53 protein-coding genes and 1 pseudogene are annotated in these 81,515 nt (G+C 68.8%); 19 read left to right on the top strand and 35 right to left on the bottom strand.

Going from position 1 to position 81,515, the window contains the following annotated elements; translation table 11 throughout:
- A pseudogene (locus tag RR3_RS18275) lies at positions 1 to 586 on the top strand (Fe-S oxidoreductase); the annotation flags it as partial.
- A 133-nt stretch (positions 587 to 719) separates the two neighbouring features.
- Here RR3_RS18275 and RR3_RS18270 read toward each other — a convergent pair.
- The 3 genes from RR3_RS18270 to RR3_RS18260 all read right to left on the bottom strand — a co-directional run bounded on the left by RR3_RS18270 (position 720) and on the right by RR3_RS18260 (position 3,383).
- Positions 720 to 1,664, bottom strand: a complete 945-nt coding sequence (locus RR3_RS18270) for a type IV toxin-antitoxin system AbiEi family antitoxin domain-containing protein (RefSeq protein ID WP_048772063.1) — start codon at positions 1,662 to 1,664, stop codon at positions 720 to 722.
- A gap of 166 nt (positions 1,665 to 1,830) precedes the next feature.
- Entirely contained in the window at positions 1,831 to 2,982 is a 1,152-nt protein-coding gene (locus RR3_RS18265; protein WP_010593273.1) for an alkane 1-monooxygenase, read from the bottom strand.
- A gap of 197 nt (positions 2,983 to 3,179) precedes the next feature.
- The gene (locus RR3_RS18260) at positions 3,180 to 3,383 is read right to left on the bottom strand and encodes a cold-shock protein (RefSeq protein WP_003938894.1); all 204 of its coding nucleotides are present in this window, start codon (positions 3,381 to 3,383) and stop codon (positions 3,180 to 3,182) included.
- 146 nt (positions 3,384 to 3,529) lie between these two features.
- On the opposite strand from RR3_RS18260, the gene RR3_RS18255 reads away from it, so the two are divergent.
- The 5 genes from RR3_RS18255 to RR3_RS18235 all read left to right on the top strand — a co-directional run bounded on the left by RR3_RS18255 (position 3,530) and on the right by RR3_RS18235 (position 9,940).
- Entirely contained in the window at positions 3,530 to 4,795 is a 1,266-nt protein-coding gene (locus tag RR3_RS18255; protein WP_017682223.1) for a pyridoxal phosphate-dependent aminotransferase, read from the top strand.
- A 376-nt stretch (positions 4,796 to 5,171) separates the two neighbouring features.
- The gene (locus tag RR3_RS18250) at positions 5,172 to 6,473 is read left to right on the top strand and encodes a YibE/F family protein (protein WP_082900334.1); all 1,302 of its coding nucleotides are present in this window, start codon (positions 5,172 to 5,174) and stop codon (positions 6,471 to 6,473) included.
- A gap of 115 nt (positions 6,474 to 6,588) precedes the next feature.
- Entirely contained in the window at positions 6,589 to 7,851 is a 1,263-nt protein-coding gene (locus tag RR3_RS18245) for a PP2C family protein-serine/threonine phosphatase (protein WP_017682225.1), read from the top strand.
- Positions 7,848 to 9,503 (top strand): sensor histidine kinase, encoded by a 1,656-nt coding sequence (locus RR3_RS18240; protein ID WP_064066708.1) that lies wholly within the window; start codon positions 7,848 to 7,850, stop codon positions 9,501 to 9,503. The genes RR3_RS18245 and RR3_RS18240 overlap by 4 nt, the downstream gene beginning before the upstream one ends.
- Complete coding sequence (locus RR3_RS18235; protein WP_017682227.1) at positions 9,500 to 9,940, top strand: response regulator; 441 nt, start codon at positions 9,500 to 9,502, stop codon at positions 9,938 to 9,940. The genes RR3_RS18240 and RR3_RS18235 overlap by 4 nt, the downstream gene beginning before the upstream one ends.
- A gap of 122 nt (positions 9,941 to 10,062) precedes the next feature.
- On the opposite strand, the gene RR3_RS18230 is transcribed toward RR3_RS18235, so the two are convergent.
- The gene (locus RR3_RS18230; RefSeq protein ID WP_017682228.1) at positions 10,063 to 10,488 is read right to left on the bottom strand and encodes an ATP-binding protein; all 426 of its coding nucleotides are present in this window, start codon (positions 10,486 to 10,488) and stop codon (positions 10,063 to 10,065) included.
- 69 nt (positions 10,489 to 10,557) lie between these two features.
- Entirely contained in the window at positions 10,558 to 11,958 is a 1,401-nt protein-coding gene (locus RR3_RS18225; protein WP_017682229.1) for a DUF7159 family protein, read from the bottom strand.
- Positions 11,959 to 12,112: 154 nt separating this feature from the next.
- Here RR3_RS18225 and RR3_RS18220 point away from each other — a divergent pair, with 154 nt between their 5' ends.
- Positions 12,113 to 12,628: an arsenate reductase/protein-tyrosine-phosphatase family protein gene (locus RR3_RS18220; RefSeq protein ID WP_048772058.1), complete on the top strand. Its 516-nt coding sequence runs from the start codon at positions 12,113 to 12,115 to the stop codon at positions 12,626 to 12,628.
- Here RR3_RS18220 and RR3_RS18215 read toward each other — a convergent pair.
- Together RR3_RS18215 and RR3_RS18210 are read right to left on the bottom strand one after the other, a co-directional pair.
- Positions 12,599 to 14,239: a tyrosine-protein kinase domain-containing protein gene (locus tag RR3_RS18215; RefSeq protein ID WP_017682230.1), complete on the bottom strand. Its 1,641-nt coding sequence runs from the start codon at positions 14,237 to 14,239 to the stop codon at positions 12,599 to 12,601. The genes RR3_RS18220 and RR3_RS18215 overlap by 30 nt on opposite strands.
- Positions 14,239 to 33,108, bottom strand: a complete 18,870-nt coding sequence (locus tag RR3_RS18210) for a non-ribosomal peptide synthetase (RefSeq protein WP_072786510.1) — start codon at positions 33,106 to 33,108, stop codon at positions 14,239 to 14,241. The genes RR3_RS18215 and RR3_RS18210 overlap by 1 nt, the downstream gene beginning before the upstream one ends.
- A gap of 269 nt (positions 33,109 to 33,377) precedes the next feature.
- Here RR3_RS18210 and RR3_RS18205 point away from each other — a divergent pair, with 269 nt between their 5' ends.
- The gene (locus RR3_RS18205; RefSeq protein ID WP_064065768.1) at positions 33,378 to 35,159 is read left to right on the top strand and encodes a DUF4012 domain-containing protein; all 1,782 of its coding nucleotides are present in this window, start codon (positions 33,378 to 33,380) and stop codon (positions 35,157 to 35,159) included.
- Positions 35,160 to 35,690: 531 nt separating this feature from the next.
- Complete coding sequence (locus tag RR3_RS25335) at positions 35,691 to 36,233, top strand: acyltransferase (protein WP_082900271.1); 543 nt, start codon at positions 35,691 to 35,693, stop codon at positions 36,231 to 36,233.
- A gap of 16 nt (positions 36,234 to 36,249) precedes the next feature.
- On the opposite strand, the gene RR3_RS25330 is transcribed toward RR3_RS25335, so the two are convergent.
- The 8 genes from RR3_RS25330 to RR3_RS18155 form a co-directional block, all read right to left on the bottom strand.
- On the bottom strand, positions 36,250 to 38,145 hold the full coding sequence (locus RR3_RS25330) for a DUF2264 domain-containing protein (protein ID WP_159105353.1): 1,896 nt from the start codon (positions 38,143 to 38,145) through the stop codon (positions 36,250 to 36,252).
- Positions 38,146 to 38,436: 291 nt separating this feature from the next.
- The gene (locus RR3_RS24700) at positions 38,437 to 39,723 is read right to left on the bottom strand and encodes a hypothetical protein (protein WP_139278883.1); all 1,287 of its coding nucleotides are present in this window, start codon (positions 39,721 to 39,723) and stop codon (positions 38,437 to 38,439) included.
- A gap of 11 nt (positions 39,724 to 39,734) precedes the next feature.
- A complete protein-coding gene (locus RR3_RS18180; RefSeq protein WP_072786508.1) occupies positions 39,735 to 40,799 on the bottom strand; it encodes a glycosyltransferase family 4 protein in 1,065 nt (354 codons plus the stop codon).
- 65 nt (positions 40,800 to 40,864) lie between these two features.
- Positions 40,865 to 42,013 carry an oligosaccharide flippase family protein gene (locus RR3_RS18175; RefSeq protein ID WP_072786506.1) on the bottom strand — a complete coding sequence of 383 codons (1,149 nt, stop codon included), beginning with the start codon at positions 42,011 to 42,013 and terminating at the stop codon, positions 40,865 to 40,867.
- Positions 42,014 to 42,143: 130 nt separating this feature from the next.
- Positions 42,144 to 43,199: a glycosyltransferase gene (locus RR3_RS24540; RefSeq protein ID WP_159105355.1), complete on the bottom strand. Its 1,056-nt coding sequence runs from the start codon at positions 43,197 to 43,199 to the stop codon at positions 42,144 to 42,146.
- Between the two features lie 95 nt (positions 43,200 to 43,294).
- Entirely contained in the window at positions 43,295 to 44,233 is a 939-nt protein-coding gene (locus RR3_RS18165; protein WP_234420215.1) for a glycosyltransferase, read from the bottom strand.
- Between the two features lie 277 nt (positions 44,234 to 44,510).
- A complete protein-coding gene (locus RR3_RS18160; RefSeq protein WP_064065765.1) occupies positions 44,511 to 45,848 on the bottom strand; it encodes a UDP-glucose dehydrogenase family protein in 1,338 nt (445 codons plus the stop codon).
- 32 nt (positions 45,849 to 45,880) lie between these two features.
- Positions 45,881 to 47,410 carry a sugar transferase gene (locus tag RR3_RS18155; protein WP_174557585.1) on the bottom strand — a complete coding sequence of 510 codons (1,530 nt, stop codon included), beginning with the start codon at positions 47,408 to 47,410 and terminating at the stop codon, positions 45,881 to 45,883.
- Positions 47,411 to 48,222: 812 nt separating this feature from the next.
- Here RR3_RS18155 and RR3_RS18150 point away from each other — a divergent pair.
- Positions 48,223 to 49,155 carry a UTP--glucose-1-phosphate uridylyltransferase gene (locus RR3_RS18150; RefSeq protein WP_064065764.1) on the top strand — a complete coding sequence of 311 codons (933 nt, stop codon included), beginning with the start codon at positions 48,223 to 48,225 and terminating at the stop codon, positions 49,153 to 49,155.
- A gap of 34 nt (positions 49,156 to 49,189) precedes the next feature.
- Here the strand turns inward: RR3_RS18150 and RR3_RS18145 are convergent, their stop codons facing one another.
- The 4 genes from RR3_RS18145 to RR3_RS18130 form a co-directional block, all read right to left on the bottom strand.
- The gene (locus tag RR3_RS18145) at positions 49,190 to 50,509 is read right to left on the bottom strand and encodes a UDP-glucose dehydrogenase family protein (protein WP_064065763.1); all 1,320 of its coding nucleotides are present in this window, start codon (positions 50,507 to 50,509) and stop codon (positions 49,190 to 49,192) included.
- A 92-nt stretch (positions 50,510 to 50,601) separates the two neighbouring features.
- Positions 50,602 to 51,843: a mannose-6-phosphate isomerase, class I gene (gene manA, locus RR3_RS18140; protein ID WP_064065762.1), complete on the bottom strand. Its 1,242-nt coding sequence runs from the start codon at positions 51,841 to 51,843 to the stop codon at positions 50,602 to 50,604.
- Between the two features lie 42 nt (positions 51,844 to 51,885).
- Positions 51,886 to 52,965 (bottom strand): mannose-1-phosphate guanylyltransferase, encoded by a 1,080-nt coding sequence (gene manB, locus RR3_RS18135; RefSeq protein WP_064065773.1) that lies wholly within the window; start codon positions 52,963 to 52,965, stop codon positions 51,886 to 51,888.
- Positions 52,966 to 53,073: 108 nt separating this feature from the next.
- Complete coding sequence (locus RR3_RS18130) at positions 53,074 to 53,724, bottom strand: hypothetical protein (protein ID WP_017681459.1); 651 nt, start codon at positions 53,722 to 53,724, stop codon at positions 53,074 to 53,076.
- A 258-nt stretch (positions 53,725 to 53,982) separates the two neighbouring features.
- Here RR3_RS18130 and RR3_RS24965 point away from each other — a divergent pair, with 258 nt between their 5' ends.
- Positions 53,983 to 54,159, top strand: a complete 177-nt coding sequence (locus tag RR3_RS24965) for a hypothetical protein (protein WP_017681460.1) — start codon at positions 53,983 to 53,985, stop codon at positions 54,157 to 54,159.
- Positions 54,160 to 54,186: 27 nt separating this feature from the next.
- On the opposite strand, the gene RR3_RS18125 is transcribed toward RR3_RS24965, so the two are convergent.
- The 4 genes from RR3_RS18125 to RR3_RS18115 all read right to left on the bottom strand — a co-directional run bounded on the left by RR3_RS18125 (position 54,187) and on the right by RR3_RS18115 (position 57,147).
- The gene (locus RR3_RS18125) at positions 54,187 to 54,411 is read right to left on the bottom strand and encodes a hypothetical protein (RefSeq protein WP_017681461.1); all 225 of its coding nucleotides are present in this window, start codon (positions 54,409 to 54,411) and stop codon (positions 54,187 to 54,189) included.
- A 187-nt stretch (positions 54,412 to 54,598) separates the two neighbouring features.
- A complete protein-coding gene (locus RR3_RS18120) occupies positions 54,599 to 54,898 on the bottom strand; it encodes an Rdx family protein (protein WP_010593303.1) in 300 nt (99 codons plus the stop codon).
- A gap of 218 nt (positions 54,899 to 55,116) precedes the next feature.
- A complete protein-coding gene (locus tag RR3_RS24960) occupies positions 55,117 to 55,278 on the bottom strand; it encodes a hypothetical protein (RefSeq protein WP_017681462.1) in 162 nt (53 codons plus the stop codon).
- Positions 55,279 to 55,347: 69 nt separating this feature from the next.
- Complete coding sequence (locus RR3_RS18115; RefSeq protein WP_234420107.1) at positions 55,348 to 57,147, bottom strand: hypothetical protein; 1,800 nt, start codon at positions 57,145 to 57,147, stop codon at positions 55,348 to 55,350.
- A 325-nt stretch (positions 57,148 to 57,472) separates the two neighbouring features.
- Between RR3_RS18115 and RR3_RS18110 the strand changes: the two genes are divergently transcribed.
- From RR3_RS18110 to RR3_RS18095, 4 genes are read left to right on the top strand one after another with little or no spacing between them, the layout of a single operon-like run.
- The gene (locus RR3_RS18110; RefSeq protein WP_064065761.1) at positions 57,473 to 59,446 is read left to right on the top strand and encodes a hypothetical protein; all 1,974 of its coding nucleotides are present in this window, start codon (positions 57,473 to 57,475) and stop codon (positions 59,444 to 59,446) included.
- On the top strand, positions 59,416 to 60,924 hold the full coding sequence (locus RR3_RS18105; protein ID WP_064065760.1) for an archaeosortase/exosortase family protein: 1,509 nt from the start codon (positions 59,416 to 59,418) through the stop codon (positions 60,922 to 60,924). The genes RR3_RS18110 and RR3_RS18105 overlap by 31 nt, the downstream gene beginning before the upstream one ends.
- Positions 60,909 to 62,342 carry a glycosyltransferase gene (locus tag RR3_RS18100; protein ID WP_064065759.1) on the top strand — a complete coding sequence of 478 codons (1,434 nt, stop codon included), beginning with the start codon at positions 60,909 to 60,911 and terminating at the stop codon, positions 62,340 to 62,342. Before RR3_RS18105 ends, RR3_RS18100 begins: the two co-directional genes overlap by 16 nt.
- The gene (locus RR3_RS18095; protein ID WP_174557584.1) at positions 62,339 to 63,952 is read left to right on the top strand and encodes an ArnT family glycosyltransferase; all 1,614 of its coding nucleotides are present in this window, start codon (positions 62,339 to 62,341) and stop codon (positions 63,950 to 63,952) included. Before RR3_RS18100 ends, RR3_RS18095 begins: the two co-directional genes overlap by 4 nt.
- A gap of 679 nt (positions 63,953 to 64,631) precedes the next feature.
- Here RR3_RS18095 and RR3_RS18090 read toward each other — a convergent pair.
- The gene (locus tag RR3_RS18090; protein WP_010593309.1) at positions 64,632 to 65,084 is read right to left on the bottom strand and encodes a MarR family winged helix-turn-helix transcriptional regulator; all 453 of its coding nucleotides are present in this window, start codon (positions 65,082 to 65,084) and stop codon (positions 64,632 to 64,634) included.
- Between the two features lie 139 nt (positions 65,085 to 65,223).
- Here RR3_RS18090 and RR3_RS18085 point away from each other — a divergent pair, with 139 nt between their 5' ends.
- Positions 65,224 to 66,408, top strand: coding sequence for an MFS transporter (locus tag RR3_RS18085; RefSeq protein WP_010593310.1), 1,185 nt, complete (start codon positions 65,224 to 65,226; stop codon positions 66,406 to 66,408).
- 204 nt (positions 66,409 to 66,612) lie between these two features.
- Here the strand turns inward: RR3_RS18085 and RR3_RS18080 are convergent, their stop codons facing one another.
- From RR3_RS18080 to RR3_RS18055, 6 genes are all read right to left on the bottom strand, one after another.
- Positions 66,613 to 67,179 (bottom strand): dihydrofolate reductase family protein, encoded by a 567-nt coding sequence (locus tag RR3_RS18080; RefSeq protein WP_029539935.1) that lies wholly within the window; start codon positions 67,177 to 67,179, stop codon positions 66,613 to 66,615.
- Positions 67,180 to 67,385: 206 nt separating this feature from the next.
- Positions 67,386 to 68,009, bottom strand: coding sequence for a GyrI-like domain-containing protein (locus RR3_RS18075; protein ID WP_010593312.1), 624 nt, complete (start codon positions 68,007 to 68,009; stop codon positions 67,386 to 67,388).
- A 229-nt stretch (positions 68,010 to 68,238) separates the two neighbouring features.
- Positions 68,239 to 69,012, bottom strand: coding sequence for an ABC transporter permease (locus RR3_RS18070; RefSeq protein ID WP_059174982.1), 774 nt, complete (start codon positions 69,010 to 69,012; stop codon positions 68,239 to 68,241).
- Positions 69,009 to 69,803 (bottom strand): ABC transporter ATP-binding protein, encoded by a 795-nt coding sequence (locus tag RR3_RS18065; protein WP_059174981.1) that lies wholly within the window; start codon positions 69,801 to 69,803, stop codon positions 69,009 to 69,011. Before RR3_RS18065 ends, RR3_RS18070 begins: the two co-directional genes overlap by 4 nt.
- On the bottom strand, positions 69,800 to 70,168 hold the full coding sequence (locus tag RR3_RS18060) for a DUF1048 domain-containing protein (RefSeq protein ID WP_040270327.1): 369 nt from the start codon (positions 70,166 to 70,168) through the stop codon (positions 69,800 to 69,802). The genes RR3_RS18065 and RR3_RS18060 overlap by 4 nt, the downstream gene beginning before the upstream one ends.
- A gap of 2 nt (positions 70,169 to 70,170) precedes the next feature.
- Positions 70,171 to 70,500 (bottom strand): PadR family transcriptional regulator, encoded by a 330-nt coding sequence (locus RR3_RS18055; RefSeq protein ID WP_040270325.1) that lies wholly within the window; start codon positions 70,498 to 70,500, stop codon positions 70,171 to 70,173.
- Positions 70,501 to 71,162: 662 nt separating this feature from the next.
- Between RR3_RS18055 and RR3_RS18050 the strand changes: the two genes are divergently transcribed.
- Both RR3_RS18050 and RR3_RS18045 read left to right on the top strand, forming a co-directional pair.
- Entirely contained in the window at positions 71,163 to 72,281 is a 1,119-nt protein-coding gene (locus RR3_RS18050) for a hypothetical protein (protein WP_248846398.1), read from the top strand.
- A 35-nt stretch (positions 72,282 to 72,316) separates the two neighbouring features.
- Positions 72,317 to 73,426 (top strand): hypothetical protein, encoded by a 1,110-nt coding sequence (locus RR3_RS18045; RefSeq protein WP_064065757.1) that lies wholly within the window; start codon positions 72,317 to 72,319, stop codon positions 73,424 to 73,426.
- A gap of 356 nt (positions 73,427 to 73,782) precedes the next feature.
- Here the strand turns inward: RR3_RS18045 and RR3_RS18040 are convergent, their stop codons facing one another.
- Entirely contained in the window at positions 73,783 to 75,063 is a 1,281-nt protein-coding gene (locus RR3_RS18040) for a multidrug effflux MFS transporter (protein WP_064065756.1), read from the bottom strand.
- Positions 75,064 to 75,143: 80 nt separating this feature from the next.
- Positions 75,144 to 76,166 (bottom strand): zinc-dependent alcohol dehydrogenase family protein, encoded by a 1,023-nt coding sequence (locus RR3_RS18035; RefSeq protein WP_010593318.1) that lies wholly within the window; start codon positions 76,164 to 76,166, stop codon positions 75,144 to 75,146.
- Positions 76,167 to 76,308: 142 nt separating this feature from the next.
- Between RR3_RS18035 and RR3_RS18030 the strand changes: the two genes are divergently transcribed.
- Positions 76,309 to 77,202: a helix-turn-helix transcriptional regulator gene (locus RR3_RS18030; RefSeq protein ID WP_040270298.1), complete on the top strand. Its 894-nt coding sequence runs from the start codon at positions 76,309 to 76,311 to the stop codon at positions 77,200 to 77,202.
- 33 nt (positions 77,203 to 77,235) lie between these two features.
- On the opposite strand, the gene RR3_RS18025 is transcribed toward RR3_RS18030, so the two are convergent.
- The 3 genes from RR3_RS18025 to RR3_RS18015 form a co-directional block, all read right to left on the bottom strand.
- Complete coding sequence (locus RR3_RS18025) at positions 77,236 to 78,978, bottom strand: hypothetical protein (protein ID WP_139278879.1); 1,743 nt, start codon at positions 78,976 to 78,978, stop codon at positions 77,236 to 77,238.
- A gap of 533 nt (positions 78,979 to 79,511) precedes the next feature.
- Positions 79,512 to 80,570 (bottom strand): glycoside hydrolase 5 family protein, encoded by a 1,059-nt coding sequence (locus tag RR3_RS18020; protein WP_040270295.1) that lies wholly within the window; start codon positions 80,568 to 80,570, stop codon positions 79,512 to 79,514.
- A 76-nt stretch (positions 80,571 to 80,646) separates the two neighbouring features.
- Positions 80,647 to 81,177 carry a pyridoxamine 5'-phosphate oxidase family protein gene (locus RR3_RS18015; protein ID WP_017681490.1) on the bottom strand — a complete coding sequence of 177 codons (531 nt, stop codon included), beginning with the start codon at positions 81,175 to 81,177 and terminating at the stop codon, positions 80,647 to 80,649.
- Positions 81,178 to 81,515 lie beyond the last annotated feature (338 nt).

Here is an 81,515-nt window from a genome sequence, read left to right as displayed (position 1 = left end):
GAAGGCCAAGCCGGGCGGGCTGCAGATGAAGGGCGGGCTCAAGGCCCCGGGCGCCAAGAAGGCCGCCCCGGCGGCTCCGGCCGCCAAGGCTCCCGCCACCGAGGCTCCCGCCTCCGCGGAAGCACCCGCTGCGGAAGCACCGGCTACGGAAGCACCCGCTGCCGAGACTTCGACGGCTCCCGAGCCGCCGAAGGCGAAGCCGGGCGGCCTGGCCTTCAAGGGTGGAGCAAAGGCTCCCGGCGCCCGCAAGGCCGCCGCGCCGACAGCTCCAGCCGAGAAGTCCGAGCCGGCTGGAAAGCCCGAGCCGGCTGAGAAGCCCGCGGCCCCCGAAAAGGCACCGGAACCGGCGCACGCACCCCCGGGTGAGGCACCCGATCCGGACGCCCCGCCGGAGAAGGCACCGGAGCCCGAGACGCAGTCGACCAACGGCGCGGAGGCAACGCCGACCAACGGTGCGGAGGCAACGCCGACCAATGGCGCCGAGGCCTCGCCGACCAATGGCGCCGAGTCCCCGGCTCCCCCGCAGGCCAAGCCCGGCGCGCTGGGCTTCCGGTCCGGCGCCAAGGCCCCCGGCCGGCGCTCGTAACGCCAGCGACGCCCCCCACCTCGTGTGGGGGGCGTCGTCGTCTTCCCGAGCAGACACCCTTTCTACCGTCCTTGCACCCCTTGCGTACGCCCACAGCGGGGGCAAGCACGCGACGACGGGTGCAAGCTCGACCTCAGACCCTGAACGTCCCGGTGGGCCGCGGGCCCCGCGCGGCCCGCGTGATCGCCTCCCGGATGCGGTCGGCGACCACCAGGGGTACGGCCAGCTCGTCCCACACCCAGCGCACCACGGTCCAGCCGGCGTCGCGCAGACGATCCTCACGCTGCTTCTCCCGCCACACCGTCTCCTCCGGCGCGACGTCGTCGCCCCGGTACTTCACGCGTCCGTCGAACTCACCGATCACGCCGTGGTCCGGGAGCAGGAAATCGACCCGGGCCAGCCACCGTCCCCGGGCGTCGTGGACCGTCGCCTGGGTCAGTGGTATCGGAAGTCCGGCGCGGACGAACAGCACGCGGCTGCGGGACTCGCCGACGCTCTCGCTCCGTCCGTCCATGAACTGCGCCGCGCGCAGGCCCTTCGCATGACCGGGGTGGCGGACGTTGCGCGCCAGCGCATCGGTCACGTCGGCGACGGAGATCCCGCACGTGTGCAGGGCGTGGTCCCCTGCGACGACGGCCTGCTCGAACGGAAGGGTGCGGGCGAGGTCGGCGACGGTGCGCGCGACGGTCAGCACGCGCGCTCCGTCGATCTCGGTGACCTCGTCGGGAGCGAACGGCGACGCATGCAGGTTCCGTCCCGGCGTGCGCTTCGCTCCCCCGGCGCGGTTGCGGGTCAGGTGGACGTCGTCCAGCGGGGTGTGCCACAGGGCGAGGCCGTGCAGGACGGCGGCCGAGACGTGGCTGAGCGCGGCGTCGGAACGGATCGCCCCGGCCACCGCGACGGCCCGGCGGTGGTGGCGGCCGTATTCGTCGAGCTGCGAATAACTCTCGGCCGGCAGGTAAGCGCCGCGGTGGACGCGGTGCCAGTGCCCGCGCCCGCACAGTCGCCGGATCTCGCGATCGCTGACGCCCCGCTCGAGGGCCGCAGCGCGCCGGATGATGTCGTGTTCGTCGCCCATGCGGTCACAGTGCCGTATCGGGCCGGGCGCACACTGCGACGACGGCGGGACCGACTCGATCTGTGGATGGATCGCCCGGTTGTGGACAGCCGAGCTTGCGCCGGATATCGCGTCCTTGCACCCGAATTCGACGGCCGCATCGGGTGCAAGCATCCGGATACGGGTGTCAGCTGTGCCGGGCGATGAGCTCCTCGCGACGTGCGGGATCGAGGTTCACGCGCGAGACGTCACCGTCGTAGTGGTCGAGCAGTCGCGGGTCCATCACCTTGCGCCACAGCGGCGGAACGAACGACAGCAGGATCATGACGGCGTAGCCGGCGGGCAGCTGCGGCGCCTCCTCCATCGTGCGCAGCGTCTGGTAGCGCCGCAGCGGATTGGCGTGGTGGTCGCTGTGCCGCTGCAGGTGGTAGAGGAACAGGTTGCTGCAGCTGTGGTCGCTGTTCCAGCTGTGCCGGGGCGCCACACGCACGTAGGAACCGTCGGGTCGCTGCTCGCGCAGCAGGCCGTAGTGCTCGAGGTAGTTGGCGGCCTCGAGGAACATCACCGCCAGGACCGCCTGCACGATCAGCCACGGCGCGACGGACCACCCGAACACCGCGATCAGCCCGGCGTACAGCACGACGGTCAGCGCCCAGGCGTTCAGGACGTTGTTGCGGGGACTCCACCAGGGCAGCCCGCGACGGGCCAGGCGGTCGCGCTCGTACCGCCAGCCCGACCGGACGCCACCGAACACCGAGCGCGGCAGGAACTTCCAGTACGTCTCGCCGAACCGGGCCGTCGCGGCGTCCTCTGGGGTGGCGACGCGCAGATGGTGACCGTGGTTGTGTTCGACGAAGAAATGCCCGTACCCGGACTGGGCGAGGGCGATCTTGGCGAGCCGGCGTTCGAGGTCGGTGCGCTTGTGCCCGAGCTCGTGCGCGGCGTTGATGCCGACGCCGCCGACCACGCCGACGGTGGCGGCCATCGCGAACCGCTCGGGCCAGCCCATCGGCGCGACGGTCCAGACCCAGCAGGCGAAGACGAGACCGGCGTACTGCAGCGGCAGGTACAGGTAGGTGCACCAGCGGTAGTACCGGTCCTCCTCGAGCTCACGCACGAGTTCTTCCGGCGGGTTGGCCTTGTCGACGCCGGTGAATCGATCGACGAGCGGGACGATCACCGCGATCAGCAGCGCGCCGAACGCCCAGAAGAGTCCCAGACGCAGGTACTCGACGAGCACCCACGCGACGAACGGGCTCAGCGGGACGGCGAGCCCGCACAGCCACAGGTATCGCTTGCGGTCCCGCCACTGCGCCACAGCGGCACCGTCCCCCACCATCTACACCAACCCCCTGGTTGTCTCGCCCATCCCCCGAACATCACGGTTCCCACATGCGTATGCCCGCGACGCGCCGGAATGTTACCGAATGGTAGGACAAAAGAGACGAACTGCCCAATGGGTTGTGACCTGGACCGAAAGCAGCAGCGGCGCCGCACCGAAGGTGCAGCGCCGCCGAATTGTCGGGACGAACCCGCTCAGATGGGACGAACCCCCTGGGCCTGCGGACCCTTCTGTCCCTGTCCGATCTCGAACTCGACCCGGGCCCCTTCGTCCAGCGACTTGAAACCGGAACCCTGGATCTCCGAGTAGTGAACGAACACGTCGGGTCCACCGCCGTCCTGCTCGATGAAGCCGAAACCCTTTTCGGCGTTGAACCACTTCACAGTTCCCTGTGCCATACCGTACGACTCCTCAATCCACCCGCGCGTCACCCCGACGCCACGGTCACAAGTCGTCATGATTGCACTTTTCGGGCCGAACGTCGCGGTGGACGCGGCGACGCGCCCCAAATCCGGCTGAAACCCGGTTGCGGACGGGTGGCACCATGGACGCCGTGAGTACAGGAGAACAGGGCCACCTTCACCACCGCATCAGCCGGAAACTCGAGCAGTCCGCGAAGCTGCAGAACGTGCTGTACGAGATCCGCGGGCCGGTGCACGCGCACGCCGCGCGGCTCGAGGCGGAGGGGCACCGCATCCTCAAGCTCAACATCGGCAACCCGGCGCCGTTCGGGTTCGAGGCGCCGGAGACGATCGTGCAGGACATGATCGCCGCGCTGCCCCACGCCCAGGGTTACTCGGAGTCGAAGGGCATCGCGTCGGCGCGCCGGGCCATCGTCACCCGCTACGAACTCGTGCCGGGCTTCCCGAAGCTCGACATCAACGACGTCTACCTCGGCAACGGCGTCTCCGAGCTGATCACGATGACGATGCAGGCCCTGCTCGACGACGGCGACGAGGTGCTGATCCCGGCGCCGGACTACCCGCTGTGGACGGCGATGACGTCCCTGGCCGGGGGCACGCCGGTGCACTACCTGTGCGACGAGTCCAACGAGTGGAATCCCGACATCGAGGACATCGAGTCGAAGATCACGGACAAGACCAAGGCCCTGCTGGTCATCAACCCGAACAACCCGACGGGCGCCGTGTACTCGCTCGAGGTGCTCGAACAGCTGGTGCAGCTGGCCCGCCGGCACCAGCTGCTGCTCCTGGCCGACGAGATCTACGACAAGATCCTCTACGACGACGCCAAGCACATCTCCCTGGCCACCCTCGCCCCCGACCTGCTGTGCCTGACCTACAACGGCCTGTCGAAGGCCTACCGGGTGGCCGGATACCGGTCGGGGTGGATGACGATCACCGGTCCGAAGGAGCACGCGGCCGGCTTCCTCGAGGGCATCGACCTGCTCGCCTCGACCCGCCTGTGCCCCAACGTGCCGGCTCAGCACGCGATCCAGGTCGCGCTCGGCGGGCATCAGAGCATCGAGGACCTGATCCTGCCCGGTGGCCGGCTGCTCGAGCAGCGCGACGTCGCGTGGGAGCGCCTGAACTCGATCCCCGGGGTGAGCTGCGTCAAGCCCCGCGGCGCCCTGTACGCCTTCCCGCGCCTCGATCCGGACGTGTACGAGATCCACGACGACGAGAAGCTGGTCCAGGACCTGTTGCTGCAGGAGAAGATCCTGATGGTGCAGGGCACCGGCTTCAACTGGCCGGATCCGGACCATCTGCGGATCGTGACGCTGCCCTGGGCCCGCGACCTCGCGGTGGCCATCGAACGGTTCGGCAACTTCCTGTCCAGCTACAAGCAGTGATCTCCACGAGAATCGACCGCCGTCACGACACGCCCGGGATGCGCGACACGCCGAACGTTGTCGAATGTATATGTACCCCCATGCGAACTGCATCGCCGCAGGCCGGGACGTCGACCACGAACCGGGAACGAGCGTTCGGCCGGGTTCCGGTGAGGACCGACACACCGTAGGTACTACCCGTCGGACCGACAGAAGCAGTACGTTTGTCTACGGCACCTCAGCGTGCTGGGCTCCCTGATCATCGCCACCCCCCTGTGCGAGATCAGGTCGACGGTGGCGGGGACACCCCCCTGCTCCCCGCCACCACCAGCCCATCTCCCCCGCGAGTGACCGCGGACTCCGCGATGCGACTTCACCGAGACCACGTCGTTACCCTGTGTCGGTGACACGAGCAGAGCCCACCGGCCCCAGCCACGGACACGGACACGGGCACGGACACGGCCACTTCTCCGGACCCGTCCCCGTCGGACCCACCGCCGCGAAGGTCGTCGTCGGACTCCTCGTCGTGATCGGCATCGCCGTGCTCGCGGGCGCCGTCGCCCTGTGGCCGAGCCGCGAGGCCGTCGACATCCCGGCCCCGCTCCAGACCACCGGCGGCGGAGCCGTCGTCACCGAGGCCGGCACCGTCGTCGAACAGGACATCGGCGCGTGCGGCAGCAGTTCGGCCGGCCGCCCCTTCACCGGCGACCCCGTCCCGCCTCCCACCGAGGCCTACCAGTGCCAGCGCAGCATCGTCACGATCGATTCGGGCCCCAACGAGGGCACCCGCACCCTGCTCGAGATCGGGCCGGGCCCGGGGCAGCCCGACCTGCGCGTCGGCGAGGAGATCCGGCTCGTGCGGCAGGTCGACCCGTCCGGCGCCACCCAGTACTCGTTCTACGACTACGCCCGCGGCCTCCCGATCGCGCTCATCATCACGGCCTTCGCCGTGGTCATCGTCGCCGTCGCCCGCTGGCGCGGCCTGCGCGCCCTGCTCGGCCTGCTGATCGCATTCGGTGTGCTCGTGGTGTTCATGCTCCCCGCGTTGCTCGACGGCCAACCCGCCGTGCCCGTCGCGCTGGTCGGCGGCGCGATCATTCTCTACGCCGTGCTGTATCTCGCGCACGGGGTCAACCTGCGCACCAGTTCGGCCCTGCTCGGCACCCTCGCGTCGATGCTGCTCGCCGCCGTGCTCTCGTACGTCACGATCCGGATGACCCACCTGACCGGGCTGTCCGAGGAACAGAACACCGACGTGCAGCTGTACCTCGAACAGGTCAGCATCACCGGCCTGCTGCTCGCCGGCTTCATCATCGGCTCCCTCGGTGTCCTCAACGACGTGACCATCACCCAGGCGGCGTCGGCGTTCGAGCTGGCGGCCCTCGACCCCACCGCCTCGCGCCGGAAGGTGTTCTCCTCCGCGATGCGGGTCGGCCGCGACCACATCGCCAGCACGGTCTACACCCTGGTGCTGGCGTACGCCGGTGGCGCCCTGCCGCTGTTGCTGCTGTTCAGCGTCGCCGGCCGGTCCATGTCGGACGTGCTCACCGGCGACGCCGTCGCCATCGAGGTGGTGCGGGCGTGTGTGGGCGGCATCGCACTGGCGCTGTCCGTTCCGCTGACCACCGGCATCGCCGCGCTGCTGGCCCGGCCCGGCGCCCCCGAGCCCGTCGCCCGCAAGGGCCGGCATGCCCGGTGACCGTTTCCGGGGCCGCGCGCGTCGGGGAACGTGCGCACGATAGGTATTCTTCCTCTGTTGTCGTCCGGAACGAGGGAACCGGAGTCACGGCACGCGAGATCGAAGGGCAGGGGCCATGTTCTCCGAGCAGCACAGGCCTGCCGGCGCACCACCAGGAATCGGCACCACCACTTCGTCGGTCGCTCTGGACACCGACTGGGCCCGGGAGGAGCCGTCGGTCCTGCTGATCGAGGACGACGCGGGCGACGCGCTCATCGTCGAGGAACTGGTGGCGGACAGCGCCCAGGGCATGCGCCTGGAATGGGTTCAGACGATGGCCGCGGCGCGCGCCGAACTGGACGCCGGCCTGCCCGACTGCATCCTGCTGGATCTGCATCTGCCCGACGCGCAGGGCATGGACGCCCTCGCGCGGGTCCAGCAGTACGCCGCCGGCGTCCCGGTCGTGGTGCTGACCGGCCTCGCCGAGGAGCAGACGGGCCTGGCGGCGGTCGCCGCCGGCGCGCAGGACTATCTCGTCAAGGGACGCGTAGAGCCGGACCTGTTCGGCCGCACCGTGCGCTACGCCATCCAGCGCAAGCAGGCCGAGCACGCCGCCGTCGCGTTGCAGGCCAGCCGGCTGCAGGCCCGGGAGAACGCCCGCCTCGAACGCGGACTGCTGCCGTCGCCGATGCTGCACGGCACCGGCGACGTGGACATCGTGGCCCGCTACCGGCCCGGACGCGAGCAGTCGCTGCTCGGCGGCGACTTCTACGACGTCGTCCAGACCGAGGACGGCACCGTGCACGTGCTCATCGGCGACGTCAGCGGGCACGGTCCCGACGAGGCCGCACTCGGGGTGAGCCTGCGGATCGCCTGGCGCACCCTGGTGGTCACCGGCGTCACGGGTGTCACCCAGTTGCAGAAGCTCGAGCGGATCATGGTCGCCGAGCGCGCGAACGAACGGCACTTCGCCACCCTCACCAGTCTCGCGATGTCGCCGGACCGGCGCCGGGTGCAGGTGATGCGCGCCGGGCATCCGGGTCTGCTGCTGCACAGCCCTCGGGGGGTCGACTGGGTCGAGGCGCCCGGCGGACCCGCCATCGGGTTGCTGCCCGGTGTGTCGACGTGGCCCGTGCACGAGTTGGAGCTGCCGGAAGGCGGCGGCATCATGTTGTTCACCGACGGGCTGTTCGAAGGCCGGGTCGGCGACGGCGGGGAACGCCTCGGCGAGGAGGGGCTGCTGCGGCTGGCCCGCGAGGAGGGTCACCTGACGCCCGAGGCCTTCGTCGACACCCTGATCGACCGGGCCGAGGCCCTGGCGGAAAGTCACGGAGGACTCGGCGACGACGTGGCCGTGGTGCACGTGCGATGGAGCGAGAAGGCAACGGAGCAGGCATGAGAGACCCGTCGAAGCCCGAACCCAAGGTCGAGCGGGTGCGCTCGCGGCTGACGGTCCAGAGTTGGTTCCAGGTCGCCTTCGCGGTCCTTGCCGTGTTCGTCGTTCTCGGCACCATCGTGGGCGGGTACTTCATCCAGCGCACCGCCCAGATCACCGACGAGCTCGTCGACCAGATCCAACCGGCCCGCGCCGAGGCATACCGGCTGCAGGCGGCTCTGCTGGATCAGGAGACCGGCGCCCGCGGCTATGCCGCCACCGGCGACGTCGAGTTCCTCGCCCCGTACCTGACCGGCAAACGCGTCGAGCAGGAGGCCGCCGACCGGATGCGCGAGTTCACCACCGGCCATCCGGAGCTGCTCGCCGACGTCGACGAGATCGAGGCAGCGGCCGAGGCCTGGCGCGCCGACTACGCCGACCCGCTCGTCGCGAGCGTCGTCCCCGGCGTCCCCGCACCGGTGGATCCCGCGACCACCGAGCGCGGCCGGACGACGTTCGACGCCATGCGCACCCTGTTCGAGGAGCAGAACGCGGCACTCGTCCAGGCCCGCGCGGACGGCTACGACGACCTGATCCACGCCCGGACCATCCGCAACTCCGTGCTGGTGGCGATGGTGGCGGGCTTCCTGCTCACCGGCCTGCTCATGGTGGTCCTGGTGCACAACCTCGTCGCGATGCCGCTGGTCAGCCTGCGTGCGGCGACGCGGCGGGTCGTCGCGGACGGCAACTTCGACCAGCACATCCACCCTCAGGGCCCGAAGGACATCCGGATCCTGGCCCGGGACGTCGAGGAGATGCGCGGGCGCATCGTGTTCGCGCTGGCCGCCGCCCACGCCCAGCACCAGCAACTCGCCCAGCAGAAGGCCGACCTCGACACCCAGGCCGAGGAACTGCGGCGCTCGAACGCCGAGCTCGAGCAGTTCGCCTACGTCGCCTCCCACGACCTGCAGGAGCCGCTGCGCAAGGTCGCCTCGTTCTGCCAGCTGCTCGAGAAGCGCTACGGCGACAAGCTCGACGAGCGCGGCGCCCAGTACATCGCGTTCGCCGTCGACGGCGCCAAGCGCATGCAGGTCCTCATCAACGACCTGCTGACCTTCTCCCGCGTCGGGCGGGTCAGCGACGCCCACGTACGCGTCGACCTGGATCAGCAGTTGGACAAGGCGCTGGCCAACCTGGCCGCGGCGATCGACGAGTCCGGCGCGCGGGTCGAGCGTCCCGAGAACCTGCCCGAGATCACGGGCGATCCGACCCTGCTGACGATGCTCTGGCAGAATCTGCTGGGCAACGCGATCAAGTTCCGTCACCCCGACCGCACTCCCGTCCTGCAGATCACCTGCGAGCGGGACGAGGGAGACCAGGACGGGCCCAGCAGCTGGACGCTGTGCGTCGCGGACAACGGCATCGGCATCGACCCCGAGTTCGCCGAGAAGGTGTTCGTCATCTTCCAGCGTCTCCACGGCCGCGACGTCTACACCGGCACCGGTATCGGGCTGGCGGTGTGCAAGAAGATCGTCGAGTACCACGGTGGCAGGATCTGGATCGACACCGAGCACACCGAGGGCACCCGGTTCTGCTTCACCGTTCCGGCCCTGCCCGACGAAGAACCCGAAGCGCCCGCCCCGGCCGACACCGACCTCGAAGGAGCCCCCGCATGACCCCCGCCGAGCCCATCGACGTCCTGCTGGTCGAAGACGACCCGGGCGACGAGCTGATGACCCGCGAGGCCTTCGAGGACAACAAGATCGGCAACGAGCTGCACGTGGTCCGCGACGGCGAGGAGGCCCTGGACTTCCTGTACCAGCGCGGCGCCTACACCGAGGCGCCGCGGCCCGACCTGATCCTGCTGGACCTCAACCTGCCCAAGTACGACGGGCGGCAGGTCCTCGAGAAGATCAAGTCCGACCCGGATCTGTCCGACATCCCGGTCGTGGTGCTGACCACCTCGGCCGCCGAGGAGGACATCCTGCGCAGCTACCGGCTGCACGCCAACGCGTACGTCACCAAGCCGGTGGATCTCGACCAGTTCATCGGGGCGGTCCGGCAGATCGACGAGTTCTTCGTGCAGGTCGTCCGGCTGCCGCGCCGCCGGTAGTCGTCACCGCCGGTAGTCGTCACTGCCGGTAGTCGTCACTGCCGGTAGTCGTCACAGCCGGTAGTCGTCACAGCCGGTAGTCGTCACCACGGAGGCTCCCCGCCCCGCCGGTGCGGCTGTCGTCAGATGCTCCAGCGCATGGTGACGACGGTCCCGGTCTCGGCCGGGGCCACGGTCGCCGTGTCCGAGAGGGAGTTGATCAGCGTGAGGCCGTGACCGCGGGAGCTGGTACCCGGGTCCGTGTCGTTCGCGCGCCAGCTGCCCCGGTCGATGATGGCGACCTCGACCTGACGGTCGCCCGGGATGAGCGTCGCCTCGAGGTCGAGGGTGCCCGACGCGCCGTCGCGGTAGGCGTGCTCGACGGCGTTGGCGAGCGCCTCGTAGCTGGCCAGCAGCACGTCGCGGGTCAGCTCGGGGCTCACGTGCACCGCGTCGAGCCAGCGTTCGAGAGCACGCCGCAGCACGGTCAGCTGACCGGGCTCGGCGCGCACGCGCCGATAGGCGAGCGTGACCGAGTCGCACAGCGGGGTGTTCTGCGGCGAAAACATCGTCTGTACTCTAACCTGTCGCGCCGGACGCCATCGGACACGAGGTCCCACGGGCGGCGCCCGGGCCCGTCAGATCGGCAGCCGCAGCTCCGGCGGCACTTCGATCGTGGGCAGCGGCGGCAGTGGCGGCAGCGTCGGCACCGGGATGTTCAGGCCGGGAATCAACGGCGGCGGCGCCGTCGTGGGAGGCGGCGGAGGCGGTACCACGCGCTCGGTCGTGGGGTCCTCGACCGGCGGGACGGTCGTGGTGGTCGTCGGTGCCGGTGCCGGCGCGACGGCGGGTGCCGGCTGCGGGGTCGGCGACGGCGTCGTCACGATCACCTCGGTCTGCCGGGTCTCCGACTCGTCGTCGCCGGCGAGAGTGTTCTGGGCGCCCAGCGCCAGGCCGATCATGGCGACGACGCCCAGGGCGGTGCCGGCCAGCCCGGCCCCGCTGATCTGCCGCTTGGACACGTGCGGTTCGTGAGCGGTCGCCGCCCGCTTCCGCCCCGGTGTCCTGGTCTCGTCGGCCGGTGCGGGCGTGGCGGGGCGCGGCAGCCGCTCGGTGCGGTGCGGCGCCGTGCCGCCCGGCGGGACGATGCGTTCGGTCGCGGCCGGGGCGGCGAGTTGTTCGGTGACCGCGGTGTCCGCGGCGACGGCACGCAGGGCACCGCCCTTGGCCAGGACGAGTTCGGGTTCGTGCGGCACCACGACGGGCAGCTTCGTCCACGTCTCGAGCACCCGGCGCACCAGGCGGACGTGGGCCCCGCCGCCGAGCAGCACGATCGTCTCCGGCCGGGCGCCGGACCGCTGCACGACGTCGCGCACGAACCGTGCCGAGCCCTCGACGAGCGGGGTGATCAGCGGTTCGAACGTCTCCAGGGACATGAGGATCACCCCGGCGGCACCCGGCACGGCGACGGCGTCACTGCCGGACAGCTGTTCCTTCGCCGTCCGGCACTGGGCGACGAACTCCTCGTCCTCGGGGTCGTCGGGCCGCCACACGCCGTCCGAGCCGAGCAGGTGCAGGCGCACCGCGTCGTCGAACAGGCGCCCGGCGACGGCCCCGGTGCGTTCGGTGTGCACGGCGCCGGTGCTGCGGTCGGCGACGGTGACGGTGAGCCCGGACGCGCCGAGGTCGTAGAGGACCGCGACGTCGGCGGTGAGCTCGCCGGTGGCCCGCAGGTACGTCAGTGCGGCTTCGGACTCGCCGACGAGCCGGTAGCGGTCGAGTCCCTGCTCGGCCATCGCGGCGCGGAGCCGTTCGGCCTCGGCGGCGTCGCGGTACACCAGGCCCGCGCGCTCGACGCTCTCCCCCGCGATGCCGGCCTGCACGAGCACGCCCACGGTCTGCGCCGCGAGGCGTGCCGGGTCGTCCCGTCTGGTCTCGACCACCTGGAACTGGTAGCCCGCGGAGGGTGCGTCCGGATCGATCGGACGAACGATCCGGACGGCACTCGTCCCTGCGGTCACCCCGAGAACCGAACTCATCAGCCGCCTTCTGATCGTGTTTTGCGCCGCACAGCCTCCCCCGGCGCATCCCGACCGCCCGATGCTACCGAACGGTCCGGACAGACCCCCGGCCGAATCGGACATGCGGCCCGGGAACCGGACGAACGACCCTTCGGCTGCCTACGATCGAGCGATGCGGGTTCTGTACGTCTGTACCGGAAACATCTGCCGATCGCCCACCGCCGAGCTGTTGACCACCGCCTTCGCGAAGGAGGCGGGCCGGGGTGAGCTGTCCGCCCACAGCGCCGGCACCCGCGGCATGGTGGGCCGGCCCATGGAGCCGACGGCGGCGCTGGTGCTTCGTCAGCTCGGCGGCAAACCCGACGGCTTCGTCGCCCGGCGTCTGTCGCCGCGCATCGCGCAGGACGCCGACCTGGTGATCACGATGGCCGAGTCGCATCGCGGGGCCGTGCTGCAGTCGGCACCCCGGATGCTCAAGCGGACGTTCACGCTGCGTGAGGCCGCGCGGCTGCAGCAGCTCAGCGGCGCCGAGACCGTCACCGAACTGGCCGCGGCCCGGGCGCAGTTTCCCGCGCCCGGGCCGGAGGATGTGACCGATCCGATCGGCCGCGACGAGGACACGTTCGTCGCGGTCGGGACCGAGATCGCCGATCTGCTGCTACCGCTGCTCGCCCGGATCCACGACTGATCCGTTGCGCGGGCCCGGCAGGGGCGACGGCGCGACGGGCCGGGATACCGCCGTCGGCACCGACTGCTCGCGGTGGGCGGGCTCGGCGGAGTACGCCTGCGGGGTCCGGTAGTGCTGCCCGGCCTGCGCGTCGCCGGGACCCTGCTGTTCCGGCCGGTACGGTTCCGGCCGGCTGGGCTCGCCCCGGTGGCGACGGCCGCCGGTGGGTTGCGCGGCGGGCTGGGCGGGCGCGTCCGCGGCGGCCTTCTTCACCGCCGGGTCGGACTCGTAGTAGTAGCGGTACTCGTAGGCGCCGCGTCCCTTGTTCGGCGTCATCGTGATGATCGTGCCGAGCAGGTGCGCGCCGGCGCTGCCGAGGTTGCCGACGGCGCGGCTGAGCTGCTCTCGGGTGGTCTTGCCGTGGCGCGCGATGAGCAGTGCGCCGTCGGTGGCCGCGGCGAGCACGACGGAGTCGGTGACGGGCAGGACCGGCGAGCCGTCGATGATGACGTACTCGAAGCGCGCCCGCAGGTCGTCGAGGACGTGCTTGGCGGTGTCGGAGCCGAGCAGCTCGCTGGGGTTGGGGGGCAGCGCCCCGGAGGCCAGCACCCACAGGCCCTGGTACTGGCTGGGCTGCAGCACGTCCTCGAGGCCCGCCTGGCCCGAGAGCACGGTGCTGAAGCCGACGTCGCCGACGACCCCGAGGTACTTCGACACCCGTGGCCGGCGCAGGTCCCCCTCGACGAGCACGACGGAGTGACCGGCCTCCGCGAGCACCAGGGCGGTGTTGATGGCGGTGGTGGTCTTGCCCTCGGCGGGCAGGGCGCTGGTGACGACGATGACGCGCGGCGGGTTGTCGACGTCGAGGAACTTCAGGTTGGTGCGCATCTCCCGGTACGCCTCGGCGCTGCCGGAGTTCGACTCCTGGAAGGCGATCGCCGCGTGCTCCTGCCGTTCCTTGTCGAGCGGGACGGTGCCGACGAGGCCGGTTCCGGAGAGTTCCTCGACCGTCTTGCGGTCCTTGACGGTGTTGTCAAGCCGGTCGCGCAGCACCGCGAGCGCGATGCCGAGGAGCAGGCCGACGGCGAAGCCGAGCGCGAGGTTGCGCTTCGTCTTCGGCGAGACCGGGGTCGCCGGGGTGTCGGCGTGCTGCTCGACGACGACCCGCGCGGTGGGCTCACCGCCGTTCTCGGGGGTCTCGAGCTCGCGGGCCATCACGACGAACTCGTCGGAGAGGGCGTTGGCGAGGTCCCGGGCCCGTTCGGGCGACGCGTCGTCGACCTTGACGTCGACGAGCACGGTGTCGGGCGCGGACGACGCGGTGACCTTCTCCGCCAGCTGCGACGACGTCAGGTCGGACAGGCCCAGCCGGTCGAGGGTGCGCTGCGCCAGCGTGGTGCCGGTGAGCAGCTTCGTGTAGGAGGCGACGCGCTGCTGCGAGAACAGGTTGCCCTGGTAGATCTCGTTGACCGAGGCCCCCGACGAGGTGGAGACGAACAGCCGGGTGCTCGCCTGGTAGATCGGGGTGGTGAGCAGGGAGGCTCCGAGCGCACCGAGTACCGCCACCACGGTCGTCACGGCGACGATCTTCCATCGCGCCTGCAGGATGCGTAGGTAGTCGTGTACTTCCATTACGGTGTCTCCCTCGTTGCTGTGACACTGTCGGTGCGCCCCACGGGCGCGGAAATCTGTCGTGCGGTCAGGTGCCGGGCGAGCGCGGGGCCGATCACGGCCAGCGCGCCGGGGGTGGTCAGGTCGGCGTGCGGGTAGGGCACGTCGTGCTCGGTGACGTGGCCGCGGACGTGCCGTCGCCAGCTCGCCGCGAGGTCGGGTCCGGCCGGTCCGTCGGGGCGGGCGCGGAACAGCAGCGCGTCGCCGTCGAGGACGCGGGGGGTGTGCGCGGTGACGGCCTCCTCGAGGGCGGCGCCCGCGGCGAGCGCCCGCTCCCGGATCTCGGCGACGAACGTCGACGGCAGGCCGGGCACCTCGAGTTCGACGACGGGTTCGTCCGGCAGGGCCGCGACGTCGGGGAGGGTGTCGGGGGTGAGCGTGTCGAGCAGGATCAGCGACGCCACCTGCTGCCCCGCCTCGTGCAGCTGCACGGCCATCTCGTGGGCGACGGTTCCGCCGAGCGACCAGCCGAGTAGGTGGTAGGGGCCTTCGGGCTGGACGGTGCGGATCCGGTCGACGTAGCGGGCGGCGAACTCGGCGACGGTGCGCGGCAGCGGCTCGAGCCGGGTGGCCTGCAGCCCGTACAGCGCGACTCCGGGCAGGTGCGGCGCGAGTCCCGTGTAGCACCAAGACATTCCGCTGATCGGGTGGACGCAGAACAGCGGGGTGCCGTCGGGGCGTCCCGCGAGCGGCACCAGGGTGGCGAGCGGGTCGGTGTCGTCACCGCCGTGGTCGATCCGGTCGGCGAGGTCGGCGACGGTCGGCGCGGTGAGCAGCCAGTCGAGCGGGACGTCGCGGTCGAGCGCGGCCCGCAGGTCGGCGGCGACGGCGACGGCGCCGAGCGACGTGCCGCCGAGATCGAAGAACCCCCGGTCGGCGGACACGGGCCGGTCGAGGTGCCGGGCGAACACCTCGGCGACCACCTCGGCCGTCAGGCCGGCGGGCGGCACGAAACCGTGTGCGGGGACGCCGAAGTCGGGTCGGGGCAGCGCGGCGCGGTCGACCTTGCCGGACGGCAGCAGCGGCAGCGTGTCGACGACGGTGATCGCGGCGGGCCGCAGCGGCCGCGGCAGGTGCGCGGCCGCGTGGGCCCGCAGCGCGGCGGCGTCGGCGCCGCCCTGCACGTAGGAGACGAGGACGGTCTCGCCCGTGGGGCCGGGCACCGCGACGGTGACGGCGGCGTCGACGTCGTCGGCGGCGGTGAGCACGGCGTCGATCTCCGCGGGTTCGACGCGGATGCCGTGCAGCTGGATCTGCTCGTCGACGCGGCCGAGGACGTCGAGTTCGCCGGCGGCGGTGACGCGGGCGAGGTCGCCGGTGCGGTACAGCCGCCCGCCCGGCGCGCCGTACGGGTCGGCGACGAATCGTGTTGCGGTGAGCCCGCTTCGGCGGTGGTAGCCGCGGGCCAGGCTCGGCCCGGTCACGTACAGCTCCCCGATCACCCCGGCCGGGACGGGGTGCAGGCGCGCGTCGAGGACGTGGGCGGTGGCGCCGGCGACGACGGTCCCGGCGGTGGGCCGGGCGCCGGGTGCGAACGGGCCGCCGAACGACACGGCGATCGTGAACTCGGTGGGCCCGTACCCGTTGAGCAGCCGGTGCCGCTGCCAGCGTTCGACGACGGGCGCGGTGAGCGCCTCGCCCTCGGACAGGACGGTGACCGGGCGCGGCAGCGCGTCCGGGTCGAGGGTGGCCAGCACGGACGGGGTGGCGACGACGTGGGTGACGTGCTCGGCGGCGATCAGTTCCTGCAGCGCCCCACCGGCATACACGTGGTCGGGGGCGACGACGAGGGTCGCGCCGTGCGCGTGGGCGGTGAGCAGTTCGAACACCGCCGCGTCGAAGGTGTGCGACGCGGCCTGCAGCACCCGGCTGCCGGGCGTGACGCCGAGGACGTGCGCGTCGGCGACGGCGGTGAGGCCGCGGTGCGGCACGGCGACGCCCTTGGGGGCGCCGGTGCTGCCGGAGGTGTAGATCAGGTACGCGGTGTCGTCGGGGTGCGGCTCGGCGGCGACATCCGGGGCATCGTCTTCGGACTCGCCGGCGGTCAGGTCCAGCCAGTCGATGCCCTCCCCCGCCGGGGCCGCGCCCGGCACGGTCAGGCCGACGGTGGCGCCGCTGTCGCGCAGCACGGTCGCGACGCGCGCGGGCGGCTGCGCCGGGTCGACGGACACCCACGCCGCGCCGGCCTTCGCGACGGCCCACACCGCGAGCGGCCAGTACTCCCCGCGCGGCACGGCCACCGCGACCACGCCGGTCACGCCGCGGGCGCGCAGCCGCGCGGCGACGGCGGCGGCGCGGGCGTCGAGCCCGGCGTAGGTCCAGGCGACGGTCCCGGCGCGCACGGCGATGGCGCCGGGGTGGGCGCGGACGGTGGCGGCGAGGATCTGCGGCAGCGTCCGCGGCGGCGCGGCGGACGCGGTCAGCGGCGCGGGCGCGGGGACGGCGAGATCGCCGACGGCGACGGCGGGGTCGTCGAGCGCGGCGCCGAGCAGCGCGAGGTACTCGTCCAGCAGCGCCTCGGCGGTGCCGGCGTCGAACAGGTCGGTGGCGTACACGAGACGCACGTCGACGCCGTCGTCGCCGCGGTCGGTGACGTCGACGGTGAGGTCGAACTGGGCGGCCGGGGTGCCGGCGTCGAATTCGCGCACGCGCAGCCCGGGCAGCTGGGGCAGGTCCTGCCCGGCGGGCACGGTGCGGTGGGCGAGCAGCACCTGGAACAGCGGGTGGTGGGTGCCGCGGGCCGGCGCGACCCGCGCGACGACCTGATCGAACGGGACGTCCGCGTGGGCGAGGGCGTCGAGGTCGGTGGCGCGGACGCGGCGCAGCAGGTCCGCGAACGGCTCGGCGCCGTCGACGGTGGTGCGCAGGGTGAGGGTGCCGACGAACATGCCGACGAGGGCGTGCAGGCGCGGGTCGGCGCGTCCGGCGACGGCGGTGCCGACGGCGATGTCGGCGCGGCCGCTGCGGCGGGCGAGCAGAGCGGCGAGCACGGCGTGCAGCACCATGAACCCGGTGGCGTCGTGGGCGCGCGCGACGTCGCGCACGCGGCGGTGGGTGGCGGCGTCGAGGTGGACGGTGACAGCGCCGCCGACGTGGCTGGGCCGCGCGGGCCGGGGCCGGTCGGTGGGCAGCGGCAGCGGCGTGTCGGGCAGACCCGCGAGAGTCGTTGCCCAGTGGTCGAGTTGGCGGGCGGCGAGGCTGTCCGGGTCGGCGGGGTCGCCGAGCAGGTCGTGGTGCCAGCGGGCGTAGTCGCGGTAGCGGACGGGCAGCGGCCACCAGATCGGGGCGGAGCCGGCGACGCGGGCCGCGTAGGCGTGCTGCAGGTCGGTCAGCAGCGACGCGACCGAGCCGCCGTCGAACGCGATGTGGTGCACGGCCGCGGCGAGCACCCGTTCGCCGGCGCCGAGGTCGATCAGCCGGATCCGCAGCGGCGCCTCGGCGGTGAGGTCGAACGGCGCGGTGAACACCTCCGTCACGGCGGCGGTCACGTCGGTGCCCGGAACCGTCTCGAGCACAGGCGGATCCACCAGGGTGGCGACGCCGTCGGGGTAGGCGGTGCGCAGCACCTCGTGCCGGTCGGCGACGTCGCCGACCGCAGCGGCCAGCGCGGCGGTGTCCAGGTCGCCGCTCAGGTGCAGCGCGACGGGCACGGTGTACGCGGCGCTGCGCGGTTCGGCGCGGCCGAGCAGCCACAGCCGCTGCTGCGCGGGGGCGAGCGGGGTGGCGGTGTCGTCGTCATAGCGGCGCAACGGGATCCGGGTGGTGTCGCCGTCGCGCAGGTGCGCGGCGAGCGCCGCGAGTGTGGGGGCCTGCAGGACCGCGCGGGCGGGCACGTCGACGCCGAAGGCGTCGGCGAGGCGGGCGGCGAGGACGACGGCGGACAGCGAGTCGCCGCCGGCGGCGAGGAACCCGGCGTGGATGTCGGGCCGGGCGCCGAGCACGCTCTCGGCGACGGTGACGACGAGGTCCTCGACGTCGGTGAGGGGCCGGTCGTCGGCGGCGTCGTCGCGGACGGTGTCGAGTTCGTGCAGGGCGGCGACGTCGAGTTTGCCGTTGACGGTGGTCGGCAGCTGCCGCAGCAGCCGCAGCCGGGCCGGCATGCGCTGCGGGGGAACGATTTCGGCGAGACCGGCCCGCACGCGGGTGTCGTCGACGTCCGGGTCGGCGGCGGCGAAGGCGACGAGCGCGCCGCCGGAGACCAGCACGGCAGCGTGCCGGATGCCGGGCTGCGCGAGCAGGGCGGCCTCGAGTTCGCCGGGTTCGATGCGCACGCCGCGGACCTTGAGCTGCCGGTCGGTGCGGCCCCGGAAGGCGAGGGTGCCGTCGGGGCGGCGGTGCACGAGGTCGCCCGTGCGGTAGCGGCGGGTGCCACCAGGTGCGGCGACGAACCGCTGCGCGGTGAGGCCGGGGGCGCCGAGGTAGCCGAGGGCCACGGACGTCCCGGCCAGGTACAGCTCGCCGACGGCGTCGTCGGGCACCGGGCGCAGCCGCGCGTCGAGGACGTGCGCGACGGTGCCGGGGACGGGCCGGCCGATGCCGCCGCGGCCGTCGACGTCGGCGAGGGTCGCGACGATGGTGGCCTCGGTGGGTCCGTACGCGTCGAGCATGTGCCGGGCCGCCGCACCCGAGCCCTGGGTCCAGCGGGCGGCGAGCGCGGGCGGCAGGGTTTCGCCGCCGGAGGCGACGACCCGCAGGTCGGGCAGCTGCTGCGGGTCGAGGGTGCCGAGCACCGCGGGGGTGGACAGGTAGTGGGTGATGCGCTGGGTGCGCAGCAGGTGCTGCAGGTCCGCGCCCGCGTACACCTCCGGCGGGGCGACGACGAGGGTCGCGCCGGTGGTGTGGGCGAGCAGCAGCTCGAGCAGGGCCGCGTCGAACGCCGGGTGGTAGCCCTGCAGCACGCGGTCGCCGGGTCCGACGCGGTAGCGGCGGGCGGCCTCGGCGGCGAGCGGCGCGAGACCGGTGTGGGTGACGGCGACACGTTTGGGAGCGCCGGTCGAACCGGACGTCGACACGACGTACGCGACGTTCGCCGGGGCGGGCTCGTCGGCGGCACCGGTGGAGGTGGCACTCGTGGCGGCGGCACTGGTGGAGGCGGCACTGGTGGAGGCGGCGCTGGTGAAGGCGGCGCCGGTCTTGGTGATCGCCCACAGCCGCAGCACGTGGTCGAGGCCGCGGGGCCGGTCGATCGGGATCACGGTGCCGGGGCCGGCGCCGGCGGCGCGCAGCTCGTCGGCGAGCGCGTCGGAGCGGGCGTCGAGTTCGCGGTAGGTCAGCGCGGTCTCGCCCTCGCGCAGCGCTTCCCGGTCGGGGTGCGCGGCGGCGGTGGCGCGCAGCAGCTCGGGCAGCGTGCGGGCGGGGGCGGGGTCGGCTCCGGTCAACGGGGCGGCGGGCCGGGCGACGGGCAGGTCGCCGACGAGCGCGTCGGGTGCGGCGACGACGTGCCGCAGGACGGCGACGAACCGGTCGGCGAGCCGGCGCGCGGTGGGTCCGGCGAACCGGGACGCGTCGTGCACGAGGGTGCCGGTGTAGCCGTCCGCGGCGGGCGCGAGCGCGAACTGCAGGTCGAACTTCGGTGCGCCGGCGAGGACTTCCTGCGCCTCGACGGTGAGGTCCCCGATCCGGACGGGGTCGAGGGTGAAGTCCTGCAGGGCGAGCGCGACCTGCGGGACGCGGCCGGACAGGCCGGCGAGGATCTGCTCGTAGGGCACCCCGGCGTGGTCGAGGGCGGCGACGTCGAAGTCGCGGACCTGCGCGAGCAGCCCGGCGAACGGCATGTCGGGTTCCACGCGGGCGCGCAGCACGAGGGTGTCGAGGAACGGGCCGACGAGCTGTTCGACCTGCGCCCAGCGGCGGGCGGAGACGACGGCGGCGACGGCGACGTCGTGGCCGGCGCCGACGCGGGCGAGCAGCACCGACAGCGCGGCGTGCAGCACCATGAACTCGGTGGCGCCGTGGGCGCGGGCGAGCGCGGCGATCCCGGCGCGCACGTCGGCGGGCACCTCGAACGCGACGGTCTCCGCCACTGCCTCGGAAGTGGTTGTTTCCGTAGGTAGTTCGACGGGGTCGAGGCCGTCGAGGGCGCGTCGCCAGTGCGCGACGTCCGGCTCGGGGATCCCGCGGGTCTGTTCCCACAGCGCGTAGTCGGCGTACTGCAGCGGCAGCGGCTCCCACCGCGGCGGCTGCCCGGCCGCGCGGGCGGCGTAGGCGACGGCGAGGTCGCGCAGCAGCGGCGCGAGCGACGCCCCGTCCGCCGCGGCATGGTCGACCGCGAGCCGCAGCCGCCGGGCGCTTCCGGCCTCCTCGAGGTCCCAGTGGACACCGCGGTCCGCGAGGACCTGGTGCGGGCCCTGCTCGTCGACGACGATGCGGGTGCGCAGGATCTCGTGCCGCGCCACGACGTCGCCGAGCGCGGCCTCGAGAGCGGGCACGTCGAGGGGTCCGGTCAGGTGCACGTCGGCGCGCAGCCGGTAGGCGTCGGGGTCGAGGCGGCTCAGGCCCCACAGGCGGCGTTGCGCCCGGCTCAGCGGGATCCGGTCGGGGCGGGGGTGGACGGGCACCGGCCCGGTGTCGGCGTCGAGTCCGCCGGCGTCGAGCGCGGCGGCGAGGGACTCGACGGTGGGGTGTTCGAAGATCAGCCGCAGCGGCACCGCGGTGCCGGTCTCCTCGCGGAGCCGGCCGACGAGGACGGTGGCGAGCAGCGAGTTGCCGCCGACGGCGAAGAAGTCGTCGCCGCGGCCGGGGTCGGTTCCGGTCAGTTCGCCGAAGATCCGCGCGACGAGGGTCTCGGTGTCGGTGCCGGGTTCGTCGCGGCCGCCGAGGTCGGGTGCGGGCAGCCGCGCGACGTCGAGCTTGCCGTGCGCGGTGCGCGGGACCGCGTCGAGCGGCACGACGGCGACGGGCACGAGATGGGCGGGCAGGCTGCGGCGCAGCTGCCGGCGCGCGTCGTCGGCGTCGACGCCGGCGGGCACGACGTAGGACACGAGCGCCCCGTCGCGCACGACGGTCGCCGCCTGCCGCACCCCGGCCACCCCGCGCAGCGCGGCATCGACCTCCCCCGGCTCGATCCGCACCCCGCGGAGCTTGACCTGATCGTCGCTGCGCCCGACGAACCGCAAGGCGACTCCGTCGCCGGTGTGTCCTTTGGGCTGCCCTGGCCGCCCAAAGGACACACCGGCCCAGCGGGCCAGGTCGCCCGTGCGGTACCGGCGACGACCGCCGGCCGCGGCGACGAACCGGGTCGCGGTGCGGCCGGGATCGCCGCGGTAGCCGTCGGCGAGCCGCTCCCCCGCCAGGTACAGCTCCCCCGCGACGCCGGGGGGCACGGGCCGCAGCCGCTCGTCGAGCACGAGGGCCTCGACCCCGCGCACGGGAGTGCCGATCACGACGTCCGCGCCGGGCGTCAGCGGCGACGAACAGGTCGCGAAGACGGTCGCCTCGGCGGGGCCGTACCCGTTGTAGAGGCGACGGCCCGCGCCCCACCGCGCGACGAGCTCGTCGCGCACGGCCTCGCCGCCGAGCATGAGCACCCGCAGGTCGGGCAGCGCGCGCGACGGCACCGTCGCCAGCGCCGACGGGGTCAGGCAGGCGTGGGTGATGCGCTCACGCGCGAGCAGGTCGGCGAGGGCGTCGCCACCGTAGGCGTCGGCCCCGGCGACGACGAGGGTCGCGCCGGACGCCCCGGCGACGAGCAGCTCGAGCATCGCCGCGTCGAAGCTCGGCGACGCGACGTGCAGCATGCGGTCGCCGGGCGCGGCGGCGAACAGCTCCGTCAGGTCCTCGACGAGGGCACTGACGCCGCGGTGGGTGATGCTGACGCCCTTGGGGTTTCCGCTGGTACCGGAGGTGAACACCAGATAGGCGGGCGCGCCCGGATCCGGGTCGGCCACCGCGACGGTGCCGTCGCAGGTGTCGGCGACGTCGAGCCAGGTCACGGCGGCGGGCAGCGACCCGAGGTGCGCGGCGCCGGTGACGCCGACCCTCGTGTCGGCGAGCATTCCGGCGAGCCGCGCGGCGGGCTGGGCCGGGTCGACGAGCATCGGCGCGGCCCCGAGCCGCGCGATCCCCCACACGGCGACGACGGCGTCGAGCGAGCGGGGCAGGGCGCACGCGACGGCCGCGCCGGGCCGGACGCCGGCGGCGTGCAGCCTCGCGGCGAGCGCCTCGGCGCGCGAGAGGAGTTGCGGATACGTCAGGTCCGTGTCGCCGTCGCGCACGGCGACACCGCCGCCGCCGCGGGAGGCGCCGTCGGCGAGCCACTGCCACAGCGTGCGCGCCGGGGCGGGCTCGGGCCCGGCGGCGGGGACGAGCGCGGCCCGCTCCGGCTCGGTGAGCAGGTCGATGTCGCCGATCCGCACGGCCGGGTCGGCGACGACGGCACGCAGGATCGCGACGTACCGGTCGGCGAACGCGGCGACGGTGCCGGCGTCGTACAGGTCGGTGGCGTAGACGAAGTCGAGGTCGACGTCGGTGCCGGTCTCGGTGACGACGAGCTGGAGGTCGAAGTTGGCGTGTTCGTCGGCCACCGGCAGCACCCGCGCGGTCAGGCCGGGCAGCTCGAACGCGTCGACGGTGGGGCGCCGCAGCGACAGCGCGACCTGGAACAGCGGGTGCCGGGCGGGGTTGCGGGCCGGGTTGAGGCGCTCGACGAGGGTCTCGAACGGCGCGTCGGGGTGGGTGTAGGCGGCCAGGTCCCGGGCGTGGACGTCATTGAGCAGGTCGGCGAAGCCGGCGTCCGGGTCGACGGGCGTGCGCAGCACGAGGGTGCCGGCGAACATGCCGACGAGGTCGTCGAGCTGCGGGTCGCCGCGCCCCGCGACAACGGTGCCGACGGCGATGTCGCCCCCGGCGCCGTGCCGGGCCAGCAGCACCGCCAGCGCCGCGTGCAGCACCATGAACGTCGTCGCGCGGCCCTCCCGCGCGAGCCGCGAGACCCCCTCGGCGACGACGGGATCGACCGTCGTGCGGTGGGTGGCGCCGCGCCCGGTGGGGCGCGCGGGCCGGGGCCGGTCCCCGGGCAGGGTCACCTCGTCGGGCAGGCCGGCGAGCACACTCGTCCAGTGTTCGAGCTGCGCGTCGACGCCGGCGCGCTGCCAGCGGCTGAAGTCGGTGTACTGCACGGGCAGCGGCGCCCACCGCGGTTCGTGCCCGGCGAGGCGGGCGGTGTAGGCGTCGACGATGTCGCGCAGCAGCGGGGTGAGCGACCATTCGTCGGCGGCGATGTGGTGCACCACCACCGCGAGCACGTGCCGCCGCGGCGCGAGCCGGTACAGCCGCATCCGCACGGGCGGCTCGTCGGTGAGGTCGAATCCGGGGGCGGCGAACTCGCGGACGAACTCGGCGAGTCCGTCGGCGGGCACGGCGACGGGCTCGAGAGCCGGTCGCGCGGCGGGCCGCACCACCTGCGCGGTGGGGTCGGGGTAGACGGTGCGCAGGGTGCGGTGCCGGCCGAGGACGTCGGCGACGGCGGTGGTGAGCGCGGCGACGTCGAGCCGGCCGTCGAGGCGCACCGCGAACGGCAGGTTGTAGCTGCCGGATTCGGGGTCGAGCCGGTTGACGAACCACAGCCGCTGCTGCGCCGGGGACAGCGGCACGGGGGTGTCGTCGCCGGCCGCGACGAGCGGGGCGCGGCGGCGGGGTGTGCCGGCGCGGGCGGCGAGCAGGGCAGCGAGGTCGGTGACGGTGGGGGCGGCGAACACGTCGCGGACGGTGACGTCGACGTCGGCGATGTCGGCGAGGCGCCCGGCGAGGCGGGTCGCGAGCAGCGAGTTGCCGCCGAGGTCGAAGAAGTCGTCGTCGGCGCCGACGGGCCCGGCGGCGAGCAGTTCCCGGTACACCTCGGCGACGAGGTCCTCGAGCGGCCCGTGCGGGGCGAGGCCACCACCGGGTGCGACGGTGGGTGCGGGCAGCGCGGCCCGGTCGAGTTTGCCGTTGGCGGTGCGGGGCAGCGCGTCCAGCGCGACGGCGGCGGCGGGCACGAGGTAGTCGGGCAGGGTGCGGCGCAGCTCGCGCAGCGCCGCGGTGGGAGTGCCGCCGACGAGGTAGGCGACGAGCCGGTCGTCGCGCAGCACCACCACGGCCTGGGTGACGCCGTCGCAACGCAGCAGCGCGGCCTCGATCTCGCCGGGTTCGATGCGGTAGCCGCGCAGTTCGAGCTGGTCGTCGGCGCGGCCCCGGTGGTGCAGCACGCCGTCGCGGCCGCGGCGGCCGAGGTCGCCGGTCCGGTAGCGGCGGGTGCCGCCGGGCGCGGCGACGAACCGCGCGGCGGTGAGGGCGGGGCGGTCGCGGTAGCCGCGGGCGAGTTGCGTTCCGGCGACGTAGAGTTCGCCGACGGTGCCGGGCGGGGTGCGGCGCAGCGACCGGTCGAGGATCTGCACGTCGAGCCCGGGCAGGGGCCGGCCCACGCCGGGCCGGTCGGCGGGTCCGCGGGTGACGTGCACGGTGGTCTCGGTGATGCCGAACATGTTCACCGCGCGCACGTGGGGCCGGTCCGCGAGCCACGGCCGGACCTGCTCGGGGTCGAGGGCCTCGCCGCCGAAGATCAACAGCCGCAGCGTGTTCACCGGGGTGTCGACGGTGGCGAGCTGGTGGAACGCGGTGGGGGTCTGGTTGAGGACGGTGACACCCTCGCCGTCGAGCAGCGCGGCGAAGGCGCCGGGGTCGCGGGCGGTGTAGTGGTCGACGACGACGAGCCGGCCGCCGGTGGTGAGCGCGCCCCACATCTCCCACACGGAGAAGTCGAAGGCCGGGGAGTGGAACAGCGTCCACACGTCGCGCGGCCCGAACCCGAACTCGGCGGTGGCGGCGAACACCGCGGCGGCCGCCTCGTGGCTCACGAGCACGCCCTTGGGGGTGCCGGTGGAGCCGGAGGTGTAGATCAGGTACGCGCCCGCCCCGGCCGGGACGGTCGCGTCGTATCCCCCGCCGCCGTCCAGGCGTTCCCACAGCTCCGGCGAATCCATGTGCAGCACAGACGCTTCCGTGTCGACCGCGAAGCTCGTGTCGCACAGCACCGCGGCGGGGGCGGCGTCGTCGAGCAGGGCCCGCAGCCGCGCCGGCGGGTGGGTGACGTCCAGCGGCAGGTACACGGCGCCGGCGCGGGCGACGGCGAGGATCGCCACCACCAGGTCGAGCGAGCGGGGCAGCGCGACGGCGACGACGTCCTCGACGCCGAGTCCGCGCTCGGCGAGCAGCGCGGCCAGCGCCCCCGAGCGGGCGTGCAGCTGCCCGTAGGTCAGGGTGTCGTCGCCGTGGGTGAGCGCGATCGCGTCGGGCCGGCGCCGGGCCTGGTCGGCGACGAGCGCGGGCAGCGTGGCCGTCGCCGGGGCCGTCCGGGGTGCGGAGGTGTCGCCGTCGGGGCCGAGCAGGTCGATGTCGCCGATCGCGGCGGCCGGGTCGGCGGTGACGACGTCGAGGATGCGCAGCAGGAACGGCGCCCACCCCGCGACGGTGTCGTGGTCGAACAGGCCGCGGTCGTAGGTCAGCACCCCGTCGAGGCCGGTGGGGGTGCCCGCGTCGGAGCGGTTCTCGCGGACGGTCACCTCGAGGTCGAATCGGGCCGTGCCGGTGGACAGCTCGCGCACACCGGTGACGTCGGGCAGGTCGAGCCCGTCCAGCGCGAAGGACTCGTAGGCGAGCATCACCTGGAAGATCGGATGGTGGCCGGCGGTCGAGGCACCGAGCGCGTCGACGACCCGGTCGAACGGCACGTCGGCGTGGGCGAACGCGTCGAGGTCCACGCGGCGGGCGTCGGCGAGCAGTTCCGCGAACGTCGCGCGGGCCGGCACGGGCAGCCGCAGCGCGACGGTGCCGACGAACATCCCGACGACGTCGTCGAGCATCGGGTCGATGCGCCCGGAGACGGCGGTGCCGACGGTGACATCCTCGGTGGCGGCGAGCGTCGCGAGCAGCACGGACAGCGCGGCGTGCACGACCATGAACGTCGTCGCGTCGTGGGCGCGGGCGAGCTTGTCGACGGCGGCGTGCAGTTCGGCGGGCACCGAGAAGGTCACTCGTCCGGCGGTGGAGTCGCCGTCGCCGCGGGGCCGGTCGGTGGGCAGGGCGAGCAGCGGCGGGGCGCCGGCGAGGGTGCGGGTCCAGTGCGCGAGCTGCCGGGCGGCGAGGCTGTCGGGGTCGGCGGGGTCGCCGAGCAGGGTGTGCTGCCAGCGGGCGAAGTCGCGGTAGGTGACCGGCAGCGGCGGCCACGCGGGGCTGCGTCCGTCGCGCCGGGCGGCGTAGGCGACGGCGAGGTCGCGGCCGAGCGGCAGCAGCGACAGGCCGTCGACGGCGACGTGGTGCAGCACCACCGCGAGGGTGTAGCCGGCGGCGGTGCGGTACAGGCGGGTGCGCAGCGGCGGGTCGACGGTGAGATCGAAACCGGCGCGGGCGAAGTCGGCGACGTCGAGGTCGGTGGCGTCGAGATCGGTGGGCGCCGCGTGCGGCTCGAGGTCGAGGTCGATGCGGGGCAGCACCTGCTGCGCCGGGCCGTCCGGGCCGTCGGGGTGCACGGTGCGCAGCACGGCGTGCCGGGCGAGCACGTCCGCGGCGGCGTCCGCGAGGGCGTCGAGGTCGGTGCCGGCGTCGAGGTCGACGACGAACGCGATGTGGTCGCCGGGGGCGGCGTCGGCGACGTCGAACCGGTTGGCGAGCCACATCCGCTGCTGGGCGGGGGCTAGCGGCACCGGGCCGGTGTCGCCGGTCGGCAGCAGCGGCAGGCGTTCGCCGCTGAGCGGATCGGCGACGGCGGCGGCGAGACCGGCGACGGTGGGGTGCTCGAAGATCTCCCGCACGCCGACGCGGTGGCCGGCGACGGTGCCGAGCCGCGCGGCGAGCTGGGTGGCGAGCAGCGAGTTTCCGCCGAGCGCGAAGAAGTCGTCGTCGGCGGCGACGGCGGGCAGGCCGAGCAGGTCGGCGACGACCCCGGCGACGAGTTCCTCGGCGGCGCTGCGGTATCCGGCCGGGGCGCCGGGCGCGACGACGGGCGCGGGCAGCGCGGCGCGGTCGATCTTGCCGGTGCTCGTCAGCGGCAGCGCGTCGAGGACGGTGACGGTGGCGGGCACCATGTGCCGCGGCAGCCGCGTGGCCGCGAACTCCCGCAGCTCCGCCGGGTCGAGGCGGGCGGTGTCGGGTCCGTGCACGTACGCGGCGAGCGCGTCCCCCCGCACGACGGTGACCGCGGCGGCGACCGCCGGGTGCCCGGTGAGGGTGGCGTCGATCTCGCCGAGCTCGATCCGGAACCCGCGCAGCTTGACCTGATGGTCCACCCGCCCGACGAACTCCAGGGTGGCTCCGCCGCCGGTGTGTCCTTTGGGCTGCCCTGGCAACCCAAAGGGCGCACCGCTCCAGCGCACCAGGTCGCCCGTGCGGTACATGCGACCACCGCCGAACGGCGACGCGACGAACCGGCTCGCGGTCTGCCCGGGCATGCCGAGGTAGCCGCGCGCGACGCCCGGCCCGAGCAGGTACAGCTCCCCGACCACGCCGACGGGCACGGGCCGCAGCCGCGGGCCGAGGACGAGCGCGGTCACGCCGTCGAGGCCGGTGCCGATAGTCAGCCGCTCCCCCGGCACCAGCGGCGCGCTGGCGGTGGCGAGGACGGTGGTCTCGGTGGGCCCGTACACGTTGAGCATGGTGCGACCGGGCGCCCAGCGGGCGGCGGTCTCGGCCGGCCACGCCTCCCCACCGACGGCGAGCACCCGCAGCGCGTCCAGCCCCGCCGGGTCCAGCAGGGCCGGCACCGCGGGGGTGGAGAACCAGTGCGTGATGCGTTCGGCGCGCAGCAGTTCCAGCAGTTCGTCGCCGCCGTACACGTCGGCCGGCGCGACGACGAGGGTGCCGCCGGCCGCGGCAGCCAGGAGGTATTCGAGCACCGACGCGTCGAACGCGGGCGACGCGAAGTGCAGCACCCGCGCCTGCGGGTCGAGGTCCATGCGACGACGCAGCGCCGCGACGAGCGGTGCGAGCCCCCGGTGGGTGACGACGACGCCCTTCGGCGCGCCGGTCGAGCCGGAGGTGTAGACGAGGTACGCGGCGTGGTCGGGCCGCAGCGGACGCACCCGGTCGGCGTCGGTGATCGCCCCCGACCGCGCGGCTCCGGCGTCCGGGTCGATCCGGGCGACGCCGTCGGGCAGCGACGTGCCGGGCCGGGCGACGGCGTGTCGCACCTCGGCGTCGGCGAGCAGGCGGGCGATGCGCGCGGCGGGCTGGGCGGGGTCGACGGGCACGAACGCCGCCCCGGTCAGCGCGACGGCCGCCACCGCGCGCACCGACTCCACCGACCGCGGCAGCAGGATCGCGACGCGGTCCTCCGGCCCGAGCCCGCGCTCGAGCAGGTGCCACGCCAACGGTGTTGCGGCCGGGATCAACTCGATCGGCGCACCGCCCGGCGCGACGACGTGCAGCGGGTGCGCGGCGAGCAGTTCCGGCAGCGTCGCGACCGGCCCGGCCGGGGCCACGACGATCTCGGGGGCCCCGACGTCGAGATCGCCGACGGGTGCGTGCGGCGCGGCGACGGCCGCGTCGAGCACCGCGTGCAGCCGGGCCACCGCGGCGGCGACCGTCGCGCGTTCGAACAGCCCGCCGTCGTAGATCACCCGACCGGCGAGCGAGCCGTCGGGCAGCTCCCGCACCGCGAGCTCGACGTCGAATCGGGCGCGGCCGGACGGGATCTCCTCGACGCGCACCCGCAGGCCGGGCAGGTCGAGGTCGGGCACGGCGACGTTGTCGTAGGCGAGCATCACCTGGAACGGGGCGAAGCCGAGCGTGTCGACGACGCGGTCGAACGGCACCGTCGCGTGCGCGTACGCGTCGAGGTCGGTGCGACGGGCGGCGGCGAGCAGGTCGGTGAACGACGTGGCCGGGTCCACGGCGAGCCGCAGCGCGACGGTTCCGACGAACATGCCGACGAGGGCGTCGAGGTCGGGGTGTTCGCGGCCGGCGGCGGCGGAGCCGACGGCGACGTCGCGCCCGCCGGTCCACGTCGACAGCCACACGGCGACGGCGGCGTGCACGGCCATGAACGCGGTGGCGTCGTGCGCGGCGGCCAGTCGGCGCAGCGCCTCGAACCGCGCGGCGGGGACGGCGAATTCGAGGGACTCGGCCGGTCCGGGGCTGCCGGTGCGGGGACGGTCGGTGGGCAGGGTGGGGGCCTCGCCGAGCCCGGCGAGCGCGGTGGTCCAGTGCGCGAGTTCGCGGGCGGCGCGGCTGTCGGGGTCGTCCTCGTCGCCGAGCAGGGCGCGGTGCCAGCGGGCGTAGTCGGCGTACTGCAGCGGCAGCGGCTCCCACCGCGGCCCGTGCCCGGCGGCGCGGGCGGTGTAGGCGGCGGCGACGTCGAGGGTCAGCGGCACGAACGACGCGCCGTCCACGGCGATGTGGTGGGCGACGACGGCGAGCACGTGCCGGTCCGGTCCCACCCGCAACAGGCGCGCCCGCAGCGGGATGTCGGTGGTGAGGTCGAACGGCGCGGCGGCCCACTCGGCGATCAGGGCGTCCACGTCGGCGGGGTCGACGGGTTCGGCGTCGAGGCCGGGCAGCACCTCGGCGACGGGCCGGACATGTTGGCGGGGGCCGGGTTCGGTGAACACCGTCCGCAGGATCTCGTGCCGGCCGAGGACGTCGCCGAGCGCGGCGCGCAGCGCGGCCGTGTCGAGGGTGCAGTCGAGGTGCAGCGCGAACGGCAGGTGGTAGGCGGCGGTGTCGCCGTGGGCGAGCAGCCACAGCCGGCGCTGCGCGGGGGCGAGCGGGGCGGGCGTGTCGTCGGCCGAGCGCGACGGGGCCGGCACGGTCGCCGTGGGTCCGGCGTCGACGGCGGCGGCGAGCGCGGCGACGGTGGGATGGTCGAACACGTCGCGCAGGTGCACGTCGCGGCCGAGGGCGGCGCCGAGCCGCGCGGCGAGCTGGGCTGCGCCGAGCGAATGTCCGCCGAGGGCGAAGAAGTTCGCGTCGGCGCCGACCGTCTCGACGCCGACGATCTCGCACATCAGCCGCGCGACGAGGGTCTCGGTGGGTCCGGCGGGCGCCCGCGAGCCGGTGGCCGTGTCGACGGCGGGGGCGGGCAGGGCGCGACGGTCGATCTTGCCGCCCGGGGTGAGCGGCAGCGCGTCGAGCACGGTGATCGTCGCGGGCCGCAGGTAGGCGGGCAGGCGTTCGGCGAGCCGGGCGTGCACGTCGTCGGGCAGGGCGTCGCCGACGACGTAGGCCGCGAGGGTGTCGCCGTGGACGACGACGGCCGCGCTCGCGACCCCGTCGAGCCCGGTGAGCGCCGCCTCGACCTCGCCGGGTTCGATGCGGTAGCCGCGGATCTTGACCTGCCGGTCGGCGCGCCCGACGAACTCCAGCGCACCCCCGCCGCCCGTGCGCGTTTCTGGTAGCTCCGACGACCAGAAGCGCGCACGGCTCCAGCGCACCAGGTCTCCCGTGCGGTACACGCGGCCGAACGGCGACGCGACGAACCGGGCCGCGGTCAGCGCTTGGTCGCCGAGGTAGCCGCGCGCGACGCTCGGCCCGCCCAGGTACAGCTCACCGACCGCGCCGACGGGCACGGGCCGCAGCCGCGCGTCGAGCACGAGCGCCGTCACGCCGTGGACGGGTGCGCCGATGGGCACGCCCCCACCCGGGCGCAGCGGGTCGCTGAGCGTGGCGAGGACGGTGGTCTCGGTGGGCCCGTACGCGTTGAGCATGGTGCGCCCGCGCGACCACCGGTCGGCGACGTCGACCGGCAGCGCCTCCCCGCCCGCGTCGAGCATCCGCAACGCCGGCAGGTCGTTCTCGGGCGTGACGGCCAGGACGGCGGGGGCGGTGATCGCGTGGGTGACGGCCTGCTCACGTAGCAGCGCGGCCAGGTCCGGTCCGCCGACGACGTCGGGCGGGCAGATCACCAGGGTGGCCCCGGCGTCGAAGGCCAGCAGCAGTTCCTGCAGCGACGCGTCGAAACTCGGTGCGGCCAGGTGCAGCACGCGCGAGTCGGCGTCGGCCGCATACCGCGCGCGCAGCGTCGCGACGAGTCCGGCGAGCCCGCGGTGGCTGACGGCGACGGCCTTGGGGGTGCCGGTGGAGCCCGACGTGTGGATCACCCACGCGAGGTGCTCGGGGTGCAGCGGACGCACCCGCTCCCCCACCTCGAACGGCGCCGACGACGTCTCGCCGTCGCCCGGATCGACGCGGGTGACGCCGTCGGGCAGGGCGACGTCGTCGCCGCACACCGCGACGGGCACGTCGCGCAGCAGTTCGGCGAGCCGCAGCGCCGGGGTGCCCGGGTCGATCGGGGTGTAGGCGGCGCCGGCCTTGGCGACGGCCCACAGCGCGATCACCGAGGCGGCCGAGCGCGGCAGCAGCACCGCGACCCGGTCGTCGGGTCCGACGCCGGTGGCAATGAGCTTGCGCGCGAGCACAGTTGAACGCTCGTCCAGTTCCCGGTAGGTGAGCGCGACGGTGCCGTCGCGCACGGCGACGCGGTCCGAGCCGGCGTGCGCGGTGAGCACGTCGGCCAGCAGGCACCCGCCCTCGGCCTGCGGGCCGCGCGCGGGCACGAGGCCGGCGAGTTCGTCGGGCGTCGCGAGCGGCAGATCCCCGACGGCGTGCTCGGCCGACCGCGCGAACGCGCCGAGGAAGTCCAGGAAGCGGCGGTGGTGCCGGGTGAGCGTCTCGTCGCCGTACAGCCGCGGGTTGGCCTCGAAGTCCACCCGCACGCTGCGCCCGGCGATCCCGGCGTACACGTTCACCGACAGGTCGTCGACCGGGCCGGTGGAGAGCAGGTTGTACTCGCCGGAGATGTCGCCGTACGCGTATGCCGGGTTGAACATCATCAGGTTCACCACGGGCCCGAACGCGCTGCGCGTCTCCCGGTGATCGCCGACGGCGTGCAGGTCGCGCAGCATGTCCTCGTACCGGTACCGCTGGTGCCGCAACGCCCCGGTCAGCTCCACCTGCACGCGCCGCACCAGGTCGGCGACGGTGACGTCGGGTTCCACGCGCACCCGCAGCGGCACGATGTTCGAGATCGAGCCGGCCGAGCGGCGCAGCGGTGCGGTGGTGCGGGCCGAGACCGGCAGGCTCAGCGCGACGTCCGTAGCGGCGTTCATGCGGGCCAGGTACGCCGCGAAGGCGGCGACGACGATCGGGACGTCGGTGGAGTTGGCGCTGCCCGCCAGCTCGGCCACGTCCACGGTCACCTCGGCGCCGAGTGCCGCACCGACGTGCCGGCACGGCATCGACGGGGCGGCGGACCCGGGGGCGAGCGTGACGGGCGGCGGCAGGTCCACCAGACGCTGCGCCCAGTGCTCGCGGTCGGCGGCCTGCCGCGTGCTGCCGGCGTAGGCGCGCTCGTGCTCGGCGATCTGTTCGAGGCTCAGCGCCCGGATCGGCGGCGGCTCCTCCCCGCGCGCCCACGCCGTGTACAGCTCGGCGCTGCGACCGAGCATCACCATGCCGCCGTGCCCGTCGAGGGCGAGGTGGTGGATGTAGGTGAACAGGTAGAAGTGCTCGTCGGCGAGCTGGATCAGGGTGGTGGCGATGAGCCGGTCGCGCAGCGGGTCGAGCGGACGGGTGTACGTCTCGTCCATCCACCGTCGCGCCTCGGCCTCGGGGTTATTGTGGCCGCGCAGGTCCAGGTAGCCGGGGTAGTCGTCGACGTCGGGAATCACCCGCTGGCGGGGCTCGCCGTCGACCAGCTCGAGGAACAGGGTTCCGGATTCGACCTCGCGGGCGGCCTGGTTGCAGGCGGCGCGGATCAGGTCGGCGTCGAGCGGGCCGTGCAGGTCCAGGTACTGGGCGATGGTGAACGGGACGTCCGGGGTGAGCTGCTGAGCGAACCACAGTCCACGCTGACTCGTGGACATGGCAAAAGACGGCACCGCACCCCCTCGTGTTTCCCTCGAGATCGACGGGCGTGCAGTGGGGACCCATCGATCGACAACGACGTGGACGCCTCCCTGCATCCATCACCGTCGAATACATCGACCCTAACGATCCCCGGCGTTACTCACCACTCGAACCGACCAGCTGACCCGTTTCTCGGTTATGGTCACCCCGGAGGAATCGAAGGGGGCAGGACCGCGTGAACGATGTTACCGACGAGTCACTTTCGCCGGAACCAGGCCGACGCAAGGTGCGCCGGCGCAAGACCGACGAGCAGATCGCGCAGGAGCGCCGCAGGCGCCGGAACCTCGCGATCGGTTGCACCGCAGGAGCGGTCGTCGTCGTCGGGATGGGCGTCTGGCTGGCTTACGAAGGGCTGCAGGCCAAGTCGAGTCTCGAGCAGGCCCGGGAGTACGCGACGAGCTCGAAAAATGCCCTGCTGGCCGGTGATACCGAGACGGCCCTGCGCACCGCCGGCGACGCCGACAAGTACGCGAAGCAGGCGCAGGACTCCACCCACTCGCTGCCGTGGAGCATCGCCGCGGCGATCCCGTGGCTCGGCAGCCCGTTCGCCTCGAGCCAGCAGATGAGCGACATTGTGACGGGTCTCACATCCGACGTTCTGGTGCCCGCCGTGGACGCCGGCTCGGCCGTCTCCCCCGATCAGCTGATTCTCGACGGCGCCCGCATCAACCTCGCTGCCCTGCGTGACGCAGCACCGGTCCTCGAGACCACCACGGCCGCGGCCGCCGAGCTGGACGCCCGGGCGCAGGACATCGACGGCACCTACCTGGGCCTGATCGACGACGCCCGCACCCAATTGCAGGACCAGACAGGCGAATTGTCCGGATTGCTCCACAACACTTCCCTCGCGGCGCAGATCGCGCCGCCCATGCTGGGCGCCGACGGGCCGCGCAGCTACTTCATCGGCTTCCAGACCAACGCCGAGGCCCGCGGCACGGGTGGGCTGCTCGGCGGGTTCGGCATCGTGCGCGCCGCGGACGGCGCAGTACGGGTCGACGACCTGGCGAGCAACCGGGAACTGCGCACCAACTACCAGCCCCTCGATCTCGGCCCGGACTTCGCCCGCACCTACGGGCACAGCCGGCCGACGGTGGACTTCCGCAACAGCAACGTCAGCTCGCACTTTCCATACGCGGCGCAGATCTGGCAGTCGCTGTGGCAGCAGGAGTCGGGCGAGCGCGTCGACGGTGCGGTCGCGACGGACCCGGTGGCGTTGAGCTATGTCCTCGAGGTGGTCGGGCCCGTCACGTTGCCCAGCGGGGAGAAGATCACCGCCGACAACGTCGTTGAGCTGACCGAATCGACCGCCTACTCGCGATTTGCAGACAACAACGCCGCGCGCAAGCAGTACCTGCAAGACGTAGCAGCGGCAGTGGTCCAGAAGATGACGGGGAGCATCCGCCGGCCGCAAGACCTGCTGGAAGCCCTCGGCCGTGCAGCGAGCGAGGGGCGACTCGCGGTGTGGAGCGCCAACCCGGACGAGCAGGAAGTTCTTGCGGGAACACCACTCGGCCACACCGTTCCCGAGGATTCCGCCCCGTATGCGGGCGTCGTCGTCAACAACCTCGGCGGCAACAAGCTGGACTACTACCTACGACGCGAGATCGAGTACACCGCAGGCTCGTGCGACGGCGATACCCGGAACTCAAGGGTGACGGTGCGACTGAGCAACGACCTACCTGCCGGTGACTTCACCAACTACGTGGCCGGCATGTTCGACAACCCGGTGGGAGCGCCGTTCGGCGCCAACTTGACCGATCTGTCACTGATCGCCACGCAGGGCGCCAGGCTCGAGAAGGTGACCGTGAACGGTAGCCCAGCCATGAACTTCACCGGTAAGGAACTGGGGCACCCGGTCTACAGCGTGCAGCTTCCGGTTCCGCGCGGCGAGACGGCCGAGATCGTCTTCGAGCTGACGGAACCAGTCGTGAAGGGCGAGGCCCATATCCCCGTGCAACCGCTCGTCGACGAACCAAAACTGAGTATCGAGGTGCCTTCCTGCGGATAGACGCCAAAGCGCCTCAACGACAACGACGGCCTGGTCCCCCCCGACAGTGGCGTACAGATGACCAATATCCCCAGACGCAAATCCCGAACCCAACGAAGGAGAGAAGATCGGATTCCGTCAGGCCGTGCTCGCGATCAACGGAGAGAATGACACGCCCCTCGATGGAGCCGTTTAACGCGAGCCACAGCACAGCCGCCATGGCGACCGCTGTGCTTGAGACGACATTCGGACGAGCAAGGCACCAAGCCGATGCTGCAAACAGTGCGCACATAAAGACCAACGAACGGAACACGTCAGGGTCGGATATCACAAGCGATTGTCCCTTCTTACGGCCCGATCACGTGCCGGTACCGAGACATGAAGCACAGCCAGATCAGTGTAAAGTCCGCGGTTGAGTCTGCCGCAGCCTCGCGCATTGCACCATACACTCGGAACTTCCGGACACAAGAATGCCCACTAATGCACACCTAATCACACCTAATCACACCCTACGACCCAGACCAGACCACTACACCCAGATCGGATACGCCGATGAGCAACACTGCCAAACTTCGAGAGATCTTCTGGCGCGAAGACGGTGATCGCCACCCCATCATCTGGGGGTTCATAGTCAATGGACTAATCTCCTCGACACTCATTCCGAATAGAATACGAACGCAGCTATACAGATTGATGGGGATGAAAATCCACGCAAAGGCAATCGTGCGACCCGGCGTCATTTTTCGATCTGCAAACGTCCATGTCGGCGAATCAACACTAATCGGATATCGAACAGTCTTCGATACTCGGATGCCAGTCCGAATCGGCGCACGGGTTGCAATTGGCCCGAACGTTACGTTCGTTGATACAGATCACGACATGTCGAATCCGAATAGGCGGGCAGGCAAGAGTCATTCTGCACCCATAACCGTCGGCGATGGAGCCCGCATATCAACGAGATCAGTAGTCCTGCCTGGCGTCACAGTCGGGGAAGGAGCAGCAGTTGGAGCCGGCTCCGTCGTAAAGTACGACTGTAAGCCACATACCCTCTATGTCGGAACACCAGCGCAGCCAAAGCGAGAATTACCTCAGTAATTAGGATTCACATGCATCAAATCACCCCTTCGCTTGACAACCTTATCTCCCCAAAGGGTGTACCCAGGACGAGACGGGAATTTTCGCAAGATACGACAGAAACGGTCTCAAATACACCGTCAGACGTCACACTCCTGTCGCATATTCGCGACACTGCGCAATAAACGGCACTATCCGCATACTCAGTCGACAACACTGGAACAAGAGCGTGGCTGGAGAAGGGCGAGACGACCGCAATGCGATGAATTCCAAGGGAGTCGAATCCAAGAAGCGACCGAAGCGAGGTGGAAGTAGACGAGTTGCTTAACCGTGCCACCAAATTGGGAGCATCGACTATCGACCAAGTATCTGAATGTTCCGGCAGCGCCCATCCGCTCAAGAGCGCACGTGCCACACCCTGCCCGACGCCAAGCGAGCCGGAACAGAAGTATGCTCGGACCACGGAATCACCCAAGAAGACCGATACATCCGTAATCCGAGCGCTACCTATCGGATGCACGCGCGGACCCAGCCCGTCCAACTTGCCATACTTAAAAATCGGTAGACGAAAGAAGCGCTTCGTGAAAACTGGCTGAAACGACGAAACAAGCCAGAATTCACCAGCCCCCTCGGGTCTAACAGAACCACGACCAGAGTAATTCGAGCCAACACCTAGACACATGGAGTTGTCCGGGATTCCGTCATTTCCTACCGGCACAGTTCGAGATGAGTAGGCGCCTCTAACATAGAGCGGATCATCGACGAAGTACGACCTCCGATGCTCCTTCTGGTGATCTACCCCGTGGTTATACAACGCTGCGACACCACCAACATTCGACGACGCCACCCCTGCTCCCCGCGCAACCCTTGTTCCGATCTCACGAAAAGTGTCGTCAGAACTGGACCAGAACGCCGATTCTTCAGGGATCAACAAGGACACAAACGACTTAAATGCCCAGTAGGGCGAGCCATACCCAGAGTATCGCTGCCGCAACCGAGGGTCTCCCCGATGCCAGCCGACCGACAGTCGGCCGTCGGACAATGCGCCCGCTTGAAGAAAGTGCGAAACTACCGATCCCCAAAGCGCACCATCCGAAGCCTCCTGGCGAGAACCTGGCGACGTTAGCGCATTCAATGCGAGCGGCGCCGCAACACCAAAACGATAAATGAGGCTACGTCCGACATAACACGGAGATCCGGAAACGGGATCGATCATGAAACGGAGCATCGAAGAGTAGTCAGAAACGCGCTCCCGGTACTTCGCACATTCAACTTCATTCCCGCTGAGGTATGCGGAAAGCGGAAGATAAAAATTGAACGCCCAAGCCGAGTAGTAGTCGACCGTCCTCCCAGGACCATCGGAGTACAGACCATTTCCTAGGTACCATGAATCAGTTCGGTGAGCGCACTCGTCAATCAAACCTGCGCATCGCTCATCGCCGGCACCCACCGAGACTAGCGTCTCCGCAATCAATTTTGGGAAAATTATCCAGTTGTTCTCACTTACGTTCCGCCCAACATTGTGGCGAAACCATTCAACCAGACGATCCCTCACCTGAGGTTCAAGCGGTTCCCACAGCCCCTCGGGAAAAAGACGAACGGCAAGTGCCAAACTTGCCGTCTCAACTATGGACTGCGGATTTTCGGAAAGTCGCCACCAGCTTCGATGGTCGACTCGTCCCAGGGACCTAGCGACTGTCGCACGGACATCCGAACACCAACGGCTAGCAACTATCTCTTGTGCACTACCGTCGTCGAGCCGCGCACCCCGACCGCGCATTGCCCCAAGCAATAGGACTCGCGCAAAGTACTCGTAGGCGTCCGACTCCTTTCCCCATTTGCTTCGCGGAAATTCCATCACTGATGAAGCTGGAGACGAATATGCCCTTACCAGAACCTCGTCAGCAATCCGACGCGCGAGTTTTTTCTTCACGACGCTCCTGTATCTGTGAGCCCGCCGAGCGCCGCGCGATGAACCGGCGGTCGACGAAGACACGGCTACCGACCAAATGCGGTACTTAGCCCATTATTTCACGTCCTTGGTCGAGGCGTGACGGATGCTCCAGGTTCCCTCGCGGGGCGCGCCGAAACCACTCCGCGCTTCGGTGACATTAAACAGCCCACAAGAATCACCACTGTGCAACACGCTTCGAGCACTTACGCACACCGACAAATTCCCGGTACGAGTGAGCGGACCAGTCGAGACATTGTGATCAGTAGCAAATCAAATTCTCGAAGTCAACACCGATGAATCGGAATGCTGCACCCTGAACCCACCATTTAAAAACCGGATACTCTCGTAGACGACAGCGCCGCCCCAGACAACGACGAGCAAAACGAGACCATAGTATACATCGAACGCGGAACCACCCAGCAAGAACCGAAACAAAACAACCAACACGATCGCGAGCCAAAAAGTCCTACGCACCGCCAAAACAAGGTAAACGACCGCCAAAAAGAATATAGCAAACAGTATTAGAGCACCGACGTAACTCCCCACCGCCAGTCTGAGATAGCCAATCGGCGATAGGTACTGACCACTCGCCTTGTAGCCCAAATACTTGGAACTAAGTTCGACGGATATCGACCGCGGCTTCTCCGGCCAGATTGCCCTCGGAATGAAAGTGGTGACCGGCGAAAGGAGATCCGAAGGCCTCGCATCCTCGTATTCCGAAATCAATGCGGAAAAACGATATCCGTCCAATGTATCAACGCCAGCACCATATGCCAGAACAATCGGCTCGTTGGTCAACTCCGAAACGATCTCACCAACCCCGCGTCCTTCATCCCGCGTAATATTTGCGCGCATTTCGGACATAAAGGTTGCCGATACAACGGCCAATATCAGCGCAACTGCAAATGATAGGACTACTCGCTTCTTGTAGATCGCTCCCCGACCAATCAAACCTGCGGCATACGCGATCAATATCACGAAAAGGGGACTTCGAACATTCTCCAGAATTAGGTATACAGTTCCACCGAGCAGAGCCAAACGGTACAGATTCGACTTGAAGCCATCGAAGTATGCGACGATTGCCAGGCCGCACACCAGCGCTGTCCGCAACAGCACGAATAAGCCCTGTCCTTCGGCCGCGCGAGACTCAAGACTTGCAGGAAACAGCACCGTGGCCGCGAATCCAACGAATATCAGAAGTAGCGCGACCTTTTTCCATTCGCGCTTTATGCGACGGTCTGGACGCGGACTTCGTGTCCCACATATCCAGACTATTACTAACTCAGCAGCTAAGACAACCAGCAGTTCAAGCGACCAGAAAAATGACAATGCGTCGATCTCGGAAATCGTTGGAACTGAGGCGACGCCCGCCCGGTAGATCTTACTCTCAAGCATTCCAGACGCTTGAAACTGTGCCGGGACCCACAAACACAGCAAATACATGACGGCCGCAAAACTCGATACAATCGCCACATGTAGACGGTGAGCGGAGAACTGCGAAGCGCCGCGGAAAATAATGAGTCCGACGACTAAAAAGAATGCGATTTGTCCAGCCACAACAAACCTGCCTAGCTGAGTTCTTGCACGGATGAGGTCGTGCGGTCACGCTTCACCGTCGCCATGACCCGGTAGTGTGCTTCAGCCCAGACGCGAAGCGAACGTTCCAGGCGCACCTCTTCCGACAGTGGACTGTCCGAAATGGGCATCGCGGAGATCGATCGGGCGAGCGAGTTTGCGTCCGGCGCGAATGACGCGCACCCAAGCGAAGCCGCTTCTGTCATTGCGTGGCAGTCCTCCGCCATCAGAACCCGTTTGCCCGCGGCCCTAGCTTCCAGCATCGCTAGGGGAGCACCCTCCCGCGCGGGCCTGCCCGAGGTGATAACAACCAACCTGGCACGCCGAAGAATCAGCGATGGGTCAGAGACGTGACCATGGAAAGTAACATTGGCCGGAGCCTCACGCTTGAGCCGGACTAATTCCGGCCCATCACCGGCGATCTCGAATGGGACTGCCGGCAAAAGGCGTGCAGCGGCGACGAGGAGATCGACGCGCTTATTGCGGTGAAGCCTACCTAAATACACGACGGATCCCGCAGATTCAACGGATACACGCACGGCGCCTACCGGCGTACTGGGAATCTCTGGCAGCGGATTCCTGATTAGCGTGGAACTGATTCCCGCATCCGACAGGGACTTCGTCACGCCGTCGCTGATGGCGATCACAGTCGCAGACAATGCCTGCCTTCTTAGAATTCTGGTCGCGCCAGGCGGGAAGTTGTTTGGCAGTGGCGCATGCTCCGTCCAAACAACTGGATATCCACGGCGCTTTAACAGAATGGGCAATGTCAACTTTTCTTTGAAGTACTGAATATGAACAACGTCAGGGTCGATCCGTGAGATCTCCGCGAGGATTTCGGGCACGGACGCGACTGCTGATACGCTTTGCCGAAGTAGCGGCCTTCGCCGCGTAAGTTTCGGGGTCACCCCTGCGGGGTACACATCCCCAACTTCCTCGCTCCACCGTGGTAGCGCACCAACCAAGTATGGCTCCGCGTCAAAGCACCGACGGAATTGACTGTACAGTCGATGCAGGTATTCCTCAGCGCCACCCGAGATCTCCGAACTCGCAACCACTGCTATTCTCAAGGCACTTTCCTTCTCTCCGGCACCGCTGGCGAATGACCTAACTCCGCGGGCAATTACTGACCGCTGGACGGAACCCGACAATCCTTGAAGGTGATCAGAAGGACCCCGCCCACTACAGAGCCTGCCAATGCTCCCATCAGTGCGATGAGGGATGCGGCGTAGCTTGTGACGTCACCCCAGAGGACGGTGAATCCTCCCACTGTCACCAAGAAAGAAATTAGGGGAATTAAGGAACCATAACCCGGGTACCCCCGTCCGGACATAATCGCCGACGACACCACGGCGATCCATGTGGCGACGCTCGCAGCGGAAAGAATCTGCATTGATAGGACACTCGGCTCGAACGAAGCGCCAAATACAATGGGTGCGAGCCACTGAGCAGTCGTCCCAATCGCGATAGAAGTCACCACGCATACTCCAAAGTAGGCTGCAGTGTCTGCTGCGATTCGCCGATTTCCCCAATTCTTTGCACTGCGTTGCAGCGCGTTCCTAGCTGCTAATGTCGCAAAAACCAAGGGCACTTCCGCAACAGTCACGGCTACGGCGTAGTAGCCCAGTTGATCTGAGTTTGATGCAGCAGGCATCAGAAGTTGGTCAAGGCGTGAACTTGCAATAGTTGATATTGTCCCAATCGAGGCAAATACAGAGAATTTCGCAAATTCACCTGGGAGGGCATTCTCTGCGTCTCGGACGCGTCGGGGTAGCTTTGCGAAAAGTAGCATCGACGCAATGACGAAAGACGAAAGCGCGCCAGCTGCAAAGGCACCCGCATGGCGCCAGCCAACAAGGGCTACTGCAATCACTAATGCAAAGCGTAGGATGGCGGCGGCCCCTCGTTCGAAGTCGAGCAGCCGCCACGTGGCCAGACCTTGCCAGACACCGCGCCGAATTTGAACAATAACTGAGAGAATGATCGCGCTCCAGAACAGGAGGAGCAAGCGGTACGGGATACCTTGGCGTTCGCTGACAAATTGCGCATAAACAATCATAACTGCGATTACGACCACAAGCGGGGCGATAGTCGTTCGTATGCCCAACGCGAAGGTAGCCCTAGGGTCACTCCGGCGCGCGACGTAATAGGCGACAGCACTGGGAACTCCGAGGCTTGCGACGGCAGATGCTACGGTGATTGGTTGCATTATGCCGGCAAACTGTCCGCGCCCCTCTGGACCCATTGCATGTGCGAGGATTGGACCGCTCATCAAACCGAGTGCAGGCCCTAGGCCAAATGTAACAACTCCCCTGATCCGCTCTCGGCGTGCGCCCTTGGTCGATTGCAGGGCATCATCCTTGACTGCCTTGTCCGGCGCGCACACCTGACTGGGATTCGAATCACCTCGCAATTGGGGATTGGACACCTTCGACCAACTTCCAGGCTTGTTCAATCCGATTTTCCCACGAGTGGTTGGACGCAGCGGCAGTCCGTTTACGAGCTTCTTCTACTGACCACGAGTCGAGAGCTTTCGCTACTTCATCGGCGAAGTTGTTCCTACCGGCAATTCGCACCCCGTGAGGTGCTGCAGCCGACAGACTGGCGATTGGAGTCGCAACTACCTCCATGCCAGCCGCCAAATACTCATACACTTTCAACGGAAACACGCCGGCAGTATATGAATTCATCTCGTAAGGGATCAACCCCACCATCGACTTGCCGCACAAATGCGCAAGGTCTAGTAGGCTGAGGTTTCCGACATATTTAACATTTTTGTGACGCAGAAGACGTTCCAGTTCGACCCCTCCGCCTGCGCCGTCAATACTAACCGGCCCGGCTAGCGTTACCGATATTCCGCGGTCAGCGATTTTCCCGAGCACGTCGAAATCGACTTTTGTAGGAGTCAGATTCCCCGCAAAGACGACTGTCCGGTCTCGCGTTGGAGATGCACATTCGGTAAATTTCTTGACGTCGGCAACATTCTCCCATATTTGAGGATCTGCGCCCATCTCGCGAAGATGCGTCGCTACGCCGATGCTGCTGGCAAGGACATAGTCCGACTTTTTGACCAGCGACGATTCCGCCTCCAGCAATGCATCCGAAGGCACCCCGGGAAGGCTGTGGAGGAGATCCACAGAATGGTAGATTACGGTAGAATACGCATCTTCCAGACCGTAAGTCAGTGGAGAAAAGGTCCACAGTATGTCCCCGAGCTTTGGCCGAACCGCCGACAGGACAGACTTTTTCACCAGGGTCTTATTGATTGATCTTACGACGCTGTTTCCATGAAAGGGAACTACAATTGGTTTGATTACATTGATATTTTCGTAAATTGCACGATCTTGCGCCGATTTGTCGACGGGGTTGAACAAGTCCGCTGCTCGCCTGCGAATTCTTGCCAGGTCGGCTCTAGACGGAGTTGGTGCGCGCAACCCCATCGAGTCGACATAGTTCACGGTCGTGCACCGGGATAGACCCGCAGCTAGGTATTGCTTGTTTGTCCATACCGAGCTGTCGAAGTCGGCCGTTGAGAGTATCGTTACCACTGGCTTCATTTCATTGTCCTATACGCCTGTGAGATAGCAGCAGTCGGGCTCCCGGAAACCCACTGTGAAATTTCGCTGGCAAACCTCTCCACGGAGAATTTCCGGGCGCGCTCCCGACTATTCGCCCGTGAACACGCCGCGGCACGGTGAATTGCATCATCTAGAGACCTAGGGTCATCTGGGTCGCACAGAGCGCCTGTAACACCGTCGATTACAGTTTCGGCGACGCCACCGCATATATTTCCTACGACGGGCGCACCGGTAGCCATCGCCTCAACCGGCATAATTCCGAAGTCCTCAATGCCAGCGAATACATATACCGTGCACTGTCCGTAAAGTGCATATAGCATCGGCGAACTGACTGCCCCTAGGAATTCGACTGGCACCTTTGCTTCTTCCGCAATCGACCTCAACCGAATGTCGTCCGGTCCAGTGCCAGCGATGACGACCGGTAAGCCTGCTTGCTCACCTGCTCGGATTGCAGCGTCGATGCGCTTGTATGGCACCAGTCGCGAGGCTGCCAAGATGAATTCGGTCGGAAGGGAATCTAATCGCTTACGCTCCTCACCGTCCAATTCGTCTGCCCATTCGTTGACACTTTGAATATGACAAACGTCGACTGGCGGGTATATGCACTTTGCGTCGACGTCCCACGCGCGACGTATGCGTTGAACGACAAAGTTGCTGTTGCCTACGTAATTGGAGCGGGGCCGTGCGCGTCGTCTATCAACGTGCTTGAAGATCGGCGAGACAGCGCGCACTGCGAGTGATGATCCACGTTGGTCCAACTCAGGTGACCATATGTATCGAGCTGGTGTATGGACGTACACGTAATATTCTGTGTCGGCGGTCCCTTCAAATTTAACCTGATGAGCGAAAAGGTGACTACTGATTAGAGCCCATTCCGGGTCAACTCTGAACCCTCTACTCCACACCAAGGGCATGAGAGGTAGTGCAAGTGCCTTCCTGCGCCGAAGGGGGGTTTGTGCCAGTACACTCTCGGTTATCTCTGTGCGATGAAATCTGTTCGGAGCGTCGTTCCAAAGACAAAGCACCGGCGTGTCTGGGAACAGTGCGATGAACGACTCCAGTACCTTTTCGGCGCCACCTGTCGCCTCAATCCATTCGTGGACAATTACGCCGCTCATTGGCCCTCTCGATCGATCGAAGGGTTAGTGTTGAATCTCGCATTCTCGATACATGCGTGCTATCAAGAGACCCTTACTGTTCACGTCCCCGACCCAATGCTCGGTATTCCCACCCGGCGTCTCGCCAGGTTTTAGGGTCGAGGCAATTTCTTCCATCAAGTATTCGTTTACGTCGCACCAAGTGGGCGAGGCATTGCGGATCCAGTGAACGAAACTCGTCCCATTCGGTGAGGACAAGTACTGCATCTGCGCGTTCGCAAGCTTCCTGGACGGATTGGACATAGTCAAGGGTCGGAAATATCCTTCGAGAATTTTCCGTTGCCTTCGGGTCGTAGACACTGACCGATGCACCCTGAAGCTGTATCTGCCCGGCGATGTTTAGTGCTGGAGAATCGCGGACGTCGTCTGAGTTGGGTTTGAAAGCTGCTCCGAGGACGGCAATCTGCGCCCCGAGGAGGGAACCTCCGACTGATTCTCTTGCCAGTTCGACCATTTGCGTTCGGCGACGCATGTTGATGTTGTCCACTTCGCGAAGAAACGTCAGTGCTTGGTCTGCCCCAAGCTCTCCTGCGCGCGCCATGAATGCACGAATGTCTTTCGGTAAGCAGCCGCCTCCAAAGCCAATGCCTGCATTCAAGAATCGTCGACCAATACGCTCGTCATATCCAATCGCGTCGGCCAGTCGCGTAACGTCGGCGCCGGCCGCGTCACATATTTCAGAGATTGCGTTGATGAAGGAGATTTTTGTGGCAAGGAACGCATTTGCGGCGGTCTTGACCAGTTCGGCGGTCGCCAAGTCCGTTACCAGGAATGGCACGTTCTCGTCGAGTAGCTGGCTGTACACCTCGCGGGCAAGGCTCTCCGCGGCGCGGGTGGAGGACGAACGATCAACTCCGAGTACCACTCGGTCGGGGTGTAGCGTATCTTGCACCGCAAATCCCTCACGTAAGAACTCGGGGTTCCACGCAATTTCGACTCCCTCGCCTACGGGCGCGATTTCTCTCGCTCTTGCTGCCAGTCGGGCCGCTGTGCCCACTGGCACGGTGGATTTGCCAAAGATGACAGTGGGCCGAACGAGCATCGGAGCGAGTGTTTCTACGACGGAGTCAACGGATGTAAGATCTGCGCCGTACTCACCTCGCTTTTGCGGAGTTCCAACCGCGATGAAATGTGCGTCGGCGAATTCCGCCGCCTCGTTGTAGGAGGATGTGAATCGGAGTCGTCCATTTGCTATGTTCCGCTGCAGTACATTCTCCAGGCCGGGCTCGTAGAACGGTACATCGCCTGCTTCTAATTTTGCGATTTTTGTATCATCAACATCGACGCCGATTACGTCGTGGCCAAGTTCAGCCATGCAGGCGGCGTGCGTGGCTCCCAGGTAGCCGGTTCCGAACACAGCGATACGAGTCATTACTTTGCTCCCGGCATCAGTCGGCACGTCGTCTAATATGCACCGTCGCGCGCAGCGACGGCCTTAACGGTTTTTGCGATGATCAGGATGTCACTGACCATGGACCAGTTCTCCACGTACGACAGGTCCAGTCGAACTGATTCGTCCCACGAAAGGTCGGACCGGCCACTGACCTGCCATAGTCCGGTGACTCCAGGTCGAACAAGGAGGCGCCGACGGATCACTCCGTCGTAGTTTTCCACTTCGCGACGGAGGGGGGGCCGGGGCCCAACGACGCTCATTTCACGACGGACGACGTTGATGAACTGCGGAAGCTCGTCGATGCTGTATCGGCGAATAACCCTGCCGACCCGGGTGATCCGTGGATCGTCACGCATCTTGAACAAGAGCCCGGCTCCCTCGTTTCGATCGAGGAGCGCATTGACCTGCTTGTCGGCGTCGGTGACCATCGACCGGAACTTGATCATGCCGAAGGGCTCGCCGTCGAGACCTATGCGTTCGGAGCGATAGAACACCGGGCCCCTGCTGTCGAGCTTGATGGCGAGCGCCACCAGAGCGAACACGGGAGCCAAGAGCACGAGAGCCGTGAGCGAGAACGCCAAGTCGAACGCGCGCTTTCCGCTGCGCTTGGCGCCGTGGTAGCTGGGCTTTTCCACATGGATGAGCGGCAGGCCGGCAACGGGTCGCATCTCCATGCGCGGACCTGCGACGTCCACGACACCCGTGGCGACGACGAGATCCGCCTCGTAGGGTTCGAGTTCCCAGACCAGGTCACGGATGCCCTCGTGCCCGAGGGTTTCGGTTGCCGTCACTACGACCGTGTCTGCGCCCGACTCGGCCAGTGCGTCGACGACCGAACGTTCGTCGCCGTAGATTGCAATCCGGTTTCCGTCCACCTCGATGGACTCACCGCGTGCGCCGGCATAGCGCGGAACGCAGACACCGACGACTCGGTAGCCGTCGGAGGCTTCGCGCTGGAAGGTTCGCGTCATGAGGCGTACCGCATGCTCTCCACCGACAACGAGGACCGAGGTCTGGAACTCGCCACGGCTCCGCTTCCGTGCCACGACGCGCCGCCACATCCATCGACTGAAGATCATCATCATGAGCCCGGCGGGCAGTGCGATGGCGAGGTAGCCGCGCGCCAGGTCGAGCTTGAAGACCAGCGAGACGATCGCGATTGCGCCGAAAAGCCGTAGCGTTCCGGAGATTACGCGCTGGTACTCCTCGTACCCGCTGCCGATGACGCGGCGCGACCGGGTGCGGAAGAGTGCAAGGGTCCAGATCCATGCCGCAGCAAGACAGACCGATACGACCGCATAGTTCAATTCACTGAACGACGTGGCCGCGAGCAGGTCCGATTCCCCGAAGCGAACGAGATGCGCGAGTACGACGGCCATGACGACGGTGACGTTGTCGGTCCAGAACAGGCGCCGAACGTATGCGCTCTGCCACGACCATCGGGTGTTGCCGGAGCGGTCTCCGACCAGGTAGGGGCCGTGCCTTGCCGGCACCTCCCTCGTGGAGTCGGCCGTGGTCTGTACCCGGTCCGACTGGTCCACTGCTGAATTCATTCCGTTCCCTCCCCGAGCCCCACACGGGCGAGTTGCCCGTACTGGTGCGATCACCTCGGACGGAACACGCGGACGGCATCGATGGTGTGCACGTACCTCCCCGTACCGCACACATCTCAAACCTGCGTTGCCCTCGGTAAGGAACATCTTGGGCCATTCGGCCGCGACTTGCATCTCGATCGGGACACGACTGGGACTGTCGCTGACACGCGTTGACCTGCGAAAACTACCTACTTCTCAGTAACTTCTCAGCGAGTACCAGGTCAGACGGTATGTTCACCCTCTAGCCGCGACGGCCGTTCGGTTGCAAGCTATTCTTCGTTACAGTGTGAAATGTCACACACGCCCGTTACGTGGGGACGATTCGGCATTGAGTTGGACGGATGACCAGTTCACCTCAACGTACAGACAGCAGGATGCAAACGCTAGTACATAACCTGTATTCGTCGTGCAAAATTTCGGATCGCGAAGCAGCGGATCCCCCTGGGTCCACTGTCGCGGCAGCGCGGGCAGGACTTCTGGAGTGCAACCGGCGAGACTGATATGCCTTGACCTGGAAGAACCTTCGAAGGTCATCGGCGGCGGCCCCGTTCGCTACCCCGGTGTCCCACTGAGTCGCCCGAGTGAGGTCGCGAATTTCGTCCGATGCGTTAAACTCCGCACAATCGCGCATTCCTGCGGCAACTCTCCCCCACCGCAACCACTCGGCGCGTGCCTATTCCGATCGATATTCCCGCTGCCACCGGTGCGTCCGACCGGCAATTATCCGATGTGGCCCAATCGAGAGACGAGGTGTCGCCATGGGCGAATTGATCGCCGAGAATCCGTGCGTGTTCAAGACGGCGGTGGTGCCGGCTGCCGGCATGGGCACGCGGTTCCTGCCCGCGACCAAGACGGTCCCCAAGGAACTCCTGCCGGTCGTGGACACTCCCGGTATCGAACTGGTCGCGTCGGAAGCCGCCGAGTCCGGTGCGGGCCGCCTCGTCATTGTCACCGCACCGGGCAAGGCCGGCGTGGTCGCGCACTTCGTCGAGGACCTGGTTCTCGAGAATCACCTTGAAGCGAAGGGCAAGCACTACCTGCTCGAAAAGGTGCGCAAGGCACCGAGGTTGCTCGATGTCGAGTCCGTCGTGCAAGCCGAGCCGCTCGGACTCGGGCACGCGGTCGGTTGCGCCGAGCAGGCCCTCGACGACGACGAGGACGCCATCGCGGTCCTCCTTCCCGACGACCTCGTCCAGCCCTGCGGCGTCCTCGAGGTGATGGCCCGTGTCCGCGCCAAGCGCGGCGGCACCGTCCTCTGCGCCATCGACGTGCCCAAGTCCCAGGTCAGCTCGTACGGCATCTTCGAAGTCCAGGAGGTGCCCGGTGTCGCGAACCCCGATGTGATGAAGGTGCTCGGCATGGTCGAGAAGCCGAAACTCGAAGACGCGCCCTCCACCCTCGCCGCGGCCGGCCGTTACCTGCTCGATCGCGCGATCTTCGATGCGCTGCGCCGCGTGAAACCCGGGGTGGGCGGCGAACTGCAGCTCACCGATGCCATCTCGCTGCTCATCGACGAGGGTCACCCCGTTCACGTCGTGGTCCACCGTGGTTCGCGGCACGACCTCGGCAATCCCGGCGGCTATCTGCGAGCCTGTGTCGACTCTGCGCTTGCCAGTTCGGAGTACGGTCCGATGCTGCGGTCATGGCTGACGGATCGTCTCAAGCAGATCGACCCCGACCCACAGCAGTAGGGACCGGGCCGCCGGCGAACGCTGTCGAGCCTTTCTATCGGCCCATGCCGTGATAGCGCCAGCCATGGGAACGCCACCGCTGCGCGTCGAGGCAGTTACGCCCGTCCAGAACGGTGCGGGCTCGAACCACTGCGCCGATCTCTTCCGGATCCAGGTCCCTGAACTCCTGCCATTCGGTCAGCACCAGGACTGCGTCGGCTCCCTTGCATGCCTCGGGGATGTCGGCCGCATAGGCGAGGGTGGGGAACAGCCGTCGTGAGTTCTCCATTGCCTTCGGGTCGAAAACCGTCACGGCTGCGCCCTGCAATTGGAGTTGTCCGGCCACGTTGAGTGCCGGGGAATCGCGGACGTCGTCGGAGTCGGGTTTGAAGGCCGCGCCCAGGACTGCGATGCGGGTGCCCAGGAGCGATCCGCCGCAGGCTTCCCTCGTCATCTCCACCATGGTGCTGCGGCGCCCCATGTTGATGCCGTCCACCTCCCGGAGCAGGTGCAGAACGTTGTTGGCGCCGAGCTCGCCGGCCCTCGCAATGAAGGCTCGAATGTCCTTCGGTAGGCACCCACCTCCGAATCCGAGTCCGGCATTGAGGAATCGCCGTCCGATCCGGGCGTCGTAGCCGAGCGCATCGGCCAGCTCGACCACATCCGCGCCACTCGCGTCACACACCTCGGCGACGGCGTTGATGAAGGAGATCTTCGTTGCCAGGAAGGCGTTCGCAGCAGCCTTCACGAGTTCGGCGGTGGCGATATTCGTGACCAGGAAGGGCACGCCCTCCGCGATCTGGCATGCATAGAAGTCGCGCAGGGTCGCTTCGGCTCGCCCGCCGCGACTGCGGTCGACCCCGACGACCAACCGGTCCGGTGTGAGCGTGTCGCGTACGGCGTACCCCTCGCGCAGGAATTCGGGGTTCCACGCCACTTCTACGTCGTCACCCGCCGGTGCGGCGCTCCTGGCGCGCTCTGCGAGTTGCTCGGCCGTTCCGACGGGCACCGTTGACTTCCCGACGATCAATGCCGGGCGGGTCAGGAGCGGAGCGAGGGCGTCGACGACCGCATGCAGCTGGGACAGATCCGCAGCGAACTCACCGCTCTTCTGCGGGGTACCGACACCGATGAAGTGCAGATCCGCAAAGTCGGCGGCCTCGGCGTAGGACGTCGTGAAGCGCAGCCGTCCGCTGTCGAGGTTGCGTCGCAGTACCTCGTCGAGTCCGGGCTCGAAGAAGGGCACCTCCCCTGCCGTCAACTTCGCAATCTTCCCGGCATCGATGTCGACGCCCAGGACGTCATGCCCCAGTTCTGCCATGCAGGCGGCATGAGTGGCGCCCAGGTATCCCGTGCCGAAGACTGTGCAGCGCATGCACCCAGAGGTACCCAGCGAGGGTGTTCAGCACACCGATGCAGGCTGAGGTCTGAACCAACAGCGCATGAAGAGTGGACGCTGTCGGCCGATCAGGCCGGTTCCGACCGAATTGGCGGAGTTGCCACGAACACCGTCGCGTGAGAACTCCGGACGACGAGTTCGGGGTCCGAACTCGGAACCCATGCCGCCTCGCCCTGTGCGAGGTTCAGGATCCGATCGCCACACCGCAGCTGCACTGATCCCTGCACGCACAGCAGGATCCGTGGGGTCGCGCCGGCGAATGCGGCAGTGGCGGGTTCCGGCGTGCCCGAGTTGTGCAGCCTCACCCGCCACAACTCGAACTCGTGCACCGGCGGTGCATACAGGCGTTCGTGTCCGTCGCGGCGGGCGCGCACCCACGGCACACCCACCGAGTCGAAGTCGAGCACGCGCAGCAGTTCGGGTATGTCCACGTGCTTGGACGTGAGCCCGCCGCGGAGCACGTTGTCCGAGTTCGCCATGATCTCCACGGCGGTGCCCCGCAGGTACGCGTGGAGGTTGCCCGCCGGGAGGAACAAGGCGTCCCCCGGCTCCATGCTCACCCGGTTGAGCAGGAGCGAGGCGAGGACGCCGGGGTCCTCGGGATACGCGAGACCGAGCTCGAGGGCCGTCCGCGCCGCGACGGTGAACTCGTCCTCCGACCCGGATCGTGCCTCGAGGTAGCGCTCACAGCCCGAGAGGACGGCGTCCGTCAGCCCCACGAGCGATTTGGTCGGCAGCGTCATCCATGCGGTGAACAGGGCACGGAGTCCTGTTGCATCGAGGTTGTCACCGAGTTCGGAGGCGTACGGCGTCAACTCCGACACCCCGAGGTCGCGGAGGAACTCGACCGTCTCGGCCGGTTCCCGGAATCCGGCCAGCGCCTCGAACCGGCTCAGCGCGACGACCATCTCGGGCTTGTGGTTGTCGTCGCGGTAGTTCCGGTGTGGGGCGTCCAGCGGAATACCTGCCGCGTTCTCGCGCGCGAACCCGTCCCGGGCCTGCGCCCGGCTCGGGTGCGCCTGCAACGAGAGCGGCTGCTCGGCCGCGAGGACTTTCAGCAGGAACGGCAGCCGGCCGTCGAACTGCCGAGCACAGTCCGGTCCGAGCTGACCTTCGGGGTCGCGAGCGATGAGATCGCACAGCGGCACCGCGCCATCTTCGGTGTTCACCGTCGCCGGGGCCACCGGATGAGCAGCGAGCCACAGCTCGGCCTCCGGCTCCTCGGTCGGCGCCGGGCGGCCGGTCAGCTCGGCCAGCGCAGTGTGCGAACCCCACGAATAATGTCGAACGGCCCCGCGAAGCGGATACATCGAACTCCTCTCCGGAACCGGATCAGCTTGCCCTGCACGTCGCTACACGTCTGTCGAGAATCGGACCCCGCCGTCCGGCAACACGACTCCCGGCCACACCCGCGCGCCGCGCAGCAGCTCGCAGCGGGCACCGACCTCGGCGCCGTCACCGATCACCGCGTCGCGGACGAGTGCGCGCGGCCCGATGCGGGCCCCGAACCCCACGATCGAGCGCTCCACCACCGCCCCGGCGTCGATGCGCGCGCCGTCGAACACCGCGACACCGTCCAGGCGGGCACCGCCGCCGACCACGACGTCGCGGCCGATCACGGTCCCACCGATCAGCATCGCGCCGGGCGCGACCCGAGCGGTGGGGTGCACGCGGGACTCGCCGCACTCCCCCGCGAGCGCCGGGGACGGCGCGATGCCACGCACCAGGTCGGACGAACCCTGCACGAAGTCACCGGGTGTGCCCATGTCCCGCCAGTAGGCGGTGTCGACGTGACCGAACACGCTTGCGCCGTCCACGAGCAGCGACGGGAACACCTCGCGCTCCACCGAGACGGGCCGTCCGGCCGGGATCTTCTCGATCCATTCGCGGCGGAAAACGTAGCAGCCCGCATTGATCTGATCGGTCGGCGGATCCTGCGTCTTCTCCAGGAACGCCGTGACCCGTCCTTCTGGATCGGTGGGCACGCACCCGAAGGCGCGCGGATCGGCGACGCGCACCAGGTGCAGCGTCACGTCGGCGTCGTTGGTCTCGTGGGTGTGCAGGATCTCGCGCAGGTCGCTGCCGCCGAGCACGTCGCCGTTGAACACCATGACGTTGTCGGCGCGCAGCTGCGGGAGCACGTTCCGGATTCCGCCGCCGGTGCCGAGCGGTTCGGTCTCGGTGACGTACTCGATCTCGAGGCCCAGGCTCGTGCCGTCACCGAAGTGCTCCTCGAAGACCTCGGCCCTGAACGAGGTGCTGAGCACCACGTGAGTGATGCCGGCCGCCCTGATCCGAGCCAGCAGGTGGGTCAGGAACGGCACGCCGGCGGTGGGCAGCATGGGCTTGGGAGCCGACAGGGTGAGGGGATGCAGTCGTGTTCCCTTGCCTCCGACCAGGATCACCGCATCCGGTGCGTGTTCTGCATTCATGATTCCCCCGGTGCGACGCACGAGCGAGGCGTGCGCGCACGAAGTCGTCGTCCCGGAAGCACGCCGTGGCGACATCCCGTCGGGGATGCCGCCAGCGGGCGCTCGGGATCAGCTCTGCGAGAGGTCCGGCAGTCCGCCGAAGAGATCGATCACGAGACCGATCAACTCCTCGGGGGTGTCGATGATGTCGTCGGTGCTCGGCCCGTCCTCGGTCTCGGCCTGCGGCACGGTGCCCTCCGACTTGGTCGGCGCGGACTGGGCGGCCGGGGCCGCGGGTGCCGGCGCAGCGCCGTCGCCGGCGATGTTCACGACGATCGGATCCTGGAACGGCGCTCCGGAGCGGAGGCCGACGTTGTCCCACTGGGTGCCGGCGGCGTCCTGGCAACCCCAGTACACGTAGTAGGTGCCGGCGGCGATGGGCTGCGGGCCCTGCGAGACGGGCTGCCCGTCCTGCACGAAGGTGATCGCGGAGGTGCTGGTGTTCTCGATGGAGAACTTCGAGCCCGGGGCCTGCGCGTCCGCGCGGCCCGACGGGTCGGCGGCGTCGAGGCCGCTCTGCTTGGTCGACACGTACGACACGCAGGTGACGCCGGCGGACACGTCGACCCCGGCGAAGTCGAAGTCGACGGTGATCGAGCCCGGCGTGCCCGAGGCCGAGACGTTCGGATTGCCTGCGGCGGACGCGGTCCCCGGCACGCACAGCGCCAGTGCTCCCACCCCGGCCACGGTCACGGCAGTCTTCTTCAGAACGGATTGCATCAAAGCTCCCTCGAGTACGGCGTCTCCGCGAGAAGTCGCGGCGTCCACTTCGACCCCCCGGTCGGAATGTTCTGGGACACCGTAACCCGAGGCGGCCTCACATGCGAGTCGGTCGGTCTGTTTCCGGCGGCGCCCCGCGCGCCCGCACGCCCGCCTCCAATCTGCACTCTCGGTGTCGTTTCAGCGGACTATTCCAGCCCGCGCCCGTCGCCGCGGACGAAACGATGGACTCAACTGGCATCGTTTAGGGTTCGACGCATGGACATCGTCTTGTGCCTGTTGGTTCTGTGGGCAGCGCTGTCGGTGCTGGTCGCGGTCGTGGCCGGTGACGCCGTCCGGCTCCGGGAGGAACGGTCCCGCCCGACGCGCGCCGCGGAAGCGCCCGCCGCGCCGACCAAGCCCGAAACGATCGTCCGGGCCCCGGTCAGGGTCTGAGCACGTCCGCGGCAGCTGCGTCTGGTCCTATTCCGCCACGGCGAGGGGCGCCGGGTCGGCAGCGCCGATCACGCCGCCCGGCGCGGGAAGCGGAACCAGCGCGCACTGGCTGGACCCGGACGTGAGAGAGCAGATCACGGCGGGAAGGATGTAGGGAAGCAGATCGGTACTTCCGGTGGCCGCACTTGCGGTGGCCGGCACGGCGACGGTGATGGCGGCACAGCCCAGGATGCCGGCGAGAAGACGCTTCACGAAGACCTCGATTCGAAGAGGAAAAGACCTGACGGTCGGTTGAATCGGGCAAATCCCCGAAACGTTACATCGGCGAAGAAGAAGCCGCGCAGAGTTCCCAGGGCACGGCAGCACCTTCGGCCTCGGATCCACCCGCCCGAAACCACAAGAGCGGTAACGGGAATCAAGGATCTCGGGTGACCGTTTGTTACGCTCCGCTCCCCCGGTCCGCGTGCCCGAGATCCCGCCCGGGATCGACGACGTCGCGCACCCGCTGCTTGAGCGTGACGATGTCGGGGAAGCCGCCGTCGGTCTTGCGGTCCCACACCGTCCGGTCGCCAGCGGTGACGACGAAGATCCCGCCGGTGCCGGGCACGAGGGCGACCTCGCCGAGATCGGTGCCGAAGGTGTTGAGCAGTTCCTGCGCCATCCACCCGGCGCGCAGCAGCCAGTTGCACTGCGTGCAGTAGGTGATGGTGATGCGGGGGGCGGTGCGCGGCTCGGTCACCGCCCGAGCGTATCGACCGGCCGCTCGAAGAAGGTGAGGCCCCGCCGACCGTGGTGGCGAATCGGCGGGGCCTCGACGCGAGCCGGTGATGGGGGGTAACCGGCTCGCGAGTTGTCGCCTTCGCAGGGGGGACAGGAAGGCGACACAGAGACACTAGTCCGATAGATAGTTACTCGCGAGTACAAATGATCTTGTGCCGGTCGGGGCCGTTCCGCGGGTCAGGACTGGGCGCTGTGACGGTCGCGTTCGCGCTCGGCGCGCTGGATCTCGACGAGGGATTCCTCGGTGTCGGCCACGCGCAGCACCTTGCCCAGCACCAGGCCGATCGCCACCGAGACGATCAGCCAGGCGACGAGGATCGCCGCAACCCACCACCACATACACCCAGTGTGTACGAAGTTCGTCGCCGATGGGTAACGCGGACGCAAGTGTGACCGATATTGCGTCGCCTAAGGCGAGGTGGTGAAGTATGCCCGCACGACCCCGACCACGTTCGGTGCGGGGAAAACCTCGTCGGGGTTGCCTAGTCCCCCTACCTTGACGGTCCACTGCCGGGTTCCGGTGTCGACCGCGGGGCCATCTGCGGCGAGGACGTAATAATCCGCGCCTTCGCAGTGATACGCGCCGACCATACCGTCGGCTCGCCCGCCCCACGCGCCGCCGTGTCTGCGGAAGCAGTGGGTGCCGTCGTCGAGTTCGATCCACTCGGGCGCCACATCTGTCGCGGCAGGCACTGGGCCGAGGGGCTCTTCGAGCCGGTACTGTAAGAACTCCTGCTTCCATACGTCGATCCCGCAGGTCAGAGATCTGCGGTCTGGATGGATCCAGCAGGTGTGTGCGCTGTCTGCAGTGGAACCGCAGGACACGATATCGGCGCCGCGCGAGGATACCGACGGATAGGGGTACTGGCAGTCGATGACCGTCCGTCGCGGGTTGCGCGCGCTCCACCCGGGCAGTGGGGTACCGGTGCGGTCGACGGCAACGACATCGATGACCTCCGTGTCTGCCACCGGACGGCTCACGATGATTTGGTAGCCGTTGTGATCTATGCCTTCCACCGCGCCGACAATGCCATCGATGACGGTGCGCACCCCGTCCACCACCCACAGGACCGGGGCTACGATGGTCGACAGGATCGGGCCCAGATCCGCTTCCTCGAGTGCAAGTTCGGCACAGTCCAGCGCCATGTTCAATGCGGTGGCGAAGAACTGCGTCAGCTCGCCCGCACCGGCGGGATCCGAGGCCGCCAGTTTGCTGAACGAGCTCAAGCAGGTAGCGCCCTTCATCGCCTCGAGGAACTTCTCGGCGCCGGCGCGCCCGCCCACCCGCTCGATCGCCATCGCGTAGGTGCCGACGCCGAAGTCGAGCGCAGTCAGCAGGTAGCTCGCCGGGTCCGGCTTGATCATCACCCCGTCGGATGCCCGGCGCCCGACGAGGTCGAACTCGATCTCACTGCCCGCGGGTAGCAGCTCGACGCGATTGCCCAATCGGCTCGGTGCGGGACGTAGCAAGTCGGCGGCGTGCCCGATCCAGTCCTTACGGTCCGTGCCGGTGAACTCCAGGCCGGGAGTGTATTCCACCGAGACGCCGTAACCGCGCGCATTCACCGCCTTCAACAGCGGCGACTCCTTGTCCTGGCCGAGACACCAGTACACGCGCTTGCCCTGATCGCTGGTCACATCGAAGCCTGCCTTACGGACCTCGTTCTCGCCGGGGCATGTGGGCGGTGACCCGTATCCGAGGCTCGCGATGTCGTCGAATCGTCCGCGCAGCCACGTAGCCGCCGACGCGCGCACGTCGTTCCAGCGGTCGACCAGCCAGAACGAGAAATGATCGGTCGTGACGATGATTTCGCCGTTTTCATAGCGCACGGCGGTAGCCACGGTCGGTTCGGACTCCGGGCTCTCGGCATAGGTGACCGTCGGAACCGGTTCACCTGGTTCGAGTTCGCCCACCGGAAAACGCAGGGTAGCGTCACCGGTCAGCTCGGCCCCGTCGAGTTCGATCGACCAACCGCTGCGGCCGTCCGGCGTGGTGGCCGCGTCGATGCGCAGCTCGCCGTCCGAGTCGACCGAGGAGCCTGGAATTTCGACCGTCACGCCGCCATCGACAGAACGCCACGTCGTCTGCTGTTCCGGCGAGACCTCGATCTTCTCGACCTCGGGTTTGCCCGAGCAACCGGAGATCACGAGAAACGAACACAGCGCGGCGCCCAATACTGCCCGGAAACCGGTTCGACCCCACTTCATTTCGGTGAGACTAGCCGAAATGTTGCCACCCAGTCTCACATGAGACGGTCAAGAGTTCTCACCGCGTCGATTCCGACGAGTTCTACCGACTCCTCGGGGGTGAGGTCATCTATGACGCGAACCTGGTCGCCGAGCGCCTCCAACAGTGTGGGGCCACTACAACTACGATCGAGTCCACCGTGCCCTGGCCGGTCGAGCACCTTACGAATGCCTCCGCAAGAAGACACGAGACCTGCTGTCGTAGGTCTCCGTCAGAAACACGCCCAAGCGCGATGTTGCTCCACTTGTCCCACATTTCGTACCGATCAACCGTAAAGTCCCCGACGTGCCGACCCAGACAATTCGCCGTGCCGGACACGCACTCCTCGTTCCCGCCCTCGCCGCGCTGACCGTGCTGGCCGCAGCTCCTGCCGCCGCGCAGGACCCCGTCGACCCGCCCGGCGACGTCGTCTTCGGCACGCAGACCCTGGGATTCGGCGACACCGTCGCCTTCCGCGGCCACAGCGACACCGCGACCCTCACCGTCCCGGTGCCGGACGGGCTGCGGCCCGCCGCGTTCGACACGACGGTGCAGATGCCCGCCAACGTCTCCCGCGGCTGGATCGACGTCCAGTCGCAGGGCCTGCTGCTGGCCCGCATCGACCTGCCCGCCGCCGGAACCCTGGTGCCGGTCTCGCTGCCCCTGGAGGCGGCACCGGTCGTGGACCGGGCCGTCACCGTCACCCTCACCGTCCACCTGCTGCCGTTCGACGGCATCTGCCCCGAGGACTGGACGGATCGGTCGGTGGTGCTGCGCGACGGGCGCGTCCGCTACACCGGGGCCCCGACCCCGCCGGCCGTGGTCGCCGACTTCCTGCCGCCGATCCTCGAGTCGCTGGAACTGTCGCTGCCCGCCGACCCCACCCCGGCCGAGTCGGCCACCGCACTCGATCTCACCGCGGCCGTCACCGCCCAGTACACGGGCCGGCCGCTGCGGGTGACCGTGCAGACCCTGCCCGGCGACGACGCGGTGCCGCCCGCCCCGGCCGGGCCGTTCACCCGGCAGATCGCGATCGTCGAAACCGACGGCGCCGGTGCCGCCGCCCTCGTCGACGTGCCCGGCGGCGCTCCGGCCCTGGCGGTGACGGGCAACGCCGACGCGCTGCGCAACCAGGCCCGCCTCGTCACGAGCGACATCTCGTCGGTCGCGGTGGCCTCGGCCGCCACCGTCGGCACGCTGGGTCTGCCGCCGCGGCTGTCCCCCGACGCGACGACCCTCGCCGAACTGGGTCTCGGGGGCCTCACCGACACCGGCGTCGGCGTGGTGGAGGTGCCGCTCGGCATCGACCAGACCCGTCTGGGACGGCCGTCCCACAATCTGCGGATCAACCTGCAGGGTTCCTACACCCCGCTGCCCACGACCGAGGGCGGCCTGGTGTCGGTGACGGTCGGCGACACGGTCGTCGACTCGTGGCCCGCCGACGCGACGGGCCGGCTGGATCGGTGGATCACCGTGCCGGACACCGTGCTCGGCCGGGTCACCGACGTGGTGGTGTCGCTGCGCTCCACCGGCGGCACCCACCAGTGCGGCCTGCAGCAGCCGATGACGCTGACCGTCGACGCCGGCAGCCGCGTCACCACCGAACCCGCCGATCCGCCGCAGCCCGGCGGGTTCCGGTCGCTGCCGCAGGCGCTGCTGCCGAAGGTGAACGTCGCCGCCACCGAGGCCGGGATCGCCGACACCGCCCGGGCCGTCGCGCTCGTGGCCGGGCTGCAGGGTCTGACGTCGGTGCCGCTCGACCCCGAGTGGGTGAGCCTCGACGAGGCCGCCACCGGCAGCACCCCCGCGATCGTCGTCGCCGCGGACGGCCGCGTCCCCGAGCAGCTCGAGCTGCCGCTGGCCGGCACGCAGGGCCGCACCCTCGACCTCGTCGACCCGGCCACCGGCGACGCCACCACCGTCACCTTCCCGACCGACGTCGAGTTCGCGTCGCTGCAGGTGGCGCGCGACGGCGAGCGCGCCGTCCTCGTCGCCGCCGCCACCGACGTGCCCGCCGAACTCGACCGCACCCTGGGCTGGCTCGCCGCGCAACCGCAACGCTGGGCCGAGCTCGACGGTGACGTGCTGTTCACCACCGCGGACCGCGATCCCGTCGAACTCGCGCTCACCGACCCGGCCGCCGAGACCACGTCGCAGCAGTCCCTCGGCGTCTCGACGACGTGGGTGCTCGTCGGGGGCGGCCTCTTCCTTGCCGCCGGTCTCGTCGCGGCTGTGATCGGCGCGCTGCGATGGCGTCGCGGCCGGCCGCGCCCGCACTGATCGGATCCGCCATGAGCACCGTGACGACCACCGAGCGCGCCGCACTGTTCGCGCACACCAGCGCCCGCTGGGCGATCATCGTCGCCGCGACCCTGATCGGCTACCGGACCACGTGGCTGGCGCTGTCCGAGGAGGTCGCCCGCGGCACCGGCGGCGGCTACGTGGCGCTCGTGCCGCCGTTCGCGGTGCTGGCCGCCGAGGGCGTCACCCGGCGCCGGCGCGGCGAGCTGCCGATCCACGACCGGCAGACCGACCGGATCGTCGGCGGTGCCGTCCTGCTCATCGCGATCGCGGTCAAGTGGCTGCTGCTGCCGCGGTACGGGCCGAACTACCAGATGATGCACCTCGACGTGCTGTCCGCGTGGCTGTTCGTGATCGGCATGTGTGTGCTGCTGTTCGGGCTGCGGGTGACCTCCCGCTACTGGCCGGTGTGGCTGCTGCTGCTGGGCACCTCGCCGCTGGCCTACCGGGCGGTGCTCGTGCAGCTCGGGGGCAGCAAGTTCGCCGCCGGGTTCCTGATGGTGCTGCTGGGTTCGGTCGCGATCGCCGTCGCGGTCGGCCGCACCCGGCGCCGCGCGCTGATCGGTTTCGGCGCGACGATGCTGCTCGGCCTGGCGCTGCTGGTCGTGGTGACCACCCGCTACCCGGATGCGCGGGTCGCCGTCGCGCAGATCGTGCCGTCGGCGGTGGCCGCGCTCGTCGTCGGCGCCGCGTTCTACCTGTACCGGTACCGGGGCCTGGCGCCGCGGACCCTGCCGCCGAACCCGGTGTCGCCGCGGGAGGCGGCCCGCGCGCTGCTGCTCATCGTGCCCGCGACCGTCGTGCTGGCCGCTGCGCCGCTGCCCGATCAGCAGCTCACGCCCGTGTCGGTGGGTCCGCCGCCGAGCGGCACCGTCAGCCAGGTCGTCCCCGTCGGCTGGTATCAGATCGGGTCCGTCGACTACGACTGGCCGCGACGGTATTTCGGGTCGACGGCGCAGCTGCGCCGGCAGATGATCCGCGCCGTCGAGCCGCGCGCCGACTGGGACCGGCTCTCGCGCCCGCGGACCGTCGCGGTGCAGACCCTGCAGGTGCGGCGGGTGGGGGTGTTCGAGGTGTATCCGGTCCACACCATGTACGACCTCGGGCAGGCGCGGGTGAGCCCGAAGATCCGGGTGGACCTCGGCCGGGGTGTGCAGGCCGACTTCTTCACCGTCGTGGACGACGACCTACTGCTGACGTGGAGCCTGATGAGTTTCGTGTGGACGCGCGGCGACGTCCTCGCGCAGCGGGTGAGCCTGATGACCGTCGACAATCACGAGCTCGACGCCCCGTTCCCCCAGCCCACACCGAACATGGCGTCGAACGCGAGCGCGCTGCTGTCGGTGTTCCTGCGCGGCCGGGCGTCGGTGGAGGATTCCGACCCCGAGTACAAGGACCTGGACATGCTCACCGAGGTGGGCCGTGAACTGGTGGAGGCGCAGTGGCGCGGCATCTAGTCGACGAGGAGTTCAAGGCCGCGGCGCTGCACGACGCGGTGTACGGGCTGCGGGAGAAGCGGCCGCTGTCGTCGGCGTCGGTGGCGTTCGTGCCGTGGCAGAAGTGGCTGACGCTGGGCCTGGTCGCGGTGGTGATCCTGGCGCTGGTGTTCGCGACGATCCCGACGCTGACCGTGCTCACGGCGGTGTGCACGGCCGGGTACATCGCCACGCTCGCCGACCGGCTGCTGCTGTTCTCCCGCGGCCTGGCGCGCGACGCGATCTTCACCGTCGACGACGACGAGGCCCGGGCCGTGCCCGAGCAGGACCTGCCGACGTACACGGTGCTGGTGCCGGCCTACAACGAGCCGGAGGTGGTGGGCGACCTGATCGCGGCGATGACCGCGATCGACTATCCGGCCGGGAAGCTGCAGGTGCTGCTGCTGCTCGAGGAGGACGACGCCGTCACCATCGCCGCGGCGCGGGAGGCGGGCCTGGGCGAGATCGTGGAGATCCTGCTGGTGCCGGCGGCGGACCCGCGGACCAAGCCGAAGGCGTGCAACTACGGGCTGCACTTCGCCACCGGCGACGTCGTCACCATCTTCGACGCCGAGGACCTGCCCGATCCGTTGCAGTTGCGGCGGGTGGCGGTGGCGTTCGACCGGCTCGGCGACGACGTCGCGTGCGTGCAGGCGAAGCTGGCGTTCCACAACGGCACCCAGAACATGCTCACCGGGTGGTTCACCGCCGACTACGCGCTGTGGTTCAACTTCGTGCTGCCCGGGCTCATGCGCTCGAATTCGCCGATTCCGCTGGGCGGTACGTCGAATCACATCCGGCGCAGCGTGTTCGACGAGATCGGCGCGTGGGATCCGTACAACGTCACCGAGGACGCCGACCTGGGGGTGCGCATCGCCGAGTCGGGCTACCGTACGGCCGTATTGGACTCGACGACGCTCGAGGAGGCCAACAGCGATCCGATCAACTGGATCCGGCAGCGTTCCCGCTGGTACAAGGGCTATCTGCAGACGTGGCTGGTGCACGTGCGCCGGCCCGTACAACTGTGGCGGGGCATCGGCACCGTGGGGATGCTCCGGTTCACGACCCTGCTCGCCGGGACGCCGATCATCGCGTGCCTGAACATGGTGTTCTGGCTGATCACCATCTCCTGGCTGCTGGGCCAGCCGTTCCTGGTCGAGGAGATCTTCCCCTGGTACGTGTACTTCCCGGCGCTGATCTCCCTGGTGTTCGGCAACTCCGCGGTGCTGTACATGAACCTGGTCGCGTGCCGGGAGACCGGCAACTCGGCGCTGTGGTTCGCGTGCCTGACGGTGCCGCTGTACTGGCTGATGATGTCGGTCGCCGCGATCAAGGGCACCTACCAGCTGATCCGCAATCCCTCCTACTGGGAGAAGACCTTCCACGGGCTGTCCTCATGAGGAGCAGCGCCGCCCGGGTGTTCTGGCTGTCCTGCCTGCTGTACGCGGCGGTGGGCCTGTACCTGGCGCTGGATGTGGCCTATTTCCAAGGCGATTCGCTCAGCCGCGTGGCGGCCGCGCGCAGCGCCCTGCACAGCCGCGACCCGCACCTGGCGGCGATCGGGTTCGTGTTCACTCCCCTCACGGCGCTGCTGCAGCTGCCGCTGGTGGCGCTGTCGGACTGGTGGCCCGCGCTGACCCGGTGGGGCATCACGGCGGTGGCGCTGTCGGCGCCGTTCATGGCCGGGGCGGTCACCCAGGTGCACCTGTTCGCCCGCGACCGCGGCGCGTCGCCGTGGCTGGTGTGGACGGTGACGGCGCTGTTCGCGCTGAACCCGATGATCGTGTACTACGGCGCCAACGGCATGAGCGAGGCGCCGTTCCTGATGTTGCTGTGCTGGGCGGCGCGCCGGCTGGTGCGGTGGATCGGCACCGACGACGTGCACGACCTCGCCGTCGCCGGGATCGCCGTGGGCCTGGCGTATCTGGCGCGGTACGACGCGCTCGCCGTCGGCGCGGCCGTCACCGTCCTCGTCGTCGCGGTGACGCGGTGGCGCACGGGCGGCTGGCGTCCGGCGCTGCTCGACGCGATCCTCGTCGCGTCGCCGGTGGCGTTGTCGTTCCTGGTGTGGGCGGCGACGAGCTGGCTGATCACCGGCGAAGCGCTGCAGCAGTTCTCGTCGTCGTACGGCAATGCGGCGATCCTCGAGCAGAGCGGCGGCGGTTCGGCCGGGGGTCTGGCGGCGCTGGCGTTCTCCGTCGCCGAGATCCTGGTGCTGGGGCCGGCGCTGCCGCTGCTCGCGCCGGTCGTCGCGGTGCTGGCGTGGCGCCGCCGGGACTTCGAGCCGGTCGTGCCGTTCGTGGTGCTGGGGGCGGTGCTGGCGTTCGCGGCCCTGTCGTACTTCCGGGGCATGACGTTCCCGTTCCTGCGGTTCTACCTGGCCGCGGTGCCGCTGGCGGCGATGTGGGTGGTGCAGCTCGCGCCCCGTCGCGGGCAGCTGCGGGCGCGGCGGCTCGGCGCCCACGCGACGGTGCGCCCGCAGGACCGCGGCTCCCTCGCGCCGGTCGGGGCGCTCGCGCTCGCGGTGTCGGTGCCGGTCACGTTCGTCGCGATGGGCGATGCGAACCTCTCGCAGGAGCAGCATGCGCTGCGCACCGTGCTGTTTCCCGACCCGGACGACACGTCGGAGCTGCGGGACCAGGAGAACCGGATCATCGCCTCGTTCGGCACGGAACGCCGCGTCGCCGACTATCTCGACGACCTCGACCTGCCCGACGGCTCGGTGGTGATGGACACCGTGTACGGGTTCGCGGTGCTCACCGCCACCGACCGGCCCGAGCAGTTCGTCGTCCCCTCCGACGCCGACTTCACCCGCATCCTCAACGACCCCGCCGCGAACGGCGTGCGCTATCTGCTGACCGTGCCGAACGAGGGCCGTGGCGTCTCGGATGCGGTGAACCGCCGCTACCCCACCGTTTTCGAGAACGGCGCCGACATCGCGACCCTCGATCTGGAGATCCCCAACGACGGCGACAACCAGCCGACCTGGCGTCTGTACCGGATCGGTTGACGCGCGGCGGGCAGCGTGCCACCATCGCTGCACCGACCCCGAAAACGGGGCGACCCCGGCCGGTGCGCCAACACCGAACCGGGGTCTGGGCACAAGACAGTAGGAGCTGTCATGCACCGTGAGGTGGATTGTATCCACACGCCGATTCCCGGCGCGTATCCCCGCAAGTGGCCGCGTGCCACACGCCCCGACGTGGCGTCGTCCGCTGCGCTGACCTGCGCGAGCCCGCCGACGACCTGATCTGCACCCCGCCCCGCACCCGACCGCCGGGTCCGGGGCCATCGGTGTTTCCCTGCGTGCGTGCGAGGGCCGTTCCGGTGACCGAGGCGCACGCGGTCACGTCGTTTTCCGTGCGGGTCCGACGCTAACCAACCGCATCCGGCAATCCTTCGTCCCGGTGAACGGCACCGGGCACCCGATCGAGTACGGGTCGACACGTCCGACCGGGTCCAGCTCAGCCGCTTGTCTTTTCGGCAGGCGGCCACACGTGCTGGCCGAGACGCGGTATCGGGGCATGGTCCGTGGGTTTGCTTGGGGAAGGGGCCGACGAGTCAGGGACCCGAAGGGTCTCCGTCTGCTTTGCCGTCCCGAAATCTTCTCTGCCGCGCCCGAACACGTGTACTCGATCCGGCGACGCGCACCGGCACGGATCCCCAGTGCCGGGTCTACAGCACCGGGATCAGCGCGGGCTCGGCGGCAGCTCGTGCAATGCGCGCACCAACGGCGCCAGCTCCGGGATCTCGCACGCCTCGCCGAGGGCGGCTTCGAGGGTGGCATCGTGCGTCGGACGCGCACTGTCCAGCAGCTCGCGCCCGGAGGCGGTCAGTTCGGTGTAGATGCCGCGGCGATCGTCCTCGCACAGGATCCGCGTGAGCAATCCGCGCTTCTCGAGACGATTGACGAGCCGGGTCGTCGCGCTGCTGCTCAGCGCGGCCGCACGGGCGAGCTGCGCCATCCGCATGTGCCAGCCGTCCTGCCGGCTCAGCGCGTCGAGCACGGTGTACTCGACCACCGAGAGCTGGTGCCGCTGCTGGAGGGCGCGTTCGAGCTCGGTGTCGAGCGCCCCGTGCAGCGCGGCCAGCGTGCGCCAACCTTGCGCGCGGATCTCCACCGCGTCGTCCGCAATGCCCACGTCGCCTCCTCGCTTCCTGCCCTCGCCGATACTACCCGCTTGCGCATGTATAGAGCGCGTGCAACTATTTATGAGGCGTCTGCAACTACTGCACACGCGCTCTATGCGCTGACGCGCAGACCTTCGAAAGGAACTCGACGTGCCTTCAGGCCTCATCGCCCTCGCCATGGGCGGATTCGGGATCGGTCTCACCGAATTCGTGATCATGGGATTACTACCGGAGGTCGCTGCGGACTTCGCCGTAAGCGAGTCCGTCGCCGGCTACCTCATCTCCGGGTACGCGCTCTCGGTCGCCCTCGGCGCGATCCTGCTCACCGCCGCCCTCACCCGCTTCGACCGGAAACGGGCCCTGCTGTCCCTGATGGTGCTGTTCATCGTCGGCAACCTGCTGTCGGCCCTCGCTCCGTCGTACGAGGTCATGATGGGCGGACGCATCGTCGCGGCCCTGTGCCACGGCGCGTTCTTCGGCATCGGATCGGTCGTGGCTGCGGACATGGTCGCACCCTCCAAGCGCGCCGGCGCCATCGCCATCATGTTCGCCGGCCTCACCATCGCCAACGTCCTCGGAGTTCCGTTCGGCACCCTGCTCGGTCAGCAACTGGGGTGGCGCTCGACCTTCTGGGCGATCACCGCAATCGGCGTGGCGGCGCTCGTCGGTATCACCGCCCTGGTGCCGGCCACTCCCCCTGCCGCCACGCACGGCGGCCTGCGCGGCGAGCTCCACGCGTTCCGCAACAAGCAGGTCTGGTTCTCGATCGCGCTGACCGTCCTCGGCTACGGCGGCATGTTCGGCGCCTTCACCTACATCGCCTTCACCCTGACCGAGGTCAGCGGTTTCGCCACGTCCAGCGTGCCGTGGCTGCTCATCGTCTTCGGCTCCGGCCTGTTCGTCGGAAACTACCTGGGCGGCAAGGCAGCCGACCGAGCCCTCACCCCGGCGCTGACCTGGATCCTCGTCCTGGTGACCGCCGTCCTGGTCGTCTTCGCCGCCACCGCCGACAACCGGACCATGACGATCGTCTCGCTGTTCCTCATGGGCGCCTTCGGTTTTGCGACAGTTCCCGGCCTGCAGATGCGAATCATGAACTACGCCTCCGCCGCCCCCACCATGGCCTCCGGCGCCAACATCGCCGCCTTCAACGTGGGCAACGCCCTCGGTGCCTGGCTCGGCGGACTGACCATCGCAGCCGGCCTGGGCTTCACCTCCCCGATCTGGATGGGTGCAGTCGTCACAGCCGCCGGCCTCGTCGTGCTGCGGATCGCCACGGCGATGGATCGGCCGAGTGCCGAAGCGCCGGCGGACTCGACGCTCGTGAACATCTGACCCTCGCCCGCTGACCTCGCGTCCACCGGCCCGCCGAGGCTCGCCGATCGGACTGGCGTAGCGGTCTTTCAGGCTCTGGAAGAACGACTTCGCCAGAGCGTTCTCGTAACTCCGCGCGGCCGCCGTCCAGCAGCAGTAATTGCGGGCCGCTCGAGTCGTGTATCGCGTAGTGCATCCGCACCTCGCCTGGCGGTGTATGGCCGATCAGTCGTGTTTCGCCTCGTAGCGCAGCAGGACCGTGCCACCCGGGAAGGTGCGGTTCTCCAACAGTCGCAGCGAGATCCATGACGGCAGTGTCGGAAAGAACGGGGTGCCGCCACCCACGGCGGTGGGGGCGACCACGAGCCGGTACTCGTCTACCAGTCCCGCCCGCACGATCGGTGCGGCCAGCGTCGCGCCGGCCACCTCCAGCGTCCCGTCGGTTTCGGCTTTCAGCTTCGTCACCACCTCGACCGGGTCACCGCGTTCCAGGCGGGAGTTCCACTCGACGGACTCCAGGGTGTGCGAGAACACGACCTTGGGCATGTCGCGCCAGATGCGGGCGAAGTCGACGATCAGAGGGGTGGCGTCCGGGGCCTTGTCGGCAGTCGGCCAGTAGGCAGCCATCAGTTCGTAGAGCCGCCGCCCGTAGAACGACAGGGCGGTCTCCCGCTCGAAGTCGTTCCAGTACTGGTGCAGTTCTTCGCTCGGATCGCTCCAGTCGATGTTCCCTTGCGCATCGGCGATGTACCCGTCCACCGACACGTTGAAGCCATAGATGAGTTTGCCCATGCAGATCAGACTGCCCCGGAGGGCGAAACTCATCGCGACGCCGCACAAGTTATTGCCGAATCGTTGTGGACGAACGAGCGTCAGGCGACCTCCTCCCACTTGCAGGCCGGAAGCGCCGCCTCCGGTTCATCGCCGACCGATGCCGGAGTGGCACCGGCGGCAGCGCCGGCTGACCGGACTCGACGAGATCGTGCTCTCGTTCGGTGTCAGAGGATTGGGGCGACCGGCTGTCGGAGTATGGTGCGCAGTCGGTCGGGCGCGGTCCTGCGGAAGTCGGTGAGATAGATCTCGTGATGCTTTCCGGTCAGGCGCAATTCGTTGTCCGGGACGAACTCTTCGTGAAGTTGCGCGAGTACGTCAGCTTCGTCGTCGAAGGGGCCGACGTGCAGTGTCTGCACGCATCGGCCTTCGCGAAGCGTCTCGAGGCGGACGTCGTCGAGGCCCTGCGGCCGATTCCCGGCCCCGGCGCGTTCGACGGCCGCGGCGAACATCGCGTGGTCGATCCAGTCCGGCGTCATTATCATCATGGTCCAGTCCCATCGTGATTTGTCCCGCGCCGCGGTAAACGAATCCATGTCGTCCGCCCACCACAATCCCTCGAGTGGCGGAACGACGTAGTCCTGGTCCAGATCGCGCTTGCTGGCGAACTTCAGCTTGTACGCCACGGGGTACAGAGCGCGGACTGCCCGGTCGAAGTCGGGCGAGGTATTGGGGTCGCCACGGCCATCGACCATGAGGTATTGCATCGTCGGTACGTCGACCAGGCGGAACTTGCCCCGTCGTGCCTGATAGGCGTCGAGGGTCCTTTTGAAATCAGTCTTCTCCGTCATCGGGTACCCGGACTCGCGCTGCGAGCCACGTCCTTTCCGCCTCGAGCAGGCTGAGTGAGTGCGAGAACACCTCGCGCGCGGGCGGCGGAAGATGCGGATCCGCTCTCTGGACCGCGGGCAGCGCGGCGATTCGATCGTCGATCTGGGCTGGTCGAGCGGTCTGGAGAGTTGCGGCGTCAGGTGGAGAGGGTCAAGGGGGCGTGCTGCAACTGTTCCGCCGTGATGAAGGTCAGGAGAATTTGCGTCGGTAGATCATGACCGCTGCGGTGTACGAGGCGACCAGGATGCCGGCACACCAGGCGAGGGCCACCCACAGGTCGCCGGCCACTGGCTGGCCTGTGAGCAGGTCGCGGACCGCGTTCACGATCGACGTCACGGGCTGGTTGTCGGCGAATGCCCGCACCGGGCCCGGCATCGACTCGGTGGGCACGAAGGCGGAGCTGACGAACGGCAGGAAGATGAGCGGGTAGGCAAATGCCCCCGCGCCGTCGACGGTGCTCGCCGACAGGCCGGCGATGACCGCGAGCCAGGTCAGCGCCAGCGTGAACAGGGTGAGGATTGCGGCGACCGTGAGCCATTCGAGGATGTTTGCCCCGGAACGGAACCCCATGAGGACGGCGAACCCGACGACGATGGCCAGTGCGGTCAGGTTGGCGACCAGTGAGGTCAGGACGTGTGACCACAACACCGAGGACCGGGAGATCGGCATCGACTGGAATCGTTCCACGATGCCGCCCTGCAGGTCGTTGAACAGTCGCACCGAGGTGTACGCAACACCCGAGGCGACGGTGATGAGCAGGATGCCGGGCAGCAGGTAGCTCACGTACGCGGCTGTGCCCGTTCCGGCGCCGGTGTCGATGGCGCCGCCGAGGACGAACACGAACAGCAACATGATGGCCACCGGCGTGACCGCGGTCGTGATGATGGTGTCGGGGCTGCGGGTGATGTGGCGCAGGGATCGTCCGGTGAGGGCCGCGGTGTCGGCGACGACATGGGTGGTCATTTCGGTTCCTTTCCATCTGTGGCACTGGGATTTTCGACGCCGGCGCCGCCACCGACGATGCTGAGGAAGACCTCTTCGAGGGTGGGCTGCTTCTCGACGTATTCCACCTTCGAGGGGGGAAGCAGGCGCTTGAGTTCGGGGAGGGTGCCGTCGACGATGATCCGGCCCTCGTGCAGGATCGCAATCCGGTCGGCGAGCTGCTCGGCCTCCTCCAGGTACTGCGTGGTCAGGAGGACGGTCGTGCCGCGTGCGGCGAGGTCTCGAACGACCTGCCACACCTCCATGCGCGCTTGCGGATCGAGCCCGGTGGTGGGTTCGTCGAGGAACACGATCGGCGGGTTGCCGATGAGGCTCATCGCGATGTCGAGGCGCCGGCGCATGCCTCCCGAGTACGTCGAGACCCTTCGGTCCCCGGCTGCTGTCAGTGAGAAGCGCTCGAGCAGCTGGTCGGCCACCACCCGCGGATCGGGTAGATGGCGCAGTTTGGCAATCAGCACGAGGTTTTCCCGGCCGCTGAGAATCTCGTCCACGGCGGCGAACTGGCCTGTGAGGCTGATCGATTCGCGTACGTCGGCGGCGTCGTCGACAACGTCGAAGCCGGCGACGGCGGCTTGCCCGGCGTCCGATTTCAGCAGCGTGGCGAGGATCTTCACGAGCGTGGTCTTGCCGGCGCCGTTCGAGCCGAGCAACGCGAAGATGCTGCCCGCCTCGACCTCGAAGTCGACGCCGCGCAACACGTGCAACTGCTCGTACGACTTCTCGACGCCCTTGACGCTGATCGCGGTGGTCATCGCTGCTCCTTACGTTCGGCGTCCTCGATCGCCTTGGTGAATCGAGCACGCTCCTTGTCGATCCACTGCGCGCCGGTGTAGGCCTGCGCGAACGTCTCGGCGAACTCGACGGGGTCTTCGCCGACGATCTCCCGGAGCGGAGTTCCGTCGGCCGCGGCGCGCTCCCACAGGTCGGCGGAGTCGCCGAGCATCGTCACGAGGGTGCCGCCGTCGGTGAGGCCACCGTAGTAGGTGAGGTACCGCTGGAAGGCCTTCGCGGTGCTTGCGTAGGGTTCCGGCAGCTTCTCGATCCGGGCCTTGTACCGCCTGAACTGCTTCTTCTGCTCGAGTGATCCGGTGAGGAATTCGATCCATCTGGCGGCCATGATCACTTCTCTCCTTCGTGCAGCTGTTCGATACGTTCTGCGAGGAAGCTCCAGTTCCTCCAGAATTCGCTGAGTTGGTCTCGCCCCCGCGCGTTGAGGGTGTACACCTTGCGCGGCGGGCCCTTCTCGGATGGAACCTTTTCCACGTCGACGAGGTCTCGCTGCTCGACCCGGACGAGTAGGGCGTAGACGGTGCCCTCCGCGATGTCCGTGAAGCCCTGCTCGCGTAACTGTGTGGTGATCTCGTACCCGTAGGCGGGCCGTGTCGCGAGGATCGCGAGCACGATGCCCTCGAGGACTCCCTTGAGCATCTCGGTCGCCTGCTTACCCATCACTCTCTCCCGGTACCTGGTGTCGCTGACTACCGGTACAAAGTAACACTGAGTACTGGTAGGTGACAACACTCAGTAGTGGGAGAATTTTCGACCCTGCCGGACACGCGGAACCTGCCACTGAGGACGACGTGGAGGGGTAGTGAGCTGTTGCGGCTCAGGGAGTTCGATCCGAAGCGCCTCGTTCGTTGCGGTCCGGGCCCTGGGTGTGATGGCACACTGGCCGCATGCCGACATCACGTGGGCCCGTCCGTCCGCACCGGACGCTGTCGGTGCTGGTGACAGAGCTGGCGATCTGCGATGGAGAGGTCGCGCCACCTGAAGTCGGGGAGATCGGACAGTACTGGTTGCTGTTCGCCGAGACACCACCGGACGCAGGAGATCCGAGCATCGTCACCGTCGAGGTCGACGTCGAACCACTCGACGACGGTGTCCCGCTACGACAACCCGCTCCCTCGCCGGCATTTCCCGATGAGGAACGGTGGTGGGAATGGCGACTGTTCCTACGCGGTGACGGGTGGACGGCCACCTGGTACAGCCGACGCCCCACGGTCGGCAGGCAGCGACTGACCGGCCGGTTGTTCGGGGATCTCGGCTATGCCACCACCGGCTCCGCCACGGGCCGGATCCTTCGAGCACGAGTGGTCTCCGACAGTTACCAGATGCTCGAACAACCTCCCACCGAACCGAAACGTCACCCACGGTGGATCCCGATCCCCGGCACCCGGACATTCCGGGAAGTGGAGGCGGCGACCGGAGTGTTCCGCGACGACACCAACCCGACGGCAGCCGAGTCACCCGCGGAGGACGCGGTTCGCGAATGCGGGGTGCTGGTCGACCTCGATCTCGACGATGTGCCGCCACCACCGGTACGGCCGACCATCGTCCCGGCCGCAGTGTCCGCCCATGACCGTGATGTGTGGGTGGTCGATCGCGAACTGCCCACCGTGATCCGACTGCGAGAACCGAGCACTGTGCGCGAATACCGCTTTCCGGGTGCGATTCTGGCCGGGCGTGCACACCGCCCCCGCTGGGTACATGCCGACGACGATGGATGTTGGGTGGTCGGACGGGACGGAATCTTCCGCTGCAGTCTCGACGGATCCGTCGTCCGGATCGACGAGCAACCAATCATCGGCTCTGCCGCATACAACGGAGTGTTGCTGTCATGGCGACGCACCGGCGAGCACACCTCGGTGAGCCTGCAGTGGCCCGGTGGACGGCATCAGGAGCTCGAGCCGCTCGACGGCCGGATAGGCGCCGTGGACCCTGGCAGAGACGGATTTATGGGTGTGCTGCACCCCGGAACGGACACCGATACCGACGGCGACTTCTCGAGGCTGTTCGTCATCGATGCGGACGGGCGCACCCGACTCGGCCCCCCGCTCACCCGGCTGACGGGCACGTTCTTCGTCGGGAACGATCCGCGACGATTGGTCGACCCGCGAGGACGACAGGTACCGATCCGGCCGGATCTGACAGCCGGTGAGGTCGAGAGTGTTCCGATCAGGGGATCTGTGGGCGGAACGGCCGGGCCGTGGGTATGGGTCGTGCATCCCGGGGGTGACCTGAGTGTCGAACCGAACCCCCTCAGTGATTGGCACTGCCTGCTGTCGGTGCTCGACCCGGTCACCTTTGCATTGAAGTGCCGTCTGGCTGTCTTCTCGCCGTACCCGGAGGTGTCGTACGACGGCGAAGGACGAATGTGGATCGTCGCAGGTGGGATGTGGCTGGTCGATCCATCGTCACGAAATACGGTGCAACGAGTACACCTCGCCTGAATCGTGGGCGTCACCACCCGCGATACGGTCTCGTCGTGATCCAACACGGAATCGTCATCGCGGACCACCACCAATTCGTGCTCGGCACACCCACCGGAGAAACGTACCTGCCGGAGGAAACCGGCAGCGTCATCGAAGTTGGCCCGAATTTCGCTACGGTTATGACCGGCATCGCCTCGGGACCGGTCCGGTTGACCGTCGATGTCCTCGACAGCGAACCCGAGGCCCCGGTCGGTATCGAAGGATGGGGCGTCATTGAGGAAGCCACAGTCGAGTTCACCGCCTCGGCACACGTGCTCACCCTGGACGGAATGAAAGCTCCGGACTTCCAGAAACTGCCGATCAAACGAGGTCCGCATCGATTCCGGGTTTTCGGCCGCGGACGTGATTCCTACACCGGGCAATCCGTCACCGAACCGACGGAAGACTACCTGGTTCAGGTTTGGCAGACGACGCAACCGCGAGAGATGGCGCGGTTGCACAAGTGCGATGCCGCGTGGGACCAGAGCATCGTCACCCATCCCAAGCGCAACTGGTGGGATCCCGATCCGGCCGGCGACGCCACTCTCTATGTCAAGTACGGATACGACCGGATGGCCCAGTGGGCGAAGGACGAAGCCATCCGATGGGGTGGGCGGCCGCCATCGGACAAGCTCCGCGCCAACTACTACGCGATGGGCATCGCCGGTCTCGACCGCCCCCTGGCCGATGCGATCACCCGTGCTCGGTCCCCGAAACTGCGTCGCATCGCGGCCTGGGCAGCACGCCGGGCATATACCACTGCAGGCATCGCAGAGATCGAATGGATTCGCCCGGCACTGGCCGCCTTGGATCGGGACGAGCCATTACCGCACCCTTTCGGGGAACACGAGTCCCAGGCACTGCGGCAGGCATTCGACGACGATCCGGCTATCGACACGACCGTCACCGGCAATGATGTCGAGAATGCCGAGGTATCTGCCGCTCTACGGGGGATGCACGTTGTTTCCACAGCGGTGAAGCCTGATCCGTTGAATGCCGCGTTCCACTGTTTGGACATCGCCGCAAAGACTGAAGACTCGAACTATGCATCGTTGATCAAGGATCTGCGACGTGAGTTCTTCCCGAAGTTGATGCCGGTGGAGCAGTACAAGCGGTGGATCTGACGACAGTCGGGGTGACGCTCAGGCAAAGAGTCGACACTGGTGTGCACCAACCGAGACTCTTTCGCGGCCGAGCTTTCCAATTCTCCTACGCCTCACGTCGCGCCCTCGGGTGCCGATCACCGACCTGCTCGATAGGCCGGCGGTTACGCGTACGGCGGGTCCAGGTATGTCGTCACCGCGAGAATGACGATGACCAGCCCGAAGGTGAAAACGTCCCGGCGACGGCTGCGCGTGTTCACCGGGCCTCCATAGGTGGGTTGTTCGAGTGCGTCTCGGTACGCGCTCAGGTGTCGCGGGACGGCACAGGGTTGTAGTCCCGGGCTGAGGATCGCGGTGACGCCGGGCAGGCTGAAGGGTCAGGTGAACGCAGCGCGTTCCGGCACGTCGGCTGCCGGTCGGCGGAGCAGGACGTAGCCGCCGACCCCGAGCAGGGCCGCGGTGACGGTGACGACGCCCAGCGGCACCGCGGTCCCCGGACCGGCGAGGCCGACGAGGGGTGCGGTGAGGCCGCCGAATGCGAAGCGGGCCAGCCCGAGCAGTGAGGCGGCCGAACCGGCGACGTCGGGATAGTTCTCCAGTGCAAGGGAAGTCGACGGCGGTGTCGTGACCGCCACCCCACTGACCATCATGAGCAGTGAGACGACCATCGCGGCCAGGGGCAGATCCGCAGCGGCGGTGAGCAACACCCCACCGGCGCCGGCCACCACCATGATCAGACCGGCGACCAGGGTGCCCCGGACGGACCACCGCTCCGCGGTGCGTCCGGCGAGGAAGCCGAAGACCATGAATCCCAACGAGTTCAGCCCGAAAGCGTAGGAGTAACCTTGCGGCGACAGGCCGTAGATGCCCTGGAGCACGAAAGTGGCGCCGCTGAGATAGGCGAACAGTGCGGCGTTGACGAACCCCGTGACGAGGACTGCGCCGAGGAACACCCGGTCGGCCAGCAACCGGCGGAACACTCGCCCGGTGTCGGCCAGGCCACCGGTTCGCCGGCTGCCGGACGGCAGCGTCTCACGCAGCACAACGGCACTCGCGACGAGGATGGCCACGCCCACGACGGCCAGGAACACGAAGGTGCCCCGCCAGTCGGTGACCGTCGCCAGCTGTCCACCGATGACCGGGCCGACGATGGCGGCCAGGCCGCCGAGGATCGTCAGCCGGCCGTAGTAGCGCAGCAGCCGGACGCCGGAATACAGATCCCGGCCGGCGGCCTGGGCGATGACGATGCCGACCGCGCCGGTCAACCCCTGCACCAGGCGCGCCGCGACGAGCATCTCGATGGTCGGGCTCACCGCGCACCAGGCGGACGCCACGATGTAGGCAGCGACGCCGAGCAGCAGCGGGCGACGGCGGCCGAACCGGTCCGAGAGCGGACCCGCGACGACCTGCCCGAGCGCGAGCCCGAGCAGGCACGCGGTGACGGTCAGCTGCGCGGCCGACGTGCTCGCCCCGAGGTCGGCGGTGAGCGCGGGCAGGACCGGCAGGTACAGGTCCATCGAGATCGGGCCGAAGACGGTGAGCAGGCTCAGCACGACGCCCAGCGCCCGACCTCCGGTTCCGGGGCCCGAAACGCTGCCGACCTTGCCCACGGCGACCCGGTGGTCGTCGTGGCGGTCCGAGGTCAGGGAGGCAGGCATGAACGAACGGCTCCTGATGAGTTGTGAGTCGGCCGTGCGGCAGACTCGAGGTGGTGGCCGCCGGTCGGTGGCGGTCGGGGTCAGGGGCGGAGCAGGACCTTGATGGCGCTTCGCTCGTCCATGGCCTTGTAGCCTTCGGCGGCCTTCCCGAGTGGCAACTCGAGGTCGAACACCTTGCCCGGGTCGATCTTTCGGTTCCAGATCAGGTCGACGAGTTCGGGCAGGTACTGCCGGACCGGGGCCGGACCGCCGTGCAGGTGCACGTGGGAGAAGAACAGCTCGTCGCCGGGCAGCTGCACGTCGTGCGCGACGCCGACGTAGCCGACGTGCCCGCCGGGCCGAGTGGACCGGATGGCCTGCATCATCGACTCCTGGGTGCCGACGGCCTCGATCACCGAGTGCGCCCCCAGCCCGCCGGTGAGCTCCTTGACCCGGGCGACGCCCGCGTCGCCGCGCTCGACGACGATGTCGGTGGCACCGAACTCGCGGGCCAGCCGCTGGCGCGGTTCGTGGCGGCTCATCGCGATGATCCGCTCGGCACCCAGCTGCTTCGCCGCGAGCACCGCGAGCAGGCCGACGGCGCCATCGCCGACGACCGCGACGGTCTTGCCCGGTCCGGCTTCGGCGGCGACCGCACCGAACCATCCGGTGCCGAGGACGTCCGAGGCAGCCAGCAGCGACGGGATCAGGTCGGGGTCGGGCATGCCCGGTGTGGCCACCAGCGTCCCGTCCGCGAGCGGAACCCGCAGGAACTCGGCCTGGGACCCGAGCATGCCCATGATCACCCGGTGGACGCACGAACTCTGATAGCCGGCGCGGCAGATCTCGCAGGTATTGTCGGACGCGAAGAACGACCCCACGACGAAGTCGCCGACCTCGATGCTGGTGACGTCCTCGCCGATCTCCTCGACGACGCCGACGTACTCGTGGCCCATGGGGATCGGGCCGTCGTAGGTCTCGACCCCGCGATAGGGCCACAGGTCCGAGCCGCACACGCAGGTCGCGGACAGCCGGATGATCGCGTCGGTGGGTTCGACGAGGGACGGACGGTCGCGTTCCTCGACGCGGACGTCGCCGGGGGCGTGCAGAACTGCTCCTCGCATGACGGTGCTCCTTGATGGTCGAACTCGAGGTCCGGCATGTCTCCGGGCCGACTTCCATGAAACCCCGCGCACCGCCCGCGCGGGAGGTCGCGTTCATGGGGGGTACAAGCGCAACCTCCCTCGGCGACGCACCGGACGTACCGTGGACGGCGTGGACAACCGCGCCGACATCCGCAGCTTCCTCGCCACCCGGCGGGCCCGGCTGACCCCGCAGCAGGTCGGGCTGCCCGCCGGCGGCGGGCGCCGCCGGGTCCCCGGGCTGCGGCGCGAGGAGGTGGCCGTGCTGGCCGGGGTGAGCACCGAGTGGTACACCCGCCTGGAGAAGGGTCACATCGGCGGCGTCTCCGAAGACGTCCTCGAGGCGGTCGCCCGGGCACTGCAGCTCGACGAGGCCGAACGCACCTACCTGTTCGACCTCGCCCGCGCCGCCCGACCCACCCACCGGGCACCCCGCGCCCGCAAGCAGGCCCAAGTGCGGCCGCGGGTGCAGTGGATGCTCGACTCGATGACCGCCTCCGCCGCGTTCGTCCGCAACGGACGCATGGACATCCTCGCCACCAACGCGCTCGGTCGCGCGCTGTACTCGCCGCTGTTCACCGACGACCGCAGACCCGCCAACATCGCCCGGTTCCAGTTCCTCGACCCGGGCGCCCAGGACTACTTCCCGGACTGGGACGGCGCCGCCAGCGTCACCGTGGCGCTGCTGCGCGCCGAAGCCGGCCGCGATCCCCACAACAAGGACCTGCGCCAGCTCGTCGGCGAACTGTCCACGCTCAGTGAGGAATTCCGCACCCGGTGGGCGGCCCACAACGTCCGCATCCACCACGCCGGGAACAAGCAGTTCAACCATCCCGTGGTCGGAACGCTCGACCTCGTCTACCACTCCCTCGATCTGGCCGCGGACGACGACTGGGTCCTGGACCTGACCATCTACACCGCCGAACCCGCAACCGACTCCGAGGACCGGCTCAAGCTGCTCGCCAGCTGGGCCGCGACGCACCTGCCGGCCCACCCGGCGAGCGAACCGTCCAGCTGACCCGAGCCGTCGCGTCGAGTGCGTCGGCCCGTCTCACCGCTCCACACTGAACGTCGACTCCGCGCTCAGACCGGTGACGGCATCCTGCAGCCGCAGCGTGTACTGACCCGGGGTGGTGACCCGGAACTTCGTCAGTCCACCGAACGACGACGCGTACCCGTCGGAGCAGCGGGCGGACTTGTGGTCCTCGTGACGCTCCCCGTCCGGGCCGGTGAGAGTGACCGTGATCTGGCAGTGCTCCCCGCTGTACCGATCGTCACCGGTGCGGGCCGACCACCCGTACGACACCTCGACGGCCGGGTCCGCACCGGTCGACAGTTGATACAGGTACGGTCCGATCTTGCGGCCCGCGCGGACCGGTTCGGTCATCTGGTTGTCGAGTTCGAAACGGTCGATGGCGTACACCTCCTCGGGCACGTCCGACATGTCCACCGCATCGCCGCCGCGGGCGCGGAGGACGACCGTCGCCGAGTTGCGGCCGGTGAATTCGCCGCCGAGCCCCTGCACCATCGACCCCAGCAAGCCGGCGCTCTTCGGCAGCGAACCGATCCCGGTGACGAAGCTGCCCAACGCCTCCCGCGCGGTGCCGGCCGGCGAGAAGCTGGGCGATTTGACGGCCCACCCACCGGCGGTGGTGGTGCACTCGATCGCCTTGCGGCTCAGGTCCCCTGCCTCCCGGTCGCTTGCCGACACGATGCCCTCCATCGTGATCGGGTCGCCCATGCAGTCCAAGGTGGCGACGATGTCACCTGGGTTGATCATCTCGAGCAGTGTGTTCCCACCCCACACCATCGACAGGCCGTGCGCGGCGGCGTCGACCAGCGACATCGCGGCGTGCACGCGCAGGTCGATCGTGCGTGGCACGTCGGCGGTGTCGTACACCAGATCGGTGACGCCCAGCGGGTGCAGCAACGCGCCGTCGCCGACGTCGGACGCAAGGATCGACCCGTAGACGATCGAGTTACCGGCTGCACCCACCGACAGTTCGGTGGTCTCCGCCCGCTCCGTGGGCGACGGCGTCGACCGGGCGATCCAGCCGAGGGAAGAGTTCGAGTGAAGCGACACCACGAGCTTGCCGTTCTCCTCGGCCAGGCACGGGTAGACGACCTTCTCACCCGGGGTGATCGCATCGTAGGTGACCTCGCCGATCGTCACCGGCTGACCGTGGCACGCCGGTTCGTCGATCGACGTGCCGAAGAAGCCCTCCACGTTCTCCTCGACGGTCTGCCGGATCTCGGAGAAGTCGACGAGTCCGCCACGGAACTCCGACAGGTGCGTCGTCTCGGCGGAGAGTGTCCGGGTGGCCTCGTCCCACGTCGCGGGCAGCAGCTCGGAGACGTCCGGGTTGCGATCACTCCGTGCGACCACGACGGGCTGCTGATCGTCGGTCAGGCCGTCGAACGTGTCGTCACCGTCCGGAATCCGGAATCGGACGGTCAACGCCGACTCGGGCTGCTGCCCGTCTCCGAGGGTGATCGACGCGGCCGGCCGACTCAAGCGCAGTGCCGCGTCGTCGCCGGTGTCGACGGGGTCGAGCGCATCGACGACCAGCTCGGTGCCGACCGGCGCCACCCCGGCCGCCCCTTCAACCGTGACCGCCCCCTCCGGTAGTTCCGCGGTGAGCTCGACCCCGCCGGCTTCCACCGGCGCCGACGCGAGGTGCGCCGGCGCGGAATCGGGCGCCGCCGGTTCGGACGGCGGCGACTCGGTGGAGCACGCCGACATCGACACCGCCAGGAACGTCGCCACCGACCAGAACCCCCGGGATCGCCTCATACCGCAGTCCTCCCCTTCGCCGGAGCACCGCGGCCGCGGGCTCGCCGTCCCGGGTCTCGGCCGTATCCGTCTGGCGGACACGTCCGTTCGAGCGACCCGGCGCACGGTGGCTCGATGCTAGACGACGGTCGGGCGCACGTCCGTGCACTCGTGGGACGACACGGCGCATTTCAGCGGATCCGTGCCGGGAAGCATGTCCCGCACCGGATCGCCGGGCCGCCGTCGGATGGGGGCCGGCTCTGCGCGGATCCGGGTCGACCCCGGTGTCGCACACGCGGGGGCGCTGGTTCTCCGGTTCTTCGTGGAGGCCGAACGGTCGGGACGGAGACCGGCAGGACCTGCTCCCCAGAGACGACAAGTTCCGTCCTCCGTGAAGTAGCCGGACCACTGCAGCCGGACCGCTGCAGGAGGAATGCGGGTTCGCGCCCGCTGTCGAGTGCATTGCGCTGATCAACTGTATTCGCCTCCGGAGCAGCCTCTTCAAACCTCGAGTGGTTGACCGCCCGGACTCGACAAACGACTCGACGGCCAGGTCAGCGGCTCCCATGCCGCGCCAGCACGTCACGCACCGGGTCGCCGGGGCCGATGTCGTAGGTGCACTGGTCGCCGCGCGGGTCGGGCACGAACGCCCACAGCAACGCGCCGGCGGCACCGTCCTCGCGGTAGCCGGTCAGAACCTCGTCCACCCGCCGGGCACGTTCGGTGAGCGACAGGCAACTGCCGGCTTCGATGCCGAGTTCGGCCACCAGGATCGGCTTGGTGACCTGGCCGAGGCGCACCGGCAGCCACGCCGCGTCGTCGTAGTCGTGGTACTGCAACACATCCAGGTAGGGCGACTGCGCGAGCTGCGCGTAGCCGTCCCCGGCGCTGCCGCACTGGTCCCCGCCGATCAGGCCGAGGGTGATCGGGTGCCGCGGATCGGTCTCGCGCACGATGCGGCCGACCGCGTCGGTCCACGACCGCAGCAGCTGCGCCGAGTCGGCCGGGCACGAACGTCGCGGCAGGCTGCACGCCTCGTCGCCGCACACGCCCGGCTCGGGCTCGCCCAGCAGGTCCCACGCGGCGAGCGCGGGTGAGACCCGCCATCGGTCCACGGCCAGCCGCACCCAGTCCGCGAAGCTCACCGCGTACGGAGCCCGACGCGTGGTCCAGCCGTGCTCGTACCAGGCCCGGTCCTTGTACAGCTCGTTGCCGCACGCGCCGTCCTGCGGGGACAGCACCGGCATCACGAGCTGCCCGTTTCGTTCCGCCGCGGCGAACACGGCGTCGATCGCGGAGAAGTCCAGCGTCCCCGTCACCCGGTTCAGGGCGAGCGCCTGGAAGGCGTTGAACCGGGTCAGCGACGTCGAGGGCAGGGACGAGAAGTACGCATCCAGGTCCACCTGCGCGCCGCAGCCGCTGTTGACGTCCCAGTCGGAGGCGAGCTGATACGCGTTGAGCCCGGTCGGCCACCACGGTTTTCCGTCCAGGGTCAAGCCGCGGTGGTCGACGGCGACGCGCGCCGGTGGCGGCGGCTCCGGCGCCTCGGGTGGCGGTGGTGGCGCGCATGCGGTCGCCGCGATCAGACAGGCGACGACCACGGCTGCACGCATGCGCGAACGGTAGCCTCTTGCCGGCCCGGCAGGAAGACCGTCCGCTCTGTCGACGGCAGGTGAGGGCCGGTCCGAATCAGGACCGGGACGCCCCGGTGAGCTTCGTGATGTCGGCGGCGTAGACGGTCATCCAGTGCGGATGAAGCCGGTAGTAGACCACGTCGTTGTCCCAGTCGAAGAGGTCGTCGCCATAGTAGTCCTTGAAGTATGCGAGCAGGTCCAGCCAATCCGCCGCCGGCTTGCCGTCCTGGGGGTTGAGGATTTCGACCGTGCCGTGTGTGAACACTCCCAGGTCCTCGCCGCGCATGTGCGCGGCGCTGACGGCGGGCCGGGCGGCGAGATGGCGGGCCTTGGCGGCGCTGCGCGCCGTGCCGAAGTGCCACTTTCCGTGCAGGAAGTGCCCGTCCGCGCCACTGATGCGCGGTTCTCCTCCTGCTGTAACAGTGGACAGAGCGAGGGTGCACATGCCGCTGAGGATCTGGGTGAGTTGCCCTGCGGCCAGAGTGCTTTCGGAGTTGATGATCGAACGCAGATGCGGGGTGGATCGGGACAGCGAGACATCGAGGAGGGCTTGGAGTTCTTGGAGCTCTTCCGGAGTTTCTTGCATGCAGGTTCCCGTCTGTGTCGTCGTCTCGTCTCGCCGGGCTGGCCGGTCTGTACGGTCAGCGCCGATCGGCGGAACGATGATCGCACCGATACCCTGACACCTTCTGTCAGGTTTGTTCGTCCGTATCGAAGACGCATCGGGCGGGCCATTCGACGACGAGGGCCTCGTCCGGTTCGCGCCGGACCGTGGGCGTCGCTGCCAGGAACCGGCAGCCCGGCGTCTCCGCCAGGACCGCCGGGGACCCTCCGACGCGTACGGTGTGACACGCGCCGAAACCCACGGCGCTCCGCCTCGGCGTCCGGGGTCCGATCGATTTGCGCCGACAGCGTGCCCGTGCG

It is taken from the genome of Rhodococcus ruber NBRC 15591 (assembly GCF_001894945.1).
Taxonomy (GTDB): domain Bacteria; phylum Actinomycetota; class Actinomycetes; order Mycobacteriales; family Mycobacteriaceae; genus Rhodococcus; species Rhodococcus ruber.
The sequence above is the reverse complement of the archived record's forward strand: the minus strand, read 5'-3'. Positions and strand labels throughout refer to the sequence as shown.

What these genes read in the sequence shown, in the direction of transcription:
- RR3_RS18270 (WP_048772063.1), bottom strand. Translation starts at nt 1,664, where the DNA reads ATGGGCGACGAACACGACATCATCCGGCGCGCTGCGGCCCTCGAGCGG.
- RR3_RS18265 (WP_010593273.1), bottom strand. Translation starts at nt 2,982, where the DNA reads ATGGTGGGGGACGGTGCCGCTGTGGCGCAGTGGCGGGACCGCAAGCGA.
- RR3_RS18260 (WP_003938894.1), bottom strand. Translation starts at nt 3,383, where the DNA reads ATGGCACAGGGAACTGTGAAGTGGTTCAACGCCGAAAAGGGTTTCGGC.
- RR3_RS18255 (WP_017682223.1), top strand. Translation starts at nt 3,530, where the DNA reads ATGGACGCCGTGAGTACAGGAGAACAGGGCCACCTTCACCACCGCATC.
- RR3_RS18245 (WP_017682225.1), top strand. Translation starts at nt 6,589, where the DNA reads ATGTTCTCCGAGCAGCACAGGCCTGCCGGCGCACCACCAGGAATCGGC.
- RR3_RS18240 (WP_064066708.1), top strand. Translation starts at nt 7,848, where the DNA reads ATGAGAGACCCGTCGAAGCCCGAACCCAAGGTCGAGCGGGTGCGCTCG.
- RR3_RS18235 (WP_017682227.1), top strand. Translation starts at nt 9,500, where the DNA reads ATGACCCCCGCCGAGCCCATCGACGTCCTGCTGGTCGAAGACGACCCG.
- RR3_RS18230 (WP_017682228.1), bottom strand. Translation starts at nt 10,488, where the DNA reads ATGTTTTCGCCGCAGAACACCCCGCTGTGCGACTCGGTCACGCTCGCC.
- RR3_RS18225 (WP_017682229.1), bottom strand. Translation starts at nt 11,958, where the DNA reads ATGAGTTCGGTTCTCGGGGTGACCGCAGGGACGAGTGCCGTCCGGATC.
- RR3_RS18220 (WP_048772058.1), top strand. Translation starts at nt 12,113, where the DNA reads ATGCGGGTTCTGTACGTCTGTACCGGAAACATCTGCCGATCGCCCACC.
- RR3_RS18215 (WP_017682230.1), bottom strand. Translation starts at nt 14,239, where the DNA reads ATGGAAGTACACGACTACCTACGCATCCTGCAGGCGCGATGGAAGATC.
- RR3_RS18210 (WP_072786510.1), bottom strand. Translation starts at nt 33,108, where the DNA reads ATGTCCACGAGTCAGCGTGGACTGTGGTTCGCTCAGCAGCTCACCCCG.
- RR3_RS25335 (WP_082900271.1), top strand. Translation starts at nt 35,691, where the DNA reads ATGAGCAACACTGCCAAACTTCGAGAGATCTTCTGGCGCGAAGACGGT.
- RR3_RS18175 (WP_072786506.1), bottom strand. Translation starts at nt 42,013, where the DNA reads ATGAGCGGTCCAATCCTCGCACATGCAATGGGTCCAGAGGGGCGCGGA.
- RR3_RS18165 (WP_234420215.1), bottom strand. Translation starts at nt 44,233, where the DNA reads ATGCCCTTGGTGTGGAGTAGAGGGTTCAGAGTTGACCCGGAATGGGCT.
- RR3_RS18160 (WP_064065765.1), bottom strand. Translation starts at nt 45,848, where the DNA reads ATGACTCGTATCGCTGTGTTCGGAACCGGCTACCTGGGAGCCACGCAC.
- RR3_RS18150 (WP_064065764.1), top strand. Translation starts at nt 48,223, where the DNA reads ATGGGCGAATTGATCGCCGAGAATCCGTGCGTGTTCAAGACGGCGGTG.
- RR3_RS18145 (WP_064065763.1), bottom strand. Translation starts at nt 50,509, where the DNA reads ATGCGCTGCACAGTCTTCGGCACGGGATACCTGGGCGCCACTCATGCC.
- manA (WP_064065762.1), bottom strand. Translation starts at nt 51,843, where the DNA reads ATGTATCCGCTTCGCGGGGCCGTTCGACATTATTCGTGGGGTTCGCAC.
- manB (WP_064065773.1), bottom strand. Translation starts at nt 52,965, where the DNA reads ATGAATGCAGAACACGCACCGGATGCGGTGATCCTGGTCGGAGGCAAG.
- RR3_RS18130 (WP_017681459.1), bottom strand. Translation starts at nt 53,724, where the DNA reads ATGCAATCCGTTCTGAAGAAGACTGCCGTGACCGTGGCCGGGGTGGGA.
- RR3_RS24965 (WP_017681460.1), top strand. Translation starts at nt 53,983, where the DNA reads ATGGACATCGTCTTGTGCCTGTTGGTTCTGTGGGCAGCGCTGTCGGTG.
- RR3_RS24960 (WP_017681462.1), bottom strand. Translation starts at nt 55,278, where the DNA reads ATGTGGTGGTGGGTTGCGGCGATCCTCGTCGCCTGGCTGATCGTCTCG.
- RR3_RS18115 (WP_234420107.1), bottom strand. Translation starts at nt 57,147, where the DNA reads ATGAAGTGGGGTCGAACCGGTTTCCGGGCAGTATTGGGCGCCGCGCTG.
- RR3_RS18105 (WP_064065760.1), top strand. Translation starts at nt 59,416, where the DNA reads ATGGCGTCGCGGCCGGCCGCGCCCGCACTGATCGGATCCGCCATGAGC.
- RR3_RS18095 (WP_174557584.1), top strand. Translation starts at nt 62,339, where the DNA reads ATGAGGAGCAGCGCCGCCCGGGTGTTCTGGCTGTCCTGCCTGCTGTAC.
- RR3_RS18080 (WP_029539935.1), bottom strand. Translation starts at nt 67,179, where the DNA reads ATGGGCAAACTCATCTATGGCTTCAACGTGTCGGTGGACGGGTACATC.
- RR3_RS18075 (WP_010593312.1), bottom strand. Translation starts at nt 68,009, where the DNA reads ATGACGGAGAAGACTGATTTCAAAAGGACCCTCGACGCCTATCAGGCA.
- RR3_RS18070 (WP_059174982.1), bottom strand. Translation starts at nt 69,012, where the DNA reads ATGACCACCCATGTCGTCGCCGACACCGCGGCCCTCACCGGACGATCC.
- RR3_RS18065 (WP_059174981.1), bottom strand. Translation starts at nt 69,803, where the DNA reads ATGACCACCGCGATCAGCGTCAAGGGCGTCGAGAAGTCGTACGAGCAG.
- RR3_RS18060 (WP_040270327.1), bottom strand. Translation starts at nt 70,168, where the DNA reads ATGGCCGCCAGATGGATCGAATTCCTCACCGGATCACTCGAGCAGAAG.
- RR3_RS18055 (WP_040270325.1), bottom strand. Translation starts at nt 70,500, where the DNA reads ATGGGTAAGCAGGCGACCGAGATGCTCAAGGGAGTCCTCGAGGGCATC.
- RR3_RS18050 (WP_248846398.1), top strand. Translation starts at nt 71,163, where the DNA reads ATGCTCGAACAACCTCCCACCGAACCGAAACGTCACCCACGGTGGATC.
- RR3_RS18040 (WP_064065756.1), bottom strand. Translation starts at nt 75,063, where the DNA reads ATGCCTGCCTCCCTGACCTCGGACCGCCACGACGACCACCGGGTCGCC.
- RR3_RS18035 (WP_010593318.1), bottom strand. Translation starts at nt 76,166, where the DNA reads ATGCGAGGAGCAGTTCTGCACGCCCCCGGCGACGTCCGCGTCGAGGAA.
- RR3_RS18025 (WP_139278879.1), bottom strand. Translation starts at nt 78,978, where the DNA reads ATGAGGCGATCCCGGGGGTTCTGGTCGGTGGCGACGTTCCTGGCGGTG.
- RR3_RS18020 (WP_040270295.1), bottom strand. Translation starts at nt 80,570, where the DNA reads ATGCGTGCAGCCGTGGTCGTCGCCTGTCTGATCGCGGCGACCGCATGC.
- RR3_RS18015 (WP_017681490.1), bottom strand. Translation starts at nt 81,177, where the DNA reads ATGCAAGAAACTCCGGAAGAGCTCCAAGAACTCCAAGCCCTCCTCGAT.